Origin of the sequence: Geomicrobium sp. JCM 19038 (assembly GCF_000698125.1) — a bacterium.
In the GTDB taxonomy this organism is placed as follows: Bacteria; Bacillota; Bacilli; order Bacillales; family Marinococcaceae; genus Geomicrobium_A.
The window spans coordinates 173,014-287,094 of record NZ_BAXA01000004.1 but is presented as its reverse complement, the minus strand read 5'-3'; the positions used below and the strand labels follow the sequence as shown (position 1 = coordinate 287,094).

The 114,081-nt window shown below is 42.8% G+C and carries 108 protein-coding genes, 4 tRNA genes, 14 pseudogenes and 2 riboswitches (1 of these 128 only partly in view); of the genes and pseudogenes, 41 read left to right on the top strand and 85 right to left on the bottom strand.

The genetic code is table 11. The features are described from left to right. Window positions 1-33 precede the first annotated feature (33 nt). Window positions 34-979: pseudogene (locus JCM19038_RS07670) on the top strand (ring-cleaving dioxygenase). Between the two features lie 36 nt (window positions 980-1,015). Here JCM19038_RS07670 and JCM19038_RS07665 read toward each other — a convergent pair. The 3 genes from JCM19038_RS07665 to JCM19038_RS07655 all read right to left on the bottom strand — a co-directional run bounded on the left by JCM19038_RS07665 (window position 1,016) and on the right by JCM19038_RS07655 (window position 3,769). Further along, a complete protein-coding gene (locus JCM19038_RS07665) occupies window positions 1,016-1,780 on the bottom strand; it encodes a sulfite exporter TauE/SafE family protein (RefSeq protein ID WP_081831683.1) in 765 nt (254 codons plus the stop codon). A 262-nt stretch (window positions 1,781-2,042) separates the two neighbouring features. After that, window positions 2,043-3,029, bottom strand: coding sequence for a YncE family protein (locus JCM19038_RS07660; RefSeq protein WP_042416281.1), 987 nt, complete (start codon window positions 3,027-3,029; stop codon window positions 2,043-2,045). Between the two features lie 203 nt (window positions 3,030-3,232). Then, window positions 3,233-3,769 carry an STM3941 family protein gene (locus tag JCM19038_RS07655; RefSeq protein ID WP_042416277.1) on the bottom strand — a complete coding sequence of 179 codons (537 nt, stop codon included), beginning with the start codon at window positions 3,767-3,769 and terminating at the stop codon, window positions 3,233-3,235. A 146-nt stretch (window positions 3,770-3,915) separates the two neighbouring features. Here JCM19038_RS07655 and JCM19038_RS07650 point away from each other — a divergent pair, with 146 nt between their 5' ends. From JCM19038_RS07650 to JCM19038_RS07640, 4 genes and pseudogenes are all read left to right on the top strand, one after another. Further along, window positions 3,916-4,443: a biotin transporter BioY gene (locus JCM19038_RS07650; RefSeq protein WP_052361248.1), complete on the top strand. Its 528-nt coding sequence runs from the start codon at window positions 3,916-3,918 to the stop codon at window positions 4,441-4,443. A gap of 4 nt (window positions 4,444-4,447) precedes the next feature. Continuing rightward, entirely contained in the window at window positions 4,448-5,617 is a 1,170-nt protein-coding gene (locus JCM19038_RS07645) for an AMP-binding protein (RefSeq protein WP_042416272.1), read from the top strand. Continuing rightward, a complete protein-coding gene (locus tag JCM19038_RS25390) occupies window positions 5,560-5,931 on the top strand; it encodes a hypothetical protein (protein ID WP_081831682.1) in 372 nt (123 codons plus the stop codon). The genes JCM19038_RS07645 and JCM19038_RS25390 overlap by 58 nt, the downstream gene beginning before the upstream one ends. A gap of 4 nt (window positions 5,932-5,935) precedes the next feature. Then, window positions 5,936-7,092 (top strand): annotated as a pseudogene (locus JCM19038_RS07640) (thiolase family protein). Window positions 7,093-7,554: 462 nt separating this feature from the next. On the opposite strand, the gene glmS reads toward JCM19038_RS07640, so the two are convergent. The 12 genes and pseudogenes from glmS to JCM19038_RS07585 form a co-directional block, all read right to left on the bottom strand. Continuing rightward, window positions 7,555-9,357: a glutamine--fructose-6-phosphate transaminase (isomerizing) gene (glmS, locus tag JCM19038_RS07635; protein WP_042416269.1), complete on the bottom strand. Its 1,803-nt coding sequence runs from the start codon at window positions 9,355-9,357 to the stop codon at window positions 7,555-7,557. A gap of 361 nt (window positions 9,358-9,718) precedes the next feature. Then, a pseudogene (gene glmM, locus JCM19038_RS07630) lies at window positions 9,719-11,064 on the bottom strand (phosphoglucosamine mutase). A 34-nt stretch (window positions 11,065-11,098) separates the two neighbouring features. Beyond that, the gene (locus JCM19038_RS07625; protein WP_042416266.1) at window positions 11,099-12,112 is read right to left on the bottom strand and encodes a YbbR-like domain-containing protein; all 1,014 of its coding nucleotides are present in this window, start codon (window positions 12,110-12,112) and stop codon (window positions 11,099-11,101) included. Next, the gene (locus JCM19038_RS22240) at window positions 12,075-12,350 is read right to left on the bottom strand and encodes a hypothetical protein (protein WP_042416264.1); all 276 of its coding nucleotides are present in this window, start codon (window positions 12,348-12,350) and stop codon (window positions 12,075-12,077) included. The genes JCM19038_RS07625 and JCM19038_RS22240 overlap by 38 nt, the downstream gene beginning before the upstream one ends. Beyond that, entirely contained in the window at window positions 12,343-13,164 is an 822-nt protein-coding gene (cdaA, locus tag JCM19038_RS07615; RefSeq protein WP_042416261.1) for a diadenylate cyclase CdaA, read from the bottom strand. Before cdaA ends, JCM19038_RS22240 begins: the two co-directional genes overlap by 8 nt. 334 nt (window positions 13,165-13,498) lie before the next feature. Then, window positions 13,499-13,780 carry a polymer-forming cytoskeletal protein gene (locus JCM19038_RS23445; protein ID WP_238554322.1) on the bottom strand — a complete coding sequence of 94 codons (282 nt, stop codon included), beginning with the start codon at window positions 13,778-13,780 and terminating at the stop codon, window positions 13,499-13,501. Beyond that, window positions 13,758-14,123: an anti-sigma factor gene (locus tag JCM19038_RS23440; protein ID WP_238554321.1), complete on the bottom strand. Its 366-nt coding sequence runs from the start codon at window positions 14,121-14,123 to the stop codon at window positions 13,758-13,760. The genes JCM19038_RS23445 and JCM19038_RS23440 overlap by 23 nt, the downstream gene beginning before the upstream one ends. Window positions 14,124-14,142: 19 nt before the next feature. Beyond that, window positions 14,143-14,705: pseudogene (sigW, locus tag JCM19038_RS07605) on the bottom strand (RNA polymerase sigma factor SigW). 199 nt (window positions 14,706-14,904) lie between these two features. Beyond that, window positions 14,905-14,977, bottom strand: a tRNA-Gly gene (locus tag JCM19038_RS07600). A 45-nt stretch (window positions 14,978-15,022) separates the two neighbouring features. Continuing rightward, window positions 15,023-15,097 (bottom strand) — tRNA-Gly (locus JCM19038_RS07595). 7 nt (window positions 15,098-15,104) lie between these two features. Next, window positions 15,105-15,189: transfer RNA gene (locus JCM19038_RS07590), tRNA-Tyr, on the bottom strand. 86 nt (window positions 15,190-15,275) lie between these two features. Next, a tRNA-Glu gene (locus JCM19038_RS07585) sits at window positions 15,276-15,350 on the bottom strand. Window positions 15,351-15,630: 280 nt separating this feature from the next. Here JCM19038_RS07585 and JCM19038_RS07580 point away from each other — a divergent pair. Next, the gene (locus JCM19038_RS07580) at window positions 15,631-16,677 is read left to right on the top strand and encodes a 3-hydroxyisobutyryl-CoA hydrolase (protein WP_238554320.1); all 1,047 of its coding nucleotides are present in this window, start codon (window positions 15,631-15,633) and stop codon (window positions 16,675-16,677) included. Window positions 16,678-16,729: 52 nt separating this feature from the next. Here the strand turns inward: JCM19038_RS07580 and JCM19038_RS07575 are convergent. The 10 genes and pseudogenes from JCM19038_RS07575 to nagA all read right to left on the bottom strand — a co-directional run bounded on the left by JCM19038_RS07575 (window position 16,730) and on the right by nagA (window position 28,693). After that, window positions 16,730-18,177: pseudogene (locus tag JCM19038_RS07575) on the bottom strand (CoA-acylating methylmalonate-semialdehyde dehydrogenase). Further along, on the bottom strand, window positions 18,174-19,082 hold the full coding sequence (locus JCM19038_RS07570) for an NAD(P)-dependent oxidoreductase (protein WP_042416257.1): 909 nt from the start codon (window positions 19,080-19,082) through the stop codon (window positions 18,174-18,176). The pseudogene JCM19038_RS07575 and the gene JCM19038_RS07570 overlap by 4 nt, the downstream one beginning before the upstream one ends. A gap of 14 nt (window positions 19,083-19,096) precedes the next feature. Beyond that, window positions 19,097-20,713, bottom strand: coding sequence for an acyl-CoA dehydrogenase family protein (locus JCM19038_RS07565; RefSeq protein ID WP_042416254.1), 1,617 nt, complete (start codon window positions 20,711-20,713; stop codon window positions 19,097-19,099). A 119-nt stretch (window positions 20,714-20,832) separates the two neighbouring features. Beyond that, entirely contained in the window at window positions 20,833-22,590 is a 1,758-nt protein-coding gene (locus tag JCM19038_RS07560; RefSeq protein WP_238554319.1) for a sigma 54-interacting transcriptional regulator, read from the bottom strand. Window positions 22,591-22,698: 108 nt separating this feature from the next. Next, window positions 22,699-23,705, bottom strand: a pseudogene (locus tag JCM19038_RS07555) (NADP-dependent oxidoreductase). Between the two features lie 109 nt (window positions 23,706-23,814). Further along, window positions 23,815-25,044, bottom strand: coding sequence for a D-alanine--D-alanine ligase family protein (locus tag JCM19038_RS07550; RefSeq protein WP_042416251.1), 1,230 nt, complete (start codon window positions 25,042-25,044; stop codon window positions 23,815-23,817). A gap of 23 nt (window positions 25,045-25,067) precedes the next feature. Beyond that, window positions 25,068-26,666 carry a UDP-N-acetylmuramoyl-tripeptide--D-alanyl-D-alanine ligase gene (locus JCM19038_RS07545; protein ID WP_042416248.1) on the bottom strand — a complete coding sequence of 533 codons (1,599 nt, stop codon included), beginning with the start codon at window positions 26,664-26,666 and terminating at the stop codon, window positions 25,068-25,070. Window positions 26,667-26,670: 4 nt separating this feature from the next. Then, complete coding sequence (locus JCM19038_RS07540) at window positions 26,671-27,441, bottom strand: alpha/beta fold hydrolase (RefSeq protein ID WP_042416245.1); 771 nt, start codon at window positions 27,439-27,441, stop codon at window positions 26,671-26,673. 251 nt (window positions 27,442-27,692) lie between these two features. Next, complete coding sequence (locus JCM19038_RS25385) at window positions 27,693-27,842, bottom strand: amidohydrolase family protein (RefSeq protein ID WP_081831679.1); 150 nt, start codon at window positions 27,840-27,842, stop codon at window positions 27,693-27,695. Next, a complete protein-coding gene (gene nagA / locus JCM19038_RS07535; protein WP_081831678.1) occupies window positions 27,839-28,693 on the bottom strand; it encodes an N-acetylglucosamine-6-phosphate deacetylase in 855 nt (284 codons plus the stop codon). Before nagA ends, JCM19038_RS25385 begins: the two co-directional genes overlap by 4 nt. Before the next feature lie 273 nt (window positions 28,694-28,966). Between nagA and JCM19038_RS07530 the strand changes: the two genes are divergently transcribed. Continuing rightward, window positions 28,967-29,245 (top strand): hypothetical protein, encoded by a 279-nt coding sequence (locus JCM19038_RS07530; RefSeq protein WP_042359340.1) that lies wholly within the window; start codon window positions 28,967-28,969, stop codon window positions 29,243-29,245. Between the two features lie 111 nt (window positions 29,246-29,356). Continuing rightward, entirely contained in the window at window positions 29,357-30,709 is a 1,353-nt protein-coding gene (locus JCM19038_RS07525; protein ID WP_052361242.1) for an MFS transporter, read from the top strand. Between the two features lie 23 nt (window positions 30,710-30,732). Here JCM19038_RS07525 and JCM19038_RS22710 read toward each other — a convergent pair whose 3' ends face one another. The 3 genes from JCM19038_RS22710 to thiD form a co-directional block, all read right to left on the bottom strand. After that, window positions 30,733-30,909 (bottom strand): hypothetical protein, encoded by a 177-nt coding sequence (locus JCM19038_RS22710; RefSeq protein WP_193745074.1) that lies wholly within the window; start codon window positions 30,907-30,909, stop codon window positions 30,733-30,735. 134 nt (window positions 30,910-31,043) lie between these two features. Further along, the gene (locus JCM19038_RS07520) at window positions 31,044-32,180 is read right to left on the bottom strand and encodes a DNA glycosylase AlkZ-like family protein (protein WP_052361240.1); all 1,137 of its coding nucleotides are present in this window, start codon (window positions 32,178-32,180) and stop codon (window positions 31,044-31,046) included. A gap of 22 nt (window positions 32,181-32,202) precedes the next feature. Continuing rightward, a complete protein-coding gene (thiD, locus tag JCM19038_RS07515; protein ID WP_152549365.1) occupies window positions 32,203-33,006 on the bottom strand; it encodes a bifunctional hydroxymethylpyrimidine kinase/phosphomethylpyrimidine kinase in 804 nt (267 codons plus the stop codon). Window positions 33,007-33,078: 72 nt separating this feature from the next. Beyond that, a riboswitch (TPP riboswitch) is annotated at window positions 33,079-33,184 on the bottom strand. Between the two features lie 89 nt (window positions 33,185-33,273). On the opposite strand from thiD, the pseudogene cls reads away from it, so the two are divergent. Continuing rightward, a pseudogene (gene cls / locus JCM19038_RS07510) lies at window positions 33,274-34,720 on the top strand (cardiolipin synthase). A 50-nt stretch (window positions 34,721-34,770) separates the two neighbouring features. Here cls and spoIIP read toward each other — a convergent pair. From spoIIP to JCM19038_RS07475, 6 genes are all read right to left on the bottom strand, one after another. Further along, window positions 34,771-35,910 (bottom strand): stage II sporulation protein P, encoded by a 1,140-nt coding sequence (spoIIP, locus tag JCM19038_RS07505; protein WP_052361238.1) that lies wholly within the window; start codon window positions 35,908-35,910, stop codon window positions 34,771-34,773. Between the two features lie 473 nt (window positions 35,911-36,383). Next, window positions 36,384-36,725 (bottom strand): YolD-like family protein, encoded by a 342-nt coding sequence (locus JCM19038_RS07495; RefSeq protein WP_193745073.1) that lies wholly within the window; start codon window positions 36,723-36,725, stop codon window positions 36,384-36,386. Window positions 36,726-36,748: 23 nt separating this feature from the next. Then, window positions 36,749-37,990, bottom strand: coding sequence for a DNA polymerase IV (locus JCM19038_RS07490; RefSeq protein WP_042416231.1), 1,242 nt, complete (start codon window positions 37,988-37,990; stop codon window positions 36,749-36,751). Between the two features lie 215 nt (window positions 37,991-38,205). Further along, window positions 38,206-38,676: a hypothetical protein gene (locus JCM19038_RS07485; RefSeq protein WP_042416229.1), complete on the bottom strand. Its 471-nt coding sequence runs from the start codon at window positions 38,674-38,676 to the stop codon at window positions 38,206-38,208. Beyond that, entirely contained in the window at window positions 38,661-39,314 is a 654-nt protein-coding gene (locus JCM19038_RS07480; RefSeq protein WP_042416226.1) for an ABC transporter permease subunit, read from the bottom strand. Before JCM19038_RS07480 ends, JCM19038_RS07485 begins: the two co-directional genes overlap by 16 nt. After that, complete coding sequence (locus JCM19038_RS07475) at window positions 39,311-40,060, bottom strand: ATP-binding cassette domain-containing protein (RefSeq protein ID WP_042359335.1); 750 nt, start codon at window positions 40,058-40,060, stop codon at window positions 39,311-39,313. The genes JCM19038_RS07480 and JCM19038_RS07475 overlap by 4 nt, the downstream gene beginning before the upstream one ends. Before the next feature lie 145 nt (window positions 40,061-40,205). Between JCM19038_RS07475 and JCM19038_RS07470 the strand changes: the two genes are divergently transcribed. Together JCM19038_RS07470 and JCM19038_RS07465 are read left to right on the top strand one after the other, a co-directional pair. After that, complete coding sequence (locus tag JCM19038_RS07470) at window positions 40,206-40,913, top strand: LytTR family DNA-binding domain-containing protein (RefSeq protein ID WP_042416224.1); 708 nt, start codon at window positions 40,206-40,208, stop codon at window positions 40,911-40,913. Between the two features lie 10 nt (window positions 40,914-40,923). Then, window positions 40,924-41,556 carry a hypothetical protein gene (locus JCM19038_RS07465; RefSeq protein ID WP_042416221.1) on the top strand — a complete coding sequence of 211 codons (633 nt, stop codon included), beginning with the start codon at window positions 40,924-40,926 and terminating at the stop codon, window positions 41,554-41,556. Window positions 41,557-41,682: 126 nt separating this feature from the next. On the opposite strand, the pseudogene JCM19038_RS07460 reads toward JCM19038_RS07465, so the two are convergent. From JCM19038_RS07460 to helD, 4 genes and pseudogenes are all read right to left on the bottom strand, one after another. Beyond that, window positions 41,683-42,449 (bottom strand): annotated as a pseudogene (locus JCM19038_RS07460) (glycine betaine ABC transporter substrate-binding protein). Between the two features lie 149 nt (window positions 42,450-42,598). After that, window positions 42,599-43,246, bottom strand: coding sequence for an ABC transporter permease (locus JCM19038_RS07455; protein WP_042416218.1), 648 nt, complete (start codon window positions 43,244-43,246; stop codon window positions 42,599-42,601). Beyond that, a pseudogene (locus tag JCM19038_RS24710) lies at window positions 43,246-44,380 on the bottom strand (betaine/proline/choline family ABC transporter ATP-binding protein). The gene JCM19038_RS07455 and the pseudogene JCM19038_RS24710 overlap by 1 nt, the downstream one beginning before the upstream one ends. A gap of 367 nt (window positions 44,381-44,747) precedes the next feature. After that, window positions 44,748-46,970: an RNA polymerase recycling motor HelD gene (gene helD / locus JCM19038_RS07445; protein ID WP_042416214.1), complete on the bottom strand. Its 2,223-nt coding sequence runs from the start codon at window positions 46,968-46,970 to the stop codon at window positions 44,748-44,750. A gap of 294 nt (window positions 46,971-47,264) precedes the next feature. Between helD and JCM19038_RS07440 the strand changes: the two genes are divergently transcribed. After that, window positions 47,265-48,695, top strand: coding sequence for an amidohydrolase family protein (locus tag JCM19038_RS07440; protein WP_042416213.1), 1,431 nt, complete (start codon window positions 47,265-47,267; stop codon window positions 48,693-48,695). A gap of 26 nt (window positions 48,696-48,721) precedes the next feature. Here JCM19038_RS07440 and JCM19038_RS07435 read toward each other — a convergent pair whose 3' ends face one another. The 6 genes and pseudogenes from JCM19038_RS07435 to JCM19038_RS07420 form a co-directional block, all read right to left on the bottom strand. Continuing rightward, complete coding sequence (locus JCM19038_RS07435; protein WP_042416211.1) at window positions 48,722-50,611, bottom strand: prenyltransferase/squalene oxidase repeat-containing protein; 1,890 nt, start codon at window positions 50,609-50,611, stop codon at window positions 48,722-48,724. 53 nt (window positions 50,612-50,664) lie between these two features. Then, complete coding sequence (locus JCM19038_RS07430; RefSeq protein WP_042416210.1) at window positions 50,665-51,144, bottom strand: VanZ family protein; 480 nt, start codon at window positions 51,142-51,144, stop codon at window positions 50,665-50,667. Next, window positions 51,137-51,289, bottom strand: a complete 153-nt coding sequence (locus JCM19038_RS22705; protein ID WP_193745072.1) for a hypothetical protein — start codon at window positions 51,287-51,289, stop codon at window positions 51,137-51,139. Before JCM19038_RS22705 ends, JCM19038_RS07430 begins: the two co-directional genes overlap by 8 nt. 83 nt (window positions 51,290-51,372) lie before the next feature. After that, on the bottom strand, window positions 51,373-51,645 hold the full coding sequence (locus tag JCM19038_RS20580; protein WP_152549360.1) for a hypothetical protein: 273 nt from the start codon (window positions 51,643-51,645) through the stop codon (window positions 51,373-51,375). Between the two features lie 77 nt (window positions 51,646-51,722). Continuing rightward, entirely contained in the window at window positions 51,723-52,451 is a 729-nt protein-coding gene (locus JCM19038_RS07425; protein ID WP_052361234.1) for an SDR family oxidoreductase, read from the bottom strand. A gap of 11 nt (window positions 52,452-52,462) precedes the next feature. Next, window positions 52,463-53,798 (bottom strand): annotated as a pseudogene (locus JCM19038_RS07420) (aldehyde dehydrogenase). 224 nt (window positions 53,799-54,022) lie between these two features. Here JCM19038_RS07420 and JCM19038_RS24965 point away from each other — a divergent pair. The 3 genes from JCM19038_RS24965 to JCM19038_RS24955 are packed head-to-tail and all read left to right on the top strand — an operon-like array spanning window position 54,023 to window position 55,496. Then, window positions 54,023-54,487, top strand: coding sequence for an SLC13 family permease (locus JCM19038_RS24965; RefSeq protein WP_307189987.1), 465 nt, complete (start codon window positions 54,023-54,025; stop codon window positions 54,485-54,487). After that, the gene (locus JCM19038_RS24960) at window positions 54,484-55,194 is read left to right on the top strand and encodes an SLC13 family permease (RefSeq protein ID WP_307189986.1); all 711 of its coding nucleotides are present in this window, start codon (window positions 54,484-54,486) and stop codon (window positions 55,192-55,194) included. Before JCM19038_RS24965 ends, JCM19038_RS24960 begins: the two co-directional genes overlap by 4 nt. Beyond that, window positions 55,158-55,496: an anion permease gene (locus tag JCM19038_RS24955; protein ID WP_307189988.1), complete on the top strand. Its 339-nt coding sequence runs from the start codon at window positions 55,158-55,160 to the stop codon at window positions 55,494-55,496. The genes JCM19038_RS24960 and JCM19038_RS24955 overlap by 37 nt, the downstream gene beginning before the upstream one ends. A 52-nt stretch (window positions 55,497-55,548) precedes the next feature. Here JCM19038_RS24955 and JCM19038_RS07410 read toward each other — a convergent pair whose 3' ends face one another. After that, window positions 55,549-56,073: a hypothetical protein gene (locus JCM19038_RS07410; RefSeq protein WP_042416208.1), complete on the bottom strand. Its 525-nt coding sequence runs from the start codon at window positions 56,071-56,073 to the stop codon at window positions 55,549-55,551. A 155-nt stretch (window positions 56,074-56,228) separates the two neighbouring features. On the opposite strand from JCM19038_RS07410, the gene JCM19038_RS07405 reads away from it, so the two are divergent. From JCM19038_RS07405 to JCM19038_RS07370, 9 genes are all read left to right on the top strand, one after another. Then, window positions 56,229-56,918 carry a response regulator transcription factor gene (locus JCM19038_RS07405; RefSeq protein ID WP_042416206.1) on the top strand — a complete coding sequence of 230 codons (690 nt, stop codon included), beginning with the start codon at window positions 56,229-56,231 and terminating at the stop codon, window positions 56,916-56,918. A gap of 12 nt (window positions 56,919-56,930) precedes the next feature. After that, window positions 56,931-57,983 (top strand): HAMP domain-containing sensor histidine kinase, encoded by a 1,053-nt coding sequence (locus tag JCM19038_RS07400; RefSeq protein WP_042416203.1) that lies wholly within the window; start codon window positions 56,931-56,933, stop codon window positions 57,981-57,983. A gap of 91 nt (window positions 57,984-58,074) precedes the next feature. After that, the gene (locus JCM19038_RS07395; protein ID WP_042416200.1) at window positions 58,075-58,854 is read left to right on the top strand and encodes an ABC transporter ATP-binding protein; all 780 of its coding nucleotides are present in this window, start codon (window positions 58,075-58,077) and stop codon (window positions 58,852-58,854) included. Continuing rightward, window positions 58,829-60,739 (top strand): ABC transporter permease, encoded by a 1,911-nt coding sequence (locus JCM19038_RS07390; protein ID WP_042416197.1) that lies wholly within the window; start codon window positions 58,829-58,831, stop codon window positions 60,737-60,739. Before JCM19038_RS07395 ends, JCM19038_RS07390 begins: the two co-directional genes overlap by 26 nt. Window positions 60,740-60,935: 196 nt before the next feature. Beyond that, window positions 60,936-61,373 carry a DUF1206 domain-containing protein gene (locus tag JCM19038_RS20575; RefSeq protein WP_052361232.1) on the top strand — a complete coding sequence of 146 codons (438 nt, stop codon included), beginning with the start codon at window positions 60,936-60,938 and terminating at the stop codon, window positions 61,371-61,373. Beyond that, window positions 61,370-61,738 carry a DUF1206 domain-containing protein gene (locus JCM19038_RS20570; protein ID WP_052361230.1) on the top strand — a complete coding sequence of 123 codons (369 nt, stop codon included), beginning with the start codon at window positions 61,370-61,372 and terminating at the stop codon, window positions 61,736-61,738. The genes JCM19038_RS20575 and JCM19038_RS20570 overlap by 4 nt, the downstream gene beginning before the upstream one ends. Before the next feature lie 112 nt (window positions 61,739-61,850). Further along, complete coding sequence (locus JCM19038_RS07380) at window positions 61,851-62,147, top strand: hypothetical protein (RefSeq protein ID WP_042416195.1); 297 nt, start codon at window positions 61,851-61,853, stop codon at window positions 62,145-62,147. An 83-nt stretch (window positions 62,148-62,230) separates the two neighbouring features. Then, a complete protein-coding gene (locus JCM19038_RS20565) occupies window positions 62,231-62,512 on the top strand; it encodes a hypothetical protein (protein WP_052361229.1) in 282 nt (93 codons plus the stop codon). A 14-nt stretch (window positions 62,513-62,526) separates the two neighbouring features. Continuing rightward, window positions 62,527-63,183: a universal stress protein gene (locus JCM19038_RS07370; protein WP_042416191.1), complete on the top strand. Its 657-nt coding sequence runs from the start codon at window positions 62,527-62,529 to the stop codon at window positions 63,181-63,183. Window positions 63,184-63,385: 202 nt separating this feature from the next. Here JCM19038_RS07370 and JCM19038_RS07365 read toward each other — a convergent pair whose 3' ends face one another. Next, entirely contained in the window at window positions 63,386-64,138 is a 753-nt protein-coding gene (locus JCM19038_RS07365) for an ABC transporter permease (RefSeq protein WP_042416190.1), read from the bottom strand. Between the two features lie 3 nt (window positions 64,139-64,141). After that, a complete protein-coding gene (locus JCM19038_RS07360) occupies window positions 64,142-65,044 on the bottom strand; it encodes an ABC transporter ATP-binding protein (protein WP_052361226.1) in 903 nt (300 codons plus the stop codon). A 138-nt stretch (window positions 65,045-65,182) separates the two neighbouring features. Between JCM19038_RS07360 and JCM19038_RS21700 the strand changes: the two genes are divergently transcribed. After that, entirely contained in the window at window positions 65,183-65,893 is a 711-nt protein-coding gene (locus JCM19038_RS21700; RefSeq protein WP_081831674.1) for a glycosyltransferase family protein, read from the top strand. Here JCM19038_RS21700 and JCM19038_RS07355 read toward each other — a convergent pair. Further along, entirely contained in the window at window positions 65,785-66,975 is a 1,191-nt protein-coding gene (locus JCM19038_RS07355) for an MFS transporter (RefSeq protein ID WP_042416187.1), read from the bottom strand. The two genes, JCM19038_RS21700 and JCM19038_RS07355, sit on opposite strands and share 109 nt — an antisense overlap. Before the next feature lie 114 nt (window positions 66,976-67,089). On the opposite strand from JCM19038_RS07355, the gene JCM19038_RS07350 reads away from it, so the two are divergent. Next, window positions 67,090-67,494, top strand: coding sequence for a hypothetical protein (locus tag JCM19038_RS07350; protein WP_042416184.1), 405 nt, complete (start codon window positions 67,090-67,092; stop codon window positions 67,492-67,494). Window positions 67,495-67,775: 281 nt separating this feature from the next. Here the strand turns inward: JCM19038_RS07350 and JCM19038_RS07345 are convergent. The 3 genes and pseudogenes from JCM19038_RS07345 to JCM19038_RS07335 form a co-directional block, all read right to left on the bottom strand. Continuing rightward, window positions 67,776-68,704, bottom strand: a pseudogene (locus JCM19038_RS07345) (aldo/keto reductase). 46 nt (window positions 68,705-68,750) lie between these two features. Then, window positions 68,751-70,300, bottom strand: a pseudogene (locus JCM19038_RS07340) (long-chain-fatty-acid--CoA ligase). 122 nt (window positions 70,301-70,422) lie between these two features. Then, on the bottom strand, window positions 70,423-71,322 hold the full coding sequence (locus JCM19038_RS07335) for a LysR family transcriptional regulator (RefSeq protein WP_052361224.1): 900 nt from the start codon (window positions 71,320-71,322) through the stop codon (window positions 70,423-70,425). A 110-nt stretch (window positions 71,323-71,432) separates the two neighbouring features. On the opposite strand from JCM19038_RS07335, the gene JCM19038_RS07330 reads away from it, so the two are divergent. From JCM19038_RS07330 to JCM19038_RS07320, 3 genes are read left to right on the top strand one after another with little or no spacing between them, the layout of a single operon-like run. Then, the gene (locus JCM19038_RS07330) at window positions 71,433-72,128 is read left to right on the top strand and encodes a CoA transferase subunit A (RefSeq protein WP_042359316.1); all 696 of its coding nucleotides are present in this window, start codon (window positions 71,433-71,435) and stop codon (window positions 72,126-72,128) included. Between the two features lie 15 nt (window positions 72,129-72,143). Next, complete coding sequence (locus tag JCM19038_RS07325; RefSeq protein WP_042359314.1) at window positions 72,144-72,797, top strand: 3-oxoacid CoA-transferase subunit B; 654 nt, start codon at window positions 72,144-72,146, stop codon at window positions 72,795-72,797. A gap of 2 nt (window positions 72,798-72,799) precedes the next feature. Beyond that, on the top strand, window positions 72,800-73,984 hold the full coding sequence (locus tag JCM19038_RS07320; RefSeq protein WP_193745071.1) for an acetyl-CoA C-acetyltransferase: 1,185 nt from the start codon (window positions 72,800-72,802) through the stop codon (window positions 73,982-73,984). Window positions 73,985-74,028: 44 nt separating this feature from the next. Here JCM19038_RS07320 and JCM19038_RS07315 read toward each other — a convergent pair whose 3' ends face one another. Further along, window positions 74,029-75,162 (bottom strand): zinc-dependent alcohol dehydrogenase family protein, encoded by a 1,134-nt coding sequence (locus JCM19038_RS07315; protein ID WP_042416345.1) that lies wholly within the window; start codon window positions 75,160-75,162, stop codon window positions 74,029-74,031. Between the two features lie 264 nt (window positions 75,163-75,426). Between JCM19038_RS07315 and JCM19038_RS07310 the strand changes: the two genes are divergently transcribed. Next, window positions 75,427-76,518 (top strand): hypothetical protein, encoded by a 1,092-nt coding sequence (locus JCM19038_RS07310; RefSeq protein WP_042416180.1) that lies wholly within the window; start codon window positions 75,427-75,429, stop codon window positions 76,516-76,518. 174 nt (window positions 76,519-76,692) lie between these two features. Here JCM19038_RS07310 and JCM19038_RS20560 read toward each other — a convergent pair whose 3' ends face one another. The 25 genes and pseudogenes from JCM19038_RS20560 to nikA form a co-directional block, all read right to left on the bottom strand. After that, on the bottom strand, window positions 76,693-78,114 hold the full coding sequence (locus tag JCM19038_RS20560) for a VWA domain-containing protein (RefSeq protein WP_052361222.1): 1,422 nt from the start codon (window positions 78,112-78,114) through the stop codon (window positions 76,693-76,695). 43 nt (window positions 78,115-78,157) lie between these two features. Then, window positions 78,158-79,525, bottom strand: a complete 1,368-nt coding sequence (locus JCM19038_RS07300; RefSeq protein WP_042416176.1) for a hypothetical protein — start codon at window positions 79,523-79,525, stop codon at window positions 78,158-78,160. A gap of 253 nt (window positions 79,526-79,778) precedes the next feature. Beyond that, entirely contained in the window at window positions 79,779-79,946 is a 168-nt protein-coding gene (locus JCM19038_RS21695) for a Flp family type IVb pilin (RefSeq protein WP_081831672.1), read from the bottom strand. A 15-nt stretch (window positions 79,947-79,961) separates the two neighbouring features. Then, window positions 79,962-80,114, bottom strand: coding sequence for a hypothetical protein (locus JCM19038_RS22700; protein ID WP_193745070.1), 153 nt, complete (start codon window positions 80,112-80,114; stop codon window positions 79,962-79,964). Between the two features lie 60 nt (window positions 80,115-80,174). After that, window positions 80,175-81,788 carry a hypothetical protein gene (locus JCM19038_RS07295; protein WP_042416173.1) on the bottom strand — a complete coding sequence of 538 codons (1,614 nt, stop codon included), beginning with the start codon at window positions 81,786-81,788 and terminating at the stop codon, window positions 80,175-80,177. Window positions 81,789-81,937: 149 nt separating this feature from the next. Beyond that, entirely contained in the window at window positions 81,938-82,831 is an 894-nt protein-coding gene (locus JCM19038_RS07290; protein ID WP_193745069.1) for a hypothetical protein, read from the bottom strand. Window positions 82,832-83,418: 587 nt separating this feature from the next. Beyond that, the gene (locus JCM19038_RS07285; RefSeq protein ID WP_042416167.1) at window positions 83,419-83,739 is read right to left on the bottom strand and encodes a Tad domain-containing protein; all 321 of its coding nucleotides are present in this window, start codon (window positions 83,737-83,739) and stop codon (window positions 83,419-83,421) included. Beyond that, window positions 83,736-84,188: a TadE/TadG family type IV pilus assembly protein gene (locus JCM19038_RS20555; protein ID WP_052361221.1), complete on the bottom strand. Its 453-nt coding sequence runs from the start codon at window positions 84,186-84,188 to the stop codon at window positions 83,736-83,738. The genes JCM19038_RS07285 and JCM19038_RS20555 overlap by 4 nt, the downstream gene beginning before the upstream one ends. Beyond that, window positions 84,170-84,625, bottom strand: coding sequence for a prepilin peptidase (locus tag JCM19038_RS07275; RefSeq protein WP_052361220.1), 456 nt, complete (start codon window positions 84,623-84,625; stop codon window positions 84,170-84,172). The genes JCM19038_RS20555 and JCM19038_RS07275 overlap by 19 nt, the downstream gene beginning before the upstream one ends. A 115-nt stretch (window positions 84,626-84,740) precedes the next feature. Next, window positions 84,741-85,532, bottom strand: coding sequence for a type II secretion system F family protein (locus JCM19038_RS07270; protein ID WP_042416165.1), 792 nt, complete (start codon window positions 85,530-85,532; stop codon window positions 84,741-84,743). 18 nt (window positions 85,533-85,550) lie between these two features. After that, window positions 85,551-86,462: a type II secretion system F family protein gene (locus tag JCM19038_RS07265; RefSeq protein WP_042416162.1), complete on the bottom strand. Its 912-nt coding sequence runs from the start codon at window positions 86,460-86,462 to the stop codon at window positions 85,551-85,553. A 13-nt stretch (window positions 86,463-86,475) separates the two neighbouring features. Continuing rightward, entirely contained in the window at window positions 86,476-86,826 is a 351-nt protein-coding gene (locus tag JCM19038_RS23435; protein ID WP_238554317.1) for a CpaF/VirB11 family protein, read from the bottom strand. Between the two features lie 29 nt (window positions 86,827-86,855). Next, window positions 86,856-87,857 carry a CpaF family protein gene (locus JCM19038_RS07260; RefSeq protein WP_238554316.1) on the bottom strand — a complete coding sequence of 334 codons (1,002 nt, stop codon included), beginning with the start codon at window positions 87,855-87,857 and terminating at the stop codon, window positions 86,856-86,858. Further along, the gene (locus JCM19038_RS07255) at window positions 87,857-89,110 is read right to left on the bottom strand and encodes an AAA family ATPase (RefSeq protein WP_042416159.1); all 1,254 of its coding nucleotides are present in this window, start codon (window positions 89,108-89,110) and stop codon (window positions 87,857-87,859) included. Before JCM19038_RS07255 ends, JCM19038_RS07260 begins: the two co-directional genes overlap by 1 nt. Before the next feature lie 18 nt (window positions 89,111-89,128). After that, window positions 89,129-89,854: a Flp pilus assembly protein CpaB gene (gene cpaB / locus JCM19038_RS07250; protein ID WP_042416156.1), complete on the bottom strand. Its 726-nt coding sequence runs from the start codon at window positions 89,852-89,854 to the stop codon at window positions 89,129-89,131. Window positions 89,855-89,882: 28 nt separating this feature from the next. Continuing rightward, window positions 89,883-90,647 carry a hypothetical protein gene (locus tag JCM19038_RS07245; RefSeq protein WP_042416153.1) on the bottom strand — a complete coding sequence of 255 codons (765 nt, stop codon included), beginning with the start codon at window positions 90,645-90,647 and terminating at the stop codon, window positions 89,883-89,885. Next, window positions 90,637-91,020, bottom strand: a complete 384-nt coding sequence (locus JCM19038_RS07240) for a DUF192 domain-containing protein (protein WP_052361219.1) — start codon at window positions 91,018-91,020, stop codon at window positions 90,637-90,639. Before JCM19038_RS07240 ends, JCM19038_RS07245 begins: the two co-directional genes overlap by 11 nt. A 518-nt stretch (window positions 91,021-91,538) precedes the next feature. Next, entirely contained in the window at window positions 91,539-93,239 is a 1,701-nt protein-coding gene (locus tag JCM19038_RS07235) for a glutathione ABC transporter substrate-binding protein (protein WP_052361218.1), read from the bottom strand. A 179-nt stretch (window positions 93,240-93,418) separates the two neighbouring features. After that, window positions 93,419-94,367 (bottom strand): annotated as a pseudogene (locus JCM19038_RS07230) (ribose-phosphate diphosphokinase). Between the two features lie 17 nt (window positions 94,368-94,384). Beyond that, window positions 94,385-95,347, bottom strand: a complete 963-nt coding sequence (locus JCM19038_RS07225; RefSeq protein ID WP_042416150.1) for a D-glycerate dehydrogenase — start codon at window positions 95,345-95,347, stop codon at window positions 94,385-94,387. A 29-nt stretch (window positions 95,348-95,376) separates the two neighbouring features. After that, window positions 95,377-96,027, bottom strand: a complete 651-nt coding sequence (locus JCM19038_RS07220) for an ABC transporter ATP-binding protein (RefSeq protein ID WP_052361217.1) — start codon at window positions 96,025-96,027, stop codon at window positions 95,377-95,379. Beyond that, window positions 96,020-96,799: an ATP-binding cassette domain-containing protein gene (locus tag JCM19038_RS07215; protein WP_052361216.1), complete on the bottom strand. Its 780-nt coding sequence runs from the start codon at window positions 96,797-96,799 to the stop codon at window positions 96,020-96,022. Before JCM19038_RS07215 ends, JCM19038_RS07220 begins: the two co-directional genes overlap by 8 nt. After that, on the bottom strand, window positions 96,796-97,605 hold the full coding sequence (locus JCM19038_RS07210; protein WP_042416147.1) for an ABC transporter permease: 810 nt from the start codon (window positions 97,603-97,605) through the stop codon (window positions 96,796-96,798). Before JCM19038_RS07210 ends, JCM19038_RS07215 begins: the two co-directional genes overlap by 4 nt. Beyond that, entirely contained in the window at window positions 97,598-98,530 is a 933-nt protein-coding gene (locus tag JCM19038_RS07205; RefSeq protein ID WP_042416144.1) for an ABC transporter permease, read from the bottom strand. Before JCM19038_RS07205 ends, JCM19038_RS07210 begins: the two co-directional genes overlap by 8 nt. Next, window positions 98,531-100,084 carry a nickel ABC transporter substrate-binding protein gene (nikA, locus tag JCM19038_RS07200; RefSeq protein ID WP_042416141.1) on the bottom strand — a complete coding sequence of 518 codons (1,554 nt, stop codon included), beginning with the start codon at window positions 100,082-100,084 and terminating at the stop codon, window positions 98,531-98,533. It abuts the gene before it with no gap. A gap of 159 nt (window positions 100,085-100,243) precedes the next feature. Here nikA and JCM19038_RS24950 point away from each other — a divergent pair, with 159 nt between their 5' ends. From JCM19038_RS24950 to JCM19038_RS07190, 3 genes are all read left to right on the top strand, one after another. Further along, on the top strand, window positions 100,244-100,402 hold the full coding sequence (locus JCM19038_RS24950; RefSeq protein WP_307189985.1) for a hypothetical protein: 159 nt from the start codon (window positions 100,244-100,246) through the stop codon (window positions 100,400-100,402). Next, complete coding sequence (locus JCM19038_RS07195) at window positions 100,359-100,901, top strand: type 1 glutamine amidotransferase domain-containing protein (RefSeq protein WP_307189984.1); 543 nt, start codon at window positions 100,359-100,361, stop codon at window positions 100,899-100,901. Before JCM19038_RS24950 ends, JCM19038_RS07195 begins: the two co-directional genes overlap by 44 nt. A gap of 416 nt (window positions 100,902-101,317) precedes the next feature. Next, entirely contained in the window at window positions 101,318-101,911 is a 594-nt protein-coding gene (locus JCM19038_RS07190; RefSeq protein ID WP_042416139.1) for a hypothetical protein, read from the top strand. Here JCM19038_RS07190 and JCM19038_RS07185 read toward each other — a convergent pair. After that, entirely contained in the window at window positions 101,908-102,480 is a 573-nt protein-coding gene (locus tag JCM19038_RS07185; RefSeq protein WP_042416136.1) for a hypothetical protein, read from the bottom strand. The two genes, JCM19038_RS07190 and JCM19038_RS07185, sit on opposite strands and share 4 nt — an antisense overlap. A 175-nt stretch (window positions 102,481-102,655) precedes the next feature. Between JCM19038_RS07185 and JCM19038_RS07180 the strand changes: the two genes are divergently transcribed. Beyond that, window positions 102,656-103,567: a LysR family transcriptional regulator gene (locus tag JCM19038_RS07180; RefSeq protein ID WP_042416134.1), complete on the top strand. Its 912-nt coding sequence runs from the start codon at window positions 102,656-102,658 to the stop codon at window positions 103,565-103,567. A 19-nt stretch (window positions 103,568-103,586) separates the two neighbouring features. On the opposite strand, the pseudogene JCM19038_RS07175 reads toward JCM19038_RS07180, so the two are convergent. The 3 genes and pseudogenes from JCM19038_RS07175 to JCM19038_RS22690 form a co-directional block, all read right to left on the bottom strand. After that, a pseudogene (locus tag JCM19038_RS07175) lies at window positions 103,587-104,689 on the bottom strand (5-methyltetrahydropteroyltriglutamate--homocysteine S-methyltransferase). A gap of 124 nt (window positions 104,690-104,813) precedes the next feature. After that, a riboswitch (SAM riboswitch) is annotated at window positions 104,814-104,916 on the bottom strand. Window positions 104,917-105,037: 121 nt separating this feature from the next. Next, window positions 105,038-105,196: a hypothetical protein gene (locus tag JCM19038_RS22695; RefSeq protein ID WP_193745068.1), complete on the bottom strand. Its 159-nt coding sequence runs from the start codon at window positions 105,194-105,196 to the stop codon at window positions 105,038-105,040. Window positions 105,197-105,256: 60 nt separating this feature from the next. Continuing rightward, window positions 105,257-105,409, bottom strand: a complete 153-nt coding sequence (locus JCM19038_RS22690) for a hypothetical protein (protein ID WP_193745067.1) — start codon at window positions 105,407-105,409, stop codon at window positions 105,257-105,259. A gap of 204 nt (window positions 105,410-105,613) precedes the next feature. Here JCM19038_RS22690 and JCM19038_RS07165 point away from each other — a divergent pair, with 204 nt between their 5' ends. Both JCM19038_RS07165 and JCM19038_RS24320 read left to right on the top strand, forming a co-directional pair. Next, a complete protein-coding gene (locus JCM19038_RS07165; protein ID WP_052361215.1) occupies window positions 105,614-107,077 on the top strand; it encodes a bifunctional 2',3'-cyclic-nucleotide 2'-phosphodiesterase/3'-nucleotidase in 1,464 nt (487 codons plus the stop codon). Beyond that, window positions 107,074-107,505 (top strand): 5'-nucleotidase C-terminal domain-containing protein, encoded by a 432-nt coding sequence (locus JCM19038_RS24320; RefSeq protein WP_052361214.1) that lies wholly within the window; start codon window positions 107,074-107,076, stop codon window positions 107,503-107,505. Before JCM19038_RS07165 ends, JCM19038_RS24320 begins: the two co-directional genes overlap by 4 nt. A gap of 33 nt (window positions 107,506-107,538) precedes the next feature. Here the strand turns inward: JCM19038_RS24320 and JCM19038_RS07160 are convergent, their stop codons facing one another. The 4 genes from JCM19038_RS07160 to JCM19038_RS07150 form a co-directional block, all read right to left on the bottom strand. Continuing rightward, complete coding sequence (locus tag JCM19038_RS07160; protein WP_042416129.1) at window positions 107,539-108,042, bottom strand: GNAT family N-acetyltransferase; 504 nt, start codon at window positions 108,040-108,042, stop codon at window positions 107,539-107,541. Next, window positions 108,039-108,485 (bottom strand): helix-turn-helix domain-containing protein, encoded by a 447-nt coding sequence (locus JCM19038_RS07155; RefSeq protein ID WP_052361213.1) that lies wholly within the window; start codon window positions 108,483-108,485, stop codon window positions 108,039-108,041. Before JCM19038_RS07155 ends, JCM19038_RS07160 begins: the two co-directional genes overlap by 4 nt. A gap of 38 nt (window positions 108,486-108,523) precedes the next feature. After that, window positions 108,524-108,742 carry a hypothetical protein gene (locus JCM19038_RS20545; RefSeq protein WP_052361209.1) on the bottom strand — a complete coding sequence of 73 codons (219 nt, stop codon included), beginning with the start codon at window positions 108,740-108,742 and terminating at the stop codon, window positions 108,524-108,526. A 73-nt stretch (window positions 108,743-108,815) separates the two neighbouring features. Next, a complete protein-coding gene (locus JCM19038_RS07150) occupies window positions 108,816-109,655 on the bottom strand; it encodes an HAD family hydrolase (protein ID WP_042416126.1) in 840 nt (279 codons plus the stop codon). 196 nt (window positions 109,656-109,851) lie between these two features. Between JCM19038_RS07150 and JCM19038_RS07145 the strand changes: the two genes are divergently transcribed. From JCM19038_RS07145 to JCM19038_RS21690, 5 genes are all read left to right on the top strand, one after another. Next, window positions 109,852-110,742, top strand: coding sequence for a phosphate/phosphite/phosphonate ABC transporter substrate-binding protein (locus tag JCM19038_RS07145; RefSeq protein WP_042416124.1), 891 nt, complete (start codon window positions 109,852-109,854; stop codon window positions 110,740-110,742). A gap of 84 nt (window positions 110,743-110,826) precedes the next feature. After that, window positions 110,827-111,648 carry a phosphonate ABC transporter ATP-binding protein gene (phnC, locus tag JCM19038_RS07140; protein ID WP_042416122.1) on the top strand — a complete coding sequence of 274 codons (822 nt, stop codon included), beginning with the start codon at window positions 110,827-110,829 and terminating at the stop codon, window positions 111,646-111,648. Continuing rightward, window positions 111,645-112,448, top strand: a complete 804-nt coding sequence (phnE, locus tag JCM19038_RS07135; protein WP_238554315.1) for a phosphonate ABC transporter, permease protein PhnE — start codon at window positions 111,645-111,647, stop codon at window positions 112,446-112,448. The genes phnC and phnE (JCM19038_RS07135) overlap by 4 nt, the downstream gene beginning before the upstream one ends. Then, window positions 112,448-113,245, top strand: coding sequence for a phosphonate ABC transporter, permease protein PhnE (gene phnE, locus JCM19038_RS07130; protein ID WP_081831670.1), 798 nt, complete (start codon window positions 112,448-112,450; stop codon window positions 113,243-113,245). Before phnE (JCM19038_RS07135) ends, phnE (JCM19038_RS07130) begins: the two co-directional genes overlap by 1 nt. Window positions 113,246-113,605: 360 nt before the next feature. Beyond that, a protein-coding gene (locus JCM19038_RS21690) for a peptidoglycan-binding protein (protein WP_042416119.1) crosses the window boundary here: on the top strand, window positions 113,606-114,081 show its 5' end (the start). Its footprint extends 481 nt past the window's final position; the window shows 476 of its 957 coding nt (coding positions 1-476); the start codon lies at window positions 113,606-113,608; its stop codon lies off the right edge, out of view.

Genomic DNA, 114,081 nt, shown 5'->3' with positions numbered 1-114,081 from the left:
ATGGTAGTCAATATAGACGAAGGAGGAAGCTTCATGAGATTAAAAGGGTTGCACCACATCTCTTCACTATCCGCCAATGCTGAGAAGAATCTCGCGTTTTACAGAAACATCCTCGGTATGAATCTTGTTAAAAAAACAGTAAACCAAGAAAACACATCCAACTATCACCTGTTTTATGCTGACCAACAAGGATCACCAGGTACAGAGCTCACATTCTTTGAAATTCCTAACCTTGCTGCAAAACGAGACGGCACGAACCGTGTGTCTTCCATTTCATTACTCGTACCTTCTATAGAATCACTCACATTTTGGAAAGACCGCTTTACACGATTTCAAGTGAATCATGAAAATATTCAAGAGATAAATGGCATACCTTCACTGCCATTCGAAGATCCTGAAGGTCACCGGATAGTTCTTACTCCAGATGTTCACACAACATTAGACGTTACTAATCAGACCGATGACATTCCACAGGAACATGCTATTCTAGGTTTAGGACCTGTAACGTTAGTCGTTCAATATTTAGAAGCGACAAGTCAAGTATTAACGAATGTTTTAGGTTTAACACAAGTCGGCTTTTACGAGAAAAATGACACGTCTGTCCATGTCTTTGAAATGAGTGACTCCGGGTTAAATGGCCAAGTGCATGTAGAACAACAAAAAGACACCCCGAAATCTCGAGAAGGACGGGGAAGTGTTCACCATATCGCTTTTCGAGTGGAGACAGAAGAAGAATTAAAACAGTGGGTAGAGCGCCTCGAAAATGAGGGATTTCAAACTTCTGGATTCGTCGACCGCTACTACTTTAGGTCGCTGTATTTCAGAGAACCGAACGGGATTCTCTATGAACTAGCAACTGATGGCCCAGGGTTTGATATTGATGAGACTTAGCGTCCTAGGTAAGAAGCTTTCTTTACCTTCATTTTTAGAGCCAGACCGAAAAGAAATCGAAGAGAAATTAAAGCCTCTTAGAACGTAATAAAAAGGAAGCGAAGTAACAATACTTCGCTTCCTTTTATACGATAGAAATTAGATCAACAATAACGGTCATAATAATAATGAACAATAGCGTATTTAGACTAAGTTTTAAGATCGCATCAGGAATTTTTGCACTTAATGAAGGTGCGATTAAACCACCAACCAATCCACCAACTCCTAGTAAAATAGCAAACTCCCATTCCATTGAACCTGAAGGGATTCTCGCAATGATTGCAAACAAGGAAATGAATACGCCAGTAAATGTCGTAATCGCAATCGTCGTCTTGAGTGAATAGTGAAGAACATACACCATATATGGAATGATTAAGATCATTCCACCAACACCAATCACCCCTGTGACCACACCTAGAAAAAACATTAGCCCCATCCCAAATATCATAGACAACCGCTGATTCGGGTCGATGTTCGGCTTTCTAAAGGGAATTAAATTAAACGTTAACGAAATGATAGCAATAAAAAGAAATAGGCTAAGGAACACCAGTTGATTCACATGTTCAGCCAGAAACATGCTCGACAAAAAAGAACCAATCGACCCAAACAACACATAAAAAATGACTTTCTTATAAGGAATTCGCTTGGCAAAATGATGACGTACTGTTGCAGCACCCGTTGAAAATAACGTAAGAACAAGCGCCGCCGACGTGATCGTTTGAACCGTTAACGACTCCCCTACCAATGATGGATATACATATTCAAGCAACGGAACGACTAACATCGAGCTTCCCGCTCCTAATATGCTTGCAATTAGACCACAGATTACTCCAATACTAATCAAGATCATACCGACCACTCACTTTACATCTTTACTGAACTAGGCAACATCTCTACAGTTTAACAAAACCTTCGCGCAGTGGCCATTTCAGGAGTTACCAACCTTCACCTTGTCACAAGCTCGGCTTGCATATATACATGTAGAAACAAACGTCATCAGAAAAGGTTACGAATAATTCCTTCGTAACCTATGCCCACTGCTTTCCACGTTTAAACCATGTGTCTATTTAGGATGGGTCTATGAAGATGTAGACGTCGAGCAAACCATTCGGCTAGCATGAATAATAATATAACCCTAAGTCAATTGGACCGGAACCCACTTCAGTGGTACGGAGGACTTCATAACTAGCAAGGTCAATAGTTAACACCGTATTATTTCGAGAATCGATGACATACGCGATATGATCAATAAAATTAATAGCGATTGCCTGATAAGAAACACCACTATAATCAATTACTCTTTCAACCGTATTTGTATCGCCATCAATTACGATGAGTTGTTGGGGCTTAGTCGCATAAATGCGATTTGTGATCGGATTGACGTCTATCGCTTCGACACCACCTGCTGTATCTATAATCGTTTCGAACGTATTCGTCGACGTATTAATCACACCAACTCCACGTCCGCTGATTGTGACATAAGCTAGCCTTGTTTCAGGATTAAAAGCAATACGAAAGATACTACCCTCAATCTCTATTTGCTGTATTACTTCTGTATTACGAATAACTGATATCGAATTAGAAAAGACATTCGGCGCATAAATGTCATTCGTTACAGGATCAATAATTAATTCATAAGGACGTGTAATGTTTTCAATAACACCCGTAACCATATACGTCGTAGCGTCTACTACGAGAATTTGGTTATCAAAATAGGACGCTACGTAATAAGAGTTATTACTAGAATTGTAAACAACCCCGTCAACACTCGTAAGGTTCAGAGTAACACTTCTTATGATTTGATCAGTTTCTGAATCTATGACCAACAATTGTGGTCCGTACCGAACCGATACAACAACTTGATTTAAATCATTGTTCACGTAAATTAACTCAGGATAATTATCTAAGTCAAACGTTTCAATCACTTGTCCAGTTGCTGTATCAATAACACTGACAGAGTTACTACCTCGATTCGTTACATAAAGTTTGCTACACACTTCAGGTAATGGTGGCGGAACTGGTGATGGATTTGGCGCTAGCCCAGTGCCATTAATCAAATTGTTTTGTATAACGATGCGTCCTTGATTTTTCGCTGACATTTTCCCCCTCCTTTTCGTTATCTTATGTACAGAACAAAAAAAGAGGGTGGTTAAATTAAGGATGTTATTAGACCAATTGTTAACGCATGACACCCCTTTTTCATTAATAAACCAGCTATTCTTCACAAACTGACGATGGATCGTACAGGCAGGACAAGTACGTAAACCTAAAAGATTTAACGTTATCTTGTTTACAAGACACGCTAAGAAATTTCTTTTTGCTTTGGGTTCATTAGTTTACCTTTTCGATCATATACAGGGACACCTTTGTCCATAAGCATTTGAAGCAATACTTTAGGTTGTGTCACCTGTTGGTAGCCTAAACTGAATACAGGGAATCCGGCCTTCGTTAAGGTATCGTAAATATAACCAGGAACTTGCCCCGTAAAGTAGTGATCATACTTCGTATCATCATCCGTAATAAAGAAGATGAACGTATGCAAATTAAAATAAAGCAAACGGACAGATTGTACATCTTCCCAAGGCACTAAACCAACCGTAAACATCATCCCTTCCTCATTCAAGGTGATGACCGGCCCTGTCTGATGTAAGTTATAAAATATTTGAAAACCGCAGCCAAACAGGATAAATGCCAAGAATGAGAAAATTAATGTACCCTCACCATCCGGATTCAACCATGCTACAAATGCGAAAAATAACATGATGAATCCCGACACTACGCTTAGCCATATCGCCAAGTAACTTCTCTTTTTTGATAAGTAAAATGATTTTTCTATCATTGGTATACTCCGTTCCAGGTTGTTGATATGTAAATGGACTAATTTTCTACCTCTTTTCCACTTTATATGTTAACCTATTTTAAAATACGATTAACAATTAGGGGGAGGGGTTAGACATTAAAACAAAAAATCTCATTTTCATTTCGATGTTCACTGCGTTCACCGCAGTCTTTGGGTTATTGCCACCAATTCCGATCCCTTTTATTCCTGTACCCATTACGCTCCAAACATTCGGCGTTATGTTGACCGGAGCATTGCTCGGTTCTAAAAAAGGGTTCCTTAGTATACTGCTACTCGTAGCACTAATTGCAATCGGGATCCCCCTGTTATCTGGTGGTCGAGGCGGTCTCGGTGTGCTAACTGCACCCGGAGGGGGCTACATACTTTCTTGGCCACTCGCTGCTTTTATGATTGGGTGGTTCACCGAACGACTTAACCACTACTCTATGCGTAACTTAATCTTCATCAATGTCGTTAGTGGTATTCTATTCATTTATCTATGTGGGAGTTTATGGTTCTCTTTTACAACTGACCTGCCCTTTCCACAAAGCTTCATCGCGAATCTTGCTTTTTTGCCTGGCGACGCTGTTAAAGTTGTACTTACCGCTGCCTTAACGATCAAGCTTAAACAAACCGGTACGGTTCCAATTCTAAATGAAACGATGAAAAGGTGATCTTATGAATATTGTCGCACCACTCTTTGATTACGCTGATAAGAATTCCGATCAACTAGCCATCGTTGATGAACGTTCAACGATCAGCTATCGCAGACTCGCTTACAGAGTTGGTCAAGTAATGGCTGGATTCGTCAAGTACAATAAATCGCAAATGACGGTTGGCGTTCTCGCTCATACCCATCGTGAAGTCATTGAGACATTATATGGAGCTGTTGCAGCTGGCCATATTATAGTTGTTCTTGATCCAAAGTGGTCACAAAAGCAATTGAAGGAAAGCCTGCAACATGTTGATATCCTTTTTATTGACGAACAATTCCGTGATCTCGTGTGTGAACACACGACTGTAGATATTATTCCTTACAGAACTGGCGAAAGCACTGGTACATTCTATTATACAGATTGGTGCGATCTACATACAGGTACATTCCCAACTTTAGCAGCAGGGGATACAGAACCTTTTTACATTGGATTTACTTCTGGTACTACGAGTAATCCAAAAGCATTCATCCGCCATCATCAATCTTGGATTGAGAGCTTTAACGCGTGTCATTCCGTTTTCAAGATTGATCAAGACAGCCATGTCGTTGCACCTGGCTCGATCGTTCATTCCTTATTTCTATTTGCTGTTTTTCATGCACTTTTCAATGGGGCAACGTTGTACGTATTGAATCAATATTCTTCAGCAAAATCACTAAAGCTCATTAGAAATCACCCTGTCTCACACATGTACCTTGTCCCTACGATGGCAGAATCACTTCTCTCATCACTCGCACCCTCTCAGCAACTCACTCAACCCGTCTCTCTCATCACATCAGGTGATAAATTAACGATCGAAACAAAACAGCGACTGCAAAACGCTTGGCCAGACGTTCAGCTGTTTGAGTTTTACGGTGCTTCTGAATTAAGCTTCGTATCGGTGTCTACACCAAGTGATCATTTACGTAACCTTGAATCTGTCGGTAAACCATTTCCAAGCGTTCAATTGGAAATTCGAGATGATTCAGGAAACCCACTACCACCTGAGCAAATCGGAACACTACACGTAAAAAGCAACATGCTCTTTAGCGGGTATATGAACAATGATCATGAGACCGCTAACGTTCTCATCGACGGCTGGGCGGTAACCGGCGACTTAGCCAAGCTCTCTCACGATGCGATCTCTACCTCGTAGGCAGGAAAAAGAATCGAATCATCAGTGGTGGATGGAATATCTTCCCTGAAAAAATCGAAACAATTGTTAAAAAGTACTCAAATTTACACGAAGTTGCTGTTATTGGTCTACAGAGTAGGTTTTGGGGAGAGATTCCAGTTCTTGTGATTACAGAACACTCAAATGGTGACCAACAAAGCACTTTACGATCCATATACAAAGAGCACCTACCTAGACATGAATGGCCACGAAGAACATACACCATTGATGCTTTTCCTTATACATCTAGTGGCAAAATAGCTCGAGCGCGCTTAAAAGAACTCATTCAGAGGTGATCATGTGCAAACCGCCGTTATTGTAAAAGCCAAAAGAACAGCCATAGCAAAAGCTGGTGGCGCATTAAGTGACGTACGTCCCGAACATTTAGCCGCTCCTGTCTTGCAATCATTACTCACTGATACAGGGATTGAAGCGAAACAAATTGACGAAGTCGTACTTGGGAATGCTGTCGGACCAGGCGGAAATCTTGCTCGCCTCTCTTTACTAACGGCAGGTTTTCCGCTTGAAATACCAGGTGTCACGATTGATCGTCAATGTGGATCAGGTCTCGAAGCGATTGTTTATGCCGCTCGCTTTATTCAAAGTGGGGCTGGAAGCATCTATCTTGCCGGCGGTGTCGAAAGCGAAAGCTTTGCACCATTAAAAATCGAAAAACCTACGAGCGACACGGAACATCGTGAGTTTTTAAGAGCACGATTTGCCCCAGATGATATCGGCGACCCTGACATGGGGATCGCAGCAGAAAACGTCGCAAGAACGTTTGGCATTACACGCGAAATGCAAGATGACTTTGCATGGCGAAGCCATCAGCTCGCTTCTATTGCACAAGCAAAAGGTTATTTTAAAAATGAAATTGTACCCGTGAAATGTACGAATGATACGATATTTAGTCATGACGAATGCGTTCGAGCAAAAGACATGAAGAAACTGCTCGCTCGACTTACGCCGGTGTTCGAACAACACGGAACCGTAACCGCAGGAAATTGTTGTCCGAAAAATGACGGTGCTGCCGCTACCTTAATCATGTCAAAAGAAAAAGCGCAATGTCACGGCCTAAAACCCGAAGCAATCTTCTTAGACGCAGTCACTGCAGGAGTTGACCCGAACCTCCTCGCATCGGACCGGTTCTTGCCATCCGTAAGCTACTTATGAAGAATAAGTTAACAATGAATGAGATCGACCTTGTTGAGTTCAATGAAGCCTTCGCTTCCCAAGTCATTGCCTCACTAAAATTACTAGACATCCCTCTAGAAAAAATGAATATAAACGGTGGTGCCATTGCCTTCGGACACCCGTACGGTGCATCTGGCAGCATTGTCGTGACAAGACTTATTGAAAATATGCAACAAACAAACGCGCAATATGGCATTGCTACGATGGGCATTGGGGGTGGGTTAGGGACGGCGGTTTTATTACGAAGAAGCCCAGACGAGTAATGTTGAAAGCATTTGATAGAATGTTATCCATAAATAGAAGTTACACTTGATTATGTACATTCAGTATTTATGTTAGTCTAGCATCAATAAATTCTTTGGGTGAGTGTAATGGAGACAATAGAAGATCGTTTACTCATAATCGCTGTAAAAGTTTTAACCTATGTATCGGTACCAATGATTATACTAAATACGATGATACGAGGAGGCATCGTCTACTTATCGATCCTATGGATAATTACATTTCTAGCATTTTCTTACATTGTCATCTTTGCGTTTAGAAACTACACATTCCTGAGAGCCATTGCTATCTTTGTTTTTGCTGCTCTCTCAATCTCGTCTTTATCTTTATTCTTTTTAGTATAACGTTATAAAGCTATTATCCCTTATAACGCACAAAAAGGTTACTCACGTTTGAGTGACCTTTTTTGTGCGAATTTATTATCATTCAAATCATCACGATCTCTACTCCACCGTCACACTCTTCGCAAGGTTACGAGGCTTATCAACGTCACATCCGCGATGCAATGCTGCGTAGTATGAGATGAGTTGCAATGGAATCACTGAAGCAAGTGGCGTCAAATAGTCATGGACTTTTGGAATGACGACGTTGTCGCCTTTACGATTTAGGCCGTCCATGCTTACGACACATGGGTTTGCGCCACGAGAAACGACTTCTTGTAAGTTTCCTCGAATGTTCAAGTTGACACTTTCTTGAGTGGCAAGTGCGATGACGGGTGTTCCGTCTTCGATGAGTGCAATCGTTCCGTGCTTTAATTCTCCTCCAGCGAAGCCTTCCGCTTGAATGTAGGAGATTTCTTTAAGCTTCAATGCACCTTCTTGAACGACGTGGTAATCAAATCCGCGACCGATAAAGAACGCATTGCGTGTTTCGAGCAAGTAGTCTCGTGCGATTTGTTCCATTTCGTCTTTCGCATCAGTGAGCACTTCAATCGCATTGGCGACAATGCTTAATTCATGGATCGCATCAAAATCTGTATCAATGCCTTTCGCAATCGCTGCATCCATCGCTAAGATAGACAGAACGGCCATTTGTGCCGTATACGCTTTGGTCGATGCTACCGCAATTTCTGGACCTGCATACGTGTACAATGCAAAGTCGGCTTCACGATCAAGCGTTGACCCTGGTACGTTCGTAATCGTTACAGATGGCAATCCAGCTTTCTTCACATTAACAAGAACGCCGCGACTATCCGCTGTTTCTCCACTTTGCGAAATGAAAATAAACAATGGTTTCTCTGACAACAATGGTTGGTTGTAAAGGAACTCACTTGCGATGTGAACTTCGACTGGAATTCCAGCAACCTTCTCCAAGAGTTCTTTTCCAACAAGACCTGCATGGTAGCTCGTTCCTGCTGCAATAATATAGATGCGATCTGCATTTCCGACCGCTTTACGGATGTCTTTGGAGAGCTTAATTTCGTTTTGTTCATCTTGGTATTGCTGAATGATGTTGCGGATCACGAACGGCTGCTCATCGATTTCTTTTAACATGTAGTGAGCATACGTGCCTTTTTCCGTATCACTTTCATCAAGCTCAGCTGTGAATGGTTCACGATCGACCGTTGTACCATCTAGTTTCTTGATTTGTACACCTTCACGATTCACGATGACGGTTTCTTCATCCATTAGCTCAACGAATGTCTTCGTCACGTGTAGCATTGCCATTGAATCCGATGCCACAACGTTTGCATCATCAGCAAGACCAACGAGCAACGGGCTCTTGTTCTTACCGACATAGATCGTATTAGCATCATTCGCATCAAGCATGGCAATCGCATAAGAACCTTCCAATTTAGAAAGAACCTGTCGGAACGCTTCTTCCGGTGTTGCACCTGCGTCCGCAAACTTCTCGATCATTTGCACGATAATCTCTGTATCCGTATCACTCGTTAACGTCACGTCACTTAAAAACTCCGCCTTAAGCTCTTCGTAGTTCTCAATCACACCGTTATGAACGAGTGTGAAACGCTTCTCATTACCTTGATGAGGGTGAGCATTCGTAATGTTTGGTACACCATGTGTCGCCCAACGCGTATGACCAATTCCGATCGTGCCATCCGCATCCGTTGCTTCTGCTTTCTCTCGAAGGGTCGCAATTCTTCCCTTTTCTTTAATCACATTTACATTCTCATCAATGACTGCGAGTCCAGCTGAGTCGTAGCCACGGTACTCGAGTTTCTCTAATCCTTTTAATAGGATATCTTTCACTGTTTGTGTTCCTACATAACCGACAATTCCACACATAACTGATTTCCTCCAATAAGGGGACAAGCACATTACGGGACAGTCTCTTGTCCCCACTCTATAGTCGTAAATTCACTGTCATGGTCATTGCTTTTGTACGAAGAGTCACCTCTTCGTTTTCAGTCAATGACTTTCGGTTGTGACAAAACAACCGGGAGCATCCGCCGACGTTCGATGAACCTCCTCCTCGTCAACTGCATCGACTTGCAGTCCAGGCGCTTTATGAAACTAGTAAATCGTGTGACAATGCCCCTTTCCATTCTAGAATGAATACCGCAATCGTACTATAATTTGTCAAAAAACGTCAATAAATGAAGATGAGCTGTCGAATAATGTTCATGAACGACAGCTCCTTTTTATCTTATGCATCCGTTCCGAGTTGTTCTTGGACAACCGCAGAAATTTCATTCACATATTCAAAGCATAACTCATCAGTTTCCGCTTCGACCATCACGCGAACGAGAGATTCCGTTCCACTTGGTCGAACGAGCACACGACCGTTACCAGCCATCTTCTCTTCAACTTGCTCAATTACAGCTTTTACAGCATGATTTTCTTCAACTGCATGCTTGTCGCTCACACGAATGTTCACAAGTTGTTGTGGGAATGTCTCTAATTCCTCAGCGAGTTCCGAAAGCTTCTTGTTCTTCACTTTCATTATATTCACGAGTTGCACTGCTGTTAACATTCCATCTCCACTCGTTGTATGATCAAGAAAATAATGTGTCCTGACTGCTCTCCACCAAGGGTAAAGCCACCTTCACGCATTTTTTCCATTACATACTTATCTCCAACCGCCGTCTGTTGCGTTTGAATGCCTGCCTTTTGCAACGCTTTATACAACCCGAGGTTACTCATCACTGTCGTAACCACTGTGTTGTGTGCAAGCATCGCTTCTTCCTTAAGAAACTTCCCGCAAATGTAGAGAATCTTATCTCCGTCTACGAGTTGCCCTTTTTCATCAACAGCGATTAGACGATCCGCGTCGCCATCAAAAGCAAGACCGATGTCTGCTTCTTTTTCACGAACGAGTTGTACGAGTTTCTCAGGGTGAGTTGACCCTACCCCGTCATTGATGTTCGTACCATCAGGGTTGTTGCCGATCGTCGAAATGTCTGCATCCAAATCTGCGAACATTCTCGGTGCAACTGAAGACGCAGCACCGTGCGCACAATCAATGGCAATGTGCAGTCCTGTAAATTCTTCGTCAACCGACTGTTTTAAATACTGAACATACTTTTGTACACCTTCATAATAATCACTAACGTTGCCAAGTGAAGCTCCTGTAGGTCTTGGGAGTGTATCTTCTTTGTCGATGATCGTTTCAATTTCTTCTTCTTGTTCCTTGGAAAGTTTAAACCCATCTCCACCAAAGAACTTAATGCCATTATCTTCGACCGGGTTGTGTGATGCTGAAATCATGATTCCTGCATCTGCATTGACAGCTTTTGTAAGAAAGGCGACTCCTGGTGTCGTTATGACGCCAAGTCTCATCACTTCTGCTCCAATAGATAACAACCCTGAAACTAATGCACCTTCTAGCATTGTCCCAGAAATTCGTGTATCACGGCCGATGAGAACTTTTGGCTGTTCGCTCTCTTTGGCTAACACATATCCTCCAGCACGCCCTAATTTAAACGCAAGCTCAGGCGTGAGTTCAGTGTTAGCTACACCCCTTACACCATCAGTGCCAAAATACTTACCCATTCAATATCTCTCCTTCATGCTTACCCTTAATAAGCTATTCACCTGCAACGGTTTCGGTTATTTCTACGGGCACTTCTTCAACTTCCAAGCGGTATTCTAAATCATTCGGTCCTTCAACTTGAATTGGAACGACTTGCTCCCCTGTTTCTAGTTCCTCTTCGCTAAAGTCAATGTAAAGTCGAATGTCTTCCTCGCTTAACTCAGAAAGTGCTTCTTCATCTCCGTGAACCGTGACACGATAGGCACGATCTCCATCTTGTTCTTCAGGGATCGATGCGTTGTATGTCTCAGGCAGATTGTCCATTTCGATCTCTAAATCTAGAGACGTCGATTCTTCAAATTCATCAAGAAGAATATCGAGCTCAATCACCTCTGGTCTTACGTAACTCACACCATCTGGAAGAGGGATTTCCACTTCCCGTGTTTCACTCTCTTCTATTGAACTTAAATCAAGCGTCCCAATATGAATCGAATCAATGTCGTTAATGTCATCATATCGACCGTAGATCGTTACTGCTTCGTCTGACAAAGTCATTTCAAGGACTTCAAGTCCATCTTCCAATTCTCCAGTCGTATCGTATTCTAATGGTACTTCTTTTGAAGGCAGTCGGATTGGGACCGTAATCTCAACCGACTCCGGATCAATGTGAGCATCCAGTTGCTCTCCATAAGGTCCGTAGGCAATAACCTCAACGACTTCTGTAAACGTTTCGTCTGCCCCTGCTACATCAACAAACGCTTGCAACGATGTAATGTTATCAAGCACCGAAGCACCTGCATGAACTTCTACTTCTCCTGGATTCACTTCTGGGTCACCAATTGTATGACCTTCTGCGATTTGTTCTTCATTCATTAATTCAACGTCAACAGGTAGCGTAACCGCCTGACGTTCTTCTAAGACGACTCTCACTGTGCTCGGTTCAACACTAACATTTAGTCCACTTGGGAAATTCGCTGTTTGAACATCAACGTATGAACCTGTCCCGTGCTCAGATAAGTCTACATAGACTTCATACGAAGTTTGTGACTTGGAATAACGTAAGTGCACTCTGTGTGCCGGAGACACGAACATCAATGTCATCATCGATGCTTGCAATTGCATATTGTTCGTCATCGTAATAAATATCTAGCTCTGCTTCATCTAGTTGAATTTGTTCTGTACTCATAATCGGTGTGGCACCAGGACGATTCCCAAAGTCGTCCATATTCACAAACAGAAACAACATCGTCGCGATGACTAATGAAATTAACTTTAAAAACCAATTGTTATTGAAGAGCCTATCCATCTTTACGCCCTCCCCAATTCCAAAACGACGTATTGGATGATTTGGATGCCTGTAGTAATTCTTTCTCAAGCATCTTGCGAATCGTTTCATCGTCTAAGTCTCGATGCAACTCACCATTCTTTGTTGCAGAGATGGCACCTGTTTCTTCTGAAACGGTTACGGTTAATGCATCCGTTACTTCACTCACACCAATTGCAGCGCGATGCCTCGTACCGAGTTCTTTTGAAATAAATGGATTCTCCGAAAGCGGCAAATAACACGCCGCAGCAACGAGTTGATTGCTACGAAGAATAACTGCACCATCATGTAAAGGCGCGTTAGGCATAAAGATGTTCGTTAAAAGTTCTGAAGAAATCTGGGCATTAACAGCGACTCCGGTTTCAATGTAGTCAGTCATTCCCGTCTCTTTCTCGATCGAAATCAATGCACCAATTCTACGCTTTGCCATGTACTTTAATGAACTCATAATCGCATCAATCGTCTTCACTGAATCTTCTTCTTCAGTCGATTGTCCACGCCCGAATAGACGTCCGCGGCCTAATTGTTCTAGTCCTCTACGCATTTCAGGTTGGAAAATAATGATGATCGCTAGCACACCATATGTAATGACAAGATTCATAATAAACGACATCGTATGCAAACCGAAGAAGTTACTCAAGAAGCCTGCTGCTAAGATGACGATAATTCCTTTTAATAACTGAACTGCCCTCGTTCCACGAACGATTGAAATCAATTTATAAACTACAAATGTAACGAGCAATATATCAATAATTCGGCGTAGCCACGTAAGTAATTCGAACTCCTCACCAAACATTCATTTGCCTCCCACCAGGATTTAAAAGCGAGAAACCTCGAGAGGTTAACACCATTACTAGTATAACATAGCTCTCGATTTAACTGGTAGCAACTCAGCGATCCTTAGAAATCATTCAGTATCTACACAGTATAACTCTTCTTCGTTTCTCTTAACCCTTATGCTTTGTGATCATCTACTTATTACTACGTGTTCTTTACCCACTTGTTACACCGGCTTCCTCAAAAACCCGTTTAAAAAAACCGCAATCCCATCTAAATGAAATGTAAAATTCTCAACACTATCCTTTTCCTTCATAAAAACAGTAAAAACCTTGCTAGTACTTCTAGCAAGGTCAATCTTCTTGATCTGGTGTAAGGTTAGAGAACAATTCTTTCGTCTCATACCATAACCATGACAATACTTGATTTACTTCTTCAATGTTGCCTGCCACCTGACCAGCTGAAGCCATATATTGCTCACCGTTAATGACGGTTAAATCTCCTTGAACTTCACCTTGAATATCGACATCTCCATTACGAACGGTTAAATTCCCTTCAATTACTTCACCTTCAGGGATGATGACCGTATTGTTTTCTTGGTCAACTTCAAAATTACCGACCCCAGAAATCGCCATCTCTCCACCACTCATCTGTCCAGTTAAGCCAAGTCATTGACGACATAAATAGAAGAAACACTGCTGCAGCAACAAGGACGGGATGTTTTTTTGACCATTTCTTCCAAGCGATCGTTCGCTTCTTCTTATGAGGTAATGCACTCATAACATTTTCTGTGAAATCCTTTGGTGCTTGAATATGTGAAGCGCTTTGAACAAGCGCAATCGATTTCTTAACTTCATCATAATGCTCTTGGCATTCAGAGCAACCCTCTAGATGTCGATAGAGCTGTTCACGCTCAATTTGAGTCATCTCACCATCAAAATAACGGTGAATCGAATCGCTGTGTTTCAAACAGCTCATAACCTTCTACGCCCCTTTGTTACCATTTTTTTAGCTTTTTACGTAGTGCTTCTCTGCCTCGATGAACGTGCGTTTTCACCGTTGCAACTGGAAGATCAAGAATTTCGCTCATCTCTTGTAACGACAAATCCTCCATATATTTCAAAATAATTGCAGCTCGATACTTCGGTGGCAACGTGTCAATTTCATTTTGGATGGAAGCTTGCCACTCGAGCGTTACAACTTGCTCATCTGGAAGTGCATCTGTTGCAGCAAGTTGGGCGTAACCATCAAGCCTTCTGCGCCATTCACTTCTGCGTCTAAAGAAAAGTCTGGCTTCTTCTTTCTAAGTCGGTCGATGCTTAAATTCGTCGCAATGCGGAATAGCCACGTGGAGAATTTCCGATTCACATCGTAGCGCTCAATATTTGTATACGCACGGATGAATGCTTCTTGCGAAACGTCTTGCGCTTCTTGTGCGTTCCCGACCATTCGATAAGCCACTTGATACACTTTATCTTTGTACGCATCAACAATTTGGGCAAAAGCTTCCGTCTCCCCTGCCTTAACCTCTCGTATACATTGATTTAGCCAATCATCCATGCAAACCCCGCCTTGTGTCCGTTCTCTATGATTACGCTTTTCCAATCGTTATGGTTTCAACAATTTTGAAAAAAGCGCTAGAATTTTTTTCGTCCAATCGTTTTATTTTAGCATGAATTATTTTGCCCACTTTAATCTTAATAAAAATACAATAAAAAAAGAGCAAAACATGATGTTCTGCCCTTAATAGTTATGTAATTGGAGCGGGTGATGGGAATCGAACCACATCATCAGCTTGGAAGGCTGAGGTTTTACCACTAAACTACACCCGCATTTAAGATACTATGTATCCTATCATACTTAAAAATAAAAATCAATGGAGCGGGAGACGGGATTCGAACCCGCGACCCCCACCTTGGCAAGGTGGTGTTCTACCACTGAACTACTCCCGCATGAAAATGGTGGAGGGGGACGGATTCGAACCGCCGAACCCTGAGGGAGCGGATTTACAGTCCGCCGCGTTTAGCCACTTCGCTACCCCTCCATTTTAAAATGGAATGATCTTCCAGTATTAACAAATGATAAAACCAGCAAATGGCTTTGCTGGGAAGTCATCGATATAAGTTAAATTGGTGACCCGTGCGGGATTCGAACCCGCGTTACCGCCGTGAAAGGGCGGTGTCTTAACCCCTTGACCAACGGGCCATTTCGTTGGTGTGTCTCTTGCTGACAAATAATATTATATGATCTTCTCGAAGAAAAAGCAATAGGTTTTTAAAAACTTTTTAAAGAAAATTTTTTAATCCCGGAAATCCTTATTAGTATAGGCTTTTTACGACATTATAAGCAACTGTTTTGTTTTGGAAAACAGGTAAATCACTTGATTTTTTCGTATGATCCCCAATAATGAATGCAGGAATACGAGAAGCTTTTGTCGAAAATGCACCAATGCACATTTTCGAACACAAACTTGAGGAGGATTACTTTGACAACGACAACGACAGAAGTGACGTTTTCTACAACGACAACTGGCGTAGGGATCATTACGCTTAATCGACCTAAAGCATTAAACTCCATTACGAACAACATGGTTACTGCAATGCTACAACAACTAAAGCAATGGCAAAATGATAAAGCTACTTCTGTAATCGTTTTCAAGGGAAGCGGTGAAAAAGGGTTTTGTGCAGGTGGAGACATTAAAACGCTCGCCTCTGCAAAAGAAGGTGACGAACAATTTAATAATGCGAAGCAGTTTTTCGTCGATGAATATGAGCTTGATCTCCTACTTGCAAATTACTCAAAACCAATTGTATCGCTTTTAAACGGCGTTGTGATGGGCGGTGGCGTGGGGCTTACTCAAGGAACGAGCCACCGCATCATTACGCAGAATACAAAATGGGCGATGCCTGAAATGAACATTGCGTTCTTTCCTGACGTCGGGGGCGTTCATTTCTTAAATCAAGCGCCTGGATATACAGGAATGTATTTGGCGTTAACCGCAAAAACTATTCGAGCTGCTGACATTCTTTACATCGGAGCGGCTGACTTCTACGTAGAAGACCTTCGTGTGCTTGAACAAAAAATTGTCGATTACGACTGGACAACCGTCGAAGAAGCTGACCACAAACTTGACGAGTTAATCGGTTCGCTTGCAGCAGTGCCACCTCGAGGAGAACTAGCAGCATTGCAAAATGACATTGATGACACGTTCCATTTGTATTCTGTTGAAGATATTGTTGCAAAATTGCGTGATCGTGGCGATGCATTCGGTGATGAGCATGCGAACATCCTTCTTTCCAAATCACCAGTTTCTTTAAAGGTTACTCATAAGTACATGCTCGACTATGCTCACCGCTCACTTGAAGACACGCTGAATATGGACGTTGTTGTCGCAATGAACTTCTTACGTAACAATGACTTCTATGAAGGTGTCGATGCTGTGTTAATAAAAAAACATCAGTCACCGAATTATGACTACCCAACGCTTGAAGAAGTAGACGATGAACTTGTTGATTCTTATTTTAAAGCGTAACGAAAGAAAAGAAGCGTGACCTAGACGATGATGTCAGGTCACGCTTCTTTTCTTAAAACCAACGTTCCGTGACGACTTTTTTCCTCGTATAAAATTGAACCCCGTCTTTGCCATTCGTTCCCAAATCACCGAAAAACGATGCTTTGTTTCCTGCAAATGCAAAGAACGCCATTGGTGCTGGAACATTTACGTTCACTCCGACCATCCCTGCATCAATTCGATCGCGGAATGTCTGAGCAGACTTTCCACTCGACGTATAAATGACCGCCCCATTTGCAAATGGGGAAGCATTCGTAACTTCAATCGCTTCATCAAGATCTTTTACACGAACGATACTTAACACCGGCGCAAAAATCTCGTCTTGCCAAATCTTCATTTCTTGGGTCACATGATCAAATAACGTGGCACCAACAAAATAACCCGCCTCTACTTGATCTCCTTTTTCTCGCCCATCTACGAGTAGCTTGGCACCTGAGCGCACGCCATCATCAATATAGCCAAGTACCCGCTCTTTATGGGACTCCCGAATGAGAGGACCAACAAAGTTCTGATCATCGTGACCATCACCAACCGTTAAGGCTTTCGTCCGTTTCGTTAACTCATCAATAAATTCATTCGCAATGTCCTCAGTGACAACAACAACAGAACAAGCCATACAACGTTCTCCACTACTTCCAAATGCGGAACCAATGACCCCTTCAATAGTTTTGTCTAACTGACAATCAGCAAGTACCGTCGCATGATTTTTTGCACCTGCAAGTGCCTGGACTCGTTTTCCATGCTTGGTACCTGTTTCGTAAACAATTCGAGCTACCGGCTCTGAACCAACAAACGAAATCGCTTCGATGTCAGGGTGAGTGAGAATGCGGTTGACGACATCTTTCGCACCGTGCACAAGATTTAATACTCCTTTTGGAAATCCAGCTTCGTAAAACAGTTCTACAAGTCGCTCAGCAAGAACCGGTGTTCTTTCAGATGTTTTCAGTACAAACGTATTGCCACACGCAATTGCGAGCGGAAACATCCACAGCGGAACCATCATCGGGAAATTAAATGGCGTAATCCCAGCAACGACGCCAAGGGGATAACGCCAGATTGAACCGTCAATACCTCCAGCAATGCGCGGCAAAGCGTCTCCCATCATTAAGTTCGGGGTCGAAGTTGCGAGTTCAACAACCTCAATCCCTCGTTGCACTTCACCGTGTGCGTCTTTTAACGTCTTACCATTTTCAAGCGTAATAATGTCTCCTAATTCTTGTTTGTTTTCATTTAACAAGTGCAAATACCGAAACATGAGCCTTGCTCGCTCAGGTACAGGAACGAGTGACCACGTTTTATACGCTTCTTTTGAAGCTTCAACCGCTAAGTTACATCTTCTGCTGTTGAGATTGGCACTTTTGCAATTTCTTCACCTGTTGCAGGATTAGGCACAGATTCAAGATGTCCACCTACGGATTCTTGCCACTGATCATTAATATAATTGCGGATAGTTTTTGTCATGACGTTGACTCCTCTCGTTTTGCTTGAAATGTAATTTTTTGCTTGCCAACATGTTCATACAAACTTGCCATATCCTTTTCCCCATAGCCTGCGTCTTCAGCTTCCTCGTACACATCTAGAAGCACATTCGTCACCGGCAGGTCGAGTCCCACTTGTTCCATCGTTTCTTTTACAAAACCTAAGTCTTTTCGAAGGAGACTAAGCGTGAAACCCGGGTTGTAATCGTTCGTTGCCATAAACGTTTTATAGTTACGTTCATAAATTCGACTTTGACCGTAGCTCACATTCATCACATCAAATAATCCATCTAAGTTCATCCCTTGTTTCTTCGCAAGCGCAACAGCCTCGCTCACACCAGCCGTATAAAACCCGATGAGCAAATTGTTAATAAGCTTTGTCATCGTGCCACTACTGATTTTTTCGTCAATATGAAATACGTTTGCACCGAGCGTATCTATAATCGGTTTAGCATCCTGAAAGACTGAGGCTTTACCACCTGCCATAAACGTTAATGTCCGGTTTTCTGCACCGACAACCCCGCCGCTTACGGGCGCTTGCAGAAAGCGCACATTGTAGTCATTGGCCACCTTTTCTACATTTTCGTTGTTCTCTGGAGCAACCGTGCTCGTATCGATGAGAAGCACACCGGGCGCTGCGTGACGGATTAAACCATCTTCTGCTAAATACACATGTTCATACGCAACAACTGAAGGTAAACTTGTCATCACTACGTCACACGTCTTAGCTAACGATTCAACCGACTGCCCGACTTGCCCACCGAGTGCTTCGAACCGTCGCTCCATTTCCGGATTTAAGTCTAATCCGTACACGTCGTATCCAGATTCGAGTAGATTCCTGCTCATCGGATAACCCATATTTCCAAGTCCAATAAATCCGATTTTCATTTTCAATTCCCCCTTCACGTTGTGTAGCGTTTACGATCAATCACGAGTTCTGCAATGTGTCGCTTCACCTTCATCACGTTACTTGGAGTCGGGACATTCAGCTTCAATTCCGGCGCCGGTTGTTCAATGGCTTGATAGACACGTTGCACGATGCTTTGCACTCGTTGAAATCCTTCTTCAAGTACGACTAGCGTAATGTTCCTTTTCTGGTCACTTTCTTTTGTTCTGGATCGCAAATACGAAGACCTCATCATTGAAATTGTTCCGTACCCATCTGCGATCCACCTTAGAACTTCTTGCTCACGTTGCTCAGGCTTGTCAGTAAGCGCTTTCAACATTTGCGTATAAATCGTTTCAGCAGCAACGATCCATTGTCCAAGTTCATCTTGTGCATGTGACACGTTGACTTGACGTTTCAACACTGCTTTTGCTGCAGCGAGACGATTGATCTCATTCGTACCTTCAAAAATACGATTAATACGCGCATCTCGGTATAAACGCTCAACTTCATATTCTTGCATATACCCATAACCACCATGGATTTGCACCGCTTCGTCTGTCGTAAATGCCAACACTTCGGAAGCAATTGTCTTACACATGGCACAATCTGCGATAAACAATGCCAACACACTTGAGTGATCGTGATCCCCATCTGACTGAAGAGCTTCGTCTAAGCGACTTGCCGTTTGGTACGCATAACTTTCAATTGCATAGATTGCCGAAGTCACTTCTGCAAGTTTCTCTTGGATTAACGTAAACGACGCAATGGGAGATTGAAATTGAACGCGCTCCGTCGCATATGTGGTTGCCAAATATAGCGCTCGCTTCGCTGCACCGATATTATTAAACGCCAATTTCAAACGGGCTAAGTTTAACGTATTGAGTGCAATTTTGTGACCTTTTCCTAGCTCCCCTAAAACGTGCTTTTCTGTCACAACAACTTGATCAAGCAGAAGTGTCGCTGTTGATGAACCTTTAATGCCCATCTTCTTCTCTTCTGGTCCGATTGAAACGCCTTCCATCGTGCGTTCCACAATAAAAGCAGTCATACCTTCTGAAGTCTGAGCAAATACAATGAATACGTCCGCAACATGAGCATTCGTTATCCATTGCTTTTCACCAGTGATCCGATATTCATTTTTCTCTTTATCAAAGACCGCTTTCGTTTTCCCATTTAACGCATCTGATCCTGCTTCTGGCTCCGTTAATGCATAGGCGCCAATCCATTCTCCTGAAGCAAGTTTCGGTAAGTACATCGACTTTTGCCACTCTGTACCGTAATACATATATGGAGTCGTCCCTACCCCCACATGAATGTTAAACGATACACTAAACGATCCACCGCCGTTCCCAACTTGTTCTGCAACGACACCCGATAGCCGTTTACCAAGACCTAATCCCCCGTATGCCTCCGGTACCTCTACGGCTTGTAAACCAAGTTCACCAGCAGCCTGAAAGCACGTCTTTATCCAAGATTGGTCTTGTTGCTCCGTTTTCTCTGGGTGTTGTAAGGGATAACCCTCAACAAACTGTTCTGCTGTCTTTATGATCATTTGCTCTTCACTCGTACGTTCTTCCGGACTGAACGAAGAGTCATCAAGAGTTCCTCCAAAAAGCATGCTCGAATTCATCAAATGAATGGCCTCCTTTCCATACTTAATAAGCAAAGTCTGTGCCAACATTTGAATACGGTGAAACAAGGCACCGCACGGTTGAAAATGTCTAAATGTATAGACACTGTCGATCCTTATTAAACAGAAAGACCATACTTAGCCAACTTGTTGTATAACGTAGCTCTAGAAATCCCTAATTGCTTTGCTGCCTCAGACTTATTGCCTTTCGCTTCCTTAAGCGCCTCGTAAATGAGTTCTTGATCAGAGATTGGTGGAGGCATGGATGAAGCCGTAATGAACGTACGCTGCATCAGCTCTTTCGGCAAATCTTGTTCACTAATAATGGACCCTTCAGAAAGAACATACATTCGCTCAAGGTAATGAAACAATTCACGTACGTTACCTGGCCAGCTATACGCAAACATGCGCTCAAGCACTGCTTTCGTGAGCGTTTTCTTCTGAAAACCTGATTGTTCACGGAGTTTCAAATGATGAGCAATCAATAATGGAATGTCTTGCTTCCGTTCTCTTAACGGTGGAATTTCAATGTGAATTACGTTCAAACGATAATACAAATCTTCTCGAAATGTGCCTTGCAACATTTTTGCTTTAAGGTCTTGATTCGTCGCTGCAACTAAGCGAAAGTCTACGTGAACAGGTGTCGAACCACCAACCCTTTCCACTTGCTTCGTCTCTAATACACGTAAGATTTTCGCCTGAGATTCAAAGGGCATGTCACCAATCTCATCAAGAAACAACGTCCCCCCGTTTGCAAGCTCTACTTTCCCCACTTTCCCTTCTGAACGCGTCCCAGTAAATGCCCCTTTTAAATAGCCGAACAACTCCGACTCAAACAAACTTTCTGGAATGGCAGCACAATTCACTGCAACAAACGGACCTTTCTGATGATGACTCTTATGGTGAATCGCATGAGCAAAAGGTTCCTTTCCAACCCCTGTTTCCCCTGTTAGCAATACAGGCACCTCGGTAACTGCCGCTTTTCTGCCTATTTTCTTCGCACTAGCAATTGCAGGACTTTCTCCAATAATATCTTCAAAGCGAACACTCACGTTGCTTTCAGTATGTTTGTGCCAACGACTCTCTTCAATGGCTGCCGCTTGCGGAATGCGCTCTAACCGTTGCAACGTTTCTTCTAGTTCAGTCTTCCCTTCAAACACGAGCATACCAACTGCTCCGATGATTTCTCCTTCTTGCCACATCGGCAACCGATGGACGACGAGTTCTTGACCTTGCAGACGGTGTGCTTGACTACGTTCAGGCACACCCGTCTTTAAGACAACCGGAATCCTTGTATTCTCGATCACTTCTTCAACTGGCCGACCAATCGCTTCTTCCTTCGTTACCCCGACAAAGCGGCTATACGTTTCATTAAACACTTGAATGATGCCTTTGTGATCGACAATCACGACGCCCTCATAAGCCGTATCCAGACTAAGCATTAACCATCGATTCATCTGCCTTTGTTTCTCTTCTTGCTCCTCAAGATAATGGGTAAATGCAAGCCGTTCTTCCATACCAATCACTCCAGAAAGGACACCACTCTCGTGATGCACAACGTATAATAATGACTCTTTACGTTCTCGTAGTGAGCAGTGTTCATCTACAATCGCATGTGGTCGTTCGATCACGTTCGCCACCGTTTGTTGGTCATCATCACTTCGTAAACAACGCCATATTCGAATGATTCCTAAAAAACGTCCTTCCTCTACTACGGCCATTTCTGATTGCTCTTGCATTGTCATCATTGACTTGGCTTCTCGTATCGTCATCGTTACGTCAATCGTAGTCGGTTGAATATTCATCCACTGACCACAATGATTTCGAGTATGAAGGAGCATACGCTTCCCTTCTTTCGTTAATAGTTGACGACTCATAAACTGTCAAAGTCTTATGTATAGTTGTTTAGACACTGTACGAAAAATCCCTTTATTCCACATACAAAAAGCCCAAAGGTAACTACCTTTGGGCGAAATAAATTCACGCTATTCCTCGGATACTTTTACGAGCTGTTTGCCAATGTTCTCGCCTTTAAAAAGACCAATAAACGCTTCTGGAACTCGTTCAAGCCCTTCATGAATCGTTTCTTCGTATTGAAGTTCACCTGCTTCAACGTAACTTGCTAACGCTTTGTAGGCTTCTTGGAACTGATCTTCAAAATCACGAACGAGGAATCCTTGCATCTTCACACGAGCTTTTACGAGAAAACCTTGCACTCGCACCCCGATATCTCTCTCTCCTTTTTCGAGATTGTACGAGGAGATCGATCCACAAACCGGCACACGAGCAAATGTGTTTAAGTGGGGCAGAATGTGATCGCTAATCTCTCCACCTACATTTTCAAAGTATACATCAATGCCATCGGGGCAGCGCTCTTTTAGAACTTCTTTCAGATTATCGGTTTTATAATTAATCGCTTCGTCAAAACCGAGGGATTTAATGTAATTGCTTTTTCCTCTGATCCGACGATTCCGATCACACGGGCCCCTTTAATCTTAGCAAGTTGTCCTGCAACTGAACCGACCGCACCTGCAGCACCTGAAATGACGACCGTTTCTCCTTCTTTCGGTTCACCAATTTTATACATACCAAAGTATGCTGTGAGTCCAGGCATTCCAAGTACACCGAGTGCCGTAGAGCTTGAAACACCGTGTAAATCAAGCTTACGAACCGCATCAGCATCCACTGTATTGTATTCTTTCCATTCCAACATCCCCGTCACAACGTCACCTTCTTGAAGGTCACTTGAATGACTCTTTGTTACAACAGCCACGATCCCGCCGTTTAATGGCTCTCCAACTTGAAATGGAGCCGTATATGATTTCGCATCGTTCATTCTTCCTCGCATGTACGGATCGACTGAGAGGTACAACGTTTTAAGTTGGACCTCCCCTTCAGTCGGTTGAACAACATCTGTTTCTTCATACTGAAACGTGTCGCTTGTTGGCATTCCGTTCGGTCGCTCTTTAAGTAGAATTTGTTGCTGTTTCATGATCTTCCTCCTTTTCTTCTTCTGTTCCTCGTTTTTGACATCATTAAACAACGTGCCACCTTGATCATTCGCCAAAAGGCACAAAAAAACCTGTTGAATAATCAACAGGTTATCGTTTGCTTCCACCCTTGCTGCCGCCTTTTCCGCCGCCTCCACCTTGAAGAGAGAAAAGGTTCGAATCAATCGAGAACGTTAGTCTCTCACGATCTCGTTGACGCTTAAGAGCTAATTGAATCAAGTCATTGGTTAGCGTTTGGAAATCTTTATCCGCCGCTTCCCATAAATAAAACGACAATGATCCAGGAATTGTATTAATTTCATTCACGTAAATGGTATCGTTCGCTTCGTCTTTCATAAAATCAATTCGCGAAACGCCACCACATCCGAGTGCTTTAAACGTTGATACTGCAAGTGTTTGGATCTGCTCTGTTTCTTCGCCTGAGATTGGGGCAGGAATAATACGATCTGTACTTTCCATTCCGCCACCCATCGATTTAGAACCACTGCCACCTTTACTTCCACCTCTTGAGCTACCTTGGTATTTATCCGCATAACTCAAAATGTCTTCGGTCTTTAATACTTCTTCAATGACAGATGCTTCTGCTTCGTCAGTATCCCCTAATACGGAACAGTTCATTTCCTTAAGGTCCGTGATTAAAGGTTCAACGATTAGCTTCGATGCGTACTCAAGCGCCTCTTCAATGGCAATTTCCAAGCTTTCTTGATTGCGGGCAACTCCAATTCCTACGCTCGAACCTAAGTTTGCTGGTTTAACAATCGCAGGCAAACCAATCTCTTCTTCAATTCGCTTTACAATCGACGCTGAATCCTCTTGCCACTCACGGTTATAGAACCAGACATCGTTTAGTACAGGCAACTTTTCGTTACGAAGCACTTGCTTCATCGTCACTTTATCCATACCAAGAGCGGATGCACCGACATCACAGCCAACATATGGAATATTCATCAGTTCAAATAACCCTTGAAGTCCTCCGTCTTCTCCAAACGTCCCATGTAGGACAGGAAAAGCGACATCGATCTGACTAACTTCACGCTTTCCAAAACGAGGGGCTGGGTTCTTCTGTAAGATGATCCCACCATTGTCAGCCGCTACTGGGATAACTGGTGTTGCTTCGCTTAAAAGAGCCTTTAAGTCTTTGTATGCTTCAATATCTGTTAACTTCTCACCTGTATACCACGTGCGATCCTTACTAATGTAAATCGGAATGGCTTCGTAGCGATCAGCATCCATCGCATGAATGGCTTGCAAACCGGAAATAACCGATACTTCATGCTCGACGGAGATGCCGCCAAAAAATACACCTACTCTAGTTCTCACGTTTTCTCATCTCCGTTCTTTATCTACTCTAAAAACGTATCTGGTAGGTCGTTTTCAAGTAAAACAACCGAAGGCTCTGACGCTGTTACTTTCCTCATCACGTCTAGTGCTTCTTGTAAATTGGAAGCGACGTGATACTGCTCTTCTGGGTATCCAGCTTCTTTGAGACCATCTTGAAGGTGAACCGTTTGTTTTTTACCGACAAGAATAATGTAATCACACACCTCAGCTGCATGCATACCGAGACGTTTGTTCAATTCGTACTCTTTATCACCAAGTTCAATCATCCCCGGTGTAATGAGCACCTTCTTCTCTGGCATATAACCGAGTACTTCTACTGCCATCTTTGAACCTGTCGGATTGGAGTTGAAGCTATCATCAATAATCGTTAACTTGTCGCTTGTTTTCTTGAGCTCTAGACGGTGTTTCACCGGCGCTACCCCTTTAATTGCACGCGCAATCGTTTCAAGAGGAATATTCTTCTCAGCACCAATCGCAATAGCTGCTAGGATGTTATAGATGTTGTGTCGGCCAAGGAGTTTCGTTTGAATCTCGGCACTCGTTCCATCGTATTTGTGAACGGTAAATGTTGTACCTTTTCCAGAATAAGAAATGTCGGTTGCGCGGTAATGCAAGTCTTCTGCATCAATACCGTAATACATCGTCCGAACATTGTTCATCTGTTGATACGATTGGATATTCTCATCGTCTTTATTTAAGAAAGCTGTCCCGTCATGAGGAAGCGTCTCAACGATCTCAAACTTCGTCTTCTTAATCGTATCTAGAGTCTTAAACGTCTCTAAATGCTGTTCTCCAATTGCAGTTACGATTCCGTATTTATGGTTTACAAGTGTGCAAATCTCTTCAATATCATGCTCTTGTTTTGCACCCATCTCTGCAATGAACAACTCATGGTATGGCTTTAAATGTTCCCGAATCGTTCTAGTAACACCCATTTTTGTGTTGTAGCTTTCTGGTGTCATCAGAACATTATATTTACTAGATAGAACGTCTTTTAAAATATGTTTTGTACTCGTTTTCCCAAAACTACCCGTCACACCAATCACTTCAAGGTGCGGCATGCCTCTTACGATGCGCTCTGCATCATGGAAATAGTATTGGTTGATCTGACTCTCAATTGGTAACGTGATCACATTCGCAATCATTACAAAGAAATACGCAATAAACGTAGCAATCGTAAGGAGAGCAATAAGCGCTGCCATCGAGAAGCTGTCTCCAGAACTTATCCAAACTGCGCAAATGGCAAACAAGACGTACAATATGGCGATCGCAGCTAAAAGACGCTTCACTCGAGGGGTATACACGAGCTTTTTCTTCTCTTCAAATTGTGGCCTCATGACCGTGAGTAACGCAAACAAAATGACAGCAATCGCAGACATCACATAAAACGACACAGCCTCAGAAAACGGCAGTGCAACGAGCGCGAGTACTGGCACTAAATCTACAAATCGAAAGGCCTTTAAAGGCGTGCCTTTCATCCATCGAAAATATCGTTCATTTCGATAAGAGTTTAATTGAAGCATATGGACATTGCGTTTTACCCGTATGGCCGTATACAGCGCCCAAGCAATGAGTAGCAATACAATGAGCAAAGTTTCCATACGTCTAGTGGGCCTCCTTGTCTTTTTCCAGGAAATTGTTGACGATAATCAAGAATTCTTGGAGGTTATCAAGGTATGCAAAATGCCCAGCGCCTTTCAAAACGACGAGCCCCGAATTAGGTATTAACTTTTCCATCGTTTGACCATGAGAGACTGGTGTATCATCATCCTTCTCTCCCCAAACGAGCAATGTTGGCACCTGAATCTTCGGCATAAGGTGTTGCAAGTCTTCATTGACAACCTTCACGAGTGTTTGTTGCATAATTCCTGATACGTTTTGATAATCTGTCGATCCCACTTTTTTCTTCATCTTTGTAAGGATCTCGTCTTTTTTAGATCGTAAACCTGGTAAGCTTAATAATTTTTTTGCGGTTTTAAATGAATATACTTTAACGTAATAATTGAATTTGCGTTTTGGTTTTACTCCAGCACTGTCAACGAGGATGACTTTGTGTACCGGGTATTTTGTCGCGTATTGAATTGAAATTCGTCCACCATTTGAATGTCCGACAAGAATCGGATCTTCAATATTATGATGTTCGATAAAATTTCGAAGCCATTCTGAATAGTCGTATGATCCCCACGGCTCTGGCGGTTCTTCACTTTCTCCAAATCCCGGTAAATCAATCGACCATACTTTAAAGTGTTTTTCTAAGTTTGAATGAACTGGTGAAAAAGCTTGAATATTAGCTCCCCAACCGTGCAAGAGCAGGACGTCCTTCCCTTCACCTGTACAATGGAAATGAACCTGCATTCCATGAATATCTGTAAACACGCATAAACGCCCCATTCTATAGTAGAAACATAGGTATTCGTTACTGTTGAACGCTCATTTCTTTATCATACCACATTTTTATTTTACACGATGCTCTCGATTTGCAAAAGGTGTGATCTCCTCATTTAAACCTATGTCACGAGATTGCCATCTGTGCTGAACGCCTCTATGACTTTAGCAAAAAAACTTCTCCATCAACAGATGCAGAAGCCTTATTTCTTTTCATCGTTTACGAGTGTTGGACGAATCTCTTAATGCCGTTTATACACTCTATGACCTCCACACCACGTCTCGGTGAGTTGATCGTTTTGGTAAACCACAAAGTCTGCATCACAGTTTTTAGCAATGCGTCCCTTTTTCGTAGTGATTTGCAAAGACTTAGCTGCGTTATACGAAGTCATTCGTACAATCTCTTGCCACGTTGCCCTGTAATTGAACGCATTTTATCAACTGCATCATTCATTTTGAGTACACTCCCGGCAAGCCTTCCGTCTTCTAATCGCGCCTGACCATTCGAGACGATCACTCGCTGTCCACCAAGTTCATAATTTCCATCACCCAATCCTTTCGCTCGCATTGCATCAGTAATCAAGATGAGCTGTTTTGCACCAATCGCCCGATACGCCGCACGAATGGCTCCTTCATGAACATGATGACCATCAACGATTAACTCACTCAACAGACGATCATGGGATAACGCCGCCCCGACGACACCAGGTTCACGGTGATGCAAACCACTCATTCCATTAAAAAGGTGTGTAACGTTTGCGTCGCATTCTTCTTGTTCTAAAAAAGTTAAGACGTCATCGTACGTGGCATTTGAATGACCGATCGACGTTCGTACGCCTTCTTTTTGCAGTTGTTTGTGAAGTTCTGTGGCACCTGTAAGTTCAGGGGCGAAGGTGACGATTTTAATTTTACCTTGTGCGAACCGTTGGAACGTTTCATATTGGGGGACGCTCGGTAATTGAAGGTGTTCAAATGGCTGGGCGCCACGCTTTGATTCAGAAAGAAACGGACCTTCTAAATGAATACCTAGCATTGTCGCCACTCCGTTTTCTTCTTTATAAGTCGCCGCCTTATGAAGCGCTCGACTTGTCTGTTCTACAGAACTTGTCATTGTCGTCGCAACGTAGGATGTGGTGCCTTCTTCTGGTAATCGCTTGCCTAATCGCGCATAAACTTCATCCGCACCATCCATCACATCCACCCCGTAACCTCCGTGAATATGAAGGTCAATAAACCCAGGCAAAAGAAACGATGACTCATCAAGTGATAACGTTCCACCCCTTTGAACTGCTTAGAGGTTAAACCTTGGCCCACGTCCGCAATCTTTCCTTGTTTCACATAAATGTACCCCTTGCTCCAAGCTGAGCGATGATTCATGATTGTTGGTCCGTGTATGATAAACGACTCCATGTGCCACACCTCTTTCTCACGTTACGATATCACGCTTTAAATTTTTTAGGTTTGAGGAAAACCTGTCCGGGGAACAATTTTACTAGATACAAAAGGAGGCTACACCATGAAAGTAGATGCACTATATGCTGATGGCGGCAAAGCGATTACATTCCGTACTGGTGAATTAACCATACATGAAAATGATCAATGGAAAGGAACATTCCACCAAGTTGAAGAGCAGAGCTTGATGTTTGATGCAGTGAGTACGAAAAAGCCGATGATGTTTAAGTTTGAAACGAGTGGCGGTACGTATGAAGGGCAAGGATTCGTTGCAGACATCGATAGTGAGAAGACTGAGAACATCATTCACATTGAAAGTAACGGCAACCTTACAAAGCAATAAATTCGGTAGAGGCTTCCAATTTCGGGAGCCTCTTTTGTTTAGGCTCTCGAAACTTTTCCGTGTTTCTCCTCGAAGAAAGCGTTATGATAAAAAGTGGAGGAGGAGAAATTTATGGAAATGTCCCCCAGTCATAAAAAGAACCTCGTGCGGTTACTTGCAATTTTACTTACGTTTACAGTCATTAACGGTACGATGTTTAATGTTACGATTCCAGACATCGCCGAATCATTTAACTTAATGCCATCACAAGTGAGCTGGGTAATGACCGGCTATATTCTCGTTTATGCGATCGGTTCAGTCATGTACGGAAAGCTTGCCGATGTGATTCCATTAAAGCGCTTACTTACGATTGGTATCATTCTATTTTCCTTTGGTTCCATTTTAGGGTTTTTATCACCGAACTACACGACACTTTTAATTGCGAGAATCCTTCAAGCTTTAGGTGGGGCGGCTATTCCAGCTCTCGGATTTATTATTCCTTCACGCTATTTCACGCATGATCGCGGTAAGGTCTTTGGCATCATTTCATCCACGGTTGCCTTTGCATCTGGAGTAGGACCGATTGCCGGCGGATTAATTGGTGGCTTTTTAGACTGGCGCTTTTTATTTCTCGTTCCAGCAAGCGCAGCACTTGCCATTCCATTATTTAGACGATGGTTACCTGATGAAGAAGTTCGCTCGCAAAAAATTGATTATTTCGGCGCCGTACTCGTTGCGATTTTCGTTGCCTCACTCTTGCTGTTCGTAACAATGCTCATTTGGAGCTTATTGATTATTTCAATTATAGCTTTTGCCTTACTCGTCTTTCACATTAACCGAGTGGACTCACCGTTTATTGATCCTGTACTCCTGAAAAACCGACGTTATACGATCACGATTTTTACAAGTTTTCTCGGAACGAGTGTCATGTTCGGTCTCATCTTTGTTTTGCCGATTATGATGCGTGACTTGTATGACGCAACTACACTTGGAATTGGTCTATTGCTCTTTCCAGGTGCAATGGCAGCAGGAATCTTCGGGCGCTTTGGCGGAACACTAATCGATAAAAAAGGAAGCATTTATGTCCTACGGATCGCGCTTTTACTCGTTGCTATTGGCGTTTTCTTTATTAGCGTATTCACTAGTTCATCCTTGCTCCTCTTAGGTAGCGCTGTGTTTATCGCCTACATCGGCTTCCCGCTATTGCAAAGCGCAACAGCCAACTTGTTGTCTCATATGTTAACAAAAGAAGAAACCGGCGTTGGCATGGGGCTTTTTAACTTGTCCAATTTCATTTCTGGCGCTTTTAGTTCAGCCATCTTTGGAAGTATTCTAGACCTTGAAGGCATGACATTTTCAATCAACCCATTAAACGCTCACGGCGACCATGCGATTTATAGCAACTTGTATCTCGTACTTTCAATCGTAGCTGTGTTTGCTCTGCTCATGTTCTTCGCGTTTTATAATCGATCAAAAAAAGCATAAGACTATTCTTATGCTTTTTTATATTAATCATATCTTTTACAATCGCAATATTCACACACAATATAGCCTTGTCCATCATAAGCGAGTAACTCCTCTGCTGTTGCGACAAATTCTTTCTTATTGATGCTTTTATGCTGACATGCATCCTTTACGTACCTCATGTTGTGGAGCACTTTCTGGTCATGGTCCAATAAATACACGTTGTGGCCCCTTTCATATTGCTCCGAACGATTAGTTTTATCCTAGTTCTAATATATCATTAATTACAACATTATTCAGTGCCCATTCAAATAGGGAAAGAAGTAACCCTCGTTCTATAAGAATGAGGGTTACTTTAGCTTTCAAGAACATGAATGTCTTGTGCACCGAGACGCTCAGCAAATGCGCGCAACGCCATTCCTACTCGCGGCTGCTGAACCACACCTTCAAAACTCCGGACATGAAGGACCTGTTTCTCTCGGTCAAGCCACGGGTCAATACGACCGATTAACTGATCGTCGACGAGCACTGGCATTGTATAAGGACCGTAACGACGCTTAGCTTTCGGCACGTAAATTTCCCATCGATACGTCATGCCAAACAAATCTTCAACTCGAGAACGACTCCAAAGAAGTGGATCGAGGGGTGGCAAGAACATGACACGTTCATTTGTTAACTTTGTACGAGTAAGTTCTTCTGCGTCTTCTTCTAGAACATAATAGTCCCTAGATGCTCCTTCAATCACCACTTTGACGAGCTCGTGGTTCTTCCATTTGTCATGTACAATTCGCTTCCGTTTGGCCGCACTGAATTTCTGCCAGCCAAACCTCGCATCTCTCGGGTCAATCAAACGATAAGCCCGCATGTATTTTTCTAAGAGAAGGCGGTCAGCCTCATCACTAGATATACGCTCAGCCTCTTGTTGTACCGCTGCTGGAATTTGCTTCTCCGTAAGTGCAAAGTGCCTCGTACTCCCCGTTCTCCCACTCACTTGGATCTCGCCACATTCGAATAAAATCCTCAGCGCGTGTGTCGTTTCCTTGGTCGTTGCTTTCGTCGGATCATCCCAACCGCCAACAACTTTGCGATCACTAAAAAACGCTTGCGATGGCTTTGGTCCTTCATCAGCTAGAAGTGTGACAATCTTCCTCATCGCATCACTGTATTGCGCCTGCTCTTCTTGCCACCGTGTTCGTATGCGTTCACGTACCCCCTTTAAAAGAGGATAGTCTTCCATCGGCAAAAGGCATGCTGCATTCGCAAAATGTTCAAACGCGAGCTTTTGCTGGAGCAACTGTCCGTAATCACCATTGTGATACGATTCATTCCTGTTCATAAATACGAGGTGATGGTTGCGCTCAACGACAGCGACCGGATCCAGTTGAACCGCTTCCAATGTTGTTAACGTTTGAAGAGCACTGGAACAATGCGGAAGTAACTTCTCAATTAAAAATTGACGTGCAACCGTTGGTGTTACATGAAGCTCTTCCACCATCATTCCTCCTTATTAGTGGCTACTTAGTCGTTAATCGGTGTCCCCAATGATTTGTTGGACCTTGGCCTTTACCAATCTCTAGTGGATTACTAATGGCACTCGTAATAAACGACTTTCCGTGCTCAACGGCTTGATTCAACGAATCTCCTTCAGCAAGACGTGCCGTAATGGCAGCTGCATACGTACAACCACTTCCGTGCGTATGTTTCGTATCAAAACGTTTCGCAGAAAACTTCAGAAACTCTGTCCCGTTGTACAAATAATCGTCTGCTTCACCTTTGTAGTGTCCACCTTTGATTAAAGCGGCTTTCACGCCGTATTCTTCTACGAGTATACGCCCTGCTTCCTTCATATCTTCAATCGTTTCAATCGTAAGCCCGGTTAACGCTTGGGCTTCAGGCAAGTTTGGTGTGACTAATGTGGCTAGCGGCAATAGTTCTTCTTTTACCGACTGACGAGCTTCTTGTGAAATCAACTCGTGACCACTAGATGCAACCATTACAGGGTCAAGAACATACTGACTCACATTGTATTCCTTTAGTTTCTTTGCCACGATGGCAATCGCAGAAGGATTGGAAAGCATGCCTGTCTTAACTGCATCTGGACGTATATCTTCAAACACTGCATCAATTTGACTTTCGATAAATTCTTCATGCATATCGACAAAAGACCGCACGCCAAGCGTATTCTGGCTCACAACCGATGTAATAACACTCATCCCAAATACACCGAGTTCTTGAAACGTCTTTAAGTCTGCTTGTATACCGGCTCCCCCTGTAGGGTCAGTGCCTGCAATGGTTAGTGCTTTTGATACCATATCAATGCTCCTCCTCGTGATGCGCAAATAAAAAAAACTCCTGGTCAACACAGAAGGAGAAGGGCTTAGACACACAGATGTGCATACCATCCACTTTCCTCCGCCGCTGTACGGATCAGGTTCAAAGGGTTTTAAGCTTTCGCTGTCTCTCAGCGCTCCATTTCGCGCACCCCTAGTGGTCTATTTTCGTTCATTTTAGCATACATATTATAAGATGTATGCAAATTAACATGATACGATATGAACGTATACCTAAAAAGAAGGGGGATACATATGGACATTATTTCAATTTTACTCAGCTTACTCGTCCTTCTGAACATCATGTTAGCTGCTGTAATCGTCTTTATGGAACGTAAAGACATTCATGCTACTTGGGCTTGGCTCTTGATCTTAATGTTTCTCCCATTTATCGGATTCATTCTTTATTTAATTCTTGGTCAGAACTTAAGCCGTAAACGCCTTTTCAATTGGGATGGCATCGAGAAGATCGGTCTTAAAGACAGCATCGACACACAACTCCGCCAAATTGAAGATGGCAGTTATCACTTTCACAGTGACACAGCCAAAAACAATGTAAACCTGATCACATTGCTCCTTCGAAGTGATGGTGCACTACTCACTCAGGACAATGATATTGACGTTTTCACAGACGGCATTGATAAGTTCTCAGAGTTAATTACGGACTTAGCCGCTGCGAACGATCACATTCATTTACAGTATTACATCTTTCGAAATGATAGCATCGGCAAGCGAATCATTGCTTTATTAACAGAAAAAGCGCTTGCAGGTGTACAAGTCCGCGTCCTATACGACGACATGGGTTCAAGGAAACTTTCAAGAAAGCACTTTCGCTCACTCATTCGAGCAGGTGGCGAAGTCGGTGTTTTCTTCCCGTCACGCATTCCTTATGTAAACTCACGATTAAACTATCGCAACCACCGTAAAATCGTCGTTATCGATGGTGAGATTGGTTATGTCGGTGGCTTTAACGTTGGGGATGAATACCTCGGTCGCACGAAGCGATTTGGCTATTGGCGCGATAGCACCTTAGACTACGAGGATCTTCTGTGAAGGCTTTACAAACCCGCTTTATTTTAGATTGGAATCAAGCGAGTAAAGACCAGCTCATCGAATACGAAGATCATTACTTCCCACCTGTTGAGACGAAAGGTGAGCTCGCTACGCAAATCGTATCCAGCGGACCGGATACTGAATACGAAGAAATCAAAAACGGGTATATTAAAATGATTACATCGGCAAAAGACTCTGTCTACATTCAGACTCCCTATCTGATTCCAGATGCAAGCTTACTTGATGCCCTTCGTATTGCAGCGCTCGCTGGCAAAGATGTGCGCATTATGATCCCTAATAAGCCTGACCATATCTTTGTTTATTGGGCGACTTATTCATATATGGGTGAGTTACTGAAAGCAGGCGCCCGCTTCTTTATTTACGATGCTGGTTTTATCCACGCTAAAATGATCGTTGTTGATCGAAGCGTCGGTTCAATTGGTACTGCCAACATTGACGTTCGTAGCTTCCGTTTGAACTTTGAGTCAACGCCTTCTTGTATCATGATGCGATCGGTAAAAAGCTTGCAGCGATTTTTGAACATGACCTTGAGCAATGTTCTGAAATGACCGCACAACGGTACCGAGATCGAGGGGTGTGGATTCGGTTTAAAGAGTCGATTTCACGTTTGTTATCGCCAATCTTATAAACCTTACCTACTTTAAAAGAAGCAAAGGTTTGACCCTTTGCTTCTTCGCGCTATTCTTCTCCCTCAAGCTGTTCATAGATGTACTCTTGGATGACGTCAGCCATAACGTCAGCACTACGGTGTAGCTCTTCAAAATTATTGTCAACGCCACCAAACTCAATCAGTGTAGAGTTCGGGGAAAGATCTTGATTGTAAATTCCATTTACACCCGCTCCCCCACTTGCAATAACCCCTCGGCTAAGTCCTGGGTAGCGATCCTCCAAACGATGATGCAATTCAGTCGCCATTGCTAAATTACGTTCATAATTCGGATGATCTTGACCAATTACAAACATCGTACGCGCATAGCTTTCTCCGTTAATCGTTGCTGTAGTGATGTCTTTCGGTTGTGAATCGCGATGAATATCAAAGAAAAACTCTAAGCTCTCGTTATTGTCAATCGCTTCAGTTACGATCTCCCTCGAGACATCGTAAGACTGACTGTAAGAAAGGCCACGCTCATGCAATCGACTCTCAATGGAATGCTCAGACACTTCAACTGGCAAATCGTAACTTCGGAATTGTTCACCTAGGTATTTCCCTAATTGAACGATGTTAATTTCGGAATGGTTCGCTACATCGCCTTCAATCTCAGGCAAAAACGACTCCGTATCATGGGTGTGTACGATATGGATGATCGGATCATCATCTGCGTCGATGTCAACATTCGGCCCTTCCTCTTCTTCACCTTGAGGAGTTGCAGGATACGTTTCGTCATACCATCCAGGTGGTGGTGCCGACTCCATCGGCATCGTCGTATAATCTGTTCCTTCACCGGCAACGATAATTTCTGCATCAAACGCAGAAAAGCCTGGCACTTCTCGACCTAATAATGTTCTCGGTTCTTGCAAGTTAATGCTTGTCGTCAATTCAAATGCAAGTTGTGTTGCACTTGGCAATTCGGTATGTGTTTCGCCCATTTGGAAATAACGATTCTCTGTTCCAATAACGTGTACGAACCAATCAGCTTGTACATCGCTGACCCAACTATGAATTGTAGACGATGAAAAGTGCTTTTCTACTTCTGTTGTTGTCATAACGAATATCATCACAAAGGTAATGACAATGACCGCAATGATTGCAAGCATAACGAGTTGCAGTTGTTTGAGCATTCTTGCGATCACTTTCGCCATCGTTGTAGATCCAATCACAGCCTGTCCTCCTGACTTGCAAAGACTATAACTGAGTCTATGTCTAGAAACCGTTCACTAGAACAGGGCTCATCCTTTTCACCGTGATTGAGTCTTTCCGCTTATAAAAGGTACGATCTTATTGGTTTTTGAACGCAACATTTAGAAACTAACGTCATAGAGGTGATAACGTTGACTGAACATGATCACATACTTGAAAGGCGCTTTCAAACCGAAGGGATTCTCTGGGTCACTCTTCTATGTGTAGCCCTTCCAACATTCAGCCTTTGGAACCGTCCATTTATGACTATCCACCTCCACCTCGCACTAGAATCAATCATTTACATTCTCTTAGGTACGATCTTCCTCATAAAAAGACACAAGAATCGGATACGAAAGCGCAATACGATAGCGTTTATCTTCTTAACACTTACCATCGGTTCTTATTCACTCACAGCCATTGCGATTCTTTCCTTCTTCACCACTTAGCCTCATTAACAAAGCTCAACATGGACGAGAGAATGGAACTTCACGTAATGAACATCTTCTGTCGCACTAACGATATGAAACTGTTTTTGGGCATGATTCAAATAGTCGCAACGCCCTTCTACTTCATGAAATTCCCCATCGTAATAATACGTAAAAACAACCGGCCGGTTGTACGTCATCGCTTCTGATAATGTGAATTCATACTCAAGCCACTGTTGTTCATCAAGCATGGGTTGTTCAACTTTCTTTCGTGCCTCTCGCTCTTGAAGCCAAGCCTCTCGGTATTCAGGCAAAATCATGCGAGACGACTCCCATCGCATGTTCGAATTCGGGGTCAACTTATTCATCATGGTCATCCTTTCACGTTTAATTATTTATAGTGGCCGCCAAGCTTCTTCGCCCGAATGCGCGCTTGCCCACCCGCAGTTAGCGACGTCGCATGGAGCACCGCTTCCGATCCGTATCGATATTTGAGACGGTCAACTGTCACGTTTAACTTCTCTCGGTCCACATCATCCCGGAACAAACTGAGCTGTCGGCACTCATCACTTACGAGACCATCTAGACTGATCCCAAGACTCCTCACCGCATCCCGGTTCCAATGCCTTAAAAACAAGTGTTTGACAGCTTCATAGATCACTTTACCGTCATTTGTAACATCTGGTAATTTCATCTGACGATGAAATCCTGATGGCTGTTGAAAATGGTTGTGGCCACGCGCTCCCGCCGTAACCGTCCCTCCGAGGTATCCATTCACTCGTACACGTCTGGCTACTTCTTCTGAAAGCTCCAATAATACCGTCTTAATCTCATCCCACGTCCGGTAATCTCTCGGCAACGTCATGTTATGGCCAATTGCTTTACGCCGAATGTGTGTATCCACAGTAACTGGGGCTTCGTCTTTCCCATGTGCTGTACGCCACAACACTTCTCCGTTAATCCCCCAACGCTTTTGTAGATCCGCTAGCTCTGACTTCGCTAACTGACCGATGGTGCGAATTCCAACATTCAAAAAGTGTTGATTCATTCGCTTTCCAACCCCAAACAGCTTCCCGATTGGAAGGGGCCAAAGCTTCTCTTGTAGATTCACCAAGTTCAATGTGAAAATCCCATTATCTTGCTTCTTCGAGAAGTGATCACAAGCCATTTTAGCGAGCACCTTATTCGGACCGATGCCAACCCGGGCAATCATTCCTGATTCCCTGCGAATCTTGGTAATGATCTGTTCCGCCACTTCTTCAGCAGTTATGCCAAGCCTCGGCAACGCGTACGTCATTTCCACGAAGATCTCATCAATGCTATACGGTTCAACAAGGTCGGTATACACTTCAAGTGAAGCCGCAATTGAAACCGAAACGTCCAAGTACAGTTGCATACGCGGTCGAACGACAACGAGGTCGGTACACTTCATTTCTGCTTCCCAAAGTGCTTCTGCTGTCTTGACGCCTCGTTTCTTAGCAGTCGGGCATGCAGCGAGAATAATTCCACTACGGATCTTAGGATCCCCAGCAACTGCAACCGGTTTGTTCTTTAACTCTGGGTGTTCAATCTTTTCTATATTTGCGTAAAACGACTGCATATCAATGAGAAACACGACCCGCTCCATGACCATCACCTTCTCACAAACGTATGTTCTTGTTAGTAGTATACCCGAACGAACGTTCTTATACTACTAGAAATTATTCCCCACACAAAAAACTGAAACGCAAATGCGTTTCAGTTTTTTCAATAGGTTTGGGATATATGTGGGGATTTTAATACGTTTAGGTTTATTCCAAGAACAAAATCCCCTCATAAACCGCTATAGCAGATAGATCTTCATTGTCATTAACTATGCCCAAGCGCGTATTTATCTTTTTTGAACATGCGGTTTGTAATCATGTAGATCACAGATACAATAAACATCGTTGAACTAATCGTAAGCACATAATCACCTAACGTTAATACATTCGCACCGGCGAAATCAAACACCACAAGCGTAATGTTAATCGGCGGAATCAACAACATCCAAGAACTCCACGCCGTTGCAGGAACGATCATCGCGACGAACGGTCCAATCATCCACACGATCGATACAGGAGAAAATAAATTTTGCATATCTTTATACGAATCTGTCAGCAAACTAAACCAGACGAGAAGTGCTGAATTTAGCGCAGAAAAGGCAACAACTGCAAGGAACAAGAGAATATACTTACTTAGCGGAACAGCTGCTAAAATTTGTTCCACTTCGGTAAAGTAAATCATCATCAGAACGATAACCAACACGACCGACAGCAAACTACTTAAGATCGTATACAAGAAAACGACCATCGACTCGCGAAAAAGATACGCGCGCGGGAAAGAGGTATCATTAAAAGCGGTTCCATCGTTCGTTTTTCTTTCTCACCGGCAAACATGTCTGCTGCTGCAGGCAGTCCACCCGCTGCAACCGTCAAAAGAAAGATAAATGCGAGCATGAATCCCATGCTTCCATCGCCACCCTCACCGAGAAAGTCACGATCCCATTCGTATATCGATGGTCCATTTTCTTCAATCCCTTGTGAGGTGACCCATGCATCTAGACTTTCACGTTCATAGTCAATCCACATTTCCATGAGTTGTTGCGCTGCTCGCATGCCACTATTGCCAAAGTCTCCACGAGCCGTTAACGTGTTTCCTTCTAAAACAATTGCAAAATCATACGCACCGTCTAGCAATTCTTCGTTGATCGTATCACTAACTGTGAGATGCCAATGTTCTCGTTGCTCCTCTTGAAAGGATTCAATTAGACCCGCATCAATGTTTTCATCAATGCCAATGTGAACATCCGAGGTATTAAAGAAGCTGAAGAAGAAAACAAGAGCGAAGACCGAAATCATTGGAATCGCCGTCGTAAAGAACACCGTTCTACGATCACGATACGTATCTTTCATTTCTTTAAGAATCATCGTCATCATGTAACACGACCTCCTCTAGCGAGCATCGCCATCAAGATCATGTTCATGTCGGTCGTTTCTTCTTCTTTATATAAGTTTTGAAGGCTTCCGTGATAAAGCACAGCACCTCGGTGCAAGATCACCACATCATCACAAAGCATATCCACTTCTTCCATTAAGTGTGTCGAAAACACAATCGTTTGTTGATCTCGTTTTAGTTGCAAGATTTTCTCGCGAAACATATTCGCAGAAGTAATATCTAGCCCCGTTGACGGTTCATCAAGCAAGTAAATGGACGGGTTATGAATCATTGCCCGCGAGATGGCCACTTTTTGCCGCATCCCTTTAGAGAGCTTGCGAACCCGTTTGTTCAAAAAGTCACGCATCCCTAATTCATTGCTCAACTTCGTAATCCGCTGCTTCGTCTCTTGCTTTGGAATAGCATATAGCTTAGCGAAGTACTCCAAGTGCTCTCTTGCAGTTAGACGATCATATAGACCTGTATCACTACCAAAGTGCACACCGATGGAGCTCCTTTGACGATGATTATTAAGGTCAAATGGCACACCGTCTAATGCAACTTCGCCGCCGGTTGGTTCATACAAGCCAGACAATAAGCGAAGAAGCGTCGTTTTTCCCGCACCATTCTCCCCAAGCAACGCCGTCACCTTCCCTTGTTCGAAGGTGATGGAGATGTCACGGAGCACCCGGTGACTTTGGTTATGTTTTTCATAAAATGTCTTGTGAACATTCGTAAGCGTAATCATTGTAGAGGCTCCTTTTAGAGAAGTTCCTAGCCCTAGTATATACGAGCACTACTGAAAACCTACAAATATGTCGCAAAGCGTTCGAATCGTGTTATGTCTTTGCTATAATGGGGAATATACTAAAAAAAGTTAAAGTAGGGGTCGTATGATTCGAATCGGGATATTAGATGACAATCCGAATGACTTAAATGCAATGGAACAATGGCTTCAAACTCAAGCAGACGTACATATTGAATGGCGTTGCCATACAGCACTCGAAGCCTATCAGTTGCTAAAACACTCAACCATTGATCTATTAATTGCAGATATTGAGATGGAAGGGCTCACAGGGTATGAACTTGCAGAGCGATTACGTGCGCAAGGGATTAGCGTAGATATTATCTTCGTAACCGGGCACTCCGGCTTTGCGGTCCATGCGTTTGACCTCGACGTTGTCGATTACGTAATGAAGCCGATCTCACCTTCACGGATGGAGAAAGCATTGCAACGCTTTCGTTCCTTGAACGCTCAAACAGACGGACCAAAGCTCACGATCCAACAACAAGGAGATATGATCGTCGTCAGCGAAAACGACATTTTGTATATTGAGCGTACAGGTCGCTCATCGACCATCCACACAGCAACTGAAGAGATTTCGACGTATCAATCGCTTCAAGAAATTGAACAAGAACTACAAAGCACGCAATTTTTCCGAACGCACCGTTCTTTTATTACAAACTTGAAGAAGATCACGCAGTTTGCACCATATACAAAGCATTCTCTTGAGATAAGATTCCAAGGAAGCGACAAGCGTGCACTCGTTACGAAGAAGAACTTAAAAACGATCCAAGATCAATTCCCAATTCTTTCTTGAGGTAAAGCCGATGATCATCTTAATCAGTCTACTTATTATCGTGATAGTTAGCAGTGCGCTACTCATCACGAAATTGCATCGCGAACAACGACGCGCTTTTCTCGATGCACAGGCTTTCCAAGACCATGTACAACACCTACACGAATCGTTAAAACAGGAAAAGCACGATCTCAGAACCCACTTAGAAGTGATGAAGAAACTGGCCAAAGAAGGAAACCATGAACAGTTTGAAGATTACGTCACATTGTTGCAACAAGACAGTGAACAGAGCCCTAGTGCAGGGGCTGATCGAGCAGTAGGGGCCTCCATTGCTTACGTTAAAGCAAAGGGTGAGCAACACGGCATTGCTGTCACGACGTCGATCCATGCCAGCTTAAATCAAAGCATGCTCTCGCAAAGTAAAGAAATGCAACTCGTCGTCAACATTTTTAGCAATGCACTTGAAGCTGCTAGAAAAAGTAACGAGTACGTAACATCACCATTTATCGATATCGAAATCAAAAAACAATACGGCATCATCATCGTTGATGTAAAAACAGCACAGCACCAATCCCTAACAAAACGCTCGAGCGTATGTTTCCAAAGCAACACCCCGTCATTGAAAAAAGAGGTCTTGGTACGTACCTCATTCAACGCGCGGTAAACGATGCAGAAGGCTCGCTCGACTTTTATGTTGAAGAACATCTCTTTCACCTTGCCATTCGTTTACCGAGCATGGCTGCTCAATAAAAAAGGAACCTCAGAGAAATCTCTGAGGTTCCTTTTGGTATTATTCTTCGATTAACCCTTGCTCGACTAAGAAGTTACGTGCAACTACTTCTTCAAGCTCTGCGTTAATGTCAACTTCTGCGTTAAGCTCTGCCATCGTTTCTTCTGTTAACAACGGTCCAAGCTCAAGCAATAATTCTTCAATTTCAGGGTGTGCTTCGATCGTATCATTCATGACGATTGGAGCTGCATAATACGGCGGGAAGAAGTTAAGATCATCCGCAATCACTTCGAGATCATATGCTGGAATTCGTCCGTCTGTCGTGAATGCCGCAATCACATCAACTTCTTCGTTACGAAGGGCATCATACATTAAGCCTTCATCCATTTGCGTTGTTGTACCCCAATCATAGCCGTAACGCTCATTCATTGGCATAAGGCCGTCTGTACGCTCTCCGAAGTTTGCGTTGTGAGCAAGCGTTAACTCTCCGGCAATGGATTCAAGATCACTCATATCCGCAACGTCCGCTGCATCAGCAGCACGCATCACGAGCGAGTACCGATTTTCAAAGTCAAATTCATCTAACCACGTAATGCCGTACTCTTCATCATACTCAGCCTTAACCGTATCATAGACTTCCTCAGCAGATGGAGGGTCTTCCGGGTCGATTTCATAATCTAGAACAGTAATATAAGACGTACCTGTATACTCAACATACAAGTCGATGTCACCGTCCATCATCCTTGCGTAAGAATCTCGGTATTACCGAGGTTGTCTTCACGTTCAATCGTAAGATCTGTATTCGCTTCAAGCAATTCTGCAACCATGTGCGTTAAAATGATCTGCTCTGTAAAGTCTTTTCCTCCGACAACAACCGTATCTTCGTCACTGCCACCGCCCCCACAAGCAGAAAGTACAAGTGCTGAACCTAATGCAACTGGTAAGAACTTTTTCATCATTCATTGCCCCTTTTATTCTATTTTTTTAACCCTTTTGGTGTTGCTAATATTTCAATTCGCTTCAAAATGAAGTCCGCAATAATCGCTAAAATAGCTGCTGGAATCGCTCCTAGCAACGTTAATGCGCTGTTTTGCATCGCAAGTCCGCGCATAATAATATCCCCAAGACCACCGGCTCCAACAAACGTCGCAAGCGTAGCGACCCCGATTACGATAACCGTTGATGTTCTAATCCCGGCCATAATGACTGGCAAGGCAAGGGGAAGCTGAATTTTCGTTAAGATTTGACCACGAGTCATCCCAAGACCACGACCCGCATCTACCGTCGCTTTATCCACTTCTAAAATTCCCGTATACGTATTACGTAGAATTGGAAGTAGCGCATACACGGTTAAAGCAAAGATGGCGTTGTTCGTCCCAATTCCGAGTACAGGGAGCATAAACCCGAGTAAGGCAAGACTCGGAATCGTTTGTGCAACTGCAGCAATTCCGATAATCGGTTCAGATAGACGCTTCAAGCTCGTGAGCAACACACCAAGCGGTACAGCAATTAGGACCGCGAAAGACATGGATACGAATACTAAGAAAAAGTGCTCTTGCAAAGCATCCCATACGTCACCTTGACGAACTTGGAACAGTTGCCACATGTCTGTCAGTAGTTCCATTATGCGTCACCTCCTGCACCTTGATGCTCCCATTCCGCAATACCACGGATCATGCTCGTTCTCGTAATCACACCGATGAGCTCACCGCGATCCACGACAGGTAACGTGTACACATCTTCACCGTTAAATTTAGCAGCTACTTCTGCCAACGTAACGTCAGGAGAAACGATCTCTTTAATATCTGTCGTCATCACATCGAGTACCATCTTTGTATCATCTTCAAAGTGTTTGTCCACTTGTTCGAGGGTAATAAGCCTTCGAGTTGACCTTCTTTGTTGCGTACAAAGAGTTGATCCACATGACTTTTCTTCATATAGTTAAACGCTTCAGCAAGCCCTCGGTTCCCACGAACCATCGCGACATCCTTGGTCATCAAATTCCTCGCCACAGGTTGACCGGCGTTTTTGTTTAGACGTTCTGCCCCAATAAAATCACGCACGAAATCATTTTTTGGGTGACGCAAAATACGATCAGGTGTATCCACCTGAACAATTTCCCCATCACGCATAATGACAATACGGTTTGCAATCTTGATTGCCTCGTCCATGTCATGCGTTACAAACACGATTGTCTTATTGATTTCATCTTGTAATTTCACGAGTTCGTCTTGCAATTGCTCTCGACTAATTGGATCAAGGCACTAAACGGTTCATCCATTAGAATAATTGGCGGATCCGCTGCTAAGCCGCGAATAACACCAATCCGTTGCTGTTGCCCACCAGAAAGCTCAGATGGGTATCGCTTTCGAAACGTTTTCGGATCTAGTCCAACGAGATTGAGTAGCTCATCGACTCGTTTTGAGTAACGTTCTTTGTCCCATTTTTTAAGTTTAGGAACAATCGTAATGTTGTCTTCAATTGTCATATGAGGCAATAAACCAATTTGCTGAATTACATAACCACTATCTCTTCTTAACTGAACAGGGTTTTTTTTCTTAATGTTCTCACCGTTTACGAGAATTTCCCCTTCGCTCGGGTCAATTAAGCGATTAATCATTCGCATTGTAGTTGTCTTCCCGCATCCAGACGGTCCAATTAGTGCAACGAGTTCCCCTTCTTCAATATGAAGATTTATATTCTTTAACGCCTTAAAACCATCATCATACGTTTTCGAGACGTTTTTAAATTCAATCATTTTCTCACCTTCAATTCATTCAAAATATGTTAAAAACATGAACATCAAGGCACTAAACCTACATTACATGATTTTCGACATAAAATAAAGATTATCCTAGATTTATTCGTAATGTTCGACAATTCTAAGCATAAACATTTACATATAACCCTTATTTGAACAATTTATAGCAATATACTTACATTCCCCCCCTAAATCCTACCGATCCATCTTAGTGAAGAAATCATATTTAAGTTGGAAATTGTTTGCTATAACGAAATAAAATAAGAATCTGAAGTTAAATGTTCGGATTTTTGACGGAACAACGATTGAAATCCACACGTAAAAATACCCCGATCCACTAAAGGATGGGGCACCTTTCTTTTCATCAACCATCAATCCATTTGTATAAATCAGTGTCAATCGACTGCAACACCTGTTCTGGTTGACCTACAACAAACCATTCTAACTGGTGCATCGCTCTCGTACAGCCTGTATAAAGCAAATGATAGTCGTTTTTCGTTTGATACGTTTCATCGTCAACACCATACATAATCACCTCATCAAACTCAATCCCTTTGGCAAGGTATGACGGAGCGATGAGGACTTGTTTTTTGAAACGGTCGGTCGTTTCTGTAATTAACTGCGCATACTCATGACATGCATGTGCCAGAATATTTGCCTCTGCCATCGTTTTCGTCAGAATCGCAAGCTTGCCATCTCCTTGCCATCCACTCGCCTTGTCAAGCATCGCCTGTTGCATCACTTCATTAGAGGCAAAGCTACGAATGACCGGTAAGTCCCCTTCACGTTGGAACGGGATCATCTCTGGATCCTTTGGAAGCATCTCTTTCGCAAAGTTCATGATGCGAGCGGTTGAACGATAACTTTGTTTTAATGTAATTCGCTCTACGTGACGATCTTCATCATCAGCCAGTGTCAAAATCGATTGGCCTTCTGCTGTATGTTGATGGACCGCTTGCTCAACATCCCCAAGCAATGTGAACCGTGCTCTTGGAAACAGATTCTCTAAATAGCGAATGTGCATGCTCGTGTAATCTTGCGCTTCATCAATAAATAAGAAACGAATGTCCGCTGTGTCCGGACGACCTTTCACTTGGTCATTTAAATAAAAGAACGGAGCAGCATCTTCAAAACGTAAATGCTGATTTACGATTCGATTTGTGAAGTTCTCGTATAATTGTTCCACATCGACAAATTCATGCTTTTCAATTTGTGCTTTTAACGGCTTAATTGTTTGTCGAACAACATATTTACGCACGAGTCGATCTTCTTGAACATGACTATTGTATGTTTCTTTTTCATCTTGCTTTTGCATTACTTTTCGAGAAGCTAACGCATACAGTTCACGCGGCTGGTCTTCCATCGCATCCGTTACCCAGTCTTCATGCAGCTGCTTTTTCTCTAATTGTTGTAGACCTGCGACCAATTCACCAGACATAATTTCTATGCGATTTTCAATACTAATTGTCTCATCAAAATCATAAAAACGTCTCGCCAATTCTTCAGCAGATTTCCATACTTGATTCCGGTACATAATGGAATAAAACGTCATACCGTCTTCCTTTAGGCGGTCAATGTAGCGGTCAAGGCGAACCGGTAAATCTTGATCAGACAATGAGAGATCTTCCTCTAACTGTTCGCTGGCTAGCTGCCGTTCAATTTGTCCGTACGGGCTTTCAAGCATCCACCCTTCTGGCAACCGCCGAGAAATGTGATGTTGAAACGTCGTCTGCTTTAAGTTCTCTTCACCCAGTTCAGGGAGCACGCCTGATACGTATTGATTGAACAAAGGGTTCGGTGAAAGCAACAGCATATTTCCACTATCAAACGTATTTCGATACGTATACAGTAGATAGGCAACTCGCTGCATCGCGGCGGATGTTTTTCCACTACCAGCAGCCCCTTGTACGATTAGCATACGTGCTCGTTCGTTTCTAATAATGGCGTTTTGTTCTTTTTGGATCGTCGTTACAATGCTTTTCATTTCGTTACTCGACGCTTGGCTTAATAAGTGTTGAAGCAATTGATCACCGATTGTGAGCCCCGTATCAAACATCCCTGATAACTCACCTTGGCGGATAATAAACTGGCGCTTACGTTTCATCTGACCCGTTACGACTTCATCATCCGTTTCATAACGAGCTTCTCCAGGAGCATAATCGTAATACATGCTTGAAATCGGCGCTCGCCAATCATAAACGAGAAAGTCGTCGTCATCACGATCCTGTAAAGAAGACAATCCAATATAAATCTCTTCTTCAGCACGTTCGCCGTCTTCAACGAAGTTCAACTTACCAAAGTACGGGGAGTCTTTCATGCGTTCGTATGTCGCTAGCTGTTTAGTTAGCACTTGATGAAAACGTTCTTGCTGACTAAGAAGTTCGGCTTGTTGGCGAATACTTGCTTCGGTCTCAATCACATCGTCTGGTTCATCTAGATTAATGGTTACGTCATCCCAAAACGTACGACGAAGTTCGATGACTTCCTCTTTGGTCATTCCCGCTCCTTCGATTCGTGCGGCAACCTTTTCGTCTATGGTCTGTAACACCTCTTGCAATCGCTGTTGTTCATAGGCTTTTTCGCTCATCTAGACACCCCTCAAATTCATTCTTGACAGCTCACTTGTAAAGTTGATATAATTAGATTAGATAAATATGATTTGTTTATCATCAACTTATGACATCACTTTTTATTGTACATATATAAGGTAGATAAGTAAAGGGCTAACCACGTGGTTAGCCCTTTTTTGTGTATAAGACATAAGCCGGACTGATGCAAGAGATCGGTTGCTTTATATTGCACCAAACACAATTTAAATAGAAGGAATGTTATATTTTATCAGATATTTTTCCGTTATACTGAAATAAAAAAGGGTGATTACATGCGTACAATTGATGTGATGTTCGTGCACGCAACGATTTTTACGATGGAAGGTGAAGGGGTTGGTTCAATTTCTGACGGTGCCATTTGTGTGCACGACCATCTCATTGTCGCTGTCGGTATGAGTTCTGAGCTAATGAACAATTACCGTGCACATCGCACCATTGATGCAGCGGGCAAAGTCATTTTACCTGGGCTTATTGACGCACACATGCATAGTGGTCTTGGAATTTTACGAGGCGTTGCTCAAGATACGAACAACTGGATGGAAAAAGGTCTGTGGCCTTTTATGCACGTTCTTGATGAACCCGCACGAAAAGCTGGCTCACTCGTAAATTTAATCGAAGCTGTCAAAGCTGGGACGACAACGATTTGTGATTACGATTCTGGCATGCTTTCAATCGTAGAAAACCATCGTGCACTCGGCACAAGAGCACGAGTGTGCGAAATGATTAATGAGATGCCTGAACAATACGATGATAACCGGGAAGTTGGCGCACTCTACGACTTCGACCCAGCGGTTGGAGAAGAGACTTATCAAGCGAATCGAACGCTTTTTGAAACGTATCACGAGCGTGACAACGGACGAATTACATGTGTGCTCGGTCCACAAGGTCCAGATATGATGTCTACGGAACTTTTATTAGATGTGAACGAATATGCGAGAAAGCACAATACGCTCGTACATATGCACGTTGCACAAGGCGATCGGGAAATTACGCAAATGATTCAGCGTTATGGAAAGCGAAGCATTGATTATTTACAAGAACTCAATCTGTTAGATGAATCATTAATGGCCGTGCACTTGACCGAAGCGACTAAAGAGGAAGTTGCGACCGTTGCAAAAAGCGGTGCATCAATGATCCTTTGCTCTGGAAGCATCGGAATCATTGATGGCATTGTTCCACCAGCAAAAGAGTTTTTAGACGTTAGTCAACGTTTTGCTTTAGGAAGCGACCAAGCACCGGGCAACAATTGCAATAACATGTTTAATGAAATGAAACTCACATCGATCCTCAACAAATGCAAATATACCGATCCAACACTCTTCCCTGCATGGAAAATGTTGCGAAGCGTTACGGTCGATAGCGCCAAAGCCATTGGACTCGATCATGAAGTAGGATCATTGTCAGCAGGCAAGAAAGCCGACTTGATCATGATTGACCTAAAAACACCTGCCTTATTCCCGACCATCGAGTCGCCCATCCGCAATATCGTACCGAATCTCGTCTATTCAGCAAATGGTAGTGAAGTTGAGTTCGTAATGATTGATGGAAAGATCATTGTCGAAGATTCAAAACTTCAATCCATTGACGAACAAGCAGCGATTGCAGAAGGTCAACGCCATGCCGAACGCATTAGCGCGGACGTACGTGAACAACCAAGACTAGACACACCCATCTTTCACATGATGGCAAACGACCAACTCTAGCTCTACCGGGGACAGTCCCCACTGCTTTAAAGCGCTGGGGGACTGTCCCCGTACTTCTTTCGGTAGTGCGCGAGTGCGAGTAGCGGGTAAATGTATTCGTAACTATGATAATGAAAATAAATCCGATCCGCTAGGCCCTTTCCTGCGGGGTAACTTCTTGGCCACTGACCATCTCCCAAGCGATCGAGGACATAATGAAGAGCATCATACATCGTTTTATTCGGTGTGTCATACATGGCGACGAGGGCATCGAGTACCCAAGCTGTTTGTGTTAAATGGCTGGAATCGAGTGGCGTATAGCGCTTATAACGATCACTTAAACACGATTCCCCAAATCCGCCGTCTCCGTTTTGCTTCTCCTTTAACCAACCGATTGCTTTCTTTGCCGTCTTATCTTCTCGCCCTACCCCGCTCGCTTGCATCCCTGTCAGAGCTGCCCACGTACCATAAAGATAATTCACACCCCACTGCCCTTTAAATGACCCATCCTTTTCTTGCTCACGCTCCAGCCACTTTACCGCTTTTCGAAGAATCATATCGCCGCCTTTCACGTCCGTATAATTCCCGAGTAGCTCCATCGTTCGTCCAGTCAGATCAGGTGTGCTTGGATCAGTGAGTATTCCTCGGCTTTCAGGAATGGGAAGCATTGCCAGTAGCCAACTATCGGTATTCTTTTCAAACGCTGACCAACCGTGGTCATGGTTTTGCATGGAAATTGTCCACCTTACCCCACGGTTCCAAGATTCAAAGATGTCTTGATTCTCCTTTGCGTTCCTAGCAAGTGCACGAAGCGCAGCAGTCGTATCATCCACATCTGGTTGAAATGTATTAACGTCTGAAAACCCCCAACCACCAGGCAACACCTTCTTGTTATGCATCGCCCAGTCACCGTAACCTTCCTGCTGTCGGTCAAGTAGATAGTCATTCGCCCGTTCAATCATTCTATCGTCCGTACGCACTCCCGCTTCTTGTAGCGCATAACTAAGCAATGCCGTATTCCAAACCGTCGCAGTCGTGAATTGAAAATGAGGGTGACCATCAATCGTCGTCTGAAATCCGTACAATCCTTCTAACGCGTCTTCAATGATCGGATCGTCTTTTGGATGTCCAAGTGCCAACAAACCAAAAATCATAAACATCGTTGACGTAAAGTAACTAAACAATGTACCGTCTTCTTCGATCCCATTTGTCATGTACAACTTCGCCCGACTTCGCGCAAGCAGATGCAGCTCCTGTGGCGTACGAATGAGACGTTTCACTCGTTGCACGATCGACGCATGCATTCGCTCCCACTCGTTAGCTTCTGGCCAATCTTCCTCTCCACGAGAAGCGAATAAATCCGACAAATCCGGACTTTGAGCCGTTTTCACTTGCAACTTCTGATCCGCAGCCAATATCAACGGAACAACATGCGCCCTTCCATACACACTCATACTGTACAAATTAATCGGGAAAAAGTCCGGAACTAAAATCAGTTCAATTGGAAACGGAAAAAAAGACGGCCACTTGTATTGTCCCGTCAACGTCAAGACGATCTTCGTTAAAAACGCCGTCTTTTGGATTCCTCCACTTTTCATAATGAATTGTCGAGCCCTCTTCATCCGCTCATCGTCTTCACGATAATAGCCCGAATAAAGCAATGCATAATAGGCTTCGACTGTATTAGTCACATTCCCCGTATTGTCGTCCGCAAAGAGCTTCCAAGCTCCGTTCGGTTCCTGCTTCTTAATGAGACGGTTTGTAAGCCCTCGAATTAATGCCTCGTCATCTCGCTCAAGCGTTCTGAGCAAAATAATCATGTACGCATCAGTGAACGTACCTGACTCTAGCGGATACCTCCAAGAGCCGTCCTCCGATTGATCGGCACGTACCGTTTGAATTAACTGATCAATTCCTTCCGAAACATTCACAATCATCACTCTTTCAGAACAAATTTTCTTCCAGTTTATTCAAGGATAGGCTGACCCATTCATTCCTTCCGTTTATAAAACCACAAAGCAAAAACGATCCCTAACATTGCTCCAAAACTATCCAACATGACATCTTGCCACATTCCACTTCGATCAGGATGAAAAAACTGACGCACTTCATCAATAACCGCAAAACCGACAACGAACAAAAAGCTAAAAAGACTTGACCGGAACGCATTTACATTAAATCCATATAACAATCGAAATAGTAAAAAAGCGAGCAATCCAAATACAAAGATGTGCATTCCTTTTCTAATAAAGAACTCAATAAACGTGACGAGGCCGAGGTTGTCTACACTAATTAAGCGACCTCCATATGTAAATGCAACCGACGAGAACAACGTCTCCAAAAATTCACTTCCCGGGAATTGCGAGAGTACCGATCGAATATCTTGTTGCTCATACGACATCGTCGAGCTGACAAAAGTCAAAATGATCACACCAGCTAAAGGCGCAACTAAACGAAACGTTCTAGACATTTGTTCCCTTTAATTCTGGCCACGCTTTTGTTAATTGATTCTGTATGTAAACGTGAGCTTCGTCGAGACTCATCGCCGGATCCTCTTCTGAACGTTGCACGAGCTGGTTCATTAAGACAATTAACTGTTCTTTTTTATCGTCCATACGTCATCCTCCTTTCATCGTTACTACTTAGACGTATAGGACACCTTATACGTTACAAAAAGCAGGGCGTAAATCCGCCCTGCTTACGTTACGTATTTTTGTTGATCTTGCCGATGTTTCGTGTAATAAGAGATCATCGGTGCTAATGTTTCTTTGAAGTCTGGACAAGTGATGCCACTACCTGAGAGGTCTCGCACTGCTTGCGATGAGTCATACGTTGCATGAATCGCGTGATACGCCAAAGCCTCACTTGATACTCGTAAGTACCTTTCGAGCATAGGGTTTAACGAACGCCCTGCAAAATGAGAGAGCAACGCCTTCTTTGGCGTCTTATCGAGGTAAGCTTCACTTAACATCGTGTAAACCTCCTCCATCGTATACGGATGAGGATCAGTAAGGTGATACGTTTTCCCAATACCCTCTTCGTGATGACTTAAAAACACCGCGCCCCGCACGACGTAGTGACTGGAACGAAATTCCCGTTCACTGAGCCTTTCACGAGTAATGGAACATTTCTAAAACGAAGCTGCCTGAACCGCTCCAACATATTCAAGTAAAAATACACTCCGTCAAACTTCGTCGTTGCCCCAGTTTTGGAATGCCCCCTTACAATACCAGGTCGAATAATTGTCGTTGGCACGTTCTGCCTCGTCTCAAGAGCAAGCACTTCAGCCTCATATTTAGATCGTTCATAGTGATTTTTGAACTGTTGATTGCGAATCAATTCCGTTTCATAAATCACACCTTCTCGATCACCTGATACGAATGCTGTACTAAAGTACGTATACCGCTTCAGAGAGCGAATTCCTTCAACAAACTGATTCACATTACGTGTACCCACAACATTAACCTTATGCGCCATTTTTTCTTTTACTGAAAGATCGTATATGGCAGCAAGATGAAAGACGTGCGTAACAGACCGTTGTAAATTGTATTGAAGCTCCTGGCTCAACCCGAGCCCCTCTTGTGTAATATCGCCAGGAATGAGCACCCACTGATTCTGAAACAACCCGTCGATCACAAATTGTTGCTTCGCTTTTTGCAACATACTCGGGTGCACAAGCAAATAAAGCTTATGCACGTTGTTCGTTGCAACAATTTCATCTAATAATTGCCCCGATAAGAACCCTGGATAACCAGTTATGAAGTACGTGTTCTCCAAGTCGCGCACCCTCATTTTAGAAATTTCTTGACGAGGTTAATTTTGTTTTTAAATGGCGGATACATAAATGATACTTTTACTTTGGAACTTCGATTTGTAATGCTCTTTTTATGAGAGAATGTCTCAAAGCTGTAGACACCATGATAACTCCCCATACCAGAAGCACCGACCCTCCAAAAGGCAGATGAGGATTTGCCACGTGCATAATCGTATCGTTCACACAACCTCCCCCAAATGAGATGTCTTCCATTACTTGGTCCTGAAGCTCACTGTCCTCCGAGAAGAAGTAAAACGCAAGAGGCTTCGGCTGTCTCTTAATATCCGAGATTGCTACATCTAAATCTTCATACGTCAATATTGGCAAAATCGGACCGAAGATCTCCTCTTCCATTGATGCCACATTACGGTTTGGTAGATCGAGTAAGGTCGGTTCAATAAAACGGTCTTCTACGTCATGATGACCACCGTAAATAAGATGATCTTCATCTTTGGCGATTATTTCTTGCAATCGTTTAAAATGTCCTTCGTTAATAACCCTTCCGTAATCACGGTTGTGCTGAATGTCTTTTCCATAAAACTGTTCAATCTTCTTCTTCATCGCTGTAATCAATGAATCTTTCACGTCTGCATGAACGATAATATGATCTGGCGCAATACATGTTTGTCCATTGTTTAGAAACTTGCCCCAGACAATGCGTTCTGCCGCTCTTTTAATGTTCGCGTCCTTATGAACGAGCGTTGGGCTTTTGCCACCAAGCTCAAGTGTGACTGGTACGAGATTTTTTGCAGCGGCCTCCATAACGACTTTGCCGACCTTTGTACTTCCAGTAAAGAAAATGTAGTCAAAGGGCGCATGAATTAAAGCTGCATTCGTCTCAACTTCCCCCTCAACGACGCGGATGTATTCTTTAAAGAATATTTTTCACAAAAGCTTTTAACGAGCTTACTCGTCTCTGGAGTATGTTCAGACGGCTTCAAAATAGCGCAGTTTCCGGCAGCAATTGCGCCAATTAGCGGTTCAATTAGTAATTGGAAAGGATAGTTAAACGGACCAATAATTAATGCCGTTCCGTATGGTTCATAGAGCATGTAATTTTTAGAAGGTTGCATGAACGTTGGCGTCTTTACTTTCTCTGGTTTTGCCCACTTCGGTAACTGTTTAATTGCTTCATCGATGTTCGTCAGAACGATACCAATTTCTGTTGTATAAGTCTCAAACTGACTTTTCCCGAGGTCAAGTTCTAAGGCTTCATAGATTTCTTGCTCTTGATTTTGAATCATTGTTTTTAGTTTTTTTAGCTGTTCGATCCGAAAATCAATCGGTTTCGTCACACCGCTATAAAAAATTGTCGATGCTCTATCAGTAGCTCTTTCGCTTCTTCTACCGTGCTTACATCTGGTTTCATGACAACCTCCTCATTTAATTTTCAAAAATCTTGTTGCTTTACGTCGTTTTTTACCGTATTATACATTCATGCTCAAATTACTATCTGTTGAAAACGTTTCAACAGTGTGTGCATACTTCAGTATAGCACGTGTTAAAGATATGATCGAAAGAGGTGCATGAGGTAATGATTGAACCAGAAAAACAACCAGAATCTAGTTACAATCGCCGTAATAAACTCGGACTCATACTAGGTCCTGTGCTTTTTTTACTTACGTATTTTCTCATACCAGATAGCGTGATGGGTCACGAACCGCGAGTCGTTCTGGCGGTAACGCTACTCGTTGCAACATTTTGGGTTACTGAATCCATTCCTATGGCTGCCGCATCACTCGTTCCAATAGTATTAATTCCAGTCTTACAAGGGGCTGAGATGGGAACCATCGCCTCGGCTTACGCAAACCCTGTGATCTTTATGTACGCAGGTGGTTTCGTCATCGCGATCGCCATTGAAAAATGGAACTTGCACCGTCGGATTGCGTTAAGTATTATTCAGATGATTGGCTCTGAAAGTCAACGGATTATTCTCGGTATTATTATTTCTACTGCTGCTATCTCGATGTTCGTATCTATGCTGCAACAGCGCTTATGATGCTACCTGTAGCGATTGCCTTAATTAAAGAAGTGAAAGAAAAGAACATATTAACGGGTGACAATTTACAGCACTTCTCGAAGAGTATCTTGTTATCTGTCGCTTATGCTGCGACCATCGGTGGTCTTGCAACGATCGTTGCTGCGGTACCAAACGCCGTACTTGCCGGTATTGCTTACGAACAACTCGGACGTACAGTAACATTCGTCGAATGGTTCATGTTCGCAGGGCCAGTCGCAATTCTAATGCTCGTCGTTTTATATTTCTACCTTACTCGTATGGCATTTAAAATTACGAATAATGATGAGGAAGGCGATACAGGAAATTTAGATTTTATTAAAGAAGAAAAAGCAAAACTCGGAAAGTTTAACTACAACGAAGCAATGGTTTCGTTTGCATTCGGTTTAACCGTCATACTTTGGATTTCAATTCCGTTCATTGGAGACCTAGGAGACTTTATCCATGACGGTGCAATTGCGGTCTTTGGTGCTCTTCTCTTGTTCTTCATCCCAAGCTCTAAGAAGGGTGAACGAATTCTAGAATGGCAAGATATGACTCGCTTGCCTTGGGGCGTATTAATTCTCTTTGGTGGGGGTATGGCCATTGCTGCCGGATTCTCGTCTTCAGGATTGAATGATCATATTGGTGAAATTCTGCAAATGCTTGAAGGATTACACTTCTTCTTCATCATTCTCTTGCTCGTCTAATTGTCCTTGCAATTACAGAGATTCTATCAAACACTGCCGTAGCCAATCTCGTTATTCCACTGACTCTAGGAATGGGAATTGCGCTAGGCATTGATCCGTTACCACTCATGGCGGCGGCTGCACTTGCTGCTGGCTCTTGCTATATGCTTCCGGTTGCAACACCGCCAAACACCGCCGTCTTCAGCGCAGGATACTTGCGTATTGATGATATGGCGAAAGCCGGAGTATGGCTGAATTTAGCATCAATTATCATTATTACCGCTGCCGTCTACTGGTGGATGCCAATCGTATTCGGACTATAACTATTCAATTAAGACCCCCTTACGTGTAAGGGGGTCTTAATCTTCTTGTTGATTACGCTGTTTTAATAACGGTTACATTCACATCTGTGAGTGTTGAAGCTTGAGAAGAAGAAAGCGTAATGACAGCAGGAACGGTTGTCACCGCTACAGTTGCTGCACCTGATAAAAATGTCGCTCCAACACCCGTATCAGCAGACTCCACTAAATCAACTTGATCTTGACGAAGAAGTAATCCAACAGGTCCACCTACAGTTAGTGGTGCGGCTTCTGCATTATAAGAAATTGTATACGTTCCAGGCTCAACTAAATTAATTGCTGCCTCACCAGGTGTATGAGTAATTGCAGTACCAACGAGTTGTACGTTAGTCGCTAACGGGACTGCTAAAGGCGGTGTTGAACTATCGACAGTCGGGCTGTTAAAAATTCCGAAGTCCAAATCCCCTGGAAGTGTAGGAACGGTTGGCGATGTTGGAACGACGCCTCCACCTACTACTCCTGGCCCGTTAATTAGGTTGTTGTTAATCTCAATGCCATTCTCACAATAACGACTATTTTGAAAAGGATTAGGTCTAACCATCCATTTTCACCTCCTGTTATTCCTTACAGTGTATACAGGCAAGAGCATGTTTGCCTTTGCGTTTGCCCTAGTGAAAATGCGGATCTTTTCTGTGAAGACTATCAACAAACTGATTTCTTTTGTTATGATACGAACAAGCAAAGGAGAGACTACACATGTACTCAATCTATATTGTTGAAGACGATCAGCAAATCGCAACGTTACTCGGTCAACATCTCGGACGTTACGGTTATCACGTGAGCTATACAAACCAGTTTGATGATGTTAAAGCTGAAGTGATTGAACACAATCCCGACCTAATTTTGTTAGATATTAATTTACCCTATTTCGACGGCTTTCATTGGTGCCGCCAAATTAGAACTTTTTCTAATGCACCGGTTATTTTCATCTCAGCTCGTACCGATGAAATGAACCAAGTATTGGCCATTGAGCATGGTGGCGATGATTACATTACAAAGCCTTTTCATTTGGACGTTGTAACCGCCAAAATCAAAAGTGCGTTACGACGTACGTACGGAGAATACGCGAACAATACAGACTCCGAGCAAAAAGAAATCAATGGGCTGATTATCTACCCTAACAAAAACGAAATTGAATTTAAGCAATCACGAATTGAACTCTCCAAAAAAGAATTCCTCCTATTTGCAAAACTCATTGCCCAACCTGACCAAATCGTTAGCCGAGATGATTTGTTGGAATCACTTTGGGATGAGGTTGATTTTGTGGATGACAATACGCTTTCTGTAAACGTCAACCGTGTACGAAAACGACTGCAAGAGATTGGCATTGTAGATGCCATTCATACGGTGCGAGGTCAAGGATACCGACTTCGAGTGAATTGGTAAGGAGGCAATGTTATGCTAAAAGATTTTCTGCACGACCGGTTACCGCTCATTGTACTCATTTACTTTAGTACGCTCATCACCATTTTAATTGCTGTACTTTTAATCAGCTTTTCAGGGGGAGAACAGAGCTTCTCAACCTATGTCTATATGCTTCTCCTCGCGTCCCTTTTTCTTTGTGCTGGTTTATTGATTGATTACGTAAGACACCGGTCGTTTTTGAAACAGTTGTATGCCATTGATCCACATTCGACCTCGTTGGATGAGATCCGCAAGCTTACACACCGCCAAGCACCTACACAAACGACAAAACGAATGCTGGATGTCATTCGCACGGTCGATGTTCACACTCACGATCAAATCATTCAATATGAAACCGATCGAAAGCAACACGAAACGTTTATTAACCAATGGGTTCATCATATGAAAACACCAATGAGTGTCATTTCACTTCTCTCTCAAGAAGGGAAAAAACAGGCGGGTGACGATCATGTCCAAACGTTTTTCAACGACATTCAAGATGAGAATGATCGCTTTCGACACGGTCTTGAACTCATGTTGCAACTCGCACGTTTAGATCACTTCTCCCTCGATTTCCGTGCCGAGCCTGTTGAATTAACACAGCTATTACGTGAAGTGATCAATGAGGAAAAACGTCAATTCATTCGACGTAACCTTTACCCTCAAATTGTAGAAGACACCGATCAAACGATCGTATACAGTGACTCCAAATGGTTACGTACCGTGATTAAACAATTAATCATTAATGCAATTAACTATTCCCATCACGGAGATGGAAACAAAATCACTTGTAAAATTAAACAAGAACGAGAAAGTGTGTCGCTCTTTATCCAAGACTCAGGGATCGGAATTCCAACACACGATCTCCCCCGTGTATTTGAACCATTCTTTACTGGGGATAACGGTCGTAAAAAAACAGAATCAACCGGAATGGGGCTTTATCTCGCACGCACAATCGCCAATCAATTAGGTCATTCCTTAACGATTGATTCTGAATTAGAACGAGGAACGACCGTGCGTCTTACATTTACGAGCAAAACTTTATGACAAGTTTGTAAGGTTATGAAAGAACAATCGATGGGAAGAGCGGGATCTCAATCGCTATACTAAACTCACAACAGTAAAGGAGAGATTCCAAATGACACTTCTACACGTCGATGCCATTAGTAAGACGTATTACCCTAAAAAAGAAGGCCTATCTTATAAAGCATTATCGAATTTTAACATGTCGGTTGAGCGCGGAGAATTTGTTGGGGTCATGGGACCATCTGGTAGCGGAAAAACAACCTTATTAAACTTACTCGCAACGATTGATAAACCAACGTCAGGAACGTTCCTAATTGACGGGACAGACCCTGCTACGTTAAATGATAGCCAATTAGCACAGTTTCGCCGTAGACAACTTGGTTTTGTCTTTCAAGATTTTAATTTACTCGACACGTTAACGGTTCGAGAGAACATTCTATTGCCACTAGCACTCGATAAGACGTCACACAAGACGATGAACAATCGCCTTGATTTGCTTGCAGACCAACTCGGTATTCAAGACATTTTAGACAAGAGAACGACTGAAATTTCAGGTGGTCAACAACAGCGAACAGCATGTGCTAGAGCGGTTATTCATGATCCGAAAATTGTACTTGCAGACGAGCCGACCGGAAATCTAGATTCCAAGTCAGCAAGACAAGTGATGGATACGATGACAACGATGAATAAAGATGAGGGCGCAACCATTCTCATGGTTACCCACGACGCTACAGCAGCGAGCTATTGCGATCGAATTGTCTTCATCAAAGACGGTCAGTTCTTCTCTGAAATCCGTAAAGGCGAGCGTCAGCAGACGTTTTACCAGAAGGTACTCGACACGCTTTCTGTACTCGGAGGTGACTTTAGTGACGATTACAAAACTCGCTCGTAAAAACCTCACGGGTCACGCTCAACGTTATGCTGCATACTTTTTAAGTTGTGTTTTTGCGGTGTCTGTGTTCTTTATTTATGCACAATTTGTCTTCCACCCCGACGTTTTGAACGGGGATATTCGCGGCGGAGATGCCGTGCGCACAGGAATGATTATGGCTCAAGTCATTATTATTCTGTTCTCAATTTTCTTTATCGCTTATTCTAATCGTGTCTTCTTAAGCACACGATCAAAAGAATTCGGTCTTCTATCGTTATTCGGGATGAGCAAACGTCAATTGTGTCGTTTAGTTTATTTTGAGCAAACGCTCATTTCAGCGACCGCGATTCTAGTTGGACTAGGAATTGGAACTTTATTCTCTAAGCTGTTCTTAATGCTTATGTCGTCCATGCTCGGAACCGAGTCACCGATTGAGTTTCAGTTCGTTTTATTTGCGTATTTATTAACTGCTCTTGGATTCTTTGTCTTATTCCAAGTGCTCACGCTACTTTCATTTTGGCGATTACGAAAAGCGAACATTCAAGATCTCCTAAAAGACGCACGAAAACCGAAACATATGCCAAAGTTCTCTTGGATGCTAACGATCCTAGGGTTAATTTTGCTCATTGCAGGCTACACAATTGCAGCTACCGCATCGATCATGCTTGCCGTTTTCTTAATACCACCAATCTTGTTTCTCGTCGTCACCGGTTCCTATTTGTTGTTTCGACAAGGAACGGTCGCTTTATATAAGAAGCTATATGATCAACCGTCGTTCTACAACGGAACAAACCTTGTAACGCGTACGAATATTCTTTTCCGTTTAAAAGATTACGCCAACATGTTGTTTTTAACTTCGACGATTATTGCAGTCGTCTTAACGGCAGGTGGAACCGTCTACCTTCTCTTCGATTCGACCATTCGAATGGCAACGAATCAAATGGCAACAACGATTGCTTGGTACAACTATGATGAAGATGAACCAATCTTAGAGAAAGAAACCGCTGATGCGATTCTCGCAAAGCACGACACGGATATTTTGTATACGATTGATACAGAAGTTACGCCAATCGACTTCCAAAAAGGGAGTCTAGAAACAGATGCCATTGCACTTTCTGAATCAGCGTACAACGACATTGCCTTAGATATGGATTTACCTCAGCTAAATTTACAATCAGACGAACTCTTTGTAGCAGCACCGTTTATCCAAAACAGTCCTGACTACTCTCTAAAGGAGGGAGATGTCATAAACGTCTATAACGAGGCGTACAAAGTTTATGACTTCACTGATCGTCCGATCTTGTCCACAGCAAGTAGTGGCTGGATACAATTCATTGTCCCTGATGAAACCTATGCACAATGGGGATCTGTCGTTGACGAACGTTACCAAGCTTACGGATATGAATTGGATAATTGGAAAGAACAAGGCGACGTTTCGAATGAAATTCGCGAAGCTGCCGAATCCGGAGACCAGTCGTATTTCGTTCAGGCCAACGCCTCAGACTATCAAATGGTCATGCAGACGTTTTCACTAACACTGTTTATCGGCATCTTTGTGAGCTTACTATTCTTCATTGTTCAAGGAAGCATGCTTTATCTAAAACTGTTTACTGAACTTGAAGATACAAAGAAACAATTACTCTCGCTTAAACGAATTGGATTAACGAAAAAAGAAGCAAAGAAGATTCTTGGATCTAAAATCCGCTTTCTCTTTTTCACCCCGTATCTTGTTGGTGCATTACATGCGAGCTTTGCCTTTTTAATGCTAAACAGCATGCTCGAAGGTGCTGCCGGTTCAATGTTGTTATGGAACGGTTTGCTCGTCATCGGAATTGGTGCCCTTTTACAACTCATCTATTTCTTTATCACACGTTATTACTTCGTGCGTGCCGCATACAAATCATAAGAAATTGATTCTAAATAAGACACCTCCCGTTTACGTAGTGAATACGTTAGTGGGAGGTTTTTGTTAGCGATCACTTTTATTGCTCACCTGTCATCCTAACAAGTGAGCGACTCGGTCTTTCATACTTGAAGATTCACCATTTTGATTCTAATTAAGCAAGCCGATCGATACATATGTACAACGAGGAGGACGAGTGATGAAGCCATCTCAACAGACGGTTCCTTGGTTGCAACGTTTTGCTCGATTCGGTTATATGTGTCAAGGAACCGTATTTATCCTTATTGGTATTCTCGCGCTACTTGCCGCGTTTAACCTTGGCGGAGATACAGAGAATACAACAGGGGCACTGCGATCACTTTCACGGTTGCCTTTCGGGCAATTTTTGCTCTTTGCAATCGGCTTTGGGTTGATTGGCTATATTATGTTGATGTTGTTAAAAACGTTTAAAGATGTGGATAATCACGGCACTGCACTTGGTGGTCTTTTTCAACGCGGGACGTATCTGTTTAGCGCGTTGGTTTATAGTTTAATTTGCATTCAATCTTTTCGCTTTGCTCTCCATCAATTTAGCCAAGATACCTATAACGAAACGACCTTTTCCTCTTATTTGTTGTCTAAGCTTACGGTGCGATGATCGTTTTTATTATCGGACTAGGGATCTTGGTTGCAGGCTTCCTGCAATTTTACTCTGCACTAACGAACACGCACCGCGACGGCTTTAAATCGTATGAAATGACACCAAAAGAAAAGCATTTTGCTACGATGACAGGGAAGATAGGATTTGGCGCACGCTCCATCCTGTTTATGATGATCGGTTACTTTTTCATGATCACCGCTCACCGTTCGGATCCGAATGAAGCACGGGGGTTTGACGATGCCCTTGCAACCCTGCAGCAACAACCGTTTGGAGATGTCTGGTTAGCGATTGTTGCTTTTGGACTCGTCGCATATGGCGTGTATGCGTTTGTCCGAGCGTATTATGAGCAGATGCGTTTCTAACCTTCCGATCTGGAAGGTTTTTTAGTTTGTTGTGAACTTCCCATCACTGCATAAAAAGACGTCTGTTTGGGCAAACTGTGTCACAAATTGACTGTTAAAGGACGTGACACCGTTGCAAAACTCTGCAAAGATACATCATACTCTCGTCTGTGTGCAACATGGCAAAAACGGACTTCGCTTTATTGAACAGGCATTACAAACCATCGATCATACATCCCACCATACGACCATTTTTTTATTCGATAATATGGCTTGTGAAGAAGACGAGGCGCATCGCATCGTAGGGATGTCTTTATTCCAAAAGCTCGCCCTAAAATACGAAGCGGACTTACTCATAAGCGAAGGAAAACCATTGACCAACCGGAAACTCATGCCGAGACTGCGAAAGAAGTTCAAGCTACACATTTAATCGTTGGCCAATCAATTGAGAGTTTATGGCGCAAATGGATCGGGAAATCTACCATTGATCACCTTTCAAAAGACATTCCTTCTGTGAATGTGCACATGATCCCCCATGAACATGCTCATGAAGAAGAAGATTGGACGTTTGATAAAGGAGTCGATGCTTACCTTTTTCCTATATACAATGGAACGTACTTCGTCGATTTCCACCGGACAGGCGACGAATCACATGAAGGGGTTTTCTTTAAACATCGTCATACTGACTTTAACAACGGTCGGTTTGCCTTCTATGATGACGACCGCATTACCGAAGCACACGTTAGAAAAGGCATTATTCACGAACTAACGGATCATTTTGAACAACAAGCTTAAAAAGGATGATACTGATGGCTGAGAATATTCTTGTTTGCGTCAATTATGGACACCACGGAGCACGACTGATTAAACGAGGATCAGAGCTTGCCAAAACAACGGAAGCAAATCTCTACATTCTCGTCTTTGATTCCCTCCCACAAGACGATTACAAAAATGATCGAGAAGTTGATATGAGTATTTTCAAAGAAATGGCAACAGACTACGGTGCAGAATTAATTGTAGAAGAAAGTCATGCCCATAATATTTCGAAGGTCATCAAACGAATTGCAAAGGAAATTGATGCAACTCAAATCGTCATTGGCCAACGTGTGGAAAACTTGTGGACAGCTTTAATTGGCGGTTCGATTATCGACATTCTCCTACATGATATTCCTTCAGCTGACTTGCACGTCGTGCCGAAGCCTCGTGCTGATGAAGAAGAAGATTGGAACTTCGAGCGTGGGGTTACTGCTTATTTATATAAAAATGACGATCACACGTATACGCTAAATTTCGATCACCAGAAAAACTGTGATTACGAAGGTGTCTTCTTCAAATACTTGCAAACCGATTTCAACAATGGCTTGTTCGCTTTCCAAAAAGACAACCGTGTGTTTGAAGTCCGAGTCAACGATGGGGTCGTCGAGTCCCTCGTAGATATTGATGAAGAAAAAGATAGGATGTTATAAAATGCAAAAAATCGAGGAGAATTCTCCTCGATTTTTGCGTCTTTATAGAGAAAGAAACACGCGAAGTGTTTGGAACCACCACATAAGTGTCTGTATGTTGGGAGTTGGCTCCAAAATTGAAGTTAGATTACTAAAATCTCCACCAAACCTCTCTAAAAGAAATCCCTTATCCAAGATCTCTTCAACAATTCAAGACAGGACGCTATAAAACGTCCTGTCTTTTGTAAATCACGTGGGCGATTGCCAACATCAATGCGATATGAATAAGTAGAAATCCAATTGACGCCCACATCGATGGGAATGGAGCCGGAGCTAAGGAGACGGGATTGTAGTTGTTAAACACATCAATATGAGCAAACACAATCCAAGAAGCCCAGTCATATTCAGCAGCAAGCAATACGAACAAATCTGCGAAAAAATACGGTAAAATTGTTAGTACAATCGTAACGGCGGTGTTTTTAGTAATAACCGCAATTAACGTTGCTAGCGCTACATAAAAGATAAGTGACGGCGTCGTATACAATGCGGTTTCGAATAAGTAATAGAACGTTGACGAAAGTGGTACGACGTGCGGAAAGAACAACCCAAAAGCGAAAAGCAACGCTAACACAAAACAATAAAGCAAAAAGCTAATCACTAAATTCGTCAACCACTTTGATAACAGTACTCGATGACGTGATACTGGTTTTATGAGTAATTGCTTGATCGTACCTGTAGATGCTTCACCTGAGATTGCTCCGGTCACGAGCACAAAACTGTACAACATAATAAAGATATGGAGAACAGAACCGATCGTGACAAACTCCTCTGTTGTAAGCAATAACCCAAAAGATTGATCAATTGCAATCGCAACGATAAAGATAAACAGAATTAGAATAGACATCATCATCATCGCGAGTCCAATTCTCCGACCGTGCCATGCTTTTAACGTCTCATTAATGACTAATCCTTTCATCGTTCATCCCTCTCTGACTCTAATAACGAGAAGTAGCGCTCTTCCAACCTTGTTCGTAACGAATCTCATATACCTGACGTTCTGCTGAACGAGCGTTTCAACGATCGCTGGAATCTGCTCATACGGTTGGTCGTAAATGACAAACTGATTCTCATTTTTTTCTACGTTCCCAAATTGCGCTAACTGGGTATATGCGTCGGCTTCTGGACTCGCTGTAACATAGACCGAATACGTACTTTCAGTCGCTGACGAACGCAAATCAAATTCATCAACAGCTTGACCATCTTTAATGACGATGGCACGGTCACAAAGCACTTCAACTTCACGAAGTTGGTGACTCGAAACGAGCAACGTTACCCCATCTTGCTTGGCTAAGCGACGTAAGTAATAGCGCAGTTCTTTTATTCCATTTGGATCTAAACCGTTTGTCGGTTCGTCAAGAATTAATACGGATGGTTGATGAAGAATGGATACCGCAATGCCAAGTCGTTGCTTCATGCCCAGAGAATACGTTTTTACTTTGTCATCAATTCGATTTGTGAGTTCTACTAGGTCAATGACTTGTTCAATTCGTTCTTCACTAATTGGCTTTTGACTCATCCTTGCAAAGTGTTCAAGATTTTGTCTGCCCGATAAGTACGTATACAAATCAGGGTCTTCAACAATCGCACCAATATGCTGCAGCGCTTCTTCACGGTTTTTGTTAAGATCCTTTCCTTCAATAAAGACTTCCCCACGGTCCATCTTTATTAAAGAGACGATTAAACGAATCGTCATCGTCTTCCCAGACCCATTCGGTCCTAAAAACCCATAAATTAAGCCCCGATCCAGTGAAAATGATAAATCGTTGATCACTTTATGACCTTTGAAAGTTCGACTCAATTGTTTCACAACAAGAGGTTTCATCAGCTAGCACCTCCTTAAATTTCTTGTGGCTAATTCGTTTTGGTTGCATATAGATAGTTTCAGAACAAGTAAAGCGGGGAGAGTACATGGACGATACAAAAATCGCATTTATATTGTGTGTGAACGACGAATCTCACTATGCAAAGTGCTTACGGCATATCGCGCTTTTATCGGTCCCCAAAGTATAAGATTGAAATCATCGGCATACGCGGTGCAAACAGTATGACAGAAGGGTACAATAACGGGTTGAAGAAAACCGACGCTAAATATAAGATTTATCTACATCAAGATGTGATGATTATCCATCATATGATGCTTTACAATATGCTCGAGATTTTTCTTCACTCTCCGAAGGTTGGGATGCTCGGTGTTGTAGGATGCGAACACCTCAACGATCAAGGCCTCTGGTGGGACAGTCCAAATCGGTTCGGAAAAGTACTCGAAGACAAAGGTTACTACGTGATGTCAGTACTTCATGAACCAACAAGTCATTATCAGTCAGTTGAAGCGATTGACGGTTTGATCATCATGACCCAATACGACCTTGAATGGGAGTCTTCGGTCTTTGACCATTGGCATTTCTATGATATTTCTCAATGCGAAAAGTTTAAAGCGCACGGGTACGAAATTGGCGTCCCACAACAAGGTTACCCTTGGGTGATTCACGAGTGCGGTCCAATCATTAACATGGATCGTTATGAAGAATACCGCCTCAAATTTCTTGATTGGAAAAACAACTTCTATAGCTCTTCTGCTCGTTCTTTTTTTGCATATTGGATTGCCGGTACAGCAAGAGCGAGCAACCCAAGCATAAATACGACGACTCCAAGCCACGCAAACGACGTATAGAAGAAGCCCCCAATGGCTCCGGCAATACTTGAGCCCGCGTAATAAGCAAACAAATAAAGCGAAGATGCTTGTGATCGATATTCCTTAGCACGTTGACTAACCCATGCACTCGCTGTCGAGTGTGCGCCAAAAAATCCAAAGGTAAAGATAACAACGCCTAGAATCGTTACCAGCAACATGGGCACTAACGTGAGCAATGCACCAACCGTCATTAAACCAATACCTAGAAAAATCACTGTAGGCTTCCCGTGTCGATCCGCTTTCTTACCCATATAAACCGAACTAAACGTTCCTGCTAAATAGACGATGTAAATAAAGCCGATAATCGCTTGAGATAAAGAAAATGGTGGCTCCATTAATAAGTAAGCGAAATAATTAAAGAGAACGATGAAGGAGCCCATGAGAATAAACCCTAGCGAAATGACGGCCATTAATTGTGGTTGTTTTAACACAGAACCATATCGACGTAACGCTTGATTCACTGACAGCTCCTTTGGCTTATAATGCTTTGATTTCGGTAACATCAATACGAACAACACGCTCATGAGAAGGGACAAGCCTCCAAGTGCAGTAAGCGCCACTTGCCAATTCCAAATGTCTGTCAAAACCCCTGTAATGAGCCGCCCACTCATCCCACCAATGCTTGAACCTGCGATGTAGAGCCCCATTACTTTTCCGAGGCTGTTTTGATCAAACTCTTCCACAACGTAGGTCATAGCAATCGCCGGAACACCTGCGACAGCTATGCCGAGAAACGTTCGAATCGACAATAGCGTTCCAAAATTCGGACTAAATGCTGTAAGAAGACCCATTACAGCCGTCAAAATCATTGATAAAACCATCACATTCTTCCGACCGAACCGGTCCGATAACGGTGCTGCCACGAGTAACAAAATAGCAAGCATACCTGTTGTAACTGAAATGGTTAAACTCGCTGATTGAGCGGTAACACCAAATTCATTAGAAAAAATGGGAAGCAAAGGTTGAGTCGCGTAAATCGTTGCAAACGTTACAAACCCAGCAAAAAATAACGCGATCGCCGCAGCGTAGTAAGTTTTCGTCCCACTTTGAATATAAGTCACACTAACGCCTTCTTTCTATTCTCTTAAGTCTAATACGCGAACTTGGAATCGTCCACAACCTCACGTTTGAGAAAGTCCAAATAATGGTATAGACAGCTAAAAAGGTGTGACGTAATGATTACAATGTTCCGCACAATCTATTCTATGATCTTATTCATAGCAGGTGTTTTACACTTTACTCATGAGAAACTGTTTCGAAGCATTGTTCCGAAGTTCCTACCGTTCAGACGACTGATTGTACTCGTAAGCGGCGCAATGGAACTCGCTTTCTCCGTTCTTCTATGGGTCCAAAAGTGTCAGAAACTCACTGGTAAACTTCTCGCACTGTTTATGATTGTCGTCTTTCCAGCTAACATCTATATGGCAGCCAAGAATCGTACATACATCAATGGAAAGAAAATTCACCCCGTGTTTCTCTGGCTACGTCTTCCATTACAAATCCCCCTCATCTTAGGCGCACTTTATGTTACCGGACATTCGAAAGAAGACGTTGTGAAACCTAAAAAACCACTGGGCTAAGCGCTCAGTGGTTTTTGTTTTGATTCGTTCAGCGGGACGATTTTAAGCTCAGATCACAAAGATAAGAAACCTACTGAGATTCCCTCGTTTTGATCCGCGCTACACTTGGCTTGATCCACGCTACACTCGGCTTGATCCGCGCTACACTTGGCTTCGCGCTACTTTAACTTCCTCGCGGTCAAAGGCCAAGGGTTATTTCGGAATTTCAAACCCTCAGCACTTCCTCCTGCGCGTTAAAATATTCGCTAACGATTAAAAAACGAGGAGTACACACTCCTCGTTCACGAAAAAATGTCATCAATAACAAGTATCTCTCGATCCGTTAACGCAATCTCTGCCGCTCGGATACTCGTTTTCACTTGGTCGGTCCGTTTTGCACCTGGTATTAACACATCGACAGATGGTCTCGTTAAATACCATGCCAAAATTACGTGCGCAACGTCTTCTCCTTTTGCATCAGCAATTTCACGAACACGTTCGACTTTTGCGAGGTTTTCTTTAAACGCTTCTCCTTGAAACGATGGCTTTTTTGAACGAAAGTCAGTAAACGTACTATTCTCAGTATACTTTCCTGCGAGTAATCCCGACTCTAGCGGGAAATAAGGAATAAACGTAATGTCTTCTTTTGATGTGTAAGCGAAAAAGTCGGATTCTGCTTGACGGTTCAGTAAATTGTATTCTGCTTGCAACACATCAACGTGACCGTCTTGATTCGCATCCTTTAGCTGTTCGGGTGAAAAGTTAGATACTCCAATTGAGCGAATCTTCCCAGCATCTTTAAGTTCTTTCAATGCCCCCACGGCTTCTGCTTTTGGTGTTGATTCATCTGGGAAATGAATGTAAAACAAATCGATATAATCCGTCTGCAATCGTTTGAGGGCATCTTCGACAGATTGCTTTAAAAATTGTGGAGAGTTATCAAACTCCATCGTATCGCCAACAGCTTTGTGTGCAGCTTTCGTGGCAATTACAAGATCTTCTCGTTTGTATTCTTTAACAACTTCACCGACAAGTTCCTCCGAACGCTTCGGGCCGTAAATAAATGCTGTATCAAGCATCGTGATTCCATTATTGATCGCAGTCCGAACAACATTACGTCCTTCTTCTTCATCGAGCATATTCGGATAAATGTTATGACCGCCAACGCATTTGTGCCTAAACCGATCGGATGTACATGGACATCTGACTTTCCTAATTGTACGTGCTTCACCATCTGCCTCACTCCTTTCTATTGCTATTACACTAATCTATTGCCGTTAAACCAAGTCTCGCAAATAGACTTTCTGAATTTTACCGCTCGCTGTTTTTGGTAGTTCCTCTAAAAATGTCACGTAACGAGGACATTTAAAGTGGGCCAACTTACTTCGTGCATAGTCAATCATTTCTTGCTCCGTCGCTTGATGTCCTTCCCTTAACACGAGGATGGCGTGAGGGGTTTCGCCCCACTTTTCATCAGGTTTTGCGACGATCGCTGCTTCTTTTACCGAAGGGTGGTCATAAAAAACGCTTTCAACTTCAATCGATGAAATGTTCTCTCCTCCACTAATAATGATGTCCTTTTTGCGGTCAACAACTTGAACCCGATGGCGATCGTCAACAGTCGCCATGTCACCTGTATAAAGCCAGCCGTCACGAATCGTTCGTGCTGTCTCCTCATCATTCTTCCAATACCTTTCATCACTCCATGACCTTTGACGACGAGCTCACCGACCGTTTTTCCATCAGTTGGCACGCTTTTCCCTTCGTCATTAATGACCCGCACTTTAGAGCCAATCATTTCAAACCCTTGCTTCGCTTTTGCCTCGTAATAACGATCTCCGACTAAATCATCGTCTTCTGAGGACAAATAACTAATGAGAGACAAAGGCGAACTCTCGGTCATGCCATACACTTGAATAAACGTAAACCCAATCTCTTCTTCTAACGTCTTCACAAATGCTTGAGGCGGTGCCGCACCCGCAATAACGACTCGCATATCTTGCGTGATGTTACGCTTCTCTGCTTTGTACTGATCGATTAAACTGCCGAGTACTGTTGGTGCCATATGCATCACTGATACGTCATATCGTTCCATTCGCTCTAGCATTTCTGACGGGTCTGTTTTCTTTTGCATCACTTGGGTCGCACCATTTGCCGTATAGTAAAACGGAGAACCCCAGCCGTTGACATGGAACATCGGTAGCACGTGAAGCAACGTGTCTTGGTCGCTGACTTGAAGGTGATGCATCGTGCTCAGCGCATGTAAGTAATTGTTTCGATGCGTGAGCATAACTCCCTTTGGCTTCCCGGTCGTCCCGCTCGTATAAAGAATGGAGCACAAATCATTTTCACTTAAATCTGCTCGTGAATAAGGAACATTCTCTTGTGACTGTAACCAAGAATCATACGCAAAGTATGAGCCTGATGAGCGCTCTGCTCCGTGTACAACTACAGACTGCACCGTTTCAAGTTTCGGTAAGATCGGTGCAATTAAGTCATACAATTCATGATCAACAAACAACGCTTTGCTTTCACTATGATTAAGAATGTACAAATAATCATCTGATTTTAGACGTGTATTTAATGAGACCATAATTGCACCTACTTGAAACACCCCGTAAAACCCTTCGAACATCTCAAGTGTATTTGGTGCTAAATAGGCGACTCGATCACCCTTTTGAATTCCGAGTGCAGAGAGCCCGTGAGACAGTTGATTCACTCGATCATTAATTTCTGTATACGTATAAGCTTGATCGTTTTGATCAATAATTGCCTTCTTTTCACCATATACTCGTACCGCACGATCCAAAAAATCGGTTAAAATCATTTCTGTCACAGTCACCCACTCCTTATATGTCTGAATAATAAGAATTGTAGTTGCATCGTACACTAACTCTAATTTCAATTGCAACTGATTGCTCGTATACTATAAAAGAAACAGAATACGACCTAGTACTCTGCTTCTTCTTTGAAATAAGCTTTCACATAGTCAATCCAAGCTGTAGTAGCAGGGGATTGGTAGCCGTTCTTCCGTGAGATTAGCGCAAGGTTCCAGTGAATTAACGGATGATCGACTTCAATAGCATGAATCCCTGTTTGATTCGAGTCTTCGACAATCGTCTCTGGTAAGAAGCTTACACCTAGATTCTCTTTCACCATCTTTAATAGAAAGTCCCATTGCGTACTTTCATGAATCACATTCGGCTCAAACCCTGAATCGATCGATGCTTCCCGAACTCGGTCATACAACGAGAAACCTCGCTTAAATAAAAGAAATTGCTCTCCCTTCAGTTCAGACATCATAACCTTTTCCGCGTCCGCCAATGGATGCTCATTCGAAACGACTAACAACAATTTCCTTTTGACGATTGGAATGACTTCGAGTTCTGTGTATGGAATTGGAAGAATTCCAATGCCTACATCTAATTCCCCGTGCAAAATAGATTGTTGGACAACACGCGCGCCCTCTTCTACAATGCTCATCTTCGCATCAGGATACTGCTTTTGAAACGTTGAGATCACTTTGGGAAAGAAACTCGAACCAATGACTGGCGGTAAGCCGAACCGGAAATGTCCTTTGTGCTTTGTCCGAAGATCCACTGCCGCTTGCTTAAAGTCTTCGACTTCACGAATGACTTTTTGTGCGTATTCATACATCGCTTCCCCTTCAGCGGTGATTTGAAGTTGACGTGTTGAGCGGTCAAACAATTGCAGTTCTAGCTCTTCTTCCAACTGAGCAATCACTTTACTTAACGCCGGCTGACTAATTCCAAGCTTTTCGCTCGCTCTTGAAAAACTCACTTGTTGATAAACTTCTATAAAATAACGAAACTGTTTTATTTGCATCATTGAACGACTCATTCCTTTATGGAATACTATTATTATAATTATATATTTTACTTATGTAAGCGCTTATAGTAAAGTGAATACAAACTTAAAGAGAAAAAGGAGACTTGGCGATGACAAAAGTAGCTTCTTCTTTTACAGAAAGCATAAAGAATATTAAGGATGGCGACACGATTATTGTCGGAGGATTTGGACTTTGTGGAATTCCCGAGAATGCGATCGTAGAGCTAGCAAAACAAGGCACGAAAAACTTAACCGTCGTAAGTAACAACTGTGGCGTTGCAGACTGGGGGCTTGGTCTTCTTTTGCAAAACAAGCAAATTGATAAGATGATTGCGTCATACGTCGGCGAAAATAAAGTGTTTGAAGAGCAATTTTTAAATGGCGAATTAGACGTTGAGCTAACCCCACAAGGCACACTTGCTGAACGCATCCGTGCAGGCGGTGCAGGTATTGGTGGATTCTATACACCAGCCGGTGTCGGAACACCGATTGCCGAAGGAAAAGAGCATAAAGAAATTGATGGCAAGACGTACATCTTTGAAAAGGCAATTAAAGGGGATGCTGCACTCGTTAAAGCATGGAAAGGCGACCCTTACGGCAACCTCGTGTACCGTAAAACATCCCGCAACTTTAACCCACTTGCAGCAGCTGCAGGAACTCATACGATTGCTGAAGTGGAAGAACTCGTTCAAATTGGCGAAATAGATCCTGATCATGTTCATACACCGAGTATCTACGTGCAAGAACTATTACTTGGCAAAAACTATGAAAAGCGAATCGAACGCCTTACGGTTCGTAAAGCCTAAAAGGAGCTGACAGTGATGAGCGACTCTAGAGAAATCATTATTAACCGTGCAGTAAAAGAAATTGAAGAAGGAATGGTCGTCAACTTGGGCATCGGAATGCCGACAATGATTGCTGACAAAATTCCAGCTGAAAAAAACATCTTCTTACATTCTGAAAACGGCATGCTCGGCATCGGGAACTATCCCATTGAAGGAGAGGAAGATGCTGACCTGATTAACGCTGGTAAAGAGACGGTAACCGCAAAACCTGGCGCTGCTTTCTTTGACAATGCCGAGTCGTTTGCGATGATTCGTGGTGGACACGTTGATTTAACGATCCTCGGTGGTATGGAAGTCTCACAAACTGGTGATCTAGCAAACTGGATGATTCCAGGTAAGATGGTCAAAGGCATGGGCGGTGCGATGGACATCGTTCAAGGAGCGCGTAAAGTCGTGATTATTATGACGCATACGAACAAAGCTGGAGAAGCAAAAATCAAGAAGCAATGCGACTTGCCGCTTACCGGTCAAGGTGTCGTCAACCGAGTCATTACAGATATGGCCGTTTTCGACTTCACAAATGAAGGCATGGTGTTGCGTGAAGCACTTAATGGTCACAGCATTGAATCGATCAAAGAAAACACAGATGCTGACTTTACCATTGATCCAAGCTTGTCAGGAGGTCAATAATCATGAGCCAAAATGTCGTAATCGTAGAAGCGACTCGTACCGCTATCGGCGGCTTCCAAGGCAGCCTGTCATCGGTCTCAGCAATTGATCTAGGTAAAACAGTTATTGAACAATTACTGAATAAATCTGGGGTTACTCCAGATCATATCGATGAAGTTATTCTAGGAAATGTCTTGCAAGCAGGTCTCGGACAAAATCCTGCAAGACTAGCCGCAATGAAAGCTGGTCTTCCTGAGTCTGTACCGAGCATGACCATTAACAAAGTGTGTGGATCTGGTTTAAAAGCTGTGCACTTAGCAACACAAGCGATTCAAAATGAAGATGCTGAAATCGTAATTGCAGGCGGCATGGAGAACATGAGCCAGGCGCCATACTTAACGATGAATGCCCGTAGTGGGTTTGGAATGGGCGACCAAAAGTTTGTCGACAGCATGGTTCATGATGGCCTAACTTGCGGACTCGAAAATTATCATATGGGCATTACAGCTGAGAACATTAATGACGAATACGGCTTTACTCGCGAGCAACAAGATGAATTCGCTGCTTGGAGTCACCAAAAGGCAGAACAAGCACAAACAAATGGTCATTTCGTAGACGAAATTGCGCCTGTGTACATCCCTCAGCGTAAAGGTGATCCAATACGCTTTGATCAAGATGAGCATATTCGTCCTGGTACGACAGCAGATAAGCTAGGCAAACTACGCCCTGCCTTCAAAAAAGACGGCAGTGTATCTGCTGGAAACGCGTCTGGTATTAACGACGCAGCGGCGGCCGTTCTCGTCATGAGCGAAGCCAAAGCAGCAGAATTAGGTCTTACACCACTCGTCACGATCCGTTCCAATGCAAGTGCAGGTGTGAGTCCGAAACTAATGGGAATCGGCCCAGTACCGGCAACGAAGAAGGCCCTAGAGAAAGCCAACTTGTCCGTTTCAGATATCGACTTGTTCGAGATGAACGAAGCCTTCGCAGCTCAGTCCCTTGCTGTACAGCGAGACTTGGATTTACCGAAAGAGAAGATTAACGTAAACGGGGGCGCCATTAGCCTCGGCCATCCGATTGGCGCGAGCGGTGCTCGGGTACTCGTCACACTCATTCATGAAATGAAACGACGAGACGTAAAAACTGGCGTTGCTTCCCTTTGTATCGGTGGCGGTCAAGGCGTCGCAACAATTATTGAGCGTCCATAAAATGAACGAGGCAACGTGGATTCACGTTGCCTCGTCTTTTTTGGTTACTCTGGAAACTCAACCATAATCCGCTGACTGTTCCCTTCGTGCAACCGATCAAAACCTTCATTGATTTGTTCAAGCGTAATTCGTTCTCCGATTAGTTGATCAATCGGCAATTTCCCTTGTTTAAACAACGAGATGTAACGTGGTACATCTCTCATGGGCACGCAACTACCTAAGTAAGATCCTTTGATTGTCCGTTCTTCTGCAGTGAGGCCGACTTGCGGAAATGAGAACTCTTCTTTCGGATCTGGTAAGCCACTCGTCACTGTCATTCCACCTCGACGAGTAATCGTATACGCCGTTTTCATAGCCGGCACAACCCCGGCTGTTTCAAATGCATAGTGTACCCCACCGTTCGTATACTCCCGAATGCGCTCAACCACACCTTCCTCAGTTGCATTAAATACAGCTGTTGCTCCGAGCTCCTTTGCATGTTCCAACTTTGCATCATTTACATCCACAGCGATAATTTCTTTCGCTCCAGCAAGTTGCGCCCCGAGTAAGGCATTCATCCCAATACCGCCGAGCCCCACAACAGCTACATCTGTTCCTGGTTTCACTTCTGCCGTATTAATAACAGCACCTAACCCTGTAATGACCGCGCATCCAAACAAAGCTGCGTGGTGAAACGGAACGTCCCGGTCGATTTTCACCGCTGATTTTGTTGAGATGATGCTATACTCAGAAAAACCTGAGATTCCGATATGGGTGTACACATCACTTCCATCTGCATGTTCAATCCGTAAGCCACCTGATAACATTGTTCCAGCATTGTTCGCCTCTGCTCCTGGTTCACAAAGGGCTGGTCTTCCTTCTTTACACGGTAAGCATTGACCGCAGTTTGGAATAAAACTAGTCACGATATGGTCACCCACTTCAAAGTCCGTCACGTGATCACCAATTGCTTTGACAACGCCAGACACTTCGTGCCCTAGAACCATTGGTGTTTGCCGTGGACGATTGCCATTTATCACAGATAAATCAGAGTGACAAAGTCCGACCGCGCGTACTTTTATAAGTAGCTCATCGCTTTCAGGGACTCGTAAGTTCACTTCTTCAATCTTTAATGGCTTTGACTTAGCGTAAGGCATTGATAAACCACTGTCATACAGTACCGCCGCTTTTGTTTTGATCATGTTCATCATCCTTTATAGTGATCTGATCTTATAATTTAAATTTTCCAACAATATGTTCATTGTATAACAATATTCCGACAATAGATAGATTCATACGACATGTAGTCAAAGGGATCTCTACTTTATTACTATATGTTAAATTCAGATAATGTCGAATTTAATTTTAATTTGCATAATAAGTGCAAAAAATGATGTTTTTTCCAATATTTTGTATTATACTCTTTTTTAAGAAACACAAAGTCAAGAAAGGATGACCCTAAGTTGACAATAGAGAATACGCTCATCTCGAAGATCGGAAGTTGGTTACGAGCGCTTTCCATGTACAACCTCGATGACGCTCAGCGCTATCAAAAAGAGATTAGTGAAATGATTCATCACATCCATGTATCAAAGCAAGCAGCTACTTATTATGACTTGGTACATTTCAAACACCAATTTGTTGCAGGACAGATGATGCATCAACCGATAGCCCAACATTCCATGAAATTGAAGGAAGCAACATTTGAGACGAACAACATCTTGAACTACCTGTATAACTTCAATGAAGGTATGATTGCGACGAGTATGGAGAATTACCTTTGTGCACTGAAGCATTTCAAAGAAGCAGAGAAACACATTATCCATGTGAACAATTATGAGCAAGCTGAGTTCTACATTCGAATTGCGAACGTGTTTTATCGTCTAGACCAGAACATCACCGCACTCTCCTACATTAATCAAGCGTACGATATTGTCAAAGGTTCAAAGGATCATATGCGGCTCCAAATGAACTGCCTGATTATGAAAGCAGGGATTTACTCGGAGCTCGGCTACTATGAGAAATCGAACACGTACACAAGTTACGCTCAGCAACTTGCGAACAAGGAACCTTATCATCGATCTCTTGTCCATTATGCCAAAGCGAATAACGAATACCGGCACGGACACTTTGAGAAGGCATTAAAGTCTTACACGCGAGCCCATTCAGATAGCCACCAGAAGAAAACGATGATCCGAATTAAATCTAAGTATCATATTGCTAACACCCACTTTAAACTCGGCATGAATGACCGCGGTCACGAACTGTTAGACGAAGTGGAGTCAAGTATTGCTAAAGAAGCGCTTCAGTTAAATGAATATAGTGCGAAATGCTTGATCAGTCGTGGTCTCCACGCTCAAATAAAGGTTGATCTAACTCTCATTGATCAAGGACTAGCTATTCTGCAAGAGAACAATCTCCATGGAGAATTTTCAGAAGTATGCAACGATTTATCAAAGCACTTTAGAGATCGTGAAGATTTCGAGAACGCCTACCGCTATTTGCATCTATCAAATGAAGCAAGCGGTGGTAAACACGTTATTGGAGGTGATTAAGGTTATGAAAAGTTGGATGCTAGTAGCAGCAATCGCACTTACTGTTTTAGTCGTTGGCGATGCAAGTGGCTCAGAACTCATCGGTACACAAACCAAAAATGAAATCTTGTAAAACCAGGGGCTGCCGTGCAGGGCAGCCTTTAGTTTTTTTATGTGTTCTTCCAATAAATCACCTTAATCGGTATGCTCTTCTCGCAATTGTCTAATCACATCTTGAATACGGTCCCTCGAATCTATAACCTCTGCTCGTTTTTCAGAGACTGTTTCATCGCTCACTTCTTGAATAAGATTTGCTCGTTCTCTAATTAATTGCCTTAATTCATTGATCTCATCTGGCTCCAATTCATTATTTTCAATCACAATTTCAACGGCTTCGGTCATTCGTGAGTTCTCTTGGTTTCTTAAGGTGGAGACATCATTTCGTAATTCTCGAAGCTCATTTTCGATGTCTAATTGATCTTCACTCGTTGCAATCAATCCATCTCTTGCCCACCAAATCCAAGCAAATTGACTAATCTGATCAAGCCAAGTACCGGTCACTTCTTCATCTAACTCTTGTGCTGTATACACAGAAGAATAGTTTCCACCACTAACCTCTGCAACTTCTTGAAGTTGCTCGTGCTCATCATCCGCAATATCAAATCCTAAGATATTCACTTCAAAGTCAATCCCTGCTTCTGGAATCGTTTCTGCGACGGCGACTGGATCACCACCACACGTTTCGATGCCATCGCTAATCACATAAATGAAGTTGATAGAGTTTTCATCGGCTTCCTCAATCAAGTCATCTTTAGCTTGCTCCATAGCATCAGCAAGTGGCGTCCACCCTGTCGGTTCAATTGGGTCTACCGCTTCAACGAATTCACGGTCATTGATTGGCGATAACGGATAGACGTTTTCAATCGCTTCACAAGACTCGGTCTTCCCATCGTTTGTATTGTCCCCTTCATGACCATACGCTTGCACTAATACATTCGTTTCATCAGGAATGCTTTGAACAAAAGCTGCAATTGCATCTTTCGCTAAATCCATCTTCTGTCCACCGTCTACTTGTCCGGCCATACTTCCACTCGCATCAAGAAGAATGGCTACGTTCACTTCTTTTTCCATTTCTTCGTCGAGCTCTTCATCGTCTAATTCAACAATTGACCTACCATCAGGCAACGTCAATTCAGAGAATTCAACCTCATAATCTTCAACTCGTTGAAGGACCGTTTCATGGTCGGCACCCAATTGATACACGATAAAGTCAAGCCACTCTTTCATCGTCCGTTCGGCGCCTTCTTCTTGCACAATTGCCTCGAACTCTTGAAGCGCACTTTGCTCAGCTTGATCGTATGAATCTCCAATTGACTCTTCTTCAGGAAGATGCTCTGTCGTTAATTCTCCCGCACCAGACGTTAACACACCTTCTGCCGTCAAATCGACCGATGGTACATCCGTCGCGGTTGCTTCCCCACCGTCTACTTCTTGAGCCTCTTCATTCTCTACGCTTTCCTCGGCTTCTTCAGTTCCTTCACTGTTGTCATTACATGCCGCAAGTAACAATACGAAAAGCATCGCAACTATACTACTTCTCCACCTATAAACACGCACACTACCGAACCCCTTCCTAGCTGAAAAACAAATTGAATATGACCTATGAGACCTCACTTCTTAACTCTTCTAATTGTGCCACTTCTTCCTCAAGCTCTTCAATATCACTTTCATCCTCTTCTTCAAGCTGATTCTCTAGGATTTCAATTTGTTCATCCAATGCACGCTTTTGATAGTTAGAATCTTCAACACGCTCCGCAAATGCATACGCTTCTTCAGGATCTAAAGCGAGATGTGCATAAAACGTTAGCTGAATCTCACGTTCGTTTAACGAGCGCTCTTCTTCAATTTGTTGACTATACGTGAGAAGTTCTTCACTTTCGTCCTCCAAGTTGTGTTGCTCCATCAATACGTAAGGGTGATCCGTCTCCAGTTCAAGAATTTCTTCGCCACGGTCTTGCAAATGAAGCTGATAAGCAACTTCAGCAACCTGTTCTGGATTTTCCACCAAATAGTTCTCATAGTGATTAGTAAGAACGGCAAGCTCAATATATAAAGAATCATCAATAGATCGATGAGGTTTGACAAGTTCAAGCAAAGAGAATGCTTCTTCATATTCTCCTTGATAATAATACTCTAACGCTTCCACATACTTGTTAGCGGTGTCCAATTGTTCGTCCACTTCTGTCACACGTTCTTCTTCAATTTCTTGAACATGTGCTTCTTCTGTTGAACCAGCGAAACCAAACGCATATACGATTGCACCGACCGCGATGACGACTGTAGCGAGCAACCCCAAGCGCTTTCCTCGTCTAGGTTTCTTGGCTGGTTGTGATTGGGTTTCATAATACTGCGATTGCACTTTCGTAATCTCTTCACGAACCGTCTCAAGAATTAGTTCCAACGATGTCGCTTCTAAAATCGTTGTCACAATATGCTTTTCATTCTGAGGGGCTTTCTTGATTAACTCTTCTGCCGACACCTCATAAAATTCTTTATCTTTTACTGGAGAAAATAGATAAACAAGCTGCTTTTGAATGAACGGCAGTTCGTTCTGCTCCGTGTCATTCTTGTTCGAGAAATGTATCGATTTCATTGACCCTAACGCTTTTGTTTCATTGTGTTCTTTAGAAAATACGAGATTATGAAGATCAAGCGACGTCTCAACTTCGGTTTGTTCTGAAAAATACTTGTATAGCTCAATGAATCCTTCCGCTGCCCGTAATCGTACAAGCACATCTTCTTGGCGCAAGGCAACGTAGGGCAAATGATCTTCTAAAGCCCACGTAAAGATCATCTGATTGCCTTCATGAACCATTGATTTGACCGGAAGCGTGTATGGACGCTTTTTCTTCATATACGATAAGTCGTTCATCGTTGCACTTTGGACGAACGTATCTTCTACACGCCATTGCACATACTCAGTATCAAGTGTTAATTCGCCATGATTAAATGGTACTGTCTTCTTCATCGTCATCTCTCCTAGGTTCATTCGACCGAATCAGCTAGCCCGCTTTAAAGGCTCGAGTATAAAACACAAAACATAAAATAATCATGAGAACAAACGAAATGTTGATCGATTGGCGTTGCACCATATCATAAATAAATAACGGGGTGAGCAAAACCAATGCACCTAAAAATATCCAGAAAAAAATCTTCATTGCCTACACCTTCTTTACTAACAAGTTGAAGCCCGACGGTAATTCACGCCGGGCCCTATCGTTTTACTGCGCAATTGCTTCTGCAATGTCTGAGAACATTTGCATAATGTTGTCTCCTAGTAACGTTAACGTAGCAATGGCTACAACAGCGACTAGGGCTAGAATTAACCCATACTCACTCATTGATTGTCCCTTTTCATCATTCCAGAAGTTTTTTAAGAACTTTAACATTTTAGTTTCCTCCTATTATTTAATTGCCAAACAACTTGCCCAAACCATTACTGATCGCATTACCGACATTACTTGCTCCATCACTAATCGCATTACCGACATTCCTGGCACCATCACTAATTGCATTACCGACATTCCTGGCACCATCACTAATCGCATTACCGACATTACTTGCTCCATCTCTAACAGCATTGCCTACATTACTTGCACCATCAACAATAGCATTGCCTACACTTCTTGGGCCCTCACTGATCGCATTACGGACATTACTTGCACCATGCTGATCGCATTACCAACATTACTTGCGCCTTCACTGATTGAATTACGAACATTACTTGCTCCATCGCTGATCGCATTGCCGACATTACCGGCACTATCGCTGATTGCATTGCCGACACGACTTGCTCCATCAATAATATTTCGCCCTGCTTCGCTCGCAGCATTTGCAATGTTAGTACCTAAGTTCACAGCTGCATTCCAACCGTCGGCTACACGATTGCCAATCCACCTACCGGCACTTGCTATTCCGTTCCATGCCCATTTCAGAGCTTTTCCAATTGGTTTACGATACCTGATTATTAATCCTGCACCCGTTGCAACGACCCCTACAGCTGCAGCAGCTAATCCAACAGGTGTAACACCTCCTGAAGCTAACGACACCGTAAATGCTGCTGAACCGATGCCATCTAGTATTGAGCCTGTACCATCTAGATAATTCCCCTCACTAAAGTGGGTAACCGATTCCCAAGCACTTAGCCCTGTGCCAATAATACCTAGTCCGACTCCAGTCCTCGTTAATACTGTCTGCAATCCCGAACTTATAAGTGGTGTTGACGTTTGAGCTGCTTGAGTTACAGTACTACTGGTAACAGATGCCGCTCTGAAATCCTTCCAGTTTTTAGTTGCATCCAGAATAGTTGTCCCGAAACCAATACTATCTATTGTAGCGCTAACACCTGTATGGTTTAGGTAACTAATTCCCGGTGCAGCGACAGAAAGTGCAAAAACAAGAGTATTGCCAGCATAACTAGATCCCGAAAGAGTATTCATTTGACCATGACCTAACTCTCGGGACAGGTCCACGAGTGATTGGAAGGCACCCACTCGATCTCCAGCTGCGCCTACAAAACTATCAAGACCTATTGAATGCTCACCACTACTAGCAAACAGAAAATTATTAAAGGGGTGAGAATTTGTTGCAGTTACCGAACCTAGACCAGAAGAAGCAGCTGTTGCTCGAAGTAAATTACCATGATTAAACCCAAACATTTGTTGCTGCAGATGACTATTAACCATCGGATTCATTGTTGGATAATAATTGTTATTTAAGGTATTTTGTGGCCAAAAGCTATATAAACCGCCTGGGTCTAGTCCGTTGCCACCGTCAAAACCTAGATAGCCACCTGAACCTAGTCCGTTGCCACCGTCATAGCCTAGATAGCCACCTGAACCTAGTCCGTTGCCACCGTCATAACCTGGATAGCCGCCTGGACCTAGTCCGTTGCCACCGCCATAACCTGGATAGCCGCCTGGACCTACACCAACTTCACTATCATGAGTACCTCTTTGACCATCACCGCCCGATCCACTTCTTGGATTACCATTAATATCTGACCAACTTGGTGCTCCCGGCGTGCCTCCACCTCCAAAGGAAGGTTCTGAACTTCCGGAGCTCGAGTTACTCCCGCTTCGAATATTATTCTTCTCATCCGCACCATCTAAGCCAACACCAGGTGGATCTATTGTATCTTCTGCATATACAAAGGACGACATACTGAGTGGCAATGAAGAAATTAACAATGTAATGAGAAAAGCAATAAGAACCTTATTACACTTCCTCATAGCGACGATCACCTCCTAATCAACATCACGTTCCTTTTCTTTTACACTACTTCCTAAATGACTAATCACTAGCAAATTCAACAGCTTGTTTTTAAGGAGAATTATAAATAAACATTCGAAACACCCCCTTTTAAACAATAGTGCTGTGCTTATCTAGAATAGTTACTTGATAATATCCAAGTACGATCAATCATGATGTCTAGCTGCTCTTGAAACCGTTCTTTATCCGTAGGCTTATTTTCAAGAAAGTGAAGAAAATCTTTTTTCGTTTGCATTGATCTGCCATAAATAGCGTTTGTTTCTCGAATAAGGCGTGGAGATGCTTTTTCTGCATCCCTCATCTCACTAACAACTTTCCGATAAGCATACCTTCCGATAACCTTCCTAATGCTTTTCTTATGCTTTCGAAAAATTCGATGTACATCTTGACGTGTATACTCTCCATTGGAAAATAGAAGTCGCTCCAACTCATTTCGATGGGTTGTCCGTTCTTCTACTAGATCGATCGAGTCTAACAATTCTTCTTCGTTGATATTATCTGCTCGTTCCATAAACCTTTTTCGATCGAGCAACTTCGTACTCACCTCCTTTAAATATCCTCCGACCTTTTCCAAGTCTTTGAAATACTTCAGATGCTGACTTATTACCTCTTGTTCTGATTCATCAAAAAAATCCGAGTGTCGATGTATGAGCTTGGTTAAGCTCTCTATTTCAACTCTTCTAAGCTCTGGATCACCTTGCCTTATATCAAATTCAAATTGACTATCCGGTTCTTGAAAAAGCGTAAGTCCAAAAACTGAATAAACACACCTACGTACTTCATCCACGTCTGTTACAACTTCACCGTCGTTATAGAGCACAAGTAATTTAGAATATAGTGTATCCTTAGGCATTTTGGAAAATAGATGACGATAATCTTTATTTTCAATTCTAATCGGTACGGACACATCTGCACGTTCACTATTCGACAAATAAGGTTCATAAGCTGTTAGGTAAATCCCTTCTGCTTTTGAAAACCCCGGATATTTTATACGGTTTAACAACATTTATCATTCCTTGTTCATGTTAACTGAATTAGAACTTTGACTTCTATGAGGATCTTTAATTATTTTACTAGCTAACCTTTTACTTGCTCTCTTATGAAATATGCCAAAAATCAAAACGCATAATCAGGTGTAAAAATCCATCCACTATTTACAATATCTAGTGATTGTTCCTTAAATCTTTCATTTGTTGGTTTCTTCTTTTCCAAGAACGTTAAATAGTCTCTCTTCGTATACATGTTTGTACCTTAAGTTTGATTCGTTTCTCGTATAATTCATGGAGAAATGTCTTCGGAACTTGTCATTTCCTTTCGAAGGTTGCGAAACATCTTTCTACGAACTCACATTCTTATCTTTCTTTTGTACTTTATAAATAGTTTCATAGCATGAGGGCGAATGTATTCTCCGTTTTAGAACAATAACCGTTCTAAATCATCTCGTTGCTTTAAAAACTTAATCGTCGCTCTCCTCTTCTTCTCCGCCTTCAAAGTTTGAATCATCGAGACTAGCAGATGCAGAGGCTTGTACTTCAGTCTCGTATTGATTAAACATCGCCATAAAGAATAGCGGAGCGGTTGCACTTGCTTCTAAGGTGACGCGATTTCTTGAGCATCAATCGTTAAATTGCGAATTGAAGCTTCTTCCATGTTCTGTGTTAAATAGCGGGTCGCAATGGCACGAACTTCGTTATCATTTAACGAGATCTCGCCGGACTCTTCCCACAGCTCTCGGTCATAGGCATCTAGCGTTGCAACGGTGGCAGCGTCAACTGCACTTGATAGTTTCGTATGATGATAGATGGTCATGCCGCCATCGATGAGTAATCCCCCAAACGCAAGAACAAAAACAATAATGCCTGCAGCTAAGGGATACACGCCACCTTCTTCATCGTTTAGCCATCGCTTCATTCGTCATCTCGCCCCCATATGTGATAGCTCGACGTATGCTCAATTAAGTAGGATGTTGGAATGTTTGTACCGGGAATGCCTACTGGAAACCGGAACTCATAAGAAACGGTCGTTTGGAACTGATCTCCGTTTACAACAGACGAGACTTGACCTTGGTTAATGTTCAACCCTTGGCTTAATGTCGATTCTGCTGTTGATTGCGCTACTTGAATCATTTGTCCAGGATTTGCCTCAAGATCTGCACTGATGGCACTGCCAGCACGTGCGCCTTGATTGGCAGCTGACACAACAATAATTTGCGAGTACACAAAATACCCTAGTAAAAGAACACCAATCGCAATCATCAACATAATCGGTGCTACGAGACCGAACTCTGCAAGTGATTGCCCTTCTTCCCTTCGCCAAAATCGCTTCGGTTTAGGACTTACAGTTATGGATACATTTGCCATACCGTTAACACACTCCCTACAGTAATCCAAAGACTAAACGGAAACGCCGTGTTCACTTCCTTCTTTTCTGTGCCACTTCTTCTATGTTGTCTATGCCGAACAATGAGTACAACAATGGATACGAGACCACCAATGAGTACAATCATGATTGAACTATATAGAATAAAAGGGACACCCATAATGGCACCAATTGCTGCCATTAACTTCACATCACCAGCACCGTAAGCTTTCATTAAATAGAAACAAAAGAAGATTGCAAAGCCAATGACCATTCCGAGCAAGCTAGTAAACAGACCATCGAATCCGTACATCATGCCATTATGCGTAATACCAATGATTGCCGCTGATAACGTTAACCAATTCGGTATTTTCCACGTTCGCAAATCAATAATCGTTGCAATAAGCAATGTTGTTGCTAATATGCTGATTGAAACCATGGCTCCTCCTCTTAATTCATTGACAAGATAAAGTCCATCACACCAAGAATTGCAGGACCGAGAAGGAAGATCGCCGTTGCCGGGAACGCCAAGAGCAAGAGTGGTAGGAACAGTTTCATTGAAGCTTTCTCCCTAGTTCTTGGGCTTTCTTCTTACGCTGCTGCCACACTTCACTCGCTTGATCTCGAAGAACTCTCGTAACACCAGATGCCCCTCGTTCCAGATTCTGAGTGACAGCAGAGACGAATCGGTTCACTTCATCCACCTGACAACGTTCTGCCATTCGTTCTAGTGCCGTTATTTGGGAGATTCCGACTGACACATCTCGAATGACAAGTTGCAATTCATCAGCAAGAACACCTTTTTTCTTATCCGCAACTTCTTTCATTGCAGGCACAAGATTTAGTCCCGCTTCACTCATAATTGCAATTGCATTGATAACATACGGCAGTTCTTTCTTGATCTGATCTTTCCGTTTGCTTCCTAGAATCTTTAACCAATGCTCAGGGAGAATATAGCCCATGAGCGCTGTTACCATAGCAACTAGGAAAAGCATCGGGCTGTTGGCAACGACCCCTAGGAAGAGGAAATAACTCATTAAACCGACCGCAGCCATCATTTTCATCGTTAAGATGTCTTCCACACGATACTTTTCTGCTTTTCCTGCCATTTGAACTTTCGTTTCAAGTTGTTCTCTTCGTTCAATCGATAACCGAAAGTTGACGAGTGAGAGCAATCTCATCACAGCAGGTGTTGCTTTGCGAATTGTAAAGCGTCGTTCCTCTTCAATGAGTACTTCTTCTTCCACTGCGAGACGTTTCTTGATGCTACTCGCTTCCACCCATTGCTTTGGTGTTAGAAGTACTACAATAAACACAAACATCAATGCGGATATGATGATGGCCACGTCTGGTCCCCCCTCCCTTTACACATCAATATTCGTCACCTTTCTACCGATGAAGTAATTTGCGATAAGCATGAGCACTGCTGCGAACAGCATAAACGTTCCGAGTGTTTGATCGTACATCGGTTGCATATAATCAGGATTTAACATCATCAAAACGACGACGATTCCAACGGGCATAAACGTAAGCAGTGACGCTTCCATTTTCTTTTGTGCCGTTGCCACTTTAATCTCTTGTTGAATCATAATTTTGTCTGAGATCGACTCTGCTGTGTTATCAATAACATCCGCTAAATTACCACCTTTTGTTCTCGTCATAAGAATGGCGTCAACAAATTGGGCGATGTCCTCAATGGTGTCATGTTCGTTTTTAAACGTTTGTAACGCTTCTTCAACCGGTGTACCTAGTTGAATGTCTCCGTTAATTCGCTCCAATGCTTCAAGCATCGGCTTGTCCTTTTGAAGCTGCAGCTCTCGAGTCATGTCTGTTTCACAACGTCGTAATGCTACCTGGAGAGATGTACCTGCTTTTAAGGAGCTTGCCAATGAAAGAATGGCATCTCTAAATTGCAACAACATGACCTTCTCTTGCTTTTGCTGATCATGACTTGCCTTTACTTTCGGATAAAACAGACCTAATAAAGCAATTAAAATCGCAAAGAAAGCACTTCGGAACAACATCATACCTAGTAAAAAAAGAATTACACATATAACAGCTGTTTGGAGCAAGTTAATCCGACGTTTCGATGCTTGACGCTCTTCTGTTGATTTTGTACTGTAAACCGATTTCTTTTTACCTTCTAAACGCTTGAACGATTTTTCTAGTATTTTTTTCTGTGGCACGGTCCCATAGATGAGTATTTGTGTGAGTTCAACAATTGCTTTCAACATAATCAAAAGCAGGACCACAATCGCTATATAAGTTAAAAGCATGCTCGGTCACTCCTCAAGAATAGTGATGGACCATCTTCGGTTCTTCAAGCGGTTGCTCACCGTAACCTGCGGATTGCCACTTTTCTACTTGTTCCATCGCTGCACCCGTTGGCACTAACCTACCGACGACTTTATCTTTTGTGCTTTCATCTGCGTTAATTTGAAAGCGGAACAAATCACGATGCTGAATTTCTCCTTTTTCTTCACCGAGGATTTCTGTGATTTGTAGCACGCGTCTTGAACCGTCACGCAGCCTTCCGAGTTGAACGATTAACTCGACCGATGAAGAGATTTGTCTACGAATTGCTGGAATCGGTAAATCAAGACCAGACATGAGCACCATCGTTTCTAATCTTGATAACATATCGACTGATGAATTGGCGTGGCCTGTCGTTAAGGAGCATCATGACCCGTATTCATCGCTTGCAGCATGTCTAGAGCTTCTCCACCACGGACCTCACCGACGACGATTCGATCTGGGCGCATTCGAAGAGCCGTACGAACGAGATCTCGCATCGTAATCTCGCCTTTTCCTTCCACGTTTGCAGGTCTTGTTTCTAGACTAACTAAGTTCTGGATTTGTGTTAGCTTAAGTTCCGCTGAATCCTCGACGGTAATCACACGTTCATGGTTTGGGATGTACATGCTTAATGCGTTAAGAAACGTTGTTTTCCCTGAACCAGTTCCTCCAGAGATGACGATGTTATACTTCGCCTCGACGAGTTTTTTCAACCATTCAGCAATCGGTGTGTCCAGTGCACCGAAGTCAATAAGCTTTTCCATCGTAAATGGATCACTCGGGAACTTTCTTATCGTAATGATCGGTCCGCCAAGGGAAATTGGACGAATAACGACGTTTACACGAGAGCCATCAGGAAGTCGTGCATCTACAATCGGATTCGCTTCATCGATTTTTCGGTTAATCGGCGCTACAATCTTCTCAATAATCGTCAAAAGGTCCGCTTCTGACTTGAAACGGATGCGCTCTCCGTCTTCATCGTACGCATAGCCAAGGCGACCGTTTTCCTCGATAAACACGTCATCCGTACCATTAATCATGATCTCCGTAATGTCTTGTCTGCGTACAAGCGGATCAATAATCCCGTAACCGATGAGCTGTTGCATAATTTCGTCGGTAAGCAACTTCCGCTCATCTGTTGTTAACAGCAAGTCTTGATGATTCATCGTCTCTTTTTGCTCAAGTGAATACCAAACCGCTGCCCGTAAACGATCGTTATTGCTTAGAATCTTATGGTCTTTGTTTCCTTGTTTAACAATATCTTCTCGAACCGACTGCTTTAATTGGTCAATCTCGACATCTAAGTCCTCATTCCACAGTTGTTCTTGGCCTTCATTTTCTCGTTGCTTACGCTTAATTGCCTGTTCTATTCCCATTACGCAAGCACTCCTTTTCTTAGACCGTTGCGTTTCGCGACTTCCTTCTTCTCGAACATCGGCTCAATTAAGTTTGCGATACTTCGGTAATGCTTATTAATCTTGAGTGCTGGCTTTTCTGCCATCACAATGCCACGGTTTGCATATCCTTGTACTTGCTCGTATTTATGTGGGATCACTGCTGATACTTTCATAGATAACATGGATTCCATTTCAGAAATCGGGAATCCAATTGAATCATGATAAGCATTAATAATGAGATAACGATTTTGCAACGGGCGGTGTAACTTGCGAATAATATCGACAGAAGACAACATCGACCAGTTCGCTGCAACGTCTGTCGTTAAGACGAAAAACAAATCCGTCGCATTGCTCATCAATGAAATATTACGCTCAGACAAGTCGGTTGAAGAATCAACAACAATCATGTCATAGTCTAGCCGTTGCAATGCTTCCATAATTCGATCTGTATGATCGAGTGACAAAGCTGCCATCTTTAATGGCGACCCTGCACTTAGTACACTTAACTTTTTTCCTTGGAGGCTGACCGTTTCAATGGACTGACGTAACACCTCATCAAGTTCTTCATCATCTTGACGCCCTTGCTCCAGATAAGTCACGACGTCCGAAAGACCTTTTGTTCCTTGTGGAAGATTAAAGGCAACTGAGACATGACCGAAAAGTGCAAAGTCTACGAGCAACACGTCTTTATCTTTTAACGTGAGTTGCGCGGCCGTGTTCACTGCAATGGTCGTCGTGCCGACGCCTCCTTTAGGAGAGTAAAACAATGAGATTTTTTTATCGGTATGCTCTTTTGCAGCGGCGTTTACACTCGTAAAAATATCTTTGTCTTGTCCGATTGGCGTGAACGATAACATCTTCTGAGTGTACGTTCCCATCGGTGTGTACTTATAGATAAGATCAACATTTTCGTGAATTAACTCGGTTTCTTGGACGATATGGAGCTGTTCAGCAACGAGAATAATTTTCTGAGTATCATAGGTTAATAAATTGCGATACCACGCTGGGTCTGCTTTCGTCGCTTCGACGTTAATTAAGAGAATATCAACCGTATTGCTTCCTAGATATTCATATAAATCTGTCAACGTTTCTCCTTGAAAAATGACCGAGACTAAATCATCGCTATGTTCGTAATACCGGTTAATATCTGCGCGGTAACTTGGGTCTTGATCAATAATTGCGACCGTCAATGACTCGCTTGAATGTCTGCCTGGAATAAAATCTGCATCCATGAGCTGGCACCTCCTTTTCTAGCTTTCTAGTGTTGACTCTCTTATGATCTCCAAATCAATTGACTCTCCGTTTGAAGGATTTAACGCTAAGCTTAATGAGCCGTTCTCAACCGCATTTCCGAGCGCCACAACTTCTTGTGGGTTCACGAGTAACGTTACATGCTGTACGGTTGAATCTTTTGCCAGGTCAGCAAGCGAATCTTCATTGTAGGACTCGACTTCGTACACTTCTGCATATTGAATGAGCATTCGAGAATAGTTCTCTCCTTGTCCATCTTCTGCTGTATACACAACGTCAACGTGGTCTCCTTTTTGCAAGGAGTTGTCCACAGCTGCTTGTGGATTTAACGCCAAAGTGTATAACCGCATTTCGTCAGGAATAAATTCAGAAGCATCAATATTCCCTGAAGCTGTGACATATTCTGCGGCATCTTCTGGAAAAACGATCTGCTCTGGATCTAATAACACCGGTTTTCCAGATTCGATTTCTTGTCTTGTAATCGCACCAATAACTGATTCAGGATCTTGAACACGGTTTGGAAGAAGCGTTTCTACTGCACTAGCTTCAACGTTCACTGTCGTTAACATTTCTTCTGTAATTTCGGTTTGTTCAGCAATCGTACGATCACTGACGACAACCTCGGTCGTCTGTTGCAATGAATCCAAATATTGAAAGGTTAAATAAGCAATTAACCCAGCACTTCCAAGTATAAGAATTAAACGCCAACTTAATTTAGCAAACATCAATGATCCTCCTGACCCGTCTCATTCATTACGAAACCAATTGCCCACGCTCTTTTGAAAACACAGCATAATCGAATGCTTCTTGTCGTGCTCGTAAATCAAAATACATGCTCATATACAATGAGCCGATAAATGGCATCATAAAAAGATATAGTATTGTATTAATGACGATATCCACCCAGAATATTGGAGTTCCTAACATGAATAGAAAGAGGATTTCTGCACCTACGATGAGTACATTGGATGCGATAATGATGAGCAATAACAGACCTAGTATTCGCCAGAATGAACCAATTACAAGTTGACGGCTTCGCATTAAGGACTTAACGATTCCTTTATTCTCAAAAGCGATCGTCTGAGCAAATAAACCTAGATAAGCGTAGATAATTAAGCCTGGTATAACGAGGAGCGCCAACCCAAACGTCGTAAGCACCGTATAAAGAATTGTCGCAACAATAATCGCCGGAAACACTAGAGCAGTCTTTTTTAAACCCGTTAGTACACGCTTCTTAAAAGGAAGCTCTCGATCGAGTAATAACAAATAAAATACTTGGACTCCTAAAACACTAAACAGTAACGCTTGATTAAATATCCGTAACGCCTCGATCTCAACAACACTCACGCCTAGTTGAATCATGTAATCAAAAAAGAAAAATAATACCGTTATGAGAGGAACACTGATAAGTAGCGTCCCAGGTATAGAGACTAAGAACACTCGCTTTCCGTTTTGACTCATGTTGCGCATCAAATCTTTAAACGTTTGTGGCTGTGTTTGTTCCTTGCTAATGTCCATCTTTACCTTCCTTTCTTTCACCGGGATCTATATAGAGACACTGCCCTTTTAGAAGTCCATATTCTAAAACCGCACCACTTCTTAGCTCCAAAACGCCGTATACAGACTTTGCGTACGGCAGTATTTTCCACGATGCAACATTCTCGAACGTTTCTTTAATTCGATACTCATTATTATTAATTTTCTCTAAATAAACACAGTCAATTGGAAATCTCATGAACCACGTATGAACTTGTTGACAAGGATACAACAATAACCCTTCTCGATCGTCCAAGTTATTTTTCCCAAGTAGTCCTTTTAATCTTGACATGTATCCATTTGCAATCATTAACTGATCCACAAGAACTGTTTTTGATCCTTGAATCCAGACCATAGATTCTCCCTATCTACAATTTGAGTATTTTCTTAGTTCAGTAGTTGCTCATAGTATAGTAAAGTACCATATTACAAGAACAAATCAAGTAATGAAGATTCAGACAACTTATCCCTTAACAATTTATCCAATTAATGGAAATATAGTGTGTCGATAATAACAATCAATCCGCACTTTATGACAAGTCCTTTGGTACGGATTGTCGTATTTTAGTTAAGAGGTCGAATCTCAATGAAACTTAGTACCTTCAAATCTCGTGTCATTAGTCCTTTTTTTCGATATTCAGTTTACAAATTTATTAAATCAATCACTTTAATTTTAAACTTATCGATTGCTTGAACATTGACCTTCTAAAACTCGAGTTCACAGAACGTTAAATTCTCATCACATTTCATGCAATTTCCCTTGCCCCACCTTGAATGTCTTCATTATTTAACAAGCGATAAATTCGAGTGAAAGTTATCCATAAATAACAACTGTTTATGCTCCAATTACCGAAGGACAACCTCCTTCTTTCGTTACCCCCAAACGCATACAAAAAAACCGATTATCACAAAAACAGTGATAATCGGCTCTGAGCATTTAGTACCCTCCACCTGAAACATCGCTTGAAACCGTTGTTTCACGTAAGTCAAATACACCATGAGGGAGCTGAATAAACCTTCTACGTCGTTTGAAACACCTGCTCTAAATTGATCATGAACGATCGGGAATAATGGCACTTCCTCGTTAACCGTCTCTGCAACTTGACGGTATAGCTCTACACGCGCTTCTTCATCTGTCTCACGACGAGCATCGTCGAGCAGTTCGTCAACGTCTTCATTTGTGTAGAACGTATTGTTTCCTGGAGGTCCGTGGTTATCAGAATGGAACAGTGCGTGCGTACCATAATCCGCATCACCCGTTACCGTCGTCCAACCGAGCATAACCATCTCATAGTTCGCTTCGTCGGTTGCATCTAACAATGCACCCCACTCGGTTTGTTGAAGTGAAACGTTAATGTTCAGTTGTGAAAGCTGATCTTGAATGACTTCTGCCATTTGCGTATTGATTGTATTTCCTGATTGAACCATAAGTTCTACTGAGAATCCATCTTCATATCCTGCATCTGCTAACAATTGTTCTGCTTCTTCAAGGTTATAGTCAACGGGATCTACATCTTCACTAAATCCAAACGCCATCGGACTAACCGGACCAATGGCTTCTACACCGTACCCTTGGAAAATTCCTTCTACAATTTCATCTTTATTAATCGCTTTAGAGATCGCTAGGCGCACATCGGGGTCATCGAGTGGCTCAACGGTAGTGTTAAAGCCTAGGTAATCCAGTCGTAAGCTTTCTACAGCTGATACATCTCCAGAATCACTGTTTTCAATTTGTCCGACGTTTGCCGGTTCAATGGAGTTTACGATATGCGCTTCACCCGTATCGAACATTCCGATCCGTGTTAGTTGTTCATCAACGACACGATATGTAGCCGAATCAAGAGGAACAGGTCCACGCCAATAATCTTCATTACGTGTAAGAACGATTTCATTTCCTTGTACCCAGTTATCAAGTACAAATGGACCGGTTCCTACAGGGTCAACATCAATGTTATGTTCGCCATTCGCCTCCTCCTCAATCGCTGTTGGACTAATCATCCCACCAGCGTCATGTGCAAGGTGAGCAAGAATTGGCGCAAACGGATATTCAGTAATAATCTCCACCGTATACTCATCCGTAGCGTTCACTTCTTCAATCATCTCGTACATGAAAGAACGTGGAGATGCTAATTCAGGATCATTGACACGCTCTAAGTTCGCAACGACCGCATCCGCATTAAATGGTGTCCCATCTGTAAATTCAACGCCTTCAACGAGTTGGAACTCCCAAGTCAGCTCATCGACTTGCTCCCAATCCTCTGCAAGTCCTGGTTGTAAATCCATGTTCTCATCGTGCTCAACGAGACCTTCATAGATGTTCGTACGAATATGCGTTGATGCCGTATCATTTGAACCATGTGGATTTAAGTCTACAGCGTCCGCCTCAATTGCAATGATGAGATCGCCGCCACCATCTGAGCTAACTGCTTCTTCAGAATCGCCAGTCTCTTCACCATTTTCATCTGCCGGCACTTCATCAGAATCAACCGCCGTATCATCAGAACAAGCGACCATTAGGCTTGCCATTGATAAAGCGAATGCACCGCCAATCCAATGTCGTTTAAATTTCTTCACAATTATTCCTCCTAGTTGTTTGATTACTTCTAGTTGTAAAACTATTATAAACACTAGTTAATAATTATACAACCACAATGCAATTTCTTGCATATTTTGTTAGTATTCTGTCATTTTATCGGTCAAAATAGAAAAAAATAAAGAGATTAGACGAAAATTGTCGTCTAATCTCTTAACTATTAATCAAAAAGTGAACTCACGGACACTTCGTTATGAACACGGTTAATTGCATCAGCTACGAGCGGTGCAATCGATAGTGTTGTAATTTTATGTGATTGCTTGTCTTCTGGTAGCTGAATTGAATTCGTAATGACAAGTTCTTTAATGGGCGAACCTTCGATCCGACTAATTGCTGGTCCTGATAACACCGGGTGTGTACAACAAGCATAGACGGCTTTTGCACCGTTTTCTATGAGGGCATTCGCAGCAAGTGTAATCGTTCCAGCCGTATCAATTAAATCATCAATGATAATGGCATTACGGCCTTTGAATTCACCTACGATATTCATTACTTCAGCGACGTTTGGCTGCGGACGACGTTTATCGATAAACGCAATTGGGGCATTGAGGCTTCAGCCATCTTACGAGCGCGTACAACACCGCCGTTATCTGGTGCAACTACGACAACATCTTCTAAGTTCTTGTCTGCGAAGTACTCTGATAGAATCGGAACACCTTGCAGTTGATCGACTGGCATATCAAAGAATCCTTGAATTTGCGGAGCGTGAAGGTCCATCGTGATGACACGAGTCACACCCGCTGTTTCGAGTAGATTTGCAATGAGTTTTGCAGTAATTGGTTCGCGTGAGCGAGCCTTACGATCTTGCCTAGCATAACCGTAATAAGGCATAACGACATTGATGCGTTTTGCGACGCACGCTTTAATGCATCGACCATAATGAGAAGTTCCATAATGTTCTCGTTACCTGGGAATGACGTTGATTGTACGACATACACTTCGCAACCGCGAACGCTCTCCTCAATGGAAATTTGAATTTCCCCATCACTAAAACGTTTTACAGAACTGCGACCGAGTTCACAACCTAGGTGTCTGACGATCTCTTCGGTGAGGGCTTGATTTGAGTTTAAGCTGAAAATCTTGAACTTGTCATTTAAATGGTAATCCATGAGTTTGTTCTACCTTCCTATTTTGTCACGGGTGTAAGTGGGTCTCTACCACTTAGTACGTGAATTAGATTATCAGTTACAAGATGACACATATGAAGACGTGTTTCAATACTTGCACTGCCGATATGTGGAGAAGTCGTCACATACTTTGATTGAAGCAGCGGATTAGTCAAAGGTACTGGCTCTTCTTCAAACACATCTAAACCAGCTCCATAAATCTCCCGTTTTTCTAAAGCATGATATAAAGCGCCTTCATCTACAAGACCGCCTCGTGCAGTATTAATTAAAATTGCTTCCTTTTTCATTAAACCAATTTCTTGACTTCCAATCAAGTGATGGTTTGATTTACTATATGGCAAAAGTAGCACAATAAAATCTGAATGCTTTAAGAGTTTGTTGAATGAAACATACGTAGCCCCTAACCTAGACTCCGCCTCTTCATTCCGTCTACGATTATGATACAGCACGTTCATATCAAACCCAGTTGAGCGTTTTGCAACCGCCTCACCAATTCTACCGAGCCCAATGATACCAAGCGTTTTGCCGTGTACGTCTTGTCCAGTATAGTGCATCGGTGACCACGCTCCCCACGTTCCATCCCGAACGACTTCTGACGTTTCAACAAGCCTTCTTGCAGAGGCAAGCATGAGCGCAAACGTCAAATCTGCAGTCGTTTCAGACAACACGCCAGGGGTGTTTGTCACAATTACATTGCGATTTTTTGCTGCTTCTATATCGATGTTGTTATACCCAACGGCAAGATTTGCAACGATTTTTAATTTGGGCGCTGCATCTAGGAGCTCTTCATCAATCGTTTCTGTGAGCATACAGAACAGACCTTCACACTCTTTCATCTCACGTAATAAAACATCCCGAGGTACTGGCTCGTCCTCATCATCCCAATAATTCACATCGAAGTTCTCATGCAGACGGTCCATAATGACGCCTGGCAACTTTCTCGTTACATAGATCTTCTTCATATGACCCCTCCTTTTCTTTAATGTTGTACTTATTGCAACTGAGTCGTTCCATTCTCCAACTTGTATATCGTCTCGCACGTATACTTCGCACTTGTCACATCATGAGTAACAAATAAATACGTCAGTTGATGAGATTGCTTCAATGCACGTAATAAATCGAGCAATTTCACTTTCGTTTGGACGTCCAATCGATTCACAACTTCATCTAATACAACAAACGCAGGTTTTGCAACGAGAGCCCTGGCAATACAAACACGTTGAAGCTGACCACCACTCAATTGATGTGGATACCGGTAAAGAAACGACTCATCTAACCCTACGTCTAGAAGCATCTCTCGTACTTGTTTTACCCTTTCTATACGACTAAGTTCCAATCTCAACAGTGGCTCCTCAACACTCTCCACAATGCTACGTTTCGAGTTCAGAGAAGACTCTGGGTGTTGATGAACGAGTTGTCCAACACCTTTAGGCGCCTTAGTTACTGATTCCCCTTTTATGATGATGTTCCCCTCTGTTGGCTTTATCAATCCTAATAACAAGCGGCTTAGCGTCGTTTTCCCACTTCCACTTCTTCCTAAGAGAGCAACCGAAGACCCTTGTTCGATCGTTAATGACAAATCTTTAAGTATAATTGGTGATCGCTTACCGTACCGAAATGTTACGTTTTGCATGTTAATCATTCTTCATCGCCCCTCTTCTTAGAACGGCTTCATAATGAAGAAAGCTTTGTAAGCGAGCGCTGGATGGTTCGTTCATAAGTTGGTCGACCGACCCACATTCCACGCATTTCCCGTTTTCAAGAACAAGAATTCGGGTGACCATTTTCTTAATGACGTCAATTTCATGACTCACAAATAGAATGGAAAGCCCCTCTTCTCGTTGTTTTCGTAATAGCAATTCCAAGATGAGCGTTTTCGTCTCTTCATCAAGTGCTGTGGTTGGTTCATCCGCAATAACGAGTTCTGGTTGAAGTGAGAAAACGAGCGCAATCCCTGCCCGTTGCAACATTCCTCCACTTAACTGAAAAGGAAAAAAGTGATAATGTTCATCTTTTAACTGCACTTCCCTTAAAGATGCCATCGCTGTTCTTTTTGCTTCTCGCTTTGTCGTGCGTTCGTGAGCTCGGATCGCCTCAACCATCTGTACGCCAATCTTTCGATAAGGATCAAAGATCGCCTGTACATTTTGCGGTACATATCCCAGTGTATTGCCACGTACGGACCGTAACTGCTCATTCGATAATACATTGAGATGTTGATCGTGAACAATGACGCTTCCTTCTACTTGAAGCGGACTTGATAAAAGTTGTAACAACGCCATCGTTAACATCGTCTTCCCTGCACCACTCTCGCCTAAAACACCGATGCTTTCACCTTTTTGTATACGAAACGATAGAGGTTCTAAAAGTGTTTGAGTCTCTGTTTTGACAGCTAAGTTATTCACCTCGATCATAAACCACTTCCCCTTTTCTGATCAAACTCATCACGCATTCGCTCTGATAATCCATTCCAAAAAAGTACAACGAGAAAGATCGCCATTCCAGGAACAATCATGAGCCATGGCGCTGCATAAAAGTAAGAGCGACTTTCATTTAACATTGCGCCCCACTCTGGTAACGGTGGTTGAATTCCGATGCCTAAAAATGAAAAACCCGCAATATGAAGCATGGCACTCCCTACGTTTAGAGCGAGCAAAACGATCACCTGCGGTAAGACCCCGGGAATAAGATGCCTTTGAATTCTTTTCACGTAAGGAACTCCACTAATTATCGCCGATTCATAATAAGGTTCCTGCATCGTTCGTACCGTTGTGTTCCGTACGAGCCTTGCAATTGGGATCCAGAACACGAGAGAAAGTGCGATCAAAATATTCAACAAACCCGGTCCAGCTATACCTACAAATAAAAACGCCAAAATCACAGATGGGAAGGCTGACATCCACTCAGTGAATCGCATGAACACTTGATCGATAGCTCCCCCTGACGTCGCAGATACAAAGCCGACACTCATGCCGATTAAACCGCTAATCACAACAATCACTAGCGCGGTTACAACGGTATATCTCGCTCCGTAAACGATGCGACTCAACAGATCACGCCCAAGATGATCGGTACCAAGCAGATGACTACTTGATGGTGGCAATAAACGGTTCGCTGAATTAGCAGCAAAGGGGTCTTGGCTCATAATTAGCGGTGCAATGAAGATGATGATCATTCCAATTGCTGCCATACTGATGTAAACTCTCGAGGTGCTAGACATGCTTCACCCCACCCTTTTGATGACGCTGTCTAGGGTCAAGCCAAGCTTGAAGAAGGTCAACAATCAAATTAATAAATAAAAACAGACAGGCAATCACTAAGATGTAAAATTGGATTACTGGATAATCCCTTTGAACAATTGCATTCATCATATAACGGCCGACTCCTGGCCACGAGAAGATATTTTCAACGATAAACGTCCCCGCGAGTAGATACCCCATTACAACGCCGAGCACCGGCAGTAAAGCAAGGACTCCGTGACGCATCTGGAATTTTAGCCAGATCGTTTTCTCCGACAATCCTCTTGCTTTTGCATGAGACATCCACGGGAGCTTCTCAACTTCCAAGAGACTCGTCCGAAACAACCGACTATAAATCGCAATGTAAGGAATTGCGAGTGTTAGAACAGGCAATACGTAGTGTGCGACAGTGCCCCTGTTTCCTGACGGAAAAATCCCAAGTGTCATTGAGAATACATAAAGCAATAAAAATCCAAGCCAAAATGAAGGTAGAGATGCACCAACAATGGAAAAAAGCCGGCTACTATAATCAACCCATGTCTTGCGGTAGTAAGCCGAAGCACTTCCTAAACCAATGACAGAAAGAATTACGATGAGAAACGCCCAGACACTTAGTTCGACTGTTGCTGGGAAATAAAACAAAAATTCCTCGATCACGGGTTCACCCGTCATATACGACGTACCAAAATCCATCGTAAGCGCAGAAAAAAACCATGAAGCATATTGCTCCCAAACCGTTTGATCTAATCCAAGTTCAATCGTTACACGCTCGATCGCTTCCTCTGTAATCGGCAATTGCGAAGCAGATAAATACGCGACTGCAGGATCACCTGGAATTAAGTGCAAAGCAAGGAATACAACAAACGATAAAAACACAATAGAAGGTACTAAGGCACATAGCGCCAACTAAGCATCCGGAGCATTTTTCTGAACCTTTTCTAATTGGAACTCATAAGGAATTGGTGCAAATTCAACGCCACTGATCCCCTCATGATGGACAGCAATGGTCGATGTATAGGAAATTGGTAAATAGACAGCTTGGTCATGAATCTCTTGAAGAATTTCATCATAAAGATCTATACGTTTAGACTCTTCCGTCGCAATGAAGACTTGATCAATCATCTCGTCAATCTTAGCTTTTTTCTCCAACCCTAGTTGTGCTTGATAATCCGCGTGTGCTGGAATACGCATCGATGAAACAAAGGCGTGAGGATCATACGGAGCACCCCATGTCTCTTGATAAATCACATCAAACTCCCCGCTTTTTTGTGCATTCAAATACGCTTGATTGTCGACACCTTCGAGTTGAACTGAAATGCCAACCTGAGTTGCACCTTGCTGCAACCATTCACCGATCGTTCGCTGAATCGCATCATTAGCATCGTAAACATACGACAATGATAAGGGTTTGCCGTCTTTTACACGAAAGTCATCTTCACCAAGATTCCAACCGGCTTCTTCCAATAATTGTTCTGCACGATTCGAATCAAAATCATATGGGTCTACGGGAGGCATATATGGAACATGGTCACCAAATAAGGCAGTAGCAGGTTCTTCCGTACCATAAAAGACATCTTCAACCACTTGGTTCGTATTAAAGCTATGTATGAATGCTTGACGTACAGACAACTCTTCCAGAGGTCCTCGGTTTGTATTTAACACTGCTGTACGTGTCGCTTGTGGATTCGATTGATTGATTGTAAACCCTTCTTGGTCTTCGAAATATTGAATCGCATCCATACTAAGCAAACCATTTCCATAGACGAGATCAATCTCACCATTATCAAGCGCCATCATTCTAGATTCACTATCAGGAATGACTTGAACGACTAAGCGATCGACGTTAGGAGAATTAGACCAATAGTGTTCATTTCCAGAAAATACTGCACGTTCATCTCGATCATGTTGTTCAAGTTCATAGATGCCTGTTCCTACATATTGACCATCAACTTCTTTGGCAATTCTAAACGGCCGGACAAGTGCCAACTCTTCGAACAAAGGATAGTATGCCTCACTTAACGTCAGTTCCACGGTATACTCATCAATCACGTTCACTTCTTGCAGTTGGTTGGCTAATTCAAGCCAAGCATGACGCTCTCGATTGTCTAATACTTTGTCAAAATTCGCTTTAACATCGTCAGCATTAAATGGGCTACCATCTGAAAACTGCACATCTTCTCTCAAATAGAACGTCGTCGTTTTGCCGTCTTCACTTTGTTGCCAATCTTCAGCAAGCAATGGCTCAATTTCCCCTTCAGCATTATATTGGACAAGTGATTCGAAGATTAAGTTTTGTGCAAACATTTGAGATGCCCCATATCCTCTAGGGTCCATCGCTCCAATATCTTGCGGCCAAGCGATCACTAATTCATTGCTTTCACTTTTAACATTTCCGCTTGAACAAGCCGCTATAAGAACGAACAAAAGCATCGCTGTAAATAGGTATGTGCGTTTGATCATGGAATCTCCTACCTTCTAATTCTATGTATGTATACTAACTATACCTACACAAATTAAAAAATCGCAATAGTAGATTACAGTCTTAAAATCATATGTTTAAATGAGAGGTCAGCGGGAACATTGTATTAGTAGAACGAGTGAACAAGGAGCGTGCTTACCATGACAAACATTTTAATGGTCGTAACGAATGGACATACAATGGACAATGGTCACCTTGCAGGTATATGGCTCTCAGAGTTTGCAGAACCTTATGAGATTCTAAGAGAAAACGGTTATGAAATTACCGTTGCTAGCCCGAAGCACCGAATCTCCAATTGACCAAAACAGCCTCGGAAAAGAAGGCATTCCAACAGATTGGAAAGAAATTGCGGACCAATTAACCAAGACGGTGCCACTCGAAGAGATTAATCCGAACAATTATAGTGGAATCTTCCTACCAGGTGGACACGGTACGATGTTCGACTTCCCTGACGACGAACAGCTAAAGAGCCTATTACAAACATTCGAAGAACAGAAGAAGCCAATCGCTGCCGTTTGCCACGGTCCCGCTGGACTCGTAAACGCAACGAAGAAAGACGGAACTCCACTCGTTCAGGACAAATACGTCACAAGCTTTACTGATTCAGAAGAACGTGGCGTTGAGCTTGAGAATCAAGTGCCGTTCATGCTAGAAGAGACCCTACGAGAAAAAGGCGCCAAATTCAGCGCCGCAAACGATTGGGCAGAGCACGTGCAACGCGATGGCTTGCTCGTCACAGGTCAAAACCCTCAGTCTTCAATTAAAGTAGCGCAAGAATTTATCGAGGCGTTGAAATAGAGCAAAAAACTCTCCAAAGTGAAACTTTGGAGAGTTTTATGATAGTCGATGTGAGACATCATCAACGTGGATTTAAAAGTTTTTTAGCATTCCGTGGCGATCTTGTGTGATCCCCACAGTACATGTCTTGCACCCCGATTGCTTCGCCTTACACACGGTCGCCTTGTCTTGCTACACGCACCTCTTGTCTTGCACCACGCACCTCTTGCCTTGCACCACGCACCTCTTACCTTACACCACGACCGCCTCGCCTTGCACCACGCACCCCTTGTCTTGCACCACGAACCTCTCCTCTTGCTACACAACCACCTCGCCTTGCACCACAAATCTTATATCTTAGGAAGCAAGCTGTTTTAATTCACTGTCCATCGGGTAATCATGATACGTATGTAACTAAACTATTGGCGGTGTCGACTTTGTTTGACTTCTTAGATTTTCTTCGTTTACTTATGTCAGCTTTTATTATTTTACCGATTGTCTCTCTCATTCGAGAAGCTGGGTATTATGCAGTCGTCTCAATGTTTGGTGCTACGAATAAGCAAATTGTCATCGGCTGTGGGCCTGTTTTGTTTCGCTTCCCCTCAATTGAAGTGAGACGGTATTTCTTTATGTTTAGTTGGTGTCATTATGATGAAATTAAACCTAATCATAAATTTTGGCATGCATTTATCTACGCATCTCCAATGCTCAGTAACATTGTCGCTGCAGTTATCGTAAACATATTACTAGGACTCGAGCTTATGCCTGGCAGTGAGACATTATGGAATACATTTTTGTTTTATACTTTTTATTTCGTTCTTTTTGATGCCTTACCGGTCTACATGCCAGATGGTCAACCGACGAACGGCCGGGCGATTTGGGACTTGTTCCGACACGATCGTTGGTACACGTCCGATGAACGACAAAAAGAAGAACACACAGAACGTACAGAAGAGCAAGAAGAGACGATTGAAAACCGTGACCGTGATGAACGTGAGCGCGACGATCACCGGGAACCTGAGCACGCCTAAAACTTATGGTAATCATCTTGATCCCACTTCAAGGCGCGCTCTTCTCGCGTCTCTCCAGTTACACCATCCAAGACAATTGAACGATGAAACTCACCGATCCTAAGGGAAACAAGAATCATAGGTTCGTAAGCAAGAATAATCTTTTCTCGGTCATAACTCGGCCGTTTCCCTACATATTGACGGTTCCAATAATTTTCTAGATCAACCATATATGGTCGAAGAATTCGCTCATTATGAATAACCGCTTCTACGATGGGGACTGAATGGTCAACATTGTCAGTAAGAGAAGGGATTGCATCGATTTCAGTACGGTATCCCGACACCGCATCAATAAATGCATACACACGCTCCTCTTTCGGAGGAAACAATCCCCTTTCGCACGTTCTCTTAAATGCAACGAGCCAACAAGGATGATAAAACTTCATGTTCTCAACGATGTAATGACTAAACTGAGTGAGCATCGCTTGACGTTTTGCTACTTTATCTAGGCTTTTGTAAATGGATACGTGTAGTTGATCGGAAGAAAGCTCAGAAAATGTTCCGATCATCTTAAGATCGTTAATCGCCATCACAGCACGCTCCTCTCGTCTATACCGATAGATTCTCCTTCATTTCGCTCAGTTCCTTTATCGAATGATCGCTACTTTTGTCGTAACATTCCTTTCGCTTTCAATCCATTAGCAGGGAATTGTTCACTATAAATCGAAATTACCAAGGATAGTACGATTAAAAAGGTGGACAGACATGGATATTCGACATTTAACTTACTTCATTGAAGTCGCGAAGCATTCAAGCTTCACGAAAGCAGCCCGCACCTTACACGTATCTCAACCTTCTCTAAGTAAAACGATTAAGCAGCTTGAGAGAGAGTTTGACGTACCGTTATTCTATCGTTCTTCAAAAAAACTCGAATTAACCGATGCTGGAGAAGCGGTGTTAAAGAATGCCCAAAACGTCATTGATGCTTTTCAAAATTTGCAAGCAGGAGTGACCGATCTTGCGGACATAAAAAAAGGCCAAATCCGAATTGGACTGCCGCCGATTATTGGAGCCGCTTTCGTCTCTTCTCTCATTAGTTCATTCATTGAAGACTTCCCACTCATCGACTTACGCTTAAGTGAAGTTGGAAGCATTGCGATAAAAAAAGGAATTACTGAAGGTTCTCTTGATGTTGGATTTATTTGCAATGTTCCTTTGCAAGGGGAAGATTTCGAATGCAAGCAAATTCTTCATGACCCCCTTGTAGCGGTCATGCACCACGACCACCCATTATCGTTAAATGAACACATTCCTTTGAAAGCACTTGAAGAAGAACACTTTATTCTTTATCGCAATGACTTTTCCTTACATCGCTCAATTATTGAAGAATGTTTACGGCAAGGTTTTTTTCCAAATGCTGTATGTGAGAGTTCTCAGAAAGATTTTATGCTACAAATGGTTGAAGCGAAGCTCGGGATTGCTTTACTTCCTGAACATATCGCAAAAACGATGCAATCCCACGTACTTTCTTATGTTCCACTAGAAGACAATCCGCTCCACTTAGAGCTCGTGATGATTTGGCGTAAAGATTCGTACCTACCCTTTGCTGCACGAACGTTCATTGAAGAGGCCAGCTCGTATTATTCAACCGCACAAAAAGAAGCTAGGGGCTCCTAGCTTCTTTTTGTGGTTCGTGTTAGTTTGTTAGCTCTTTAGATAGCTCAACAATATAACGAAGTTTCTCCCACTGCTCTTCTTCCGTTAAGATGTTACCGTGATGAGTTGATGCAAAGCCGCATTGAGGCTTAGACAAATTTGCTCTGCAGAAACGTGTTGCTTCGCTTCTTCAATACGTTCTTTAATCGTTTCTTTATCTTCAAGTTCCCCATGCTTTGATGTGAATAAACCGAGTACCACTTGTGGACCATCACTCGGAATGTGATCGAGTGGACCGAAGTCACCAGAACGATCATCGTCGTATTCTAAGAAGAAGCCGTCCACATTTTCTTTAGCAAACAATGTTGGTGCAATCTTTGCGTAGCTTCCTTTAAATGCCCACTTAGAACGATAGTTTCCACGGCATAAGTGCGTCGTAATCGTTAAGTCTTCTGGTTTGTTTTCAAGAACTGCATTCGCAACTTTTAGCGCGTGTTCAATTAAGTCTTCTCTTGTATAACCGCTATCGTTAAACGGAATGTCTTCGGAGTTAAGTCCTGCAATATACACATCATCCAGTTGCAGATAACGACAACCCGCATCATAAAATGCTTGAATGGCATCGCGGTACGTTTGAACGATGTCTTCTGTGTACGCGTCTAGGTCTGGATAAATGTCTAGATTACGAATTCCCGCATTAAACAATTGATTTGGACTCGGAATCGTTTGCTTTGCAACTGCACGATCTCCGACAATTTCTTTGAACTGAATAAATTCTTTTACGTGCGGGTGATCTTCGTTAAATGAAATCTTGCCAATTACCCTTACATCGTAACGCTCTGTTTCTTCGCCTTTGAATTGGAAACCATGGTCAGGCACGTAACCTTCAATTCCGTTTAAGTGCTCAAGAAAATCTGTATGCCAAAAGCGACGGCGAAACTCTCCATCTGTAACTGCTTCTAGACCCACTTCAATTTGCTTATCAACTACTCTAGTAATCTCTTCGGTTTCAATGTTGTATAACTCTTCAGCGGTAATGTTACCTGCTTGAAAATCTTTTCTCGCAATATGAATTCGTTCCGGGCGTAATAGGCTTCCTACGTGATCTGCTTTGAATGGTGCATGCGTTGCTGTTTTTGTCATGATAATCTCTCCTCTATGTGTGTAGTCTCCTAGTTTTCAAACGATCAATCGACGATAATTACGAACAAAACCCCCTCTTCTTGTAATAAGAAGAGGGGGTAAATGGTTGCCATTCATCCGACTCTTCTCATCTTTGTAGTATCGCTACTACTGGAATTGGCACAGTACTTAAAAAGTCCGCTGCCGAGGTTTCAAAGGGCCAGTCCCTCCACCTCTCTAGATAAGAAAAATGAATTCATTGAATTTATTAAACCTAATACTAACATCCACAAAATAATTGTCAACAGAAAAGTATATTTTTATTGAATATTATTTCAATGTAATTGTTCCTTTAGTAGATATTGCCGATCATTCATTGCTTTCACGTTCCTTTTGCTTTTTATCATGATTATAGGTTACGAGTTCTTCTGATTTTACGTTTTCTTTATCTTTTTTCGTGACCATTTCTTCAGACCGAACCTTCTTCCCAGATAACTCTTCTGATTTTACTTTATGTTGATCAGACATTTTCTTTCCTCCTTGTTACAATTCAGCTTTAGCGTGTACGCTGCATTGTATTCCATGAACTTATAGTAGATTGATTCCATACGTCACTAAAGCCAGAATGGCGATTACGATCAGGATGACTACTGTAAAAATAAACATGCCATAGAAGACAGCGCCAACACCGTGAGCAACATCGAGCCCGACTTGTTTTAGTAAATGTCTTATTCTACTCAACCGAAAACACCTCAACGATCAAAACTTAGTTCATTAAATTATAACAACGAAACGTTATAAACATAACCTTTTGCGCCAATTATTTGACTACAACTCATCCTTTTCGCTTAGTCATCGTAGTGCAATCCTCTTGATCGTCCTCCCAGTTATTGTTCAATCAGACGAACGTTGCTACCATAATGGGTGAAATCAGGAGGGGATTTTATGGGAAAAACAAAAAGATTTTCCATTTTTATGGGGAGCACCATACTCGTTGGGATGCTAGCAGCCTGTGGGGATGATGAGGAACAATCGGCAGATCCAGTCGATGAGGAAACGAATAACGAATCAAATGAAAGCGATTCAACTAGTACATTTGCTGTGTTTGGAACGACCGATATTCACGCTCACCTTTTGCCTTATGATTATATGAATGATGAAGAAGATCCAACAATTGGATTAACGAAAGTATACTCTCTTGTAGAACAACTTCGTGAAGAGTATCCAAATCATATGCTCATCGATAATGGAGATACAATTCAAGGTAGTATTTTAGGTGATATGCCAGCACAAATTGAACCACTTGAAGATGATGAAACGCATATTATCATGGAAGCCATGAATGAAATGGGATACGACGCCGCTGCACTTGGAAATCATGAATTTAATTTCGGTCTTGATTTTCTCGATGAAACAATCGCTGACGCGGATTTCCCTTGGTTATCTGCCAACGTCGTAGAGCCTGGAACTGAGAATCCAGTTTACGAGCCTTATACTATTGTGGAACAAGAAGTGGATGGTGAAATTTTAAACGTAGGTTTCATCGGGTTCGTTCCACCACAAATTATGAGTTGGGACGCTGCACACCTTGAAGGTGAAGTTGAAACGTTAGAGATTGCAGATGCCGCTGAGACATTTGTGCCACAACTTCAAGAAGAAGGTGCAGACCTTGTCATCGCTATTGCCCATTCAGGGATTGATGATGGCGAGCGTATGAGTGAAAATGCTGCATTGTCTGTAGCTGAAGTTGATGGGGTTGATGGCATGTTGCTCGGTCACCAACATAACCACTTCCCAAGCGAGGATTATGAAGGCGTAGACGGTGTGGATGTGGATGCAGGAACAATTCACGGTGTGCCAGCGATGATGCCAGGCTCTTGGGGAAGCCACCTCGGCGTGTTAGCTTTTGAATTAGAGAATGCAGATGGAGAATGGAATGTCGTTTCAGCGACTTCTGAAATTCAAAGCACTGAAGATCAACCATCACACGAGGGACTTGAAAACCTCGTCATGGATGCTCACGAAGCGACGGTAAGCTACGTAAATAGCCCCGTTGGCGAGATTACTGACGATATCCATACATTCTTCGCGCGTGTTGAAGACAATGAAGTTGTACAGTTAATTAATGACGCACAACTCGATTATATGGAACAAATGCAAGCAAGCGGTGAACTTGAAGAAGAAGTTCCCCTTCTATCAGCTGCTGCCCCGTTTAGAGCAGGACGCGGTGGTGACTTTACGTATGTTGAAGAAGGTGACGTTGCTATTCGTGACATGAATGACGTTTACGTCTTCCCGAACACATTGCACGTCGTTGAAGTGGACGGCGATCAACTGAAGAACTGGTTAGAATACTCAGCCTTAACTTCAATCAAATTGATCCAGATGAGAGTAGCGAGCAAGCCTTGATTAATGAAGATTTTGCAAGCTATAACTTTGACGTCATTGAAAACGTGACTTACGAAATCGATGTCACGCAAGATGAAGGCGAGCGAATCGTTGACCTACAACATGAAGGTGAAGACGTAACGAGCGATGACCGTTTCTACGTCGCGACGAACAACTACCGTGCTGGTGGCGAAGACCATCTTGACGGTTCAGTAGAGACTGTCCTTGAGACGACGGACGAGAATCGCCAAGTCATTATTGACTACATCGTAAATCATGACGGTGCTTTGAACGTCGAACGTAGCAATAACTGGCAGATCACGCCATTTGAATCTGCTGGAGAAGTCGTCTTCGAAACTGCATTAGAAGCCCAAGACGCAAGTGACGACCACGAGCGTATTGAATTTATCGAAGAAGACGGCGACGGCGCGACATTTAGCTTCAACTAAACAAACGGGGACAGTCCCCACCACTGCACAGAATTAACGCAGTGGGGGACTGTCCCCTTTGTTTGTCATGAGCAGAAATTCAACGTCTGTTTCGCCGTAATTCATGAATGTCATTTCGGTGTTAAATCCGAACTTCTTGTAGAGAGTAACGGCTCGTTGATTCCACCTCGCAACGCTTAACCGAAAGAATTCTGGCGCATACAATTCTTCACCTACGCTAAGTCCGAGTTCAAAAAACTGAAGTCCATACCCTTGCCCTGTGTATACCGGATTCATACCTAAGCCGATATCGATTGGGCGTTGATCGTCGTAACACCCTTCTCGCTTTCCACCCGGTACTTTTGCACTTTCACCATAGCAATAGAAACCAAACACATCATCTTCTGCTGTTACAACAACATAGTAGTTACCGTTAAGCAATTCATCTTCTTGTTCTTTACTCTCACTCAAACTGTATAAAGAGTACGGAGGTTCATATGTCCAACTCATAATGATGGACGCCTCCCGCTTACTCATCGGCAACACATTTAGCTTCATCGCTTTATCCTCCGATACGATGTAGGAGTTACTCCAGTCACTTTCAAGAACGTTCTGCTAAACGTCGAGCAGTACGTATACCCGACTTGCTTTCCTACTTGGGCAATGGAATGATTCGTCTCAATTAATAACTCCTTCGCCCGTTCAATTCGGTAATCTTCCAAGTAGACCCGAGGCGTTTTCCCCATTTTCTGCTTAAACCATTCTACATAATACACAGGATGGAAATGCTCTATGGACGCCAAACCTTCTACTGTGATCGGTGACGAAAAATGTTCATGAATATGAGCAATTGATGCGTATTCATGAGTAGATACTTTTTCTTTCATTATAGCAGCAAGGTGAGGCAGTAAATGATCTTTTGCTTGATTTGTAATCTCGAGTAATAGCTGACGAATCGCGTGCCAGGATTGATCTTTATGAAACCTTCGCTCACTTTGCACGTCTGTCGTTTCACAATAAAACTGCGGAAGATCGACGACTAGAAATTCGTTATAGCTCTTGCAGTAAAACGAATGTTCCAAATTCTGAGGGAGTAGTACAATGCCTTATCCTTCAACGTCTGTTTCCCATTTACCGTTTCAATTTCCATAGAGCCTTGTAGTGGAAATAAAATTTGTGCATATGCATGACGATGTGTGTATGGTTCTTTCCGATACGTTCGCCTCTCACAAATCATCGTTTGATTGTCTGCTCCCAAAGCCAATCCTCCTCATTCTCTCATTACGTTACAATGAGCGAAGCTCTCATGCCTCCCACTTAGTCACAGCGTATTAGACTTCTTTCATTTCTTCAATTAATTCACTAACACTCGTTACTTTACGATCCCCATAAGCGACAGCACTATTATCTAGATCAATATAAATTGCCTTCATTCCCTCTGCCTTCGCAGGAATAATTTCGTTTAAATAATTGTCTCCAATGCTTAGTGTCTGTTCAGTAGTCACATTGTACCTTTTCATAATTGAGATAAAGTGCGCCCTCGTCTCCTGTGGCTTCATTGCATTTGTAACGACTTCGTGAAACACACCTTCTAAATGAAGAAGCTTGAGCAAACGCTCTACATCGTCATCTGTACTGTTCGTAAGTAAAACAATTGATTTCTTCTCTTTCAATGATAATAATCCTTCACGAAGTCCTTCAATAACCGAGAGTGTAAACGCATCCGTTGCCATAAACTCTTTCGTTTTATGATATGCCGGCTGAGGATCTTTCACACCGTAATGTCTCGCCGCTACATTTGGTAGCCACCACCCATCACCAATTGCAATGACCTGGTCGAAATCGTATTCTACTTGCCCTTCGTGGATCTCTTTCCAGATGGAGTCTGCCACTCTCTCCCCTTCCCATGTTACGACACGCTCAATGTTTCCTGTAAAAGGATCGACCTCTAAAACCCAATCGTTCTGCACATCATAGGCCTTTCCAATTGAAACTGCGTGATTTCCTTTTTTCATATGTTCATAGTCGCTAAAAAACGACAGCTTGTGCTCTTCGATGACTTCCTCTGATAACGTTTTGGCATAGTAATCGAAATGATCAGTATCTTCATATAATGTTCCATCAAGATCAAATATAATCAGTTCACTTTCTTTAAAAAGGTTTGTCTCCATGTTGTCCCCTCCTATGCTTTGATTATAAAGTAAAGGATTTTGTTGATATCGTCAATTTCTCCTATGTAAATTGTTAATTTGCTCTAGATTTAAACAATTCAATATAAAAAACATGAAATATTGTGGTAGAATAGTGGGGGTTATTGCCAATCATGTTGGTAAATCTTACATATTACGGGAGGGGGAAATCGTCATTATGAGAAAATTGACCATTGCAAGTACAGCAGTGCTCATGACTACGATTTTAGCAGCGTGCGGAACAGGGGCAAGTGACTCGCCTGACACGCTTTCTATGGGGTTTGTTCCATCACAAGATGCCGATGAGTTAGCAGATACTGTCCAACCATTAGCAGATCGCTTATCAGAAGAACTTGGTATGGAGGTTCAAGCAGAAGTTGTTACGAACTATGTTGGTTTAGTAGAGGCTATGGGGAACGACCAAGTCGACATAGGATTTTTACCACCACTTGGATTTGTTCAAGCAGAGCAACTACATGATGTTGAAGTGCTATTGAAATCCGAACGTTTTGGAGATTATGAATACTTAGCACAATTCAACGTTCGTGCTGACAACGATGAGATTGACAGTATCGAAGACTTAGTGAACTCCGAGGGCCTCGTTTGGGCATATGGCGATACGTCATCTGCTGCCGGGTTCTTGTTCCCAGCGAACGAATTAATGGATGCTGGCGTCGAAGATCTTAACACACAGTTCCAACATTCTCAAGTCGGTGCACATGATACTGCTTTGATGGCAGTCCTTGACGGAGATGCAGACTTCTCCACCTCATTTGATGATGCACGTGATAATCTTGAAGATGATTATCCAGACATTAAAGATGACATCAAAGTAATCGATTATACACAACCAATCCCTAACGATACAATTTCAGCTCGCCCTGGACTTGATGAAGATTTGAAAAATCAAGTCATTGAAGCCTTCTTAAGCTTTAATGATGATGATGAAATGTTAGAGGTCCTTGACAGCATCTATAACTGGACAGGCATTGCAGAAGCAGACTCTGCGGATTACGAAGTTGTTCGTGATACGTATGAGCGTTTCCAAGAAGATGTTTCATTAGACTAATGATAAGAACACACAAAAGGGAGTGCGCCAGCTCTTCCTTTTTTTTTAGAATCAATCTTTTAATAGAAAGTAGGAGAAACGCAAATGATCGAATTTAAAGACGTTTCTTTAACCTATCCTAACGGACACCAAGGACTCAAAAACGTCAATCTAAAAATCGAACAAGGCGAAATGATCGTGGTTGTTGGTCTTTCTGGCGCCGGAAAATCAACGCTCATTCGCAGCATTAATCAACTCGTCAAACCGACTTCTGGTGAATTGATGGTAGACGGCAAGAACTCACTTGCATTTAATGAACGTGATCTCCGCAAAATGCGTACCGACATCGGTATGATTTTCCAAAGCTACAATCTTGTGCGACGCATGTCCGTCCTGCGCAACGTGCTTTCTGGAGCACTCGGACGAACGAGTACAGTTCGTAGTGTTTTTGGCTTTTTTAAGCACGAAGACAAACAACTAGCTCTTCGGAGTTTAGACCGAGTAGGAATTGTGGAGAAAGCTTATTCAAGAGCGGATCAACTGTCAGGCGGTCAACAACAACGGGTGAGTATTGCACGCGCACTCACTCAGAAGACGAAAGTATTCCTTGCGGATGAACCCGTGGCCAGTCTTGATCCTCCAACATCACATATCGTTATGAAAGACTTAAGGAAGATCAATCGTGAAGACAACATTACGATGATCGTCAACTTACACTTTATTGATATGGCGATGGAATATGCAGATCGTATTATTGGTATGCGTAATGGCGAAGTCGTTTTTGATGGTCCTGCATCGGAAGTTACTGAAAAAACGTTCGAAGACATTTACGGTCGTCCAATTAAAGAAGATGACAAAATGAGTGAACAAGACGAGGAGACGGCTGAAAACGAAACAGCTAGTCATAAAGAAGGTGATTCCGCTTGACGCCTGCACCGAAAATGGACAAAATTCCAATCTTACCTCGTCGTTCTAAATTAAACATTTTATCCATTCTCGCCGTAGTAGCTGGCCTCTACATTGCAGCCGCTTATTTAACAAATGCTGCACCTGACCGAATCATTAATGGATTACCACAGATTATTAATTTTGTTTTCGGAAACTTAATCCCACCAAATTGGGGCTATTATGACACAGTTGCTTCAAGTCTACTTGAAACGTGGAACATTGCACTGCTTGCAACGACGCTATCGGTCATCTTCTGTTTACCGATTGCCTTTTTATCTGCATCGAACGTGAACCCAAGCTCTATTCTTTACAATGCTGTTCGTTTTTTTATGAATGTGTTGCGTACCATTCCTGATCTCGTTCTTGCAGTAATTTTTGTCGGTCTCGTTGGACTCGGCGCAATGGCTGGTGTATATGCGCTATTCTTCTTTAGTGTAGGTATTCTTGCGAAACTTATTAGTGAGACGATTGAATCCATAGATCCTGATCCGCTTGAAGCGATTCGCTCCACGGGTGGAAATACGCTCCAAGTTATTTGGTACGGCGTTATGCCACAAGTGTTGCCTCATTACATATCTTACAGCTTATATGTATTAGAAATTAACGTACGAGCTTCAGTCGTTCTTGGTTTTGTCGGCGCTGGTGGTGTCGGTCTCATACTCAATCAACAGCTGAACTTCTTTAACTACGGGAATGTTTCTCTCATTATCATTATGACGTTTGTTGTTGTTACGTTGATTGATATGGTGAGCATTCGCTTGAGAGAGAGGATCGTCTAATGAGAGAAATCGAAATTACGAAGCCCAAAAAGCCACCAATGTATTGGGTCAAGCTCGGCGGTATTATTGCTTTCATCATTATTGCTTACTCTGTCGCTTTTACAAACCTAGATCTTGACTCAGCATTTCGCTGGGAACAAGCGTCTACGATGTTACAACGTCTCATTTTAGGTCCGTTTACCGATGCGGCGGCAATTGAGCGTATTCCTGAACTGTTTATGATGATGATGGAGACCGTCGCCATTGCTTACGCGGGTGTGCTTGCAGGCTCCATTTTGGCCATTCCATTCGCGTTCTTTGCGTCTAGAAACATCGCGAAAAGGGGATCAATTGGGGGAAAAGGCATCTTAAACGGAATCCGGTCATTCCCAGAATTGCTTTTTGCCATCATATTCGTATCCGCAGTCGGTATTGGTCCACTAGCTGGTGTCCTTGCGATTACGATCAACTCCGTCGGGATGCTCGGGAAACTTTATTCGGAAGTCATTGAATCAATCGATCAGAAGCCACTAGAAGCATTACGAGCGAGTGGCGCTGGTAAAATCCAAGTCATTTGGTACGGTGTACTACCGCAAGTACTACCTGAATTTATGAGCTATGCGTTATATCGCTATGAAATTGATTTACGATCTGCAACGGTACTTGGAATGGTTGGTGCCGGAGGACTAGGTGCCCCGTTAATTATCGCATCACGTTCAAGAGAATGGGAACAAGTCGGTATGATGTTGCTCATCATCATCGTTGTCGTCACGCTCGTAGACATTCTCAGTCGTAACATCCGAAAACGCATCGTTTAACTTCCTGAACCTAAGAAGAGTACTCTTCTTAGGTTTTTTATTCGTACGAACATCAAGTAAATGATTCGTTCATCAATGAATCAATGAAACTTTTAATCTAGTAACTTAATCTTTTACCCGCTTAAATACAAACTAAAACCTTTTTTATCCATGTAAGTTATTTACACTATGGTAAAGTAACGGTAATCCGAGATGAAATCTATGTAAATATGTAATAAAAGTTGGATAATGACGGAAACAGGTTACAATGAGATTTCAAAACGATTAAATAGCAGAATAACCCTTGTACCCCTCCGATTCTGTTGTTAAGATGCAACTTGTGGATTGAGATAACTACTAACAACCACTAGGAGGGTAACAATGAAATCTATTAGAAAGATTGCTTATAGCCTCGGTTTCACAGCATTCGCTGCGGGATTTGCTTTCATTACAGCACCTACAGCTGCAGATGCTAGTGATTTCAACACAGACCTAGAGAACAGCTCAGACGTAGAACTACTACAAGAAACGTTAATCGATAAAGGCTATTTAAATGAATCAGAAGTTACAGGGGAGTATGACAGCACAACTACAGATGCTGTACAAGCATACCAGTCTGACTTCAACCTATTAAGTGACGGCATCGCTGGCACACAAACACTCGGAGCACTTGCTGCTCTATCATTAGAAGATGAAGGCGAACTCGTTGAGGACCTTCAATCAAAACTACAAAACAAAGGGTTTGACCCAGTATATGTAGATGGAATCTTTGGTCCACGCACTGAAGAAGCCGTACGTGATTTCCAATCTGCAGCAGGTATTAGCGTTGACGGAATCGCTGGCCCTGACACTTTCGG

Coding starts and splice junctions, on each gene's coding strand:
- JCM19038_RS07435 (WP_042416211.1), bottom strand. CDS start 50,611: ATGATTGTGAATGTTTCGGAAGGAATTGATCAGTTAATTCAAACGGTA.
- JCM19038_RS07430 (WP_042416210.1), bottom strand. CDS start 51,144: ATGTCTAGAACGTTTCGTTTAGTTGCGCCTTTAGCTGGTGTGATCATT.
- JCM19038_RS07165 (WP_052361215.1), top strand. CDS start 105,614: ATGGGAAAAACAAAAAGATTTTCCATTTTTATGGGGAGCACCATACTC.
- JCM19038_RS20575 (WP_052361232.1), top strand. CDS start 60,936: ATGAAGCCATCTCAACAGACGGTTCCTTGGTTGCAACGTTTTGCTCGA.
- JCM19038_RS07480 (WP_042416226.1), bottom strand. CDS start 39,314: ATGATGACGATGATTCTTAAAGAAATGAAAGATACGTATCGTGATCGT.
- JCM19038_RS07195 (WP_307189984.1), top strand. CDS start 100,359: ATGAAATTACCGTTGCTAGCCCGAAGCACCGAATCTCCAATTGACCAA.
- JCM19038_RS07220 (WP_052361217.1), bottom strand. CDS start 96,027: ATGATTAACATGCAAAACGTAACATTTCGGTACGGTAAGCGATCACCA.
- JCM19038_RS25385 (WP_081831679.1), bottom strand. CDS start 27,842: ATGACTTCGTATAACGCAGCTAAGTCTTTGCAAATCACTACGAAAAAG.
- JCM19038_RS07530 (WP_042359340.1), top strand. CDS start 28,967: ATGAAAGTAGATGCACTATATGCTGATGGCGGCAAAGCGATTACATTC.
- JCM19038_RS07525 (WP_052361242.1), top strand. CDS start 29,357: ATGGAAATGTCCCCCAGTCATAAAAAGAACCTCGTGCGGTTACTTGCA.
- JCM19038_RS21695 (WP_081831672.1), bottom strand. CDS start 79,946: ATGTTAAAGTTCTTAAAAAACTTCTGGAATGATGAAAAGGGACAATCA.
- JCM19038_RS07330 (WP_042359316.1), top strand. CDS start 71,433: ATGACAAAAGTAGCTTCTTCTTTTACAGAAAGCATAAAGAATATTAAG.
- JCM19038_RS20570 (WP_052361230.1), top strand. CDS start 61,370: ATGATCGTTTTTATTATCGGACTAGGGATCTTGGTTGCAGGCTTCCTG.
- JCM19038_RS24960 (WP_307189986.1), top strand. CDS start 54,484: ATGATGCTACCTGTAGCGATTGCCTTAATTAAAGAAGTGAAAGAAAAG.
- JCM19038_RS07565 (WP_042416254.1), bottom strand. CDS start 20,713: ATGAATTCGAGCATGCTTTTTGGAGGAACTCTTGATGACTCTTCGTTC.
- JCM19038_RS21700 (WP_081831674.1), top strand. CDS start 65,183: ATGCAAAGTGCTTACGGCATATCGCGCTTTTATCGGTCCCCAAAGTAT.
- JCM19038_RS23445 (WP_238554322.1), bottom strand. CDS start 13,780: ATGGCGATTTCTGGGGTCGGTAATTTTGAAGTTGACCAAGAAAACAAT.
- JCM19038_RS07645 (WP_042416272.1), top strand. CDS start 4,448: ATGAATATTGTCGCACCACTCTTTGATTACGCTGATAAGAATTCCGAT.
- JCM19038_RS07665 (WP_081831683.1), bottom strand. CDS start 1,780: ATGATCTTGATTAGTATTGGAGTAATCTGTGGTCTAATTGCAAGCATA.
- JCM19038_RS07440 (WP_042416213.1), top strand. CDS start 47,265: ATGCGTACAATTGATGTGATGTTCGTGCACGCAACGATTTTTACGATG.
- JCM19038_RS07255 (WP_042416159.1), bottom strand. CDS start 89,110: ATGGATGCAGATTTTATTCCAGGCAGACATTCAAGCGAGTCATTGACG.
- JCM19038_RS07490 (WP_042416231.1), bottom strand. CDS start 37,990: ATGGTCATGGAGCGGGTCGTGTTTCTCATTGATATGCAGTCGTTTTAC.
- JCM19038_RS22240 (WP_042416264.1), bottom strand. CDS start 12,350: ATGGATAGGCTCTTCAATAACAATTGGTTTTTAAAGTTAATTTCATTA.
- JCM19038_RS07360 (WP_052361226.1), bottom strand. CDS start 65,044: ATGAAACCTCTTGTTGTGAAACAATTGAGTCGAACTTTCAAAGGTCAT.
- JCM19038_RS07455 (WP_042416218.1), bottom strand. CDS start 43,246: ATGGAACTACTGACAGACATGTGGCAACTGTTCCAAGTTCGTCAAGGT.
- JCM19038_RS23440 (WP_238554321.1), bottom strand. CDS start 14,123: ATGAGCTGTTTGAAACACAGCGATTCGATTCACCGTTATTTTGATGGT.
- JCM19038_RS07395 (WP_042416200.1), top strand. CDS start 58,075: ATGACACTTCTACACGTCGATGCCATTAGTAAGACGTATTACCCTAAA.
- JCM19038_RS20555 (WP_052361221.1), bottom strand. CDS start 84,188: ATGGCAAATGTATCCATAACTGTAAGTCCTAAACCGAAGCGATTTTGG.
- JCM19038_RS07225 (WP_042416150.1), bottom strand. CDS start 95,347: ATGAAGAAGATCTATGTAACGAGAAAGTTGCCAGGCGTCATTATGGAC.
- JCM19038_RS07260 (WP_238554316.1), bottom strand. CDS start 87,857: ATGGGAATAGAACAGGCAATTAAGCGTAAGCAACGAGAAAATGAAGGC.
- JCM19038_RS07400 (WP_042416203.1), top strand. CDS start 56,931: ATGCTAAAAGATTTTCTGCACGACCGGTTACCGCTCATTGTACTCATT.
- phnC (WP_042416122.1), top strand. CDS start 110,827: ATGATCGAATTTAAAGACGTTTCTTTAACCTATCCTAACGGACACCAA.
- JCM19038_RS07325 (WP_042359314.1), top strand. CDS start 72,144: ATGAGCGACTCTAGAGAAATCATTATTAACCGTGCAGTAAAAGAAATT.
- JCM19038_RS07650 (WP_052361248.1), top strand. CDS start 3,916: ATGTTCACTGCGTTCACCGCAGTCTTTGGGTTATTGCCACCAATTCCG.
- JCM19038_RS07295 (WP_042416173.1), bottom strand. CDS start 81,788: ATGAGGAAGTGTAATAAGGTTCTTATTGCTTTTCTCATTACATTGTTA.
- JCM19038_RS07145 (WP_042416124.1), top strand. CDS start 109,852: ATGAGAAAATTGACCATTGCAAGTACAGCAGTGCTCATGACTACGATT.
- JCM19038_RS07350 (WP_042416184.1), top strand. CDS start 67,090: ATGATTACAATGTTCCGCACAATCTATTCTATGATCTTATTCATAGCA.
- JCM19038_RS07365 (WP_042416190.1), bottom strand. CDS start 64,138: ATGAAAGGATTAGTCATTAATGAGACGTTAAAAGCATGGCACGGTCGG.
- phnE (WP_081831670.1), top strand. CDS start 112,448: ATGAGAGAAATCGAAATTACGAAGCCCAAAAAGCCACCAATGTATTGG.
- JCM19038_RS07300 (WP_042416176.1), bottom strand. CDS start 79,525: ATGAAGAAGACAGTACCATTTAATCATGGCGAATTAACACTTGATACT.
- JCM19038_RS07655 (WP_042416277.1), bottom strand. CDS start 3,769: ATGATAGAAAAATCATTTTACTTATCAAAAAAGAGAAGTTACTTGGCG.
- JCM19038_RS07245 (WP_042416153.1), bottom strand. CDS start 90,647: ATGGACATTAGCAAGGAACAAACACAGCCACAAACGTTTAAAGATTTG.
- JCM19038_RS07275 (WP_052361220.1), bottom strand. CDS start 84,625: ATGGTTTCAATCAGCATATTAGCAACAACATTGCTTATTGCAACGATT.
- JCM19038_RS07265 (WP_042416162.1), bottom strand. CDS start 86,462: ATGCTTTTAACTTATATAGCGATTGTGGTCCTGCTTTTGATTATGTTG.
- JCM19038_RS07660 (WP_042416281.1), bottom strand. CDS start 3,029: ATGTCAGCGAAAAATCAAGGACGCATCGTTATACAAAACAATTTGATT.
- JCM19038_RS22695 (WP_193745068.1), bottom strand. CDS start 105,196: ATGTCTGATCAACATAAAGTAAAATCAGAAGAGTTATCTGGGAAGAAG.
- JCM19038_RS07560 (WP_238554319.1), bottom strand. CDS start 22,590: ATGAGTCGTCAACTATTAACGAAAGAAGGGAAGCGTATGCTCCTTCAT.
- JCM19038_RS07180 (WP_042416134.1), top strand. CDS start 102,656: ATGGATATTCGACATTTAACTTACTTCATTGAAGTCGCGAAGCATTCA.
- JCM19038_RS07465 (WP_042416221.1), top strand. CDS start 40,924: ATGATCATCTTAATCAGTCTACTTATTATCGTGATAGTTAGCAGTGCG.
- cdaA (WP_042416261.1), bottom strand. CDS start 13,164: ATGTTTGGTGAGGAGTTCGAATTACTTACGTGGCTACGCCGAATTATT.
- JCM19038_RS07470 (WP_042416224.1), top strand. CDS start 40,206: ATGATTCGAATCGGGATATTAGATGACAATCCGAATGACTTAAATGCA.
- JCM19038_RS24965 (WP_307189987.1), top strand. CDS start 54,023: ATGATTGAACCAGAAAAACAACCAGAATCTAGTTACAATCGCCGTAAT.
- JCM19038_RS07545 (WP_042416248.1), bottom strand. CDS start 26,666: ATGGAAACTTTGCTCATTGTATTGCTACTCATTGCTTGGGCGCTGTAT.
- JCM19038_RS07160 (WP_042416129.1), bottom strand. CDS start 108,042: ATGAAGCTAAATGTGTTGCCGATGAGTAAGCGGGAGGCGTCCATCATT.
- JCM19038_RS07150 (WP_042416126.1), bottom strand. CDS start 109,655: ATGGAGACAAACCTTTTTAAAGAAAGTGAACTGATTATATTTGATCTT.
- JCM19038_RS07215 (WP_052361216.1), bottom strand. CDS start 96,799: ATGATCGAGGTGAATAACTTAGCTGTCAAAACAGAGACTCAAACACTT.
- JCM19038_RS07320 (WP_193745071.1), top strand. CDS start 72,800: ATGAGCCAAAATGTCGTAATCGTAGAAGCGACTCGTACCGCTATCGGC.
- glmS (WP_042416269.1), bottom strand. CDS start 9,357: ATGTGTGGAATTGTCGGTTATGTAGGAACACAAACAGTGAAAGATATC.
- JCM19038_RS23435 (WP_238554317.1), bottom strand. CDS start 86,826: ATGTTATCAAGATTAGAAACGATGGTGCTCATGTCTGGTCTTGATTTA.
- JCM19038_RS07240 (WP_052361219.1), bottom strand. CDS start 91,020: ATGGTCTGGATTCAAGGATCAAAAACAGTTCTTGTGGATCAGTTAATG.
- JCM19038_RS07285 (WP_042416167.1), bottom strand. CDS start 83,739: ATGAAGCGATGGCTAAACGATGAAGAAGGTGGCGTGTATCCCTTAGCT.
- JCM19038_RS20580 (WP_152549360.1), bottom strand. CDS start 51,645: ATGTTAAGTGAAGCTTACCTCGATAAGACGCCAAAGAAGGCGTTGCTC.
- JCM19038_RS07495 (WP_193745073.1), bottom strand. CDS start 36,725: ATGAATAAGTTGACCCCGAATTCGAACATGCGATGGGAGTCGTCTCGC.
- JCM19038_RS07475 (WP_042359335.1), bottom strand. CDS start 40,060: ATGATTACGCTTACGAATGTTCACAAGACATTTTATGAAAAACATAAC.
- JCM19038_RS07570 (WP_042416257.1), bottom strand. CDS start 19,082: ATGAAAATCGGATTTATTGGACTTGGAAATATGGGTTATCCGATGAGC.
- nikA (WP_042416141.1), bottom strand. CDS start 100,084: ATGATCAAACGCACATACCTATTTACAGCGATGCTTTTGTTCGTTCTT.
- JCM19038_RS07410 (WP_042416208.1), bottom strand. CDS start 56,073: ATGGTTAGACCTAATCCTTTTCAAAATAGTCGTTATTGTGAGAATGGC.
- JCM19038_RS07370 (WP_042416191.1), top strand. CDS start 62,527: ATGGCTGAGAATATTCTTGTTTGCGTCAATTATGGACACCACGGAGCA.
- JCM19038_RS22705 (WP_193745072.1), bottom strand. CDS start 51,289: ATGGACGATAAAAAAGAACAGTTAATTGTCTTAATGAACCAGCTCGTG.
- JCM19038_RS22700 (WP_193745070.1), bottom strand. CDS start 80,114: ATGTCGGTAATGCGATTAGTGATGGTGCCAGGAATGTCGGTAATGCAA.
- cpaB (WP_042416156.1), bottom strand. CDS start 89,854: ATGTTTGCTAAATTAAGTTGGCGTTTAATTCTTATACTTGGAAGTGCT.
- JCM19038_RS07210 (WP_042416147.1), bottom strand. CDS start 97,605: ATGTCTAGCACCTCGAGAGTTTACATCAGTATGGCAGCAATTGGAATG.
- JCM19038_RS24950 (WP_307189985.1), top strand. CDS start 100,244: ATGACAAACATTTTAATGGTCGTAACGAATGGACATACAATGGACAAT.
- helD (WP_042416214.1), bottom strand. CDS start 46,970: ATGAGCGAAAAAGCCTATGAACAACAGCGATTGCAAGAGGTGTTACAG.
- JCM19038_RS07405 (WP_042416206.1), top strand. CDS start 56,229: ATGTACTCAATCTATATTGTTGAAGACGATCAGCAAATCGCAACGTTA.
- JCM19038_RS07335 (WP_052361224.1), bottom strand. CDS start 71,322: ATGATGCAAATAAAACAGTTTCGTTATTTTATAGAAGTTTATCAACAA.
- JCM19038_RS07185 (WP_042416136.1), bottom strand. CDS start 102,480: ATGGCGATTAACGATCTTAAGATGATCGGAACATTTTCTGAGCTTTCT.